Annotated in this window: 108 protein-coding genes and 1 riboswitch (2 of these 109 only partly in view); of the genes, 56 read left to right on the forward strand and 52 right to left on the reverse strand. The window is 71.3% G+C overall.

Annotated features, from left to right (window positions below; all coding sequences use genetic code 11):
• From OG943_RS06980 to OG943_RS07000, 5 genes are all read left to right on the forward strand, one after another.
• On the forward strand, window positions 1-593 hold the 3' end of the coding sequence (locus OG943_RS06980) for a WXG100 family type VII secretion target (RefSeq protein WP_328608859.1). 1549 nt of this gene lie to the left of the window's left edge; the window shows 593 of its 2142 coding nt (coding positions 1550-2142); its start codon lies off the left edge, out of view; it ends in the stop codon at window positions 591-593.
• A gap of 7 nt (window positions 594-600) precedes the next feature.
• On the forward strand, window positions 601-966 hold the full coding sequence (locus OG943_RS06985; protein WP_328608860.1) for a type VII secretion target: 366 nt from the start codon (window positions 601-603) through the stop codon (window positions 964-966).
• Window positions 967-1162: 196 nt separating this feature from the next.
• Window positions 1163-1873, forward strand: a complete 711-nt coding sequence (locus OG943_RS06990; protein ID WP_328608861.1) for a MerR family transcriptional regulator — start codon at window positions 1163-1165, stop codon at window positions 1871-1873.
• A 23-nt stretch (window positions 1874-1896) separates the two neighbouring features.
• On the forward strand, window positions 1897-2085 hold the full coding sequence (locus OG943_RS06995; RefSeq protein ID WP_328608862.1) for a hypothetical protein: 189 nt from the start codon (window positions 1897-1899) through the stop codon (window positions 2083-2085).
• Between the two features lie 143 nt (window positions 2086-2228).
• Window positions 2229-2876 carry a TetR/AcrR family transcriptional regulator gene (locus OG943_RS07000; protein WP_328608863.1) on the forward strand — a complete coding sequence of 216 codons (648 nt, stop codon included), beginning with the start codon at window positions 2229-2231 and terminating at the stop codon, window positions 2874-2876.
• Between the two features lie 52 nt (window positions 2877-2928).
• On the opposite strand, the gene OG943_RS07005 is transcribed toward OG943_RS07000, so the two are convergent.
• Genes OG943_RS07005 through OG943_RS07015 form a run of 3 tightly spaced genes read right to left on the reverse strand, consistent with a single transcriptional unit; the run spans window position 2929 to window position 5539 of the window.
• Window positions 2929-3873 (reverse strand): class I SAM-dependent methyltransferase, encoded by a 945-nt coding sequence (locus OG943_RS07005; protein WP_328608864.1) that lies wholly within the window; start codon window positions 3871-3873, stop codon window positions 2929-2931.
• On the reverse strand, window positions 3852-4457 hold the full coding sequence (locus tag OG943_RS07010; RefSeq protein ID WP_328608865.1) for a cysteine hydrolase family protein: 606 nt from the start codon (window positions 4455-4457) through the stop codon (window positions 3852-3854). The genes OG943_RS07005 and OG943_RS07010 overlap by 22 nt, the downstream gene beginning before the upstream one ends.
• Before the next feature lie 5 nt (window positions 4458-4462).
• Window positions 4463-5539: an isocitrate/isopropylmalate family dehydrogenase gene (locus tag OG943_RS07015; RefSeq protein WP_328608866.1), complete on the reverse strand. Its 1077-nt coding sequence runs from the start codon at window positions 5537-5539 to the stop codon at window positions 4463-4465.
• 324 nt (window positions 5540-5863) lie between these two features.
• Between OG943_RS07015 and OG943_RS07020 the strand changes: the two genes are divergently transcribed.
• Window positions 5864-6394, forward strand: coding sequence for an EF-hand domain-containing protein (locus OG943_RS07020; protein ID WP_328608867.1), 531 nt, complete (start codon window positions 5864-5866; stop codon window positions 6392-6394).
• A gap of 5 nt (window positions 6395-6399) precedes the next feature.
• Here the strand turns inward: OG943_RS07020 and OG943_RS07025 are convergent, their stop codons facing one another.
• The 4 genes from OG943_RS07025 to OG943_RS07040 form a co-directional block, all read right to left on the reverse strand.
• Window positions 6400-6795, reverse strand: coding sequence for an ester cyclase (locus OG943_RS07025; RefSeq protein WP_328608868.1), 396 nt, complete (start codon window positions 6793-6795; stop codon window positions 6400-6402).
• Window positions 6796-6826: 31 nt separating this feature from the next.
• The gene (locus tag OG943_RS07030) at window positions 6827-7732 is read right to left on the reverse strand and encodes a carboxymuconolactone decarboxylase family protein (protein ID WP_328608869.1); all 906 of its coding nucleotides are present in this window, start codon (window positions 7730-7732) and stop codon (window positions 6827-6829) included.
• Between the two features lie 9 nt (window positions 7733-7741).
• Complete coding sequence (locus OG943_RS07035; RefSeq protein ID WP_328608870.1) at window positions 7742-8389, reverse strand: TetR/AcrR family transcriptional regulator; 648 nt, start codon at window positions 8387-8389, stop codon at window positions 7742-7744.
• A gap of 131 nt (window positions 8390-8520) precedes the next feature.
• Entirely contained in the window at window positions 8521-9153 is a 633-nt protein-coding gene (locus OG943_RS07040) for a hypothetical protein (protein WP_328608871.1), read from the reverse strand.
• A 138-nt stretch (window positions 9154-9291) separates the two neighbouring features.
• Here OG943_RS07040 and OG943_RS07045 point away from each other — a divergent pair, with 138 nt between their 5' ends.
• Window positions 9292-9423 carry a hypothetical protein gene (locus tag OG943_RS07045; RefSeq protein ID WP_328608872.1) on the forward strand — a complete coding sequence of 44 codons (132 nt, stop codon included), beginning with the start codon at window positions 9292-9294 and terminating at the stop codon, window positions 9421-9423.
• 72 nt (window positions 9424-9495) lie between these two features.
• Here the strand turns inward: OG943_RS07045 and OG943_RS07050 are convergent, their stop codons facing one another.
• Window positions 9496-10479: a YbhB/YbcL family Raf kinase inhibitor-like protein gene (locus OG943_RS07050; RefSeq protein ID WP_328608873.1), complete on the reverse strand. Its 984-nt coding sequence runs from the start codon at window positions 10477-10479 to the stop codon at window positions 9496-9498.
• Window positions 10480-10646: 167 nt separating this feature from the next.
• Between OG943_RS07050 and OG943_RS07055 the strand changes: the two genes are divergently transcribed.
• Entirely contained in the window at window positions 10647-11300 is a 654-nt protein-coding gene (locus tag OG943_RS07055) for a GntR family transcriptional regulator (protein WP_328612021.1), read from the forward strand.
• Window positions 11301-11460: 160 nt separating this feature from the next.
• Here OG943_RS07055 and OG943_RS07060 read toward each other — a convergent pair whose 3' ends face one another.
• Together OG943_RS07060 and OG943_RS07065 are read right to left on the reverse strand one after the other, a co-directional pair.
• Window positions 11461-12528, reverse strand: coding sequence for a cobalamin-independent methionine synthase II family protein (locus tag OG943_RS07060; protein ID WP_328608874.1), 1068 nt, complete (start codon window positions 12526-12528; stop codon window positions 11461-11463).
• A gap of 224 nt (window positions 12529-12752) precedes the next feature.
• Window positions 12753-13592 carry a maleylpyruvate isomerase family mycothiol-dependent enzyme gene (locus OG943_RS07065; protein WP_328608875.1) on the reverse strand — a complete coding sequence of 280 codons (840 nt, stop codon included), beginning with the start codon at window positions 13590-13592 and terminating at the stop codon, window positions 12753-12755.
• Between the two features lie 169 nt (window positions 13593-13761).
• On the opposite strand from OG943_RS07065, the gene OG943_RS07070 reads away from it, so the two are divergent.
• A complete protein-coding gene (locus OG943_RS07070) occupies window positions 13762-16281 on the forward strand; it encodes an ATP-dependent Clp protease ATP-binding subunit (RefSeq protein WP_328608876.1) in 2520 nt (839 codons plus the stop codon).
• 222 nt (window positions 16282-16503) lie between these two features.
• Window positions 16504-17181, forward strand: a complete 678-nt coding sequence (locus tag OG943_RS07075) for a winged helix-turn-helix transcriptional regulator (RefSeq protein WP_328608877.1) — start codon at window positions 16504-16506, stop codon at window positions 17179-17181.
• A 202-nt stretch (window positions 17182-17383) separates the two neighbouring features.
• Here the strand turns inward: OG943_RS07075 and OG943_RS07080 are convergent, their stop codons facing one another.
• Window positions 17384-17521: a hypothetical protein gene (locus OG943_RS07080; protein ID WP_328608878.1), complete on the reverse strand. Its 138-nt coding sequence runs from the start codon at window positions 17519-17521 to the stop codon at window positions 17384-17386.
• Window positions 17522-17849: 328 nt separating this feature from the next.
• Between OG943_RS07080 and OG943_RS07085 the strand changes: the two genes are divergently transcribed.
• The 4 genes from OG943_RS07085 to OG943_RS07100 are packed head-to-tail and all read left to right on the forward strand — an operon-like array spanning window position 17850 to window position 21848.
• Complete coding sequence (locus OG943_RS07085; protein WP_328608879.1) at window positions 17850-18596, forward strand: crotonobetainyl-CoA--carnitine CoA-transferase; 747 nt, start codon at window positions 17850-17852, stop codon at window positions 18594-18596.
• A complete protein-coding gene (locus tag OG943_RS07090; RefSeq protein ID WP_328608880.1) occupies window positions 18593-19861 on the forward strand; it encodes an aminotransferase class V-fold PLP-dependent enzyme in 1269 nt (422 codons plus the stop codon). The genes OG943_RS07085 and OG943_RS07090 overlap by 4 nt, the downstream gene beginning before the upstream one ends.
• Before the next feature lie 11 nt (window positions 19862-19872).
• Window positions 19873-20727, forward strand: a complete 855-nt coding sequence (locus OG943_RS07095) for a class I SAM-dependent methyltransferase (protein WP_328608881.1) — start codon at window positions 19873-19875, stop codon at window positions 20725-20727.
• Window positions 20724-21848, forward strand: coding sequence for a trans-sulfuration enzyme family protein (locus OG943_RS07100; RefSeq protein ID WP_328608882.1), 1125 nt, complete (start codon window positions 20724-20726; stop codon window positions 21846-21848). The genes OG943_RS07095 and OG943_RS07100 overlap by 4 nt, the downstream gene beginning before the upstream one ends.
• 32 nt (window positions 21849-21880) lie before the next feature.
• On the opposite strand, the gene OG943_RS07105 is transcribed toward OG943_RS07100, so the two are convergent.
• Complete coding sequence (locus OG943_RS07105; RefSeq protein ID WP_328608883.1) at window positions 21881-22618, reverse strand: SDR family oxidoreductase; 738 nt, start codon at window positions 22616-22618, stop codon at window positions 21881-21883.
• Window positions 22619-22723: 105 nt separating this feature from the next.
• Between OG943_RS07105 and OG943_RS07110 the strand changes: the two genes are divergently transcribed.
• Window positions 22724-23317 (forward strand): TetR/AcrR family transcriptional regulator, encoded by a 594-nt coding sequence (locus OG943_RS07110; protein ID WP_328608884.1) that lies wholly within the window; start codon window positions 22724-22726, stop codon window positions 23315-23317.
• A gap of 31 nt (window positions 23318-23348) precedes the next feature.
• Here the strand turns inward: OG943_RS07110 and add are convergent, their stop codons facing one another.
• Genes add through OG943_RS07125 form a run of 3 tightly spaced genes read right to left on the reverse strand, consistent with a single transcriptional unit; the run spans window position 23349 to window position 27219 of the window.
• Window positions 23349-24326: an adenosine deaminase gene (gene add / locus OG943_RS07115; protein WP_328608885.1), complete on the reverse strand. Its 978-nt coding sequence runs from the start codon at window positions 24324-24326 to the stop codon at window positions 23349-23351.
• A gap of 29 nt (window positions 24327-24355) precedes the next feature.
• Entirely contained in the window at window positions 24356-25732 is a 1377-nt protein-coding gene (locus tag OG943_RS07120; protein ID WP_328608886.1) for a metallopeptidase TldD-related protein, read from the reverse strand.
• Complete coding sequence (locus OG943_RS07125) at window positions 25729-27219, reverse strand: TldD/PmbA family protein (RefSeq protein WP_328608887.1); 1491 nt, start codon at window positions 27217-27219, stop codon at window positions 25729-25731. Before OG943_RS07125 ends, OG943_RS07120 begins: the two co-directional genes overlap by 4 nt.
• A 168-nt stretch (window positions 27220-27387) precedes the next feature.
• On the opposite strand from OG943_RS07125, the gene OG943_RS07130 reads away from it, so the two are divergent.
• The 6 genes from OG943_RS07130 (at window position 27388) to OG943_RS07155 (ending at window position 37971) form a co-directional block, all read left to right on the forward strand.
• Complete coding sequence (locus tag OG943_RS07130) at window positions 27388-28038, forward strand: winged helix-turn-helix transcriptional regulator (protein ID WP_328608888.1); 651 nt, start codon at window positions 27388-27390, stop codon at window positions 28036-28038.
• 240 nt (window positions 28039-28278) lie between these two features.
• The gene (locus tag OG943_RS07135) at window positions 28279-29232 is read left to right on the forward strand and encodes a DUF1702 family protein (RefSeq protein ID WP_328612022.1); all 954 of its coding nucleotides are present in this window, start codon (window positions 28279-28281) and stop codon (window positions 29230-29232) included.
• A 55-nt stretch (window positions 29233-29287) separates the two neighbouring features.
• Window positions 29288-31174 (forward strand): FG-GAP repeat domain-containing protein, encoded by a 1887-nt coding sequence (locus OG943_RS07140; protein WP_328608889.1) that lies wholly within the window; start codon window positions 29288-29290, stop codon window positions 31172-31174.
• Window positions 31171-32121 carry an enediyne biosynthesis protein UnbU gene (locus OG943_RS07145; RefSeq protein ID WP_328608890.1) on the forward strand — a complete coding sequence of 317 codons (951 nt, stop codon included), beginning with the start codon at window positions 31171-31173 and terminating at the stop codon, window positions 32119-32121. Before OG943_RS07140 ends, OG943_RS07145 begins: the two co-directional genes overlap by 4 nt.
• On the forward strand, window positions 32118-37541 hold the full coding sequence (locus tag OG943_RS07150) for an SDR family NAD(P)-dependent oxidoreductase (RefSeq protein WP_328608891.1): 5424 nt from the start codon (window positions 32118-32120) through the stop codon (window positions 37539-37541). The genes OG943_RS07145 and OG943_RS07150 overlap by 4 nt, the downstream gene beginning before the upstream one ends.
• A gap of 10 nt (window positions 37542-37551) precedes the next feature.
• Window positions 37552-37971 carry an acyl-CoA thioesterase gene (locus OG943_RS07155; RefSeq protein ID WP_328608892.1) on the forward strand — a complete coding sequence of 140 codons (420 nt, stop codon included), beginning with the start codon at window positions 37552-37554 and terminating at the stop codon, window positions 37969-37971.
• A 20-nt stretch (window positions 37972-37991) separates the two neighbouring features.
• On the opposite strand, the gene OG943_RS07160 is transcribed toward OG943_RS07155, so the two are convergent.
• Window positions 37992-39203, reverse strand: a complete 1212-nt coding sequence (locus OG943_RS07160) for a GNAT family N-acetyltransferase (protein WP_328608893.1) — start codon at window positions 39201-39203, stop codon at window positions 37992-37994.
• Window positions 39204-39402: 199 nt separating this feature from the next.
• Window positions 39403-40431 carry an iron-siderophore ABC transporter substrate-binding protein gene (locus OG943_RS07165; protein ID WP_328608894.1) on the reverse strand — a complete coding sequence of 343 codons (1029 nt, stop codon included), beginning with the start codon at window positions 40429-40431 and terminating at the stop codon, window positions 39403-39405.
• Window positions 40432-40497: 66 nt separating this feature from the next.
• Between OG943_RS07165 and OG943_RS07170 the strand changes: the two genes are divergently transcribed.
• Both OG943_RS07170 and OG943_RS07175 read left to right on the forward strand, forming a co-directional pair.
• Window positions 40498-41568: a FecCD family ABC transporter permease gene (locus OG943_RS07170; RefSeq protein ID WP_328608895.1), complete on the forward strand. Its 1071-nt coding sequence runs from the start codon at window positions 40498-40500 to the stop codon at window positions 41566-41568.
• Entirely contained in the window at window positions 41565-42608 is a 1044-nt protein-coding gene (locus OG943_RS07175) for a FecCD family ABC transporter permease (protein ID WP_328608896.1), read from the forward strand. Before OG943_RS07170 ends, OG943_RS07175 begins: the two co-directional genes overlap by 4 nt.
• 163 nt (window positions 42609-42771) lie before the next feature.
• Here the strand turns inward: OG943_RS07175 and OG943_RS07180 are convergent, their stop codons facing one another.
• From OG943_RS07180 to OG943_RS07195, 4 genes are all read right to left on the reverse strand, one after another.
• Window positions 42772-43611, reverse strand: coding sequence for an LLM class F420-dependent oxidoreductase (locus OG943_RS07180; RefSeq protein ID WP_328608897.1), 840 nt, complete (start codon window positions 43609-43611; stop codon window positions 42772-42774).
• Between the two features lie 93 nt (window positions 43612-43704).
• Window positions 43705-44928, reverse strand: a complete 1224-nt coding sequence (locus tag OG943_RS07185; RefSeq protein WP_328608898.1) for a cytochrome P450 — start codon at window positions 44926-44928, stop codon at window positions 43705-43707.
• Window positions 44925-46241, reverse strand: coding sequence for an NAD(P)/FAD-dependent oxidoreductase (locus OG943_RS07190; protein ID WP_328608899.1), 1317 nt, complete (start codon window positions 46239-46241; stop codon window positions 44925-44927). The genes OG943_RS07185 and OG943_RS07190 overlap by 4 nt, the downstream gene beginning before the upstream one ends.
• A complete protein-coding gene (locus OG943_RS07195) occupies window positions 46238-46474 on the reverse strand; it encodes a ferredoxin (RefSeq protein WP_328608900.1) in 237 nt (78 codons plus the stop codon). Before OG943_RS07195 ends, OG943_RS07190 begins: the two co-directional genes overlap by 4 nt.
• Window positions 46475-46668: 194 nt before the next feature.
• Between OG943_RS07195 and OG943_RS07200 the strand changes: the two genes are divergently transcribed.
• The 7 genes from OG943_RS07200 (at window position 46669) to OG943_RS07230 (ending at window position 55714) form a co-directional block, all read left to right on the forward strand.
• On the forward strand, window positions 46669-47841 hold the full coding sequence (locus OG943_RS07200) for a sensor histidine kinase (RefSeq protein WP_328608901.1): 1173 nt from the start codon (window positions 46669-46671) through the stop codon (window positions 47839-47841).
• A 383-nt stretch (window positions 47842-48224) separates the two neighbouring features.
• Window positions 48225-49439 (forward strand): bifunctional glycosyltransferase family 2/GtrA family protein, encoded by a 1215-nt coding sequence (locus tag OG943_RS07205; RefSeq protein ID WP_328612023.1) that lies wholly within the window; start codon window positions 48225-48227, stop codon window positions 49437-49439.
• On the forward strand, window positions 49436-51622 hold the full coding sequence (locus OG943_RS07210) for an ArnT family glycosyltransferase (RefSeq protein ID WP_328608902.1): 2187 nt from the start codon (window positions 49436-49438) through the stop codon (window positions 51620-51622). Before OG943_RS07205 ends, OG943_RS07210 begins: the two co-directional genes overlap by 4 nt.
• Before the next feature lie 43 nt (window positions 51623-51665).
• Complete coding sequence (locus OG943_RS07215; RefSeq protein ID WP_328608903.1) at window positions 51666-52394, forward strand: response regulator transcription factor; 729 nt, start codon at window positions 51666-51668, stop codon at window positions 52392-52394.
• Between the two features lie 12 nt (window positions 52395-52406).
• A complete protein-coding gene (locus OG943_RS07220) occupies window positions 52407-52598 on the forward strand; it encodes a hypothetical protein (protein ID WP_328608904.1) in 192 nt (63 codons plus the stop codon).
• A gap of 14 nt (window positions 52599-52612) precedes the next feature.
• Window positions 52613-54040, forward strand: coding sequence for a sensor histidine kinase (locus tag OG943_RS07225; RefSeq protein ID WP_328612024.1), 1428 nt, complete (start codon window positions 52613-52615; stop codon window positions 54038-54040).
• A 93-nt stretch (window positions 54041-54133) separates the two neighbouring features.
• Window positions 54134-55714, forward strand: coding sequence for a glycosyltransferase 87 family protein (locus OG943_RS07230; RefSeq protein ID WP_328608905.1), 1581 nt, complete (start codon window positions 54134-54136; stop codon window positions 55712-55714).
• 287 nt (window positions 55715-56001) lie between these two features.
• On the opposite strand, the gene OG943_RS07235 is transcribed toward OG943_RS07230, so the two are convergent.
• Both OG943_RS07235 and OG943_RS07240 read right to left on the reverse strand, forming a co-directional pair.
• Window positions 56002-57237, reverse strand: coding sequence for a DUF222 domain-containing protein (locus tag OG943_RS07235; RefSeq protein WP_328608906.1), 1236 nt, complete (start codon window positions 57235-57237; stop codon window positions 56002-56004).
• Window positions 57238-57435: 198 nt separating this feature from the next.
• Window positions 57436-57807, reverse strand: coding sequence for a DUF2891 family protein (locus tag OG943_RS07240; protein ID WP_328608907.1), 372 nt, complete (start codon window positions 57805-57807; stop codon window positions 57436-57438).
• A gap of 16 nt (window positions 57808-57823) precedes the next feature.
• On the opposite strand from OG943_RS07240, the gene OG943_RS07245 reads away from it, so the two are divergent.
• The 6 genes from OG943_RS07245 to OG943_RS07270 all read left to right on the forward strand — a co-directional run bounded on the left by OG943_RS07245 (window position 57824) and on the right by OG943_RS07270 (window position 63788).
• A complete protein-coding gene (locus OG943_RS07245) occupies window positions 57824-58057 on the forward strand; it encodes a hypothetical protein (RefSeq protein ID WP_328608908.1) in 234 nt (77 codons plus the stop codon).
• Window positions 58058-58118: 61 nt separating this feature from the next.
• Window positions 58119-58234: riboswitch (cobalamin riboswitch) on the forward strand.
• Between the two features lie 104 nt (window positions 58235-58338).
• Window positions 58339-59880, forward strand: a complete 1542-nt coding sequence (locus tag OG943_RS07250; RefSeq protein WP_328608909.1) for an ABC transporter substrate-binding protein — start codon at window positions 58339-58341, stop codon at window positions 59878-59880.
• A complete protein-coding gene (locus tag OG943_RS07255) occupies window positions 59877-60641 on the forward strand; it encodes a class I SAM-dependent methyltransferase (protein ID WP_328608910.1) in 765 nt (254 codons plus the stop codon). Before OG943_RS07250 ends, OG943_RS07255 begins: the two co-directional genes overlap by 4 nt.
• Before the next feature lie 8 nt (window positions 60642-60649).
• Window positions 60650-61597 (forward strand): ABC transporter permease, encoded by a 948-nt coding sequence (locus OG943_RS07260; RefSeq protein WP_328608911.1) that lies wholly within the window; start codon window positions 60650-60652, stop codon window positions 61595-61597.
• The gene (locus tag OG943_RS07265; protein ID WP_328608912.1) at window positions 61594-62415 is read left to right on the forward strand and encodes an ABC transporter permease; all 822 of its coding nucleotides are present in this window, start codon (window positions 61594-61596) and stop codon (window positions 62413-62415) included. The genes OG943_RS07260 and OG943_RS07265 overlap by 4 nt, the downstream gene beginning before the upstream one ends.
• The gene (locus tag OG943_RS07270) at window positions 62412-63788 is read left to right on the forward strand and encodes an ABC transporter ATP-binding protein (protein WP_328608913.1); all 1377 of its coding nucleotides are present in this window, start codon (window positions 62412-62414) and stop codon (window positions 63786-63788) included. The genes OG943_RS07265 and OG943_RS07270 overlap by 4 nt, the downstream gene beginning before the upstream one ends.
• 35 nt (window positions 63789-63823) lie before the next feature.
• Here the strand turns inward: OG943_RS07270 and OG943_RS07275 are convergent, their stop codons facing one another.
• Both OG943_RS07275 and OG943_RS07280 read right to left on the reverse strand, forming a co-directional pair.
• Window positions 63824-64474 carry a GNAT family N-acetyltransferase gene (locus OG943_RS07275; protein ID WP_328612025.1) on the reverse strand — a complete coding sequence of 217 codons (651 nt, stop codon included), beginning with the start codon at window positions 64472-64474 and terminating at the stop codon, window positions 63824-63826.
• Window positions 64475-64593: 119 nt separating this feature from the next.
• Complete coding sequence (locus OG943_RS07280; protein ID WP_328608914.1) at window positions 64594-65379, reverse strand: hypothetical protein; 786 nt, start codon at window positions 65377-65379, stop codon at window positions 64594-64596.
• Between the two features lie 207 nt (window positions 65380-65586).
• Here OG943_RS07280 and OG943_RS07285 point away from each other — a divergent pair, with 207 nt between their 5' ends.
• The 3 genes from OG943_RS07285 (at window position 65587) to OG943_RS07295 (ending at window position 67602) form a co-directional block, all read left to right on the forward strand.
• The gene (locus OG943_RS07285) at window positions 65587-66360 is read left to right on the forward strand and encodes a TIGR03084 family metal-binding protein (RefSeq protein WP_328608915.1); all 774 of its coding nucleotides are present in this window, start codon (window positions 65587-65589) and stop codon (window positions 66358-66360) included.
• Window positions 66361-66454: 94 nt separating this feature from the next.
• Window positions 66455-67471, forward strand: a complete 1017-nt coding sequence (locus OG943_RS07290) for a serine hydrolase domain-containing protein (RefSeq protein ID WP_328608916.1) — start codon at window positions 66455-66457, stop codon at window positions 67469-67471.
• On the forward strand, window positions 67456-67602 hold the full coding sequence (locus OG943_RS07295; protein ID WP_328608917.1) for a hypothetical protein: 147 nt from the start codon (window positions 67456-67458) through the stop codon (window positions 67600-67602). The genes OG943_RS07290 and OG943_RS07295 overlap by 16 nt, the downstream gene beginning before the upstream one ends.
• Window positions 67603-67622: 20 nt before the next feature.
• Here the strand turns inward: OG943_RS07295 and OG943_RS07300 are convergent, their stop codons facing one another.
• From OG943_RS07300 to OG943_RS07310, 3 genes are all read right to left on the reverse strand, one after another.
• Window positions 67623-68474, reverse strand: a complete 852-nt coding sequence (locus tag OG943_RS07300; protein WP_328608918.1) for an IS5 family transposase — start codon at window positions 68472-68474, stop codon at window positions 67623-67625.
• Window positions 68475-68654: 180 nt separating this feature from the next.
• Window positions 68655-69086, reverse strand: coding sequence for a MarR family winged helix-turn-helix transcriptional regulator (locus tag OG943_RS07305; RefSeq protein ID WP_328608919.1), 432 nt, complete (start codon window positions 69084-69086; stop codon window positions 68655-68657).
• Window positions 69087-69122: 36 nt separating this feature from the next.
• The gene (locus tag OG943_RS07310; RefSeq protein WP_328608920.1) at window positions 69123-69821 is read right to left on the reverse strand and encodes a TetR/AcrR family transcriptional regulator; all 699 of its coding nucleotides are present in this window, start codon (window positions 69819-69821) and stop codon (window positions 69123-69125) included.
• 96 nt (window positions 69822-69917) lie between these two features.
• Here OG943_RS07310 and OG943_RS07315 point away from each other — a divergent pair, with 96 nt between their 5' ends.
• The 3 genes from OG943_RS07315 (at window position 69918) to OG943_RS07325 (ending at window position 72943) form a co-directional block, all read left to right on the forward strand.
• The gene (locus OG943_RS07315) at window positions 69918-71150 is read left to right on the forward strand and encodes an oxygenase MpaB family protein (protein WP_328608921.1); all 1233 of its coding nucleotides are present in this window, start codon (window positions 69918-69920) and stop codon (window positions 71148-71150) included.
• Between the two features lie 22 nt (window positions 71151-71172).
• A complete protein-coding gene (locus OG943_RS07320) occupies window positions 71173-72057 on the forward strand; it encodes an RNA polymerase sigma-70 factor (RefSeq protein WP_328608922.1) in 885 nt (294 codons plus the stop codon).
• A gap of 130 nt (window positions 72058-72187) precedes the next feature.
• On the forward strand, window positions 72188-72943 hold the full coding sequence (locus tag OG943_RS07325) for an SDR family oxidoreductase (RefSeq protein ID WP_328608923.1): 756 nt from the start codon (window positions 72188-72190) through the stop codon (window positions 72941-72943).
• Between the two features lie 42 nt (window positions 72944-72985).
• On the opposite strand, the gene OG943_RS07330 is transcribed toward OG943_RS07325, so the two are convergent.
• Window positions 72986-73420, reverse strand: a complete 435-nt coding sequence (locus OG943_RS07330; RefSeq protein ID WP_328608924.1) for a cupin domain-containing protein — start codon at window positions 73418-73420, stop codon at window positions 72986-72988.
• A 92-nt stretch (window positions 73421-73512) separates the two neighbouring features.
• Window positions 73513-76260 (reverse strand): ATP-binding protein, encoded by a 2748-nt coding sequence (locus tag OG943_RS07335; RefSeq protein WP_328608925.1) that lies wholly within the window; start codon window positions 76258-76260, stop codon window positions 73513-73515.
• A 220-nt stretch (window positions 76261-76480) separates the two neighbouring features.
• Here OG943_RS07335 and OG943_RS07340 point away from each other — a divergent pair, with 220 nt between their 5' ends.
• Complete coding sequence (locus OG943_RS07340; protein ID WP_328608926.1) at window positions 76481-77050, forward strand: nuclear transport factor 2 family protein; 570 nt, start codon at window positions 76481-76483, stop codon at window positions 77048-77050.
• A gap of 197 nt (window positions 77051-77247) precedes the next feature.
• Window positions 77248-77553 carry a hypothetical protein gene (locus tag OG943_RS07345; protein ID WP_328608927.1) on the forward strand — a complete coding sequence of 102 codons (306 nt, stop codon included), beginning with the start codon at window positions 77248-77250 and terminating at the stop codon, window positions 77551-77553.
• A gap of 19 nt (window positions 77554-77572) precedes the next feature.
• On the opposite strand, the gene OG943_RS07350 is transcribed toward OG943_RS07345, so the two are convergent.
• Complete coding sequence (locus OG943_RS07350) at window positions 77573-78766, reverse strand: FAD-dependent monooxygenase (RefSeq protein WP_328608928.1); 1194 nt, start codon at window positions 78764-78766, stop codon at window positions 77573-77575.
• A gap of 138 nt (window positions 78767-78904) precedes the next feature.
• Here OG943_RS07350 and OG943_RS07355 point away from each other — a divergent pair, with 138 nt between their 5' ends.
• Window positions 78905-79627: a S1 family peptidase gene (locus tag OG943_RS07355; RefSeq protein WP_328608929.1), complete on the forward strand. Its 723-nt coding sequence runs from the start codon at window positions 78905-78907 to the stop codon at window positions 79625-79627.
• A 55-nt stretch (window positions 79628-79682) separates the two neighbouring features.
• Here the strand turns inward: OG943_RS07355 and OG943_RS07360 are convergent, their stop codons facing one another.
• The 7 genes from OG943_RS07360 to OG943_RS07390 form a co-directional block, all read right to left on the reverse strand.
• Complete coding sequence (locus OG943_RS07360) at window positions 79683-81668, reverse strand: LamG-like jellyroll fold domain-containing protein (RefSeq protein WP_328608930.1); 1986 nt, start codon at window positions 81666-81668, stop codon at window positions 79683-79685.
• A gap of 170 nt (window positions 81669-81838) precedes the next feature.
• On the reverse strand, window positions 81839-82882 hold the full coding sequence (gene hpaD, locus OG943_RS07365; RefSeq protein ID WP_328608931.1) for a 3,4-dihydroxyphenylacetate 2,3-dioxygenase: 1044 nt from the start codon (window positions 82880-82882) through the stop codon (window positions 81839-81841).
• Window positions 82879-84387, reverse strand: coding sequence for a 5-carboxymethyl-2-hydroxymuconate semialdehyde dehydrogenase (gene hpaE, locus OG943_RS07370; protein WP_328608932.1), 1509 nt, complete (start codon window positions 84385-84387; stop codon window positions 82879-82881). Before hpaE ends, hpaD begins: the two co-directional genes overlap by 4 nt.
• Complete coding sequence (gene dapA / locus OG943_RS07375) at window positions 84384-85331, reverse strand: 4-hydroxy-tetrahydrodipicolinate synthase (RefSeq protein WP_328608933.1); 948 nt, start codon at window positions 85329-85331, stop codon at window positions 84384-84386. The genes hpaE and dapA overlap by 4 nt, the downstream gene beginning before the upstream one ends.
• 48 nt (window positions 85332-85379) lie before the next feature.
• Window positions 85380-86051, reverse strand: coding sequence for a GntR family transcriptional regulator (locus OG943_RS07380; protein ID WP_328608934.1), 672 nt, complete (start codon window positions 86049-86051; stop codon window positions 85380-85382).
• Window positions 86039-87466, reverse strand: coding sequence for a fumarylacetoacetate hydrolase family protein (locus OG943_RS07385; protein WP_328608935.1), 1428 nt, complete (start codon window positions 87464-87466; stop codon window positions 86039-86041). The genes OG943_RS07380 and OG943_RS07385 overlap by 13 nt, the downstream gene beginning before the upstream one ends.
• A 72-nt stretch (window positions 87467-87538) precedes the next feature.
• A complete protein-coding gene (locus tag OG943_RS07390) occupies window positions 87539-88975 on the reverse strand; it encodes an aldehyde dehydrogenase family protein (protein WP_328608936.1) in 1437 nt (478 codons plus the stop codon).
• A 166-nt stretch (window positions 88976-89141) separates the two neighbouring features.
• On the opposite strand from OG943_RS07390, the gene OG943_RS07395 reads away from it, so the two are divergent.
• The 3 genes from OG943_RS07395 (at window position 89142) to OG943_RS48280 (ending at window position 91139) form a co-directional block, all read left to right on the forward strand.
• On the forward strand, window positions 89142-90587 hold the full coding sequence (locus tag OG943_RS07395) for a GMC family oxidoreductase (protein WP_328608937.1): 1446 nt from the start codon (window positions 89142-89144) through the stop codon (window positions 90585-90587).
• 117 nt (window positions 90588-90704) lie between these two features.
• Window positions 90705-90845: a hypothetical protein gene (locus OG943_RS07400; protein ID WP_328608938.1), complete on the forward strand. Its 141-nt coding sequence runs from the start codon at window positions 90705-90707 to the stop codon at window positions 90843-90845.
• Between the two features lie 99 nt (window positions 90846-90944).
• Entirely contained in the window at window positions 90945-91139 is a 195-nt protein-coding gene (locus OG943_RS48280; RefSeq protein WP_442874694.1) for an alpha/beta hydrolase fold domain-containing protein, read from the forward strand.
• A 12-nt stretch (window positions 91140-91151) separates the two neighbouring features.
• Here OG943_RS48280 and OG943_RS07410 read toward each other — a convergent pair whose 3' ends face one another.
• Entirely contained in the window at window positions 91152-91640 is a 489-nt protein-coding gene (locus OG943_RS07410) for a nuclear transport factor 2 family protein (RefSeq protein ID WP_328608940.1), read from the reverse strand.
• Between the two features lie 160 nt (window positions 91641-91800).
• Between OG943_RS07410 and OG943_RS07415 the strand changes: the two genes are divergently transcribed.
• Window positions 91801-92454, forward strand: coding sequence for a TetR/AcrR family transcriptional regulator (locus OG943_RS07415; RefSeq protein ID WP_328608941.1), 654 nt, complete (start codon window positions 91801-91803; stop codon window positions 92452-92454).
• Window positions 92451-92624: a hypothetical protein gene (locus OG943_RS07420; RefSeq protein ID WP_328608942.1), complete on the forward strand. Its 174-nt coding sequence runs from the start codon at window positions 92451-92453 to the stop codon at window positions 92622-92624. Before OG943_RS07415 ends, OG943_RS07420 begins: the two co-directional genes overlap by 4 nt.
• Window positions 92625-92672: 48 nt before the next feature.
• On the opposite strand, the gene OG943_RS07425 is transcribed toward OG943_RS07420, so the two are convergent.
• Genes OG943_RS07425 through OG943_RS07435 form a run of 3 tightly spaced genes read right to left on the reverse strand, consistent with a single transcriptional unit; the run spans window position 92673 to window position 96947 of the window.
• Complete coding sequence (locus tag OG943_RS07425) at window positions 92673-94283, reverse strand: amidohydrolase (RefSeq protein ID WP_328608943.1); 1611 nt, start codon at window positions 94281-94283, stop codon at window positions 92673-92675.
• Complete coding sequence (locus OG943_RS07430; protein WP_328608944.1) at window positions 94280-95059, reverse strand: molybdenum cofactor biosynthesis F family protein; 780 nt, start codon at window positions 95057-95059, stop codon at window positions 94280-94282. The genes OG943_RS07425 and OG943_RS07430 overlap by 4 nt, the downstream gene beginning before the upstream one ends.
• A 7-nt stretch (window positions 95060-95066) precedes the next feature.
• The gene (locus tag OG943_RS07435; protein ID WP_328608945.1) at window positions 95067-96947 is read right to left on the reverse strand and encodes a primary-amine oxidase; all 1881 of its coding nucleotides are present in this window, start codon (window positions 96945-96947) and stop codon (window positions 95067-95069) included.
• A 114-nt stretch (window positions 96948-97061) separates the two neighbouring features.
• Between OG943_RS07435 and OG943_RS07440 the strand changes: the two genes are divergently transcribed.
• Together OG943_RS07440 and OG943_RS07445 are read left to right on the forward strand one after the other, a co-directional pair.
• Window positions 97062-97778: an SDR family NAD(P)-dependent oxidoreductase gene (locus tag OG943_RS07440; RefSeq protein WP_328608946.1), complete on the forward strand. Its 717-nt coding sequence runs from the start codon at window positions 97062-97064 to the stop codon at window positions 97776-97778.
• Between the two features lie 22 nt (window positions 97779-97800).
• Window positions 97801-98601 carry an SDR family NAD(P)-dependent oxidoreductase gene (locus OG943_RS07445; RefSeq protein WP_328608947.1) on the forward strand — a complete coding sequence of 267 codons (801 nt, stop codon included), beginning with the start codon at window positions 97801-97803 and terminating at the stop codon, window positions 98599-98601.
• A gap of 30 nt (window positions 98602-98631) precedes the next feature.
• Here the strand turns inward: OG943_RS07445 and OG943_RS07450 are convergent, their stop codons facing one another.
• The gene (locus OG943_RS07450; protein ID WP_328608948.1) at window positions 98632-98952 is read right to left on the reverse strand and encodes an EthD domain-containing protein; all 321 of its coding nucleotides are present in this window, start codon (window positions 98950-98952) and stop codon (window positions 98632-98634) included.
• Between the two features lie 91 nt (window positions 98953-99043).
• Between OG943_RS07450 and OG943_RS07455 the strand changes: the two genes are divergently transcribed.
• The gene (locus OG943_RS07455) at window positions 99044-99640 is read left to right on the forward strand and encodes a TetR/AcrR family transcriptional regulator (RefSeq protein WP_328608949.1); all 597 of its coding nucleotides are present in this window, start codon (window positions 99044-99046) and stop codon (window positions 99638-99640) included.
• Between the two features lie 190 nt (window positions 99641-99830).
• The gene (locus OG943_RS07460; RefSeq protein ID WP_328608950.1) at window positions 99831-101057 is read left to right on the forward strand and encodes an epoxide hydrolase family protein; all 1227 of its coding nucleotides are present in this window, start codon (window positions 99831-99833) and stop codon (window positions 101055-101057) included.
• 17 nt (window positions 101058-101074) lie between these two features.
• On the opposite strand, the gene OG943_RS07465 is transcribed toward OG943_RS07460, so the two are convergent.
• Both OG943_RS07465 and OG943_RS07470 read right to left on the reverse strand, forming a co-directional pair.
• Entirely contained in the window at window positions 101075-101284 is a 210-nt protein-coding gene (locus OG943_RS07465; RefSeq protein WP_328608951.1) for a hypothetical protein, read from the reverse strand.
• Between the two features lie 178 nt (window positions 101285-101462).
• Window positions 101463-103844 carry a helix-turn-helix domain-containing protein gene (locus OG943_RS07470; protein WP_328608952.1) on the reverse strand — a complete coding sequence of 794 codons (2382 nt, stop codon included), beginning with the start codon at window positions 103842-103844 and terminating at the stop codon, window positions 101463-101465.
• Between the two features lie 387 nt (window positions 103845-104231).
• On the opposite strand from OG943_RS07470, the gene OG943_RS07475 reads away from it, so the two are divergent.
• A complete protein-coding gene (locus tag OG943_RS07475) occupies window positions 104232-105107 on the forward strand; it encodes a hypothetical protein (RefSeq protein ID WP_328608953.1) in 876 nt (291 codons plus the stop codon).
• Window positions 105108-105143: 36 nt separating this feature from the next.
• Window positions 105144-105317, forward strand: a complete 174-nt coding sequence (locus OG943_RS07480; RefSeq protein ID WP_328612026.1) for a protein kinase domain-containing protein — start codon at window positions 105144-105146, stop codon at window positions 105315-105317.
• A 316-nt stretch (window positions 105318-105633) separates the two neighbouring features.
• On the opposite strand, the gene OG943_RS07485 is transcribed toward OG943_RS07480, so the two are convergent.
• The 7 genes from OG943_RS07485 to OG943_RS07515 form a co-directional block, all read right to left on the reverse strand.
• Window positions 105634-106326, reverse strand: a complete 693-nt coding sequence (locus tag OG943_RS07485) for an ABC transporter ATP-binding protein (protein WP_328608954.1) — start codon at window positions 106324-106326, stop codon at window positions 105634-105636.
• Complete coding sequence (locus tag OG943_RS07490) at window positions 106323-108041, reverse strand: branched-chain amino acid ABC transporter ATP-binding protein/permease (protein ID WP_328608955.1); 1719 nt, start codon at window positions 108039-108041, stop codon at window positions 106323-106325. The genes OG943_RS07485 and OG943_RS07490 overlap by 4 nt, the downstream gene beginning before the upstream one ends.
• A complete protein-coding gene (locus tag OG943_RS07495) occupies window positions 108028-108888 on the reverse strand; it encodes a branched-chain amino acid ABC transporter permease (RefSeq protein WP_328608956.1) in 861 nt (286 codons plus the stop codon). Before OG943_RS07495 ends, OG943_RS07490 begins: the two co-directional genes overlap by 14 nt.
• Before the next feature lie 100 nt (window positions 108889-108988).
• Window positions 108989-110176, reverse strand: coding sequence for an ABC transporter substrate-binding protein (locus OG943_RS07500; protein WP_328608957.1), 1188 nt, complete (start codon window positions 110174-110176; stop codon window positions 108989-108991).
• The gene (locus OG943_RS07505) at window positions 110173-110565 is read right to left on the reverse strand and encodes a nuclear transport factor 2 family protein (protein WP_328608958.1); all 393 of its coding nucleotides are present in this window, start codon (window positions 110563-110565) and stop codon (window positions 110173-110175) included. Before OG943_RS07505 ends, OG943_RS07500 begins: the two co-directional genes overlap by 4 nt.
• A gap of 13 nt (window positions 110566-110578) precedes the next feature.
• Window positions 110579-111346 (reverse strand): MoaF C-terminal domain-containing protein, encoded by a 768-nt coding sequence (locus tag OG943_RS07510; protein ID WP_328608959.1) that lies wholly within the window; start codon window positions 111344-111346, stop codon window positions 110579-110581.
• A 39-nt stretch (window positions 111347-111385) separates the two neighbouring features.
• On the reverse strand, window positions 111386-112233 hold the 3' portion of the coding sequence (locus tag OG943_RS07515) for a helix-turn-helix domain-containing protein (protein ID WP_328608960.1). The gene runs 127 nt beyond the window's last position; the window shows 848 of its 975 coding nt (coding positions 128-975); its start codon lies off the right edge, out of view; its stop codon occupies window positions 111386-111388.

The following is a 112233-nucleotide window of genomic DNA, read 5'->3' on the forward strand; positions in this document are numbered from 1 at the left end:
GGACGACCACCCAGGGGTACCACCCGCCGACGATGCCGGACTTCAACCTCCCGCCGGGCGGCGGTCCGAGCGGCGGTCCGAGCTACACCCCGCCGAAGATGCCGGACTTCAACCTTCCGGGTGGCGGCCCCCTCGGTGGCGGCCCGAGCTACACGCCGCCGAAGATGCCCGACTTCAACCTCCCGGGCGGCGGTTCCGGCGGATCGGGGAGCAAGATCCCGGGGATCGGCCAGGGCGGCGGCATCAACGGCGACATCAGCAGCAGGCTGGGCGGCGGTGGCGCCGGGGCCGGTGGCATCGGCGGCGCCAAAGGCGGCTCGCTCGGCGGGCCGGGCAGCACGACCGGTTCCGGCGGCCTGACCCCGGAGGAGCTGGCCGCCCGGGGCGGCGCCGCCGGTGCGGGCGGCAAGGGCGCACCCGGCTCGCCGGGCATGGGCGGCATGGGCGCCGGTGGCAAGGGCGGCAAGGGCCCGGAGGACAAGGAGCACAAGGTCGCCGACTTCGTGGAGTCGGACGACCCGTCGTTCTTCTCCCCGGACGAGGTCGTCGCGCCGCCGGTGATCGGCGACTGGAAGAACACGGACTGGAAGTGAGCAGGCGATGACGGGCGCTTTTCAGGTTGAAGCGGATGATCTGGTCGCTCACGCGAGTCATCTGGACGGGCTGGTAGACCGCCTGCACACCGCGGTGCAGGCGGCGGACTCGGCGATGTCGACGGACGCGTACGGGCTGCTGTGTGCGTTCTTGCCATTGATCGTGAACCCGACCGGCGAGAAGGCGAAAGAGGCGGTGAGCTCGGCGGGCGAGGGCGTGCAGGCCACCGCGGACAACGTGCGCACTGCCGCGAAGTCCTATCGCGAGGGCGACGAGGCGGAGGCCGAACCGTTCAAGAAGGTGTCGGAATCCAAGTCGCTGACTTCGGAGACGACGGCGCCGCACGTGGTGAGCAGGCAGGTCGAGGGTTAGCCGGATCCGCTGGAGCCACGACTCGGCTCCAGCGGGGCGGAACCCTCTGTAGAACTGGTGACGTGATGGCGCCGGGGGCACACACCCCCGGCGCCATTGCCGTGCGGTGGGACCCGGCTTCGCCGCAGCGGTACGGTTTCCCTGTTGCCTGCCGGCGAGCCGGCGTCGGCGGGCCCGGCTCCGAGGGGTGGCCGCCGTGGGGTGGAGCACGAGTCAGCTCGCCGCGCTCGCCGACACGAGCGTGCGCGCGGTGCGGCACTACCACGAGATCGGGCTGCTGCCCGAGCCCGAGCGCCTCCCGAACAACTACAAGAGCTACTCCGTGAGCCACCTGGTCCGCCTGCTGCGGATCAAGCGCCTGATCGAGCTCGGGCTCTCCCTGCCCCAGATCGCCGAGCTGGGCGACGCCGACGAACACCCCGAAGAGGCGCTGCGGACCCTGGACGCCGAGCTGGCCGAGACCATCGAACGGCTGCAGCACGTGCGCGTCGAGCTCGCCCTGATCCTGCGCCAGTCCGCGCCGACCGACCTGCCGCCCGCGCTGGGCCGCGCGATGGCCGGCGCGGACGTGCCCGCCACCGACCGCTCGTTCGCCGTGGTCCTGACCCGGGTGCTCGGCCCCACGGCCCTCGACACCTACACCGAGCTGTTGCAGTCCTACGAACGCATCCCCGCGGTCACCGAGTTCGAGAACCTGCCCTCCGACGCGGAAGAGGAGACCCGCCGTGATCTGGCCGAGCGGCTGGGGCCCCACGTGCGGCAGCTGCTCGTCGACGCCCCGGCGCTGAAGGACCTGTTCGTCGGCGCACCGCACGGCGCGTCCTTCGCCGAGGACGCGATCGGCAAGGCCGTCAACGACCTCTACAACCCCGCGCAGATCGACGTGCTGACCCGGATCAGCCGTTAGGAGCGAGATGCAAGCACTGACGTTTGGCCCCGCTGCCAGGTCGTCGCGCCTCGGACGCGGCGGTTGTGGTGGTCGGCCACTCGATCCGGTGGATCGGCTGCTGGTTCGCCGCTCCGGGCGCCGGTCACTTCAGCTTCATGAATACGCCTCCGCCGGGCACGTTCCTCGCCGACCTCGCGCGAGCGACCACGGAGTTCGCCATCGCGTCCTGAGATGACGTGACGCGGCATCTGCTCCGCCGGGTCTTCCCGCGGTGGTTAGAACCTATAACACTCCGACCGTGAGCGTCACTAGATATAGTGATAGGGTCTAACTGGACGGTGACGGTGCCGCCGGAACAGGAAGGGTTTGACTGATGACCGACACGGCCGGGACGAGCCCGCGGGAGCGCTACCGGGCTCAGGTGCGCTCGGAGATCAAGCAGCACGCGTGGGGGCAGCTGGCCACGACGGGCGTGGCGGCGCTGTCCCTCAACGCGATCGCCAAGCAGCTGGGCATGAGCGGCCCCGCGCTGTACCGCTACTACGCCAGCCGCGACGACCTGCTCACCGAACTCATCCGGGAGGCCTACCGCAGCCTCGCCGACTCGATCAAGGCGGCCGCCGCGGCCGGTGCGGACCTGGCCGGGCTGGCCCACGCCTTCCGGGACTGGGCACTGGCCGACCCCCAGCGGTACTTCCTGATCTACGGCACGCCCGTGCCCGGCTACGAAGCGCCGCGCGACACCGCGGAGATCTCGACCGAGATCATGGCGGTGCTGATCGGCGCCAGTGCCGCGCTGCCCGCGGACGGGCCGGCCACACCGCTGGACGCCGAGATCGAAAAGCACCGCGACTGGGCCGGCGAGCACCCGGCCCCGGCCGCGGTCCTGGGCCGGGCGCTGAGCTTCTGGACGCGGATCCACGGCGTCCTCTCCCTCGAACTCGCCGGCCACTTCGCCGGGATGGGGTTCGACCCGGCCCTGCTCTTCGCCGACGAGGTCGAGCGCCTGCTGGTCCGCTGAACACCCGGGCGCGTCCCCGGCCGGGCGCCGCAGCCGGCCCGGGGTGTTCTGCTCAGGCCGATGGCTTCCCGGCGAACACCCACCGGTTCGCGGCCAGCGCGTCGGCGCGCTCCGGCTCGGGCCCGCGGCCGTGGAGCCGGGTGAACTCGAAGGGGGAGTGGCTCGTCGCGGACCAGCCGCGCCCGGTCAGGTCGCCGACGGAGTCGGGCCGCGGCTGCCCGTCGAACAGCGCGAGCAGGTCGACGCCGATCTGCTGTTTCGTGGTGGTGTAGACCGGATTGTCGCGCACGGCCGCGGATTCCAGCCCGAGCTTGACCTCGAACGCCAGCGCACTGCCCGCCGCCGCCAGCCAGTCCACAGTGGCCATCAGCCGGGTCTCGGCCTCGGCGGGCAGGTACAGCAGCAGGCCCTCGGCCAGCCAGGCGCTCGGCGCGGTGACGTCGAATCCGGACTCGACCAGCGCGCCGGGCCACTCGTTGTCACGGAGGTCGGCGGCGATCGACCGGCAGGGCGCGTTCGGGACGGCGCCGACGTCCGCCAGCACGGTGCGTTTGAAGTCCAGCACCGGCGGCCGGTCGATCTGGAACAGCACGCAGCCGGGTGGCCAGTCGAGGCGGAACGCGCGGGTGTCGAGCCCGGCGCCGAGCAGGACGATCTGCCGGGTGCCGGTCCGGGCCGCGCGCCGCAGGAAGTCGTCGAACACCCTGGTGCGCAAGCCGAAGTAGCGGCCCAGCCGGCCCCACAACGGGTTCGCGTCGCCGTCCGGGACGGCTTCGGGGCGTACCGGCCAGTTCGCGGAAGCCCGGGCGGCCCGGACGAAGTGCTCCGCGTAGAAGTCCTGCGCCAGCGGGTCTTCGCGGTGGGTCTCGATCGCCCGGGCGGCGGCGACCATGAGCGCGGTCCGCCCGACTCCCGTTTCCACACCGCCCGTTTCCGCACCGCCCGTTTCCGCACCGCCTGTTTCCACGCCGAGGTTCAGGTCGCCAATGCCGGCCACGGGGCCTCCGAGTGGTCGTGGGTGGTCACATGGGCGCCGTACACCAGGCGCATGAAGCGGAGGATTTCCTGGTCCGGCAGGTGCAGGCTCGCGACGCAGTCGGCCAGGACCGTTACGTGGTAACCCTTCTGGAACGCGGTCCGCGCGGTGGAGTCCACGCAGACGTCGGTGTAGAGCCCGGCGAAGACCAGGCGCCCGATGCCGCGCTGCCCGAGATGCTGCTCGAAGCCGTCGGCGAGGAACGCGTCGAAGCACGCCCGTTTCGTGAACACGGACTCGCCGGGTTCCGGCCAGGCCTGGTGGAATTCGGCTCCCCACGAGCCTTCGAGGCACTTCGGTGTCTTGCCCAGCACCACGTCCCGGCGGCGCCAGCTCGGCCCCTGGTGCTCGACGTCGCCGAGGAACCGGACGAACACCACTTCGGTGCCGTGGGCCCGGGCCGCGGCGACGGCGCGGGCGGCGTTCGCCGTCGCCGATTCCAGCTGCGCCGGGTCGCCGCGATACTTGGCGAGTGCGGCCTCTGACCTGAAGAAGTCGTTCTGCAGGTCCACGACTACCAGCGCGGTGGCTTCGCCGCTGGGCACGGGCCTCACCGGCTGCCCGCGAAGTGCTCGCCGTCGAGGTGGTGCGCCGCCAGTACGTCGAGCAGCTCGTCGACCACGGCGGTGGTCGAGTGTCTCCCCCCGCGGTCCGCGGTGAGGATGCCCCGGCCACGCAGGTCGTCGAGCGCGAGTTCCATGGCCCGCACGGCGCCGGGGCAGTGCGCGTGGTGCTCCACGATGGCGGCCGCCGCCCGCAGGGTGGCGACCGGGTTGACCAGGTCCCGGCCGGCCAGGTCGTCGGCGGAACCGTGCACCGTCTGGTACTCGGACAGGCCCGCGACGTCGGGGTGCAGGTGGACGTTCTCGGTGTAGCGGTTTTCCTGCCGCTCCGAGGCGAACCGGTCCAGCAGGACCACGTGCATGATGTCGGCCCACTCGTTGCCGCTGATGACCAGCGTGCGGGCGGGCAGGCCGTGCTCGATCAGGTTCCGGTTCACCGTGTCCGGCTGGCACAGCTCGAGGTCGACGCCGCGCCGCGCGGAGATCTCCCGCACCCACTCGTCGAGCGCGCCGTCGAGCAGGTGGAACTTGTACGCCATCAGGATCCGGTCCGGCCGCTGCCCTGGCCACTGCCGCCGGGCGCGCTCCAGCGCGAACGCGACGACCTTCTCGGTGATCGCGCGGTCGAAGGTCATCGTGCGGGTGACCACGCCGGGGCGGTGGCTGTTCTCGCCGGTGTAGAAACCCTGCGCCTCGTCACGGACCACGAGCAGTTCCGCGGCCGGCGTCGTGATGACGTCGACCTTCACCGCTTGCAGGCGCTCGCGCACCAGGTAAAGCGATTGGGCGTTCATCGCCGTGCGGAAAACCGCCGTGGTGCCCAGCGCGGCCTGTGCCCGGCAGAATTGTTCGTAATGCCCGGCGTCTTCCTCGGTGAGCCGGCGTATCCGCGCGGTCCCGCCGTCGGCCATGAGTGAATGGTACGAGTGGTAGATCCGCGGCGATCGGGCAACGCCGATCTCGGTTTCGTAGAGCAGCCCGAATTTCTCCACGGTTCTGGTGAAAACGGTCGCGAGTTCCGGTCCGGTTCCCCGGCCGACGGCGAGTCCTACGGCCGATCCCATGCTGCGTGCTCCTTCGCCGTGGGGATGATCCGGGACTATGTCAGAGATCCGCGCCCGGGCGCCCGCGCGCGGATCGGGTGCCACTGAATCGGACGAACGGCGGTCGTGGCGTCGCCGATTTGTTATTTTCCGGTCGATCGGCGAATGTGTCCGGCGTTTCCCCGTTTGCCGGAGTGAAAGTTCACCGAGAGTAGTACGGCGCGATGCCGCGTGACTCCGCTGGTTGTTGACGGCTGACATCCGGGTACAGCCGGTCCGGTTCCGGCATTCGCGGAATTACGATGAGGCCCGGAAATCCGGCTTCGACCCCAAGGTGGACCATTCATGCGCACCGAAGCTCTCGACCGCATCAAGCTCATCTTCACCCTGCTCGACACCGACGGCAGCGGACAGCTCGAAGCCGGCGATTTCGAGCTGATGGGGCGCAACGTCGTCGCCGCGGCGCCGGAGGCCGGTGACGCCGCGAAGCAGGCGATGCTCGACGCGTTCCGGAAGTACTGGACCACCCTGGCCACCGAGCTGGACGCGAACAGCGACGGCAAGGTCAGCTTCGAGGAGTACCAGGCGTGTGTCTTCTCGCCCGAACGGTTCGACGACACGATCGCCACGTTCGCCCAGGCCCTCGCCGCGATGGGCGACCCGGACGGCGACGGGCTCATCGAGCGCCCCGTGTTCACCGCGCTGATGACCGCCATCGGCTTCGGCGCCGAGAACATCGGGAACCTGTTCGACGCCTTCGAACCCGACAGCCAGGACCGCGTCACGGTGCGGATCTGGGTCAAGGGCATCAAGGACTACTACGGCCCGGAGAAGGCCGGCGTGGCCGGTGACCACCTGGTGCCGGCGCCGGCCTGAATGCCTTACCCCCGCGGCACCTGATCGAGCACGGACCAATGCTCGATGAACTGGCCGTCGCGCATCCGCACGAAGTCCATCACCCGGAATTCGACGTTCTGCCCGGACGGCGGCGTGCCGAGCCACTCCCCGACATGCCGCCCCCGGTAGATCTTGTGCGTGGCCACAACGTCATCCGTGTCGACGCAGTGCACGATCTCGACCTTGAGGTCGGCGAACGCGGCATGGAGTGCCAACGCGACCTGGACAACACCGTCGCGGTCGGTCGACCGGCCTTTCTTGGCCGACCGATTCCGGAAATCGACGTGGACGAAATCCTCGATCAGCTCGACCCGCCCACCCTCGTGCACCTGCTCGACGAAAGCGCGCATCCTCGCGACGTTGCCGGAATCCGTGCCCATCCGGTGAATCCTCTCTGTTCGGCTTTCCTCGTCACCCGGCGCGAGTGCCGGAGAACGGGAACGTCCCGCCGCCGGTCACGGTGACCGTGCCGGTGAAGACGTCGCCGTCGATGGTGGCCTCGACGGCGATGTCGAACTGGACCGGTTCGGTCAGGCGGGCGGTGAAGGTCAGGTGCCGGCCCTCGACGGTGCCGGTCGTGATGGGGACGGTGACCTCCAGCTGGTCGTCCACGACCGAGCCGGTCAGGGCGTTGCCCGTGGTTTCCAGGGTGAGGAACAGGTCCTTGCTGCCCGCGGGGTGGGTGAAGGTGATGTTCCAGGCGCCGTCCGGGCCGGTTTTGCCGCTGCTGACGTGGGCGGCGGCTGCGGGGCGGGCGGCCGGGGACCGGGGCGTGCCCGCGGACCGGCCGAGCGCGGGCTGGCCCGCTTTCACCTCCACCCCCACGGAGTTCAGGAAGCCCGCCATCATCCGGTAGTACCCGATGAGGAACAGCAGCTCCAGGATCTCGGGGTGGCTCCGGGCCGCGGCGAGGTCGGCCCAGGTCCGGTCGGAGACGAAGACGTCCTGGCACACCTCGTCGACGGCCCGCAGCACCGCGTCGTCGGTGGGGGCCCAGGACGCCTCGGGGTCGGAGAGCGCGTCGATCTCGGTCGTGGTGGCGCCGCCGCCCAGGGCGGCCGGGACGTGGTTCGCCCACTCGTAGGGCGCGTCACAGCGCAGCGCGACCCGGAGGATCGCCAGCTCCCGGATCCGCGCGTCCAGCTTTCCTTGGCCCAGAAGGAATCCGCCGAGGTGGGAGGAGGCGTCCATCAGCCCGGGGTTACGCGCCAGCACCTGGACGACGGTGTCGGCGCCGAGCTTGGCCAGCTGCCGGTGCTCCTTGTCCATGTCCTCGAGGGCGAGCGGGAGGACGCGGGGGCTCGTGGCGTGGGGCATGGCGGTTCCTTAGCGGATCGTCCGGTTTCGCTGGATGTGGTCGAGCGCGGCCCGGGCCGCGGCGGCGTCCTCGAGGCTGAGCTGGGGATGGGAGTGGATGTCGATCAGGGCGCGGGCGAGCAGCTCGTCTCCCTCGGGGCTGAACACGTCGACACCCATGGCGCGGGAGACGTGCTCGTGCAGCACGGTGATGGACAGCGCCATCGCGGTGCCCACCGCCGCCCGGACCTTGGCGTCGACGTCGGGCGGGTCGGGGCGGTCCCGGTCGGCGTCGACGAGCCACTGCCGGCCGAGTTCGACCATCTCGTCGAACAGCGGCGCGGCACCGCCCTCGGTCAGGGCGCGCGCGAGGTAACCCTGGTACGGGCCCACGGCGACCCGGGCCGCGGCGACGTAGTTGACGTCCTCGGGCGTCCGGTCGGCCAGCACCCGGTCGTTGAGCCGGCGGAGCAGCTTGGCGAGATGCGCGTCGCACGCGTCCCGCAGCCCCTGCTTCGAGCCGAAGTGGTGACGCACCAGCCCCGACGAAACCCCTGCGGTCTCGGCGATGCCGCGGATCGTGGCCCGCTCGAACCCGTGCTCGCCGAAGTGCTCCATCGCGGCGTCCCTGATCCGGGCCCGCGCGGTCAAGTCCTCACGGTCGGGTTCGATGGTCACGACGTGCCAGTCCTAATCCCTGCGTATGTCTCACTGCACTGATGAACTGGATACTACACACGCGTATAGTCGTGAGCCACCCTCGGAACGGGCGGCGCTTCCCGATTGATCGCAGTGCCCTCAGAGCGTGCTCAGAGGCAGGGCGGCTGGTACCCGTCGATGCGCAGCCCGCGGAATTCCAGCTGGTTCGGGGTCTTGCCGACGAAGACCAGGCCGCGGGCCTCGACCAGGGCCGAGGCGAACGAGTACGGCGGGGTGCCCAGCTCGGGCAGCGACGTCCAGGCGTCGGGCGAAAAGCTGAAGAACTTCGTCACGAGCTTCCCGCCGGTCGAAGGCACGCGGGTGAGCCATTTGTCGCCGCCGCTCCAGTGCGAGGCGGGGCGCAGCTGGACGTACAGGTCGTCCGTTGCGGCGTACGTCAGCCAGAAGCCCTGCGACCGGGAGAGATCTTCCTGCGCCTCGAACTGATTGCCGAGCCAGACGACGGCGACGTGCCACTCGGCGTTGAGGAACGTCACCTTGGCCGCGTACCGATTCCCCTCCGGGACGAGCAGGCTCCCGGTGGCCGGGACGGTGGTGCCTTCGCCGCTGGCCAGCCACTGCTGCAGCCGGTCGATCGACGGGGTCGCGCACTCGCAGCTGTGCCGCGGCGACGGGGGTACGGCCGCGCCGGCGACTGCCGTTGGGCCGATCAGGGAGACCGTCAGCACGGAGCCGAATGTCACAAGTTTCCTGGCGAATGCGACCACTGACCGTACGCGCATTCCAGGGAAACTAGCACCTCGGCGGAGGCCTTCAAAGGTCCGATGGTCGCGGCTGCTCGTGTGGTGCGCGTCACGGAATGCCTGTCGATCTTCGGCGCTACACACGAAGTAGGAACCGTTCGCACCCAAGGGAGTCCCATGTCCGCCACCACCACACCGGAAGAAACGTCCGCCGTGCCGGTCGTGCCCGCGCTCGACGACTTCGACTTCCCGCTCACCGACGGGGCCGCCTGCCGCATCGACGACCCCGACTGCGAAGCCTGCCAGTGAGCTGAGCGGGCTGAGGCGGGTCGCGGAACCGGGGGGATCCGCGACCCGCCTCAGTCACTGTCCACTTGAGAATCAGACGGCTCGCCGGCGGACGGTCCGCTCGAGGATCCCCAGAGTGGCCTTGAGCGCGGACTCGGGGACCACCGGGAAGGTGAGCCGCGCCTTCCACTCCTCGGTGATCTCCGACCAGTCGTAGTAGGACGTGACGAGGGTGCCGCCTTCGGCGGGCTCCAGCCGGTAGCCGTAGACGTGGCGGACCGGGGTCCGGGTCCCGGTGACGGTCCAGGCGATCTCCTTGTCCGGGGCGAACTCGGTGATGACCACCTCGACGTCGTACTTGCCCAGGGGCCGGTCCCCGAGGGCCTCGCGGTCCATGTGGACCACGAACCGGTCGCCGGACTGCCGGACGGGGTCCCCTTCGGCGTCGAGCAGCATTCCCGACGCGTCGATGTCCACGTGGCCCTTCGGGTCGGTCAGGACCGCGAAGACGGCGTCGGCGGGGGCGGGGATGAGCCGGGAGACCTCGATCCGTTCGACCTGTTCGGCGCTGCCGTTTTCCGCCGTGGCGGTCAGAACCGCGCGACCGAGGATGTGCGAGGTCATGGTGAAGCCGAGGAACGCGGGGGTGGCGTCGGCCGGGACGCCGAGGGACTCGACGTCGAGCGCGTGCACCACGAAGAAGTAGCGGTGCGGGCCGTGCCCGGCCGGCGGGGCGGCGCCGAGGAAGCGGGTCACGCGCGCGTCGTTGGGCAGCGCGAACGCGCCCTCGGGCAGGCCCGCGCCGGTGTCGTCGCCGGCGCCCTCGGGCAGTTCCGTGACGGTGGCGGGGATGTCGGCGACCGCCCAGTGCCAGAACCCGGACCCGGTGGGGGCGTCCGGGTCGTAGACGGTGACCGCGTAGCTCTTGGTGCCCGCCGGGGCGCCGCTCCAGGACAGCTGGGGGGAGACGTCTTTCCCGTCGGAGAGCGGCAAGGCGGCGCCGTCGGCGATGGTGGTGCTGGTGACGGTGAAGGAGGCCGCCTCGGGGAGACGGGCGAACGGGTCGTTGGCGCTCATGGCGTCGTTCCTTTCGGGCCTTGCTGTGGTGATGCAAAGCGTGGTGACTCAAGCTCAAAGCTGCGGTGCAAGATCGACTATAGCACCGATAATCGATGATCCTCCGGATCGTCTACGATGACGCCATGACCGGGACGGACCAAGCCTCGGCCTCGCCGGGGAAGCAGATGCTCTCCGAGCAGGTCTACGCACACCTGCGGGACGCGATCATGCGCGGGCGGTACGCCCCCGGCGACGCCCTCAAACCGCAGGACCTGGCCAAGGAGCAGGGCGTGAGCCTGGCTGTCGTGCGGGAGGCGCTCGTGCGGGTCGTCGGCGACGGCCTCGCCGACCGGCTGCCCAATCGCGGCTTCGCGATTCCAGCCTTCTCCGACCGCCGCTGGCAGGAGATCGCGGAGGCCCGCCGGACCATCGAACCGGTGGTGCTGCGGATGTCCATCGAGCGCGGCGATGTCGAGTGGGAGTCGCGCGTGCGGGCTGCCCACCACCGTCTGGCCCGCACTCCGGCGTACGTGCCGGAGGAGGGTGAGTACTTCAGCGGCGCCTGGTCCGAAGCCCACCGCGCCTTCCACCGCGCCCTGCTCGACGGCTGCGGCAACCCGGTCCTGCTGGAGACTTTCGACCGGCTGTGGAGCGCGAGCGAGCTGGCCCGCCGCTGGTCGGCACAGCGGACGCCCGGCCGGGACCACCTCGGCGAGCACCAGCGTCTGGAGGAGGTGGCGCTGGCCCGTGACGCGGACACCGCGGCCGAGGTACTGGCCCGGCACCTCACCGAGACCGCGGCCGGGCTGACCCGGCCCGAATCCGCGAAGAAATCCTGACGCGTCTTGCCGATTCGCCCCGGACGACGGAACCGGATCACCGATCCCGGAGCCGGGGCTTCGGGATCGGTGAAATCGGCACCGCTTTTCTTCACGATTGTCAGGTGAGGACGCGAGTGGTGTCCTCGGTCCATTGTGCTCGGCGGATTCGCCGTTTCCGCTAGTTCAAGCCCAGGCTTTCCGCGGCGAGCCGGGTGCCTTCGACGCGGGCCTTGATTTTCGCGAACGCGATCTGCCGCGAAGTGGAGGTGTCGTCGGCGAAGGGGGAGAAGCCGCAGTCGTCGCAGGTGCCGAGGCGTTCGACGGGAATGTGGCGGGCGGCGGTGAGGATCCGGTCACGCACTTCTTCCGCCGTCTCGACCCGCGGGTCGATCGGGTCGATCACGCCGACGTAGACACGCTGATCCGGCTTGGAGTGTTTCGCGATGATGCCGAGGGCGGCTTCGGGGTCGGTTTCGCTGGCGAGCTGGACGAAGAAGCGGCCGGCCTTGAGGTCGAAGAGCGCGGGCAGGAGCCCGGCGTAGTCGACGTCGAGGCTGTGCACGGAATCCTGGTCGCCGCCCGGGCAGGTGTGCACGCCGATCTTCTGCCGCTCGTCGGCGGTGAAGCGTTCGAGGACGGTGTTGTTCAGGTCGATGAACGAGCGCAACAGGTCGCCGCTGGGGTCGAGCTTCAGCGAAAGCCGTCCTTCGGTGAAGTCGATTTGCACGCTGTCGGCGCCGGCGTCCAGGCATCGCCGGATGTCCGCCTCGGCTTCGTTGACCAGGTCGGCCAGGAATTCGTCGCGGCTGTAGCCCTCGATGCCGTCCGCCGGGTAGACGAGGCCGACCGCGGACGCCGCGATCACCGCCTGCTTGACCGGCCGGGTGGTGTGCTCGCGGGCCAGCTTGAGGTATTCGTCGGCGTGGGTCTGGTAGCGGAACGGGCCCGCGGTCAGGCGCGGCAGCTGCCGGGTGTGGCCGTCGGCGAAGGGGATGACCACGCCGTCGGGAGCGAGTGACGCCAGGCCGGCCAGCGGGTAGGTGGCGAAGCTGGGCTTGCCCTGTTCGCCGTCGGTGATCACCGGTGACCCGGTTTCTTCGAATAACCGGAGCGTTTCGGTGACCGCGCGAAGATTCAGCGCGGCGAGTTCCTCGGCGGTCGTTCTCCCGGCGGCGAACTCGGCAGCACCGGTCAACAGATAGTCAGGCCGGGGAATGCTGCCGATGGGTTCGGTGGGAATGGGCACGCTTCCTCCACGGGTCGCGGAACGGGTGCAGTTGCCGTCGGACCCTACCAGCATTTTTCGCTTGATCATTCGGAGTACGGGGAGATCGCCCGAACAGACGACAGCGGCGGGCGGTCGTTACCCGGCGTTCATTTCTGTCAAGGCGTTTTTTGCGCAGGGGAAAGATTGGAATACTCGCGATTGCGCAGTTCCGTTCTGCGCGGTGACTTCTGTACGGCGATGGGCTAGGGGATCGAGACCGCGTTGAGCAACGTGCGCAGCCGCCAGGGCCGGCGGCCCCAGACGAGCACCTTGCCGGTGAGCGTCGTGCGCAGCACGCCGGTCCGGCCGAACAGCATGAGCATGAACGCGCCGGGGGAGAACCACACGTGCGCGTCGACGGGCTGCCCGGCCGGCTCGACCGAGAAGCGGCCGCCGGTCATCGCGAGGACCACCGGTGCGGTGTAAGGGGAACGGAACTCGACGGTGATCCTCGGGCCGGGCCCCGGTGGGGCGGAGTCCTCGTGGTAGCCGAACACCACGAGGATGAACCGGGTGAACGCGACCGCCGCGGGCGCGTCGGGCACCGTCGGCGGCGCGCCCGCGGCGACGGCGAGGTCGTGCCCGTGGATGAGCAGCTCGTTGAGCAGATGCGCGAGTGCCGCCGAAAGGGGGAACACCAGGCCGCCGAACCATTCGACCGATGTCTCGGGCGTCAGGCCGCGGCAGTCGTCGAGGACGCCGGCGACGGTGGCTCGGAGCGCTTCCGCCAGCGACCGCGGATCGCGTTCGGGGTAGCGCTTCAGGAGCAGTTCGTTGAGTTCCGCGATGTCCGAGAGCTTGGTGTGGCTGACCCGTTCGGCCAGCTCCGGGAACGGGTGGGCGCCGGGCCGGCCGGGCAGCGCGGCGCGGGCCAGCGCCGCGACGGTGACCAGATGCGCGCCCACCTCCACGGCGGACCATCGCTCGGTGGCGGGCGCGGCGGGCGTCGTCAGCTGGTCGAGCAGCCCGGCGCAGCGTCCGGTGGCCTGCTCCACCGCGTCGTGGAGCGCTTGCCAGCCCGGTGCGTCCAGCGTCGCGGTCATCGTATGAAGCTATCGCGAGAACTAGTCATAGGGAAGAGAGTGGGGCCAGGTCGGCCTTGGCGGCTCGTTTGATATATGAAACAATAGTGAAACTCATGGCAGTGGTTCGCGGTGTGCCGGCGGCCCCTCGTGGATCCCGCCCGCCGACGCAGCAGTCGAGGGAGTGCGCATGTTTGAGAGGTTCACCGACCGCGCGAGGCGGGTGGTCGTTCTGGCCCAGGAAGAGGCCAGGATGCTCAACCACAACTACATCGGCACCGAGCACATCCTTCTGGGTCTGATCCATGAGGGTGAGGGTGTCGCCGCGAAGGCGCTGGAGTCGCTGGGCATTGCCCTCGAGGGTGTGCGCCAGCAGGTCGAGGAGATCATCGGCCAGGGTCAGCAGGCGCCGTCCGGGCATATCCCGTTCACGCCGCGGGCGAAGAAAGTGTTGGAGCTGTCGCTGCGTGAGGCGTTGCAGCTGGGCCACAACTACATCGGCACCGAGCACATTCTGCTGGGCTTGATCCGCGAGGGTGAGGGTGTCGCCGCGCAGGTGCTGGTCAAGCTGGGTGCGGACCTGAACCGGGTGCGTCAGCAGGTGTTGCAGCTCCTGTCGGGGTATCAGACGGGGGAGAAGTCGACCGAGTCGGGTTCCGGCCGTGGTGAGGGCACGCCGTCGTCGTCGCTGGTGCTGGACCAGTTCGGCCGCAATATGACGGTGCTGGCCCGGGAGGGCAAGCTGGACCCGGTCATCGGGCGCGGCAAGGAGATCGAGCGGGTCATGCAGGTCCTGTCCCGCCGGACGAAGAACAACCCGGTGCTGATCGGCGAGCCTGGTGTCGGCAAGACCGCTGTCGTCGAGGGCCTGGCGCAGAGCATTGTCAAGGGCGAGGTGCCGGAGACGCTGAAGGACAAGCAGCTCTACACCTTGGACCTGGGTTCCCTGGTGGCGGGTTCGCGGTATCGGGGTGATTTCGAGGAGCGCCTGAAGAAGGTGCTGAAGGAGATCAAGACCCGCGGCGACATCATCTTGTTCATCGACGAGCTCCACACTCTGGTGGGTGCGGGTGCGGCGGAGGGCGCGATTGACGCGGCCTCGATTTTGAAGCCGATGCTGGCGCGGGGTGAGTTGCAGACGATCGGTGCGACCACGCTGGAGGAGTACCGCAAGTACATCGAGAAGGACGCGGCGTTGGAGCGGCGGTTCCAGCCGATCCAGGTGGGTGAGCCGTCGCTGGAGCACACGATCGAGATTTTGAAGGGTCTGCGGGACCGGTATGAGGCGCACCACCGTGTCTCGATCACCGACTCGGCCCTGGTCGCGGCGGCGACGTTGGCGGATCGGTATATCAATGACCGGTTCCTGCCGGACAAGGCGATCGACTTGATCGACGAGGCCGGCGCGCGGATGCGGATCCGGCGGATGACGGCGCCGCCGGACTTGCGGGAGTTCGACGAGAAGATCGCCGATGTGCGTCGGGACAAGGAGTCGGCGATAGACGCGCAGGACTTCGAGCGCGCGGCCCGGCTGCGGGACGAGGAGAAGACTCTTCTCGGGCAGAAGGGTGAGCGGGAGAAGCAGTGGAAGGACGGCGACCTGGATGTTGTCGCCGAGGTCGATGATGAGCAGATCGCGGAGGTGCTGGCCAACTGGACCGGTATCCCGGTGTTCAAGCTGACCGAGGAGGAGACGACCCGCCTGCTGCGGATGGAGGAAGAGCTCCACAAGCGGATCATCGGGCAGGAGGACGCGGTCAAGGCCGTGTCGCAGGCGATTCGCCGGACGCGGGCGGGGTTGAAGGACCCGAAGCGCCCGTCGGGGTCGTTCATCTTCGCCGGCCCGTCGGGTGTGGGGAAGACGGAGTTGTCGAAGGCGTTGGCGGCGTTCTTGTTCGGTGAGGACGACGCGCTGATCCAGATCGACATGGGCGAGTTCCATGACCGGTACACGGCGTCGCGGTTGTTCGGTGCCCCTCCCGGTTATGTCGGGTATGAGGAGGGTGGGCAGCTGACCGAGAAGGTGCGGCGGAAGCCGTTCTCGGTGGTGTTGTTCGATGAGATCGAGAAGGCGCACCAGGAGATCTACAACACGCTCCTGCAGGTGCTGGAGGACGGCCGGTTGACGGATGGTCAGGGCCGGACGGTGGACTTCAAGAACACGGTGCTGATCTTCACGTCGAACCTGGGCACGTCGGACATCTCGAAGTCCGTCAGCCTCGGTTTCTCTTCCGGAGCGGATGTGTCGAACCGCTACGAGAAGATGAAGCAGAAGGTCAACGAGGAGATGAAGAAGCATTTCCGGCCGGAGTTCCTGAACCGGATCGATGACATCATCGTGTTCCACCAGCTGACCCAGGATCAGATCATCCAGATGGTCGATTTGATGATCGGGCGGGTGGAGAAGCAGCTCAAGGCCAAGGACATGGACATCGAGCTGACCGGCAAGGCGAAGGCCCTGCTGGCCAAGCGCGGGTTCGACCCCGTTTTGGGTGCCCGGCCGCTGCGTCGCACCATCCAGCGGGAGATCGAGGACCAGCTCTCGGAGAAGATCCTCTTCGGCGAGATCGAAGCCGGCCAGATCATCCTGGTCGACGTCGACGGCTGGAGCGGCAACCCCGAAGACTCCGACGACCGTGACGACTCCGACGGACTTGAAGAGGAGGCCTGCTTCACCTTCAGTGGACGGCTCCGGGCGGTTGTCGTCTGATCCGGCGGCGCCTGGTCTGAAAGGACAGTGTCCGAAGGCAGGCACTGTCCTTTTCGGACGCTCGATTGGTTTGCTTTGGTGAATTCCGCGGTATGCCGGTGCGGAAGGCGTACCCGGAGCAGTCCCGCCTGGGCGCACCGTGATGGAGGCCTGGGCCACTCAGTGCGCGCTGGCGCCGAGGTTCGTACATAATCACCTAGTATTGGTGATGGAGGCACGAACATGACGACGACGAAGCGGAACTACCACCAGTACTGCGGCCTGGCGTCCGGGTTGGATGTGATCGGCGAGCGGTGGACCCTGCTCGTCGTCCGCGAGCTGATGATGGGGCCCCGGCACTACGGCGAGCTGCTCGCCGACCTGCCCGGCATGGGCACCAACCTGCTGGCCGACCGGCTGAAGTTCCTGACCGAGCAGGATGTCGTGCGGCGCGTCGACGTCAAGGGCACCGGCTCCCGGCTGGCCTACGAGCTGACCGAGCGGGGCGCGCGGCTGCGCCCGTTCGTGCTCGGGCTGGCGCGCTGGGGCCTCGATTTCGTCGGTGAAATCCATCCCGACGACACGGTGCGCCCGCACTGGGGCTTCCTCGCGGTCGAGTCGATGCTCCGGCAGGAGGCCGTCACGGACCACGAGGAGCAGTACGAGTTCCGCGTCGATGACGAGGTCTTCCGCATCGAAGTGTCCGGCGGGCAGGCGAAAACGGCCCGTGGCCCGGCATCCGAGCCGGCCACCGTGGCCAAAGTGGACTCCGCGACGTTCGTCCAGATCGGCGCGAAGCGGCTCACCCCGCTGACCGCGATGCTCACCGGGCGGCTGACCCTCGACGGCGAGGTCGAAGCCGTGCTGCGCTGCTGCGACCTGCTCGGCCTTGACGCCGGGGACTACGCCGCCGGCCGGTGAGAGCTTCCGGAACAGGTAGCGTGTGAGCGCGGCGGCAGGCCTGGCCGACGCCGCTGGGCTGCGGTTGTAGCGGACCGGTGCGAGTGTGCCGGAAACGCCGAAGCCGCCCGGGGTCACGGGCGGCTTCAGCGCTGGGACCGGGGCCGGACGGGGTGGGGGATCGCCCGCCCGGCCCCGGGTTCCGGGGCCGGCACCAGCCGAGTCAGTCGAGTGGGTCGAGCCGGATGCCGGTCAGGTCGAAGAACTCGATCGGCGGGGCGGGCACCGACCGCATGGCGGACTCAGCTGCCGTAGCACTGACCGCGTGGCGGATCCGGCTGCCGTAGTACTGCGACGTCACGGCGGCGAAAGGCGGGATCGGCAGGTCCGCCGTCGGTGGCCCGCAGGCCGGCGATCTCGTGCGTGTCCTGGAATCGCGGCAGCGCGCCGGGCTCGGGTTCGGTCTCCTTCCGGGGGGAAGTACGGGCCGCTTCGGAGCCGACTGTAGCCGACCGCCCCTCTGCTGGCTATGCGAAAATTTAGTGAACTTCCACCGGTCGGCCATGATCGTAGTCGCTGTACCAGTCGACCTCGATGGACTTTCGTTGTAGCTTTAAAATGAGATAGCCAGTGCTATTCTGGGAATTCCGACGTTGGCGGGGAGCGGACGACCGGCGAGGGCGGGGTTGGTGGCGGTGGACCTGACGGTCGTGGCCGGGGCGTACGCGGACCGGCATCCGGGAGCGCCCGGGATCGCTGCCGGGTTCCGGCTGGATCTGGACGAGGACTACTGCCGGGAGGTCGCCGCGTGCTACGAGCGTGCACCGAGGCTCGCCGGATCGGCGCTGCGGGCGTACGAGCTGCTGAAGGCGGAGAACCTGGCGCAGTTCCGGCTGATCGGCGAAGCCGGGATCGACGTCCGGCCGTGGGATGGCGCGGGGCAGCCCTACCGGAGTTCGGCCGAGCTGATCGAACGGGTCCTCGGCACCGGTGTGCTGCTGGTCCACCTGACCAGCGTCCGGCACGGCCCCGGCCCGGCCACGGGCTTCCACCCGATGCTGGCACCGTCCGGGATCTCCGCGCACGGGGTCGCCCTGTGCTGCAACGACCTGTTCCGCGCGGTGCACGACGTGTTCGGGCATGTCATGTCCGGCAACCACTTCGGGCCCCGCGGCGAGTTCCGGGCGACCTTCGCGCACCTCGGCATGTACCGGCGTGAGGTGCACCGGGTGCTGCTGACCGAGCAGATCGGCCAGATCTGCTGGTTCTACTACGGGCCGCACCTGCTGGGCCGCGACGGGCAGCCCCGGCGGCGCGGCGATCCGGCGTACGTCCCGCCGCCGCGGCGCCCCTATCCCGAGCAGAAGGTGTTCGAGCTGAGCCAGTCTCATCTGGATCGGTTCGAGGGCCTGTTCCACCGACTGGAGGCAGTATGACCAGCACGGCCACCTCGAGCGGCCTGATCGGCGACGCCGTCCGCGAGCGGTTCCCGATCCTCGGCCGCCGCGGGTTTCCCGTTTACCTCGACAACGCCGCGACCACCCAGAAACCGCGCGAGGTGCTCGACTCGCTGGTCGGTTACTACGAGACGGTCAACAGCAACGTCGGGCGGGGCTACTACGGGCTCGCGATGGCCTCGACCGAGCAGTACGAACAAGCCCGTGAAGTCGTCCGCCGCTTCCTCGGTGCCGAGGAAGCCGACGAGATCGTGTTCACGGCGAGCACGACGGCGGCCACGAATCTGCTCGCCGACACCCTCGGCCGCGCGACGGTCGGGCCGGGCGACCAGGTCGTGGTGACCGGGCTCGAACACAACTCGAACCTGCTGCCCTGGCGGCGTTTGTGCGACGACACCGGTGCGGAGCTGGTGGTCGCGCCCGTCGGCGCGGACGGCCGGGTGGAGCCGTCCGCGTTCGCCGCGGTGCTCGGGCCGCGGGTCCGGATCGTCGCGATCGGGCACGTGTCGAACGTGCTCGGCACGGTCAACCCGGTGCGGGAGCTGGCCGCGCTGGCCCACCGCCACGGTGCCCGCGTCGTGGTCGACGGGGCCCAGGCCGTGGCGCACCGCCCGGTCGACGTCCGTGAACTGGGCGCCGACTTCTACACGTTCTCGGCGCACAAGGTGTACGGCCCGATGGGGACCGGTGTGCTCTACGGCCGCCGGGAACTGCTGGAGCAGCTCGGCCCATACCAGGTCGGCGGGGGCACGGTGAAGGGCGTCCGGCACGACAGCCCGGTGCAGTACGTGCCCGTGCCGGCCCGGCTGGAGGCAGGCACGCCGAACGTGGCCGGCGCGGCTGGGCTGGCCGCGGCGCTGGAGTTCGTCGCCGGGCTCGGCTGGGACTCCGTGCGCGCGCACGACGAGGCGCTGGTCGGCCAGGCCGTGGCGGAGCTGGCGGCGATTCCCGGGGTCCGGATCGTCGGCGACCCGGGCGCGGAGCCCAGCGGGATCGTCTCGCTCGCCGTGGACGGCATCCATCCCTACGACGTCGGCGGGCACCTGGACCGGCGTGGCATCGCGGTCCGCTGCGGCGTGCACTGCGCCAGCACTCTGCTCGACGACCTGGGCCTGCTCGGCACCGTCCGGCTGTCGTTCGCGGTCTACACCACCGAAGCCGAGCTCGACGCGGTCCGCCGCGCGCTGGCCGAGGTCGAGCCGGGGGAGTGGACGGCGTCGCACCCGGACACCCGGTTCCTGTGAGGAGTGAGGCCATGACTTCGATCGACGTGGCCGCCGCGCACGAGGAGCAGCGGCGGATCTGGGACGACGTCAGCGAGGGCTGGGCGCGCTGGCAGCCGGCGTTCGAGCGCGGCGCGGGCGCGGTGACCGCAGAGCTGCTGCGGCTCGGCGGCGTCGCCCCGGGCCAGCGGGTGCTGGACTTCGGCACCGGGCTCGGCGAGCCCGCGGTCTCCGCCGCGCTGGCGGTGGCGCCGGACGGGCTCGTGCTCGGGGTCGACCTCTCGCCGCGGATGATCGAGCTGGCCCGGGCGCGCGCGGCCGGGCCGGTGGAGTTCGTGGCCGGCGATCTGGACGACCTCGGCCTGCCCGCGGGCGGGTTCGACGTCGTGCTGAGCCGCTGGGCGCTGCCGTTCCTGCCGGACCGGGTGGGCACGCTGCGCACGCTGCACCGGCTGCTGAAACCCGGGGGAGTGCTGGCCGCCGCGGTATGGGGGACGCCGCCCCGGGTGCCGATGATCAGCCTCGCCTTCGCCGTTGTGGCGCGGCTGCTGGAGCTCCCGCCGGCTCCGCCCGGGCTGCCCGGCCCGTTCGCCCTCGCCGACGCGGACCTGGCGCGCGCCGAACTGGCCGAGGCGGGGTTCGGCGAGCTGGCCGTCACCACCCTCGGCGCCGAGTTCCGGCTCGGCTCGCTGGACGAGTTCGCCGGTTTCGCCCGGGATGTGCTGCCACCACGGATGAAACAGCTGCTGCGGGACCGGTACGGCACGGTCGCGGCGCCGGCTGTCTGGACGGCGTTCACCGAGGCCGCCGCGCCCTTCGCGACCGGGGACGGCGTGGTCGTGCCGTCCGAGACGCTGTGCCTGCGCGCCGTGGCCGGTGCGCGATGAAGTTCGACACGAAGCTGGTCCTCGCCGGGCAGGACGCGGAGCCGGGCACCGGTGACCTCGTGCCCCCGCTCCACCTCGCCACGACCTACGAACGCGGCGTGCAGGACCCGCCGCGTTACTTCTACGCCCGGGGGGAGAACCCGACCCGGGAGAACCTTGAGACCTGCCTGGCCTCACTCGAGGACGCGCGCTTCGCCGACGTGTACTCGTCCGGGCAAGCCGCCGGGATGACGGCGCTCTCCCTGCTCGGTCCGGGCGATCGGCTGCTGTGCTCGGACGACGTCTACGGCGGCACCTACGGCCTGTTGGCCGAGACGGCGCGCCGGGGTATCGACGTCGTGCAGGCCGACCTGTCCGACCCGGAAACCGAGATCCCCCAAGGCGTTTCGCTGGTGTGGGTCGAGACGCCGACGAACCCGCTGCTCAAGATCACCGACCTCGAACGCCTCGCCCGGCGCGCCCGCGAACGCGGCGCCCGGGTGCTCGTGGACAACACCCTGGCCGGGCCCGTGCTGCAGCAGCCGTTGCGCCACGCGGACATCAGCCTGTACAGCACCACCAAGGGCATCGCCGGGCACCTGGACGTGCTGGGCGGCGCGCTCGTCTACTCCGACGAGGAGCTGCACGAGCGGTTCCGGTCCTATCGCACCATCGCGGGCAACGTGCCCGGCCCGCTCGACTGCTACCTCGTCCACCGCGGGCTGAAAACCCTGTCGTTGCGCGTCGAACGGCAGGTGCGCACCGCGGCGGCGCTGGCCGAAGTGCTGGTCGCCGAGCCGTCCGTCGGCCGGGTGCGGTACCCGGGGCTGCCGGACGACCCGGGGTACGCCCTCGCCCGGCGGCAGATGACCGCGCCCGGGTCGATGATCTCGTTCGACTACCGGGGCGACCCGGGGAAACTGCTGGAGCTGGTCCGGGTCTTCGCCTGCGCGGTGAGCCTCGGCGGCGTCCGGTCGCTGATCGAGTGCCCGGCCGCGATGACGCACCGGCCCGTGCCCGCCGAGCGACGGCGCGCGCTCGGCATCACCGACGAGCTGATCCGGTTGTCGGTCGGTATCGAGGATCCCGGCGACCTGACCGAAGACCTGCGGTCCGCGTTGCGCGCGGGCCACGAGAGCTGACCGCGGGCTGCGGTAAGGCACTAGCGCGGTGCTCAGACGCCGAAGCCACCGTCGATGTCGAGGCTGGAGCCGGTGATGAAGGCGGCGTCGGGGCCGGCCAGGTAGGACACGAAAGCGCCGACCTCGGCCGCGGTCCCGAATCGGTCCGTCGCCATGGCTGCGAGCATGTTCGACGCGGCGGGCCCGTCGGCCGGGTTGGCGTCGGTGTCGACCGGGCCCGGCTGGATGTTGGTGATGGTGATCCCGCGCGGGGCCAGTTCACGGGCGAGCCCGCGGGTCAGGCTCGCCAGCGCGCCCTTGGTCATGGCGTAGATCGACCCGCCGGGGAACGGCATGCGGTCGGCGTTGATGCTGCCGATGTTGATGATCCGCCCGCCCTCGCCCAGGTGCGCCAGCGACTCCCGGATGGCGACGATCGCGGACCGCACGTTGATCGTCAGCATCGCGTCGATCTCGTCCATCGTCAGGTCGGTGATCGTGGCGAAGCTGCCCACGCCGGCGTTGTTGACCAGGATGTCCAGGCCGCCGAAACGGTCGGCGGCCTGCGCGACCGCGGACACGACGTCCTGCTCGTGCCGGCTGTCGGCGTGGATCGCGTGCGCGTCGCCCCCGGCCGCGGCGGCCACTGCTTCCGCGCGATCTTTGGAACTCGCGTAGGTGAATGCCACCTTCGCGCCGTCGGCCGCGAGCCGGGCGACGATGCCGGCGCCGACGCCCCTGGAACCACCCGTCACCAGCGCGGTCTTGCCTTCGAGCGGCCTTGCGGTCATGTGCTGCCGTCCTTTGAGTGGTTATTGATTGATCCCTCAATAATTCACAGCGACGGTGGTGTTGTCAAATTTGAGCGATCACTCCATAACGGGTAGGGTGGGCGCATGCCCAGGCCGAGGAAGTTCGACGAGCAGGCCGTGCTCACCGCCGCGAGAGCCGTGTTCTGGCGCGACGGCTACGCGGCCACTTCGGTCCAGGGCCTCACCGACGCGACCGGCCTGGGGACGCAGAGCCTGTACGGCGCGTTCTCCAGCAAGCACGACCTGTTCATCCGGATCCTGGACGACTATTGCGCCCACCAGTCCGCCGGGCTCGAGGCCGCCGTCACCGCCGACCCGAGCCCGTGGCACGGGGTCACGTCGGCCGTCACGTTCGAGGACGGCGGCCGCCTCGACCTGCCACCCCAGGGCTGCTTGATGGCCAACAGTGCGGCGGCCCTGAGTGTCCAGGACGAGCAGGTCCGGACCCTCGCGAGCCAGGTCTACGCCAAGACCCTCGCGCTGTTCGCCCAACAGATCGCCCAGGCCCAGGAAAGCGGTGAGATCGACGCCGACGTCGATCCGGAGCAGACCGCCCGGGCGCTGATCGCCGTCATGCAGGGAATCGAATTCCTGCACAAGGCAGGGATCGGCGAGGACGAGCTGCGCCTCGCCAAGACCGCCGCCCTGCAGATGATCGAGCGCTCCGTCGTGCGCTGACGACCCCGCACTGCCGAAGCCGGCGGCGCGGTCATCCCGGTGTGTCGCTGAACCTCGCCAGCTCCGCGGCCAGCCGCGCCCGGATGTCGCCGGAGCAGAACGCGGCAGCGATCCCGGTGCGCGCGATCGTCAGCAAGTCCTCAGTGGACAGACCGAGCCGGTCCCGGCACAACCGGTACTCACCGCCGCAGGTGGTGGCGAACATCCCGGGGTCGTCGGAGCCGAGGGTCACCGGCACCCCGGCCGAGAGCAGCCCGGGCAGCGGATGGACGGCGAGCGAGCCCACCACCCCGGTGCGGAGGTTCGAGGTCGGGCAGACCTCCACCGTGATGCCCCGCTCGGCGAGGTGCGCGAGCAGCCGCGGATCGGCGCTCGCACCGAGCCCGTGGCCGATCCGCTCCGCGCCCAGATCGTTCAGCGCCGACCAGACCTCGGCGGGCCCGGTGGTCTCGCCCGCGTGCGGCAGGCTGTGCAGCCCGGCGGCCCGCGCCCGCGCGAAGGCGTCGCGGAAGAGCCGCCGGGGGACGCCGTGCTCCGGGCCGCCGAGGCCCAGCCCGACCGTGCCCTCGGGCTGCCACCGGAGTATCCAGTCCACAGTGGACTCACCGCCCGCCGTCCCGTCGTCGCCGGAGATGTCGAACACCCAGCCCAGCTCCACCCCCGCCGCGCGGGCGGCGGCCCGGCCCGCGGTGAGGGCTTCGGCGAGTTCACCGGGGGCGAGCCCCTGTTTCAGGTGGGACAACGGGGTGACGGTCACCTCGGCGTACCGGACGGTGTCGAGGGCGAGGTCGTGCGCGAGCCCGGTCACGAGGGTGACGACGTCCTCACCGGAGCGGACGAGCCGGTTGACCGCGGTGTAGACGGTGAGGAAATGGGGGAAATCGGTGAACCGGTAGAACTTCGCGACCTCCGCCGGGTCGGCGGGGACGCCGTGCCCGGGACGGCGGCGGGCGAGCTCCGCCACCGTCGCGGGCGTGGCCGATCCGAGCAGGTGAACGTGAAGGTCCACTTTGGGCAGCCGGGCCGTCCAGCCGCCGGTCACGAGGCGGGGTCCGCGACGCCGAAGTCGCTGATCCGCAGGGCCGGCATGGCCGTCCGGACGGGCCACTCGCCCCACTCCCGCGGCAGCGCGGGCTCGGTGCGGCCGGCCTCGGTCACCCGGCCCAGCAGCGCGACCGGGCTCTCGTTGAACCGGAAGTCCGGCACCGCGGCGGTCACCTCCCCGTGCTCGACCAGGTAGACGCCGTCCCGGGTGACGCCGGTGAGCAGCAGGGCGCGGGGGTCCACGTCGCGCAGATACCACAGCGAGGTCAGCAGCAGCCCGCGCTCGGTGCCCGCGACCATCTCCGCCAGGGTGCGGCCGCGGTCCTCGCCGCGCAGGACGAGGTTGCCGATTTCGGGAGTGCACGGGAGCCCGTGGGCCGCGGCCGAGGCGCGGGTCCGGGTCAGCGCGGTGAGCACCCCGCCGGTGATCCAGTCCGTCCGCGTGAGCGGGAGGCCGTTGTCGAAAACCGAGGTGGCGGCGGTCGAAGCGCGGGCGATGGTGAAGGGCGTGCACTCGAGGCCGGGTTCGGCCGGGTCGCTGTACAGCGTCAGCGCGACTTCGCTCAGCCGCTCGCCGAGGCGGGTGCGGCCGTCCGGCCCGCTGAACACCGACTGGCCGCGGTGGGCGGCCCAGGCGGCGAGCGCCTCGTACAGGTGCAGCATCAAATCGGCCGTGCCCGACGGCGGGAGGAGCACTTCGTACCGGCCCGGTGGGAGTTGCGCGGAGCGGACGGGCCGGTCGAGCCGTTCGTCGAGCCGTCCGGCCATCGCCACCGGGTCGCCCGGCTCCGGTGCGCCGGAACCCGCCCACGCCGAGGCCGGGTGGCCGGCGCGCCTGGCGGTCAGGTCGAGCACGCCGCTCGGCTGGACGTGGCGCAGCCGCAGGCCCGTCGATGACGCGACGCAGCTGGTGCGGACCTGGTGCTCGGCGTAGCCGTACAGCAGGCGGCCGCCGCGGCGGGCTCGCTCGAACGCCGTCGCCAGCCCGGGAAGCAGGGCATCGAGACCGGCGGACGGGGCCACACCGCGTTCCTCGCTGTCCGACGCCGGGTCCCACGGCGGTACCAGCGGCGAGGCGTCCGGCGACGGTTCGGCCCGGCGCGCGGTCTCGGTGGCCGCCGTGACCAGCGCGGCCACGGAATCCTCGTCCCAGTCCCCGTGCCAGGCGGCGACGCCGGTGGCCCCGTCCGTCATCGCCGCGACGGTGAGCCGGCGGCCGGTGGTGGCGCCGCTGGTGGTCGGGGCGTTCGCGGCCCACCGGAGGTGGACGGCCGAGGACTCGTCGGCCACCGCGACGCAGCCGCCGTCCGCCGGGCACAGCTCGACCGCGCGCTCCGCCGCCCAGGCCGCGTTGTCCATGGTGGTGGTCATCGCGCCGCCGTGTTCGTCACGCGGATGCCGTCGAACGTCGCGGCCGGGCTGCCGTGACTGGTCGCGGCGGCCTGCACCGGCTGGCCCTTGCCGCACAGGTCGGCGCCGAACGTCCGGTAGGTGTCCGGCCCGCCGAGCGCGGCGAGCGCACCCCAGAACTGCCGGGTCCGGCCCTGGTAGGCGACGCCGGAGAGCTGCCCGGCCAGCTTTCCGCGATGGATCCGGTAGGCGCGCTGGGCCGAGAACTGGAAGTCCTCGCGCCGCGCGTCGATGGAGAAGCTGTCCGAGCCGGTCAAGTAGATGCCCTCGCCCGCCTCTTCGATCAGCCGGGTCGTGCCGGGGCCGTCCGGGGCGGCCCGCAGTGACACGTTGGGCAACCGCTGGATCGGGACGTGCAGGGCGGACTCCGCGTGGGAGCAGCCGGTGGAACGGCGGGCGCCGAGGAACGCCGCGCCGGCCCGGTCGGTCTGGAAGCCGGTCAGCACGCCCCGCTCGATCAGCGGCCACTGCTGCGCGGCGACGCCTTCGTCGTCGAAACCGATGGTGGCCAGGCCGTGCGGCGCGGTGCGGTCGGCGTCGACGTTCATCAGCGCCGAGCCGTAGCGCAGTGAACCGAGCTGGTCCGGGGTGACGAAAGTGGTGCCCGCGTACGCCGTTTCGTGCCCGAGCGCCCGGTCCAGCTCGGTCGCGTGGCCGACCGACTCGTGGATGGTCAGCCACAGCTGCGAGGGATCGACCACCAGGGTGTAGTGCCCGGGTTCGACCGGCTTCGCCAGCCGTTTCCCGGTGAGCAGCGCCGGCATCGCGTCGAGTTCCGCCTCCCAGTCCCAGCCCTCGCCCTCCAGGTACTCCCAGCCGCGCGCGGTCGGCGGCCCCTGGGTGCGGAGGCTGACCCCGTCGCCGGCCGCGACGACCAGCGGGTGAATGCGGACGCGCTGCTGGAGCGTGGTGGTGCCGGCCAGGTCGGCGTAGAACCGGTTCTCCCGCGTGAAGACCACCTTGGCGAGCACCAGGCTGACCTGCGGTGCCTGGGCGAGCCGGGCGCTCCACTCCGTCAGCTTCGCCGCGCGGTCGGCCGCCGGCACCGAGAACGGGTCGATCCGGTACGGGCTGCTCCACTGCCCGCGATGCACCGGTTCCCCGGCCGGCGGCGGCGCGGGCGCCGGGCGGAGCGAGGCGGCGGCCGCGGCCACCGCGATCGCGTTGTCCACAGTGGACGCCGCTGCCTCGGGGGTCAGCACGGCCGTCGCGGCGAAACCGTGGACGCCGGCTGATTCCAGCCGGACCGCCAAACCGGTGTCGGTGGTGTCCGTGCTGCCTTGGAGAGCGCCGTCGTGGGTGATCGAGGCGGCGGTGCGCACCCGGACGACCCGGCAGGACGCGGACCGGACGCCCCGCCGCCGGGCCCGGTCGAGGGCCGCGGCGGCCAACCGGTCGAGGGGGAGCGCGGTGAACGCGGGATCGACCCCGGAGAGCGTCTCGGTCATTAGTGAACTATACGTCATTTAAGCAATACGGTCGGTTGCCGACGCGCTCGCCGGCGGTGGCAGGGCGTGGTGAACCGTCAGCGGAGCCGGTGAAAGACATCATCCGTTCAGTGGTGTCGTGTTACTCTGGGTCAGGGAGGTCCCTAGCGGTTCGAGGAGGCAGTGAGCATGGCAGAACGCCGCAATTACGGTCAGTTCTGCGGTTTCGCCACCGCGCTCGATCTGCTCGGCGAGCGGTGGACGCTGCTCATCGTGCGCGAGCTGCTGCTCGGCCCCCGGCGGTTCTCCGAGCTGGCGGAGAACCTGCCCGGCCTCGGCCCGAACCTGCTGACCGACCGGCTGCGCGCACTGACGAAAAATGGAGTCATCGCCCGCTCGGTGGTCGAGGGCGACCGGCGCGGGAAGGCCTACGAGCTGACCCCCGCCGGCGAGTCGCTGCGGGAGCCGGTGCTGGAGCTGGCCCGCTGGGGGCTCGCGTACGCCGAGCCCAACGCTGGCGGCGAGACCAGGGCCGATTGGGCAGTTCTGGCCGTACAGGCGCTGATGCGGCCGGACGCGGTGCTCACGGTCGACGAGAACTACGAGTTCCATGTGGACGATCAGGTCTTCCACATCGCGATCGAAGCCGGGCGGGCGCGGGTCGGCCGCGGCCCGGCCGTGGAACCGGTCCTGCACCTCGTCACGGACGCGCGCACGTTCGTCGAAATCGGTTCCGGCGCGATCAGTCCGTTCCGCGCCGTGCTGAGCGAACGGCTGAAGATGATCGGTGACCCGGAGGCCGTCGCGCGGTGCGGTGATCTGCTCGGGCTCGGCTCCTGAACCTTGGCACGTAGGCCTTTCCTCACGATCCGTCGCTTCGGGTGATCGCAACTCGCAGACGGGTGAGGGGGGTTTTCACTCTCGCCGGGCAGTGGTAATTTTCTCTTTACTCAGCGGGATTGCTTGAATTTCAAGTTGTGAACTTCTGGCCTAGGTGGCCGGGCCGCCGGCACTTCGTGCCCGCCCCGGCCATTGGCCTGTCGGATGGTCCATGCACCGGTCGGCCATGGGAGCGTTCGCATGACTCACGAAGTGCCGGGCTCCGCGGCCCCGTCCGGGATCGCGGAGCCGAGTTCTCTGTTCAGGCTGCCGATGTCGATGGCCGACTTCGGCCGGCGAGGTTTCCGGCTTGATCGCCCGGACGCGCGGAAAGTGCTGGAACTGCATGCGCGCACGTTTCTCGGCGGTTTCAACCTGGCTGTCCGTAATTGGCGCGATCCACATCCCGCGCTGGCTGCGGTTTCCGCCGAAGAAAGGGGTTTCGCCTACGAAGCGGCGGGAATGTTCGCGGCGATAAGGGATTTCGGACGCCGGCGAAGTGGTGGCGCGCTGGACATCCTGCTCGACGGGCCGGGGGCGGGATACGTCCATCTGGTCCATGTCGGCTACGGCTGGGGGTCGGCCCTGTTCGGGGCGCCCCTGCCGGTCCGGCTGCCGCGAACCCCGTTGCTGCGCTGGCTCGCGCTGGACGGCGCGGGGTTTTCCCGGGCCTTCTTCGGCGGGCTCCCGACCTTGCGGAAGATGGCGGCCCGGCGGATGAATCCGGTCCGGGAGTCCACCTTGGCCGGTTGTGGCCGGGCCCTGTGGTTCGCCGAGTCGGCGGACCCGGCCGGGGTGGCGGGGGTGATCGGGTCGGCCGCGGCGCCGGCCCGGCCGCACCTGTGGGCCGGGGTCGGACTGGCGTCCTGCTACGCCGGCTGTGCGGATGACCGTGCATTTGACGCGCTCATTACGGCGAGCGGCGCGCACAGTGCGTATTTCGCGCAGGGGGCGATGTTCGCCATCGCTGCCCGCACCCGTTCGGGTGTAGTTCCGCGGTTTACCGAGGTCGCTTGTCGGTATTTGTTCACCGCGGACCCGGATACCGTGGCGTCTTGGACCGAAACCGCGGCCGAAGGCCTCACCGGAGCTATTGACGTGAGTGCTTATCTGGAATGGAAGTCCAGGTTGCGGGCGCGGGCCGGGCGCCTCTGATAGACCGCGCCGCCCGGCCCGGAGCCCGCAATCGCTGACGGTAAGGGTTGTACTTATGCGTATTCCTCTTCGGCGAGCCGTGCCGATCGTTGTCGCGCTGGCCTTGTGCGTCGTGGCGGGGGTGTTCACTGTCCGCCCGGGGTTGAGCGCGGCCGATTCCGCGACGCTCGCGCGGGGGTTTTCCTTCCACAAGATCGCGCTCAATTCGGCACCACCGGAGGCGCGGCGCGAGCGTGAAGTGGAGCCGGCGCTGAAGAACCTCCAAGCGTGGATCTCGGCGGTGGGGGCGGCCGTGGCGCTCGCCGACGTGCGCGGGCTGGGCCGCTCGGCCGACGCCTGCCTGGTGGACCCGCGCGACGACTCGGTGACCGTGCTGCCGGTGCCCGGCGCCGGCGGCCCGCAGTACCCGCGTTTCCCGTTGTTCCCGAACGGGTTGCGCTACGACCGGACGATGGCGCCGATGGGCTGCGTCCCCGCGGACCTCAACGAAGACGGGCTGCAGGACTTCATCGTCTACTACTGGGGCCGTTCGCCGGTGCTGTTCCTGAACCAGGGCGGCCCGCCGGCCGCGGCCGCGTTCCGCCCGGCGGAGCTGGTCCAGCCGATGCAGGTCTGGAACAGCAGTGTCGTCAACGTCGCCGACATCGACGGCGATGGCCACGTGGACATCATGGTGGGCAACTACTTCCCCGACGGCGCGCAGGTGCTCGACCCGGCGGCGACCGCGGACGGCCGGATGCAGATGCAGGACTCCATGGGCAAGGCGCGCAACGGCGGGACCAACCGGCTCTACCTGACCGCGCCGACCGGGGTCCGTGGCGCCCCGCCGAATCTCACCGACGTCAGCTCGGCCATCCCCGAAGACTCCGCGCAGTCGTGGACCCTCGCGCTGGGGATGCAGGACCTGACCGGGTCGGGCCGGCCGGACATCTACGTGGCCAACGACTTCGGCCCCGATCAGCTGCTGCTGAACCACTCCACGCCCGGCCGGGTGCGCCTGGACGAGATCGTCGGCACGCGTGACGCGACGACCCCGCGGTCGGAAGTACTCGGGCACGACTCGTTCAAGGGCATGGGGGTGACGTTCACCTATCCGAGCGGCGCCGGGCTGCCGATGATCGCGGTCAGCAACATCACGACGCCCTTCGCCTTGCAGGAAAGCAATTTCGCGTTCGTCCCCACGGGGGCCGCGCAGGAGATCGGCTCCGGGAAGCTGCCCTACACCGAGCGCAGCGAGGACCTCGGGCTGGCCCGGTCGGGCTGGGCCTGGGACATCAAGGCCGGCGACTTCGACAACTCCGGCAACGACCAGCTGATGCAGGCGGTCGGGTTCCTGAAGGGGACCAGGGACCGGTGGCCGGAGCTGCAGGAGCTGGCGATGGGCAACGACCAGCTGCTGCGCTACCCCCAGGCGTGGCCGAAGTTCCAGCTCGGCGACGACCTGTCCGGGCAGCAGCACAATCCCTTCTACGTCAAGGATTCCGCGACCGGCCGGTACGCGGACCTCGCGCCCGAGCTGAACATCGCCGACGTGTGGACCTCGCGGGGGCTGGCGTTCGGCGACGTCGACGGGGACGGGCGGCTCGACGCGCTGGTCGCCAACCAGTGGAACGACTCGTACCTGCTCCGCAACACCTCCCCGGTCGCCGCCCCCGGCGTCGACCTGCGCCTGGTCGAGCCCGGCGCGGCCGGCGGCGAGCGGGCCGCGATCGGCGCGCAGGTCGTGCTGCACACGGACCGGCCGCAGAAGACCCAGCTGTACCCGGCCAACGGGCACGCGGGAGTGTCCGCCGCCGAGGTGCACCTGGCGCTGCCCGGCGCGGCGGCGACCGCGACCGTGACCTGGCTGGCCGAGGGCCGCCTGGTCAGCGCCGACGTCCAGGTCACGCCCGGACACCACACCCTGCTCCTCAACCCGGACGGAACGGTGGTAGCGAGATGACCACGACGGAACGCCGCGCGCCACTGGCGCCGCCGGACGGCCCGGCTTCGCCCCCGGCGGTGAAGCCGCCGGTCGACCTCCGGGTCAAGGCCCTGCAGCGCTTCGCGATGTCGATCACCGTCTTCACCATCGCCGGGCACCTGGTGCTCGGGTTCGAGCAGGCGCCGATCACCCCGGTCGCGGCCGTGCTGACCAGTTACGTGGTGGCGATCGCGCTGGAGTGGCTCGACAGCTGGGCCCGGGACCGGACGCCGGAGTACGCCGGCGGCCCCCGCGCGATGATGACGTTCCTGCTGCCCGCCCACATCACCGCGCTGGCGTGCGCGATGCTGCTCTACGGGAACTCGTCGGTGTGGCCGTACCTGTTCGCGGTGCTCGTCGCCCACGCGGCGAAGTACCTCGTGCGGGTGCGCGTCCGCGGCCGGCTGCGGCACGTGCTCAACCCGTCGAACACCGGCATCGTGGTCACCCTGCTGCTGTTCCCGTGGGTGGGGATCGCGCCGCCGTACCACTTCACGAACAACCCGACCGGGGCGATCGACTGGCTGGTGCCGCTCGGCATCCTGATGCTCGGCACGATGCTCAACGCGGGCCTCACCCGCAAGGTGCCGCTGATCCTGGGCTGGGCCGGCGGGTTCGTGCTCCAGGCCGTGCTGCGGTGGCTGATCCTCGACGAGGCGCTGATCGCCGCGCTGGTGCCGATGACCGGCGTCGCGTTCGTGCTCTACACGAACTACATGATCACCGACCCCGGCACCACGCCGGTGAAACCGCGCCAGCAGGTCGTGTTCGGCCTGACCACCGCGCTGGTCTACGGCGTGCTCGTGGTCTGCGGGGTCGTGTTCGGCCTGTTCTTCGCCCTGGTCATCACCTGCGTGCTGCGGTGGTTCGTGCTGGTCGTGGCGGAACGCCGGACGCGGGTGCGCTCTGCGGCGGAGGCAGCGTGAACAGCGGCCGGATCGCCGTGGTCGGGCTGGCCTGCCGGTACCCGGACGCGACGTCGGCGACCCAGCTGTGGCAGAACGTGCTGGCCCGGCGGAAGGCGTTCCGCCGGATCCCCGGCGCCCGCCTGTCCGCGCGGTACCAGGGCGGCGCGGCGGACCCGGACTCGGTCGTGGCCACCCACGCCGCGGTGCTGCGGGACTGGACGTTCGACCGGGCCCGGTTCGGCATTCCCGGCCCGCTGCACCGGGCGGCCGACCACACCCACTGGCTCGCCCTGGAGACGGCCGCGGACGCGCTGGCCGACGCCGGGTACCCGGAGGCCGAGGGGCTGGACCGGGACGCGGTCGGGGTGGTCATGGGCAACTCGCTCGCCGGGGAGTTCACCCGCGCGGCCACGCTGCGGACGCGCTGGCCCTTCATCGCCGGCGCCGCGGCGAACGCGCTGTCCGGCGCCGGGATCGGCGAAGAGCTGGCCGGTGAGGTGCTGGGCCGGATGGAGGCCCTGGTCAAGGAGCCGTTCCCGGTGCCGGGCGACGAGACGCTGGCCGGCTCGCTCGCGAACACCATCGCCGGGCGGATCTGCAACCACTTCGACCTGCACGGCACCGGGTACACAGTGGACGGTGCCTGCTCGTCCAGCCTGCTCGCGGTGATGACCGGCTGCCGGGCGCTGGCCGCGGGCGAGCTGGACCTCGTGCTCGCCGGTGGGGTCGACATGTCCCTCGACCCGTTCGAGCTGGTCGGGTTCTCCCGGCTGGGCGCGCTCGCCGCCGATGAGATGCGGGTCTACGACGAGCGGCCCACCGGGTTCCTGCCGGGTGAGGGCTGCGGGGTCGTCGCGCTGATGCGGGCCGAGGACGCCGAGCGAGCGGGACGGCGCGGCTACGCGAGCCTGATCGGCTGGGCGTCCTCTTCGGACGGAGCGGGCGGGCTGACCCGCCCCGAGCAGCGCGGGCAGATACTGGCCATGCGCCGGGCCTACGCCCAGGCGGGCGTGGGCCCGGAAACGGTGGAGCTGGTCGAAGGACACGGCACCGGGACCGCGGTGGGGGACGAGGTCGAGCTGGCGGCGCAGGGCGAGCTGCGCGCGGGCGCCCCGTCGGCGGCGCTGGGTTCGGTCAAGGCGAACATCGGGCACACCAAGGCCGCGGCGGGGGTGGCGGGGCTGATCAAGGCGGTGCTGGCCGTCCACCACCGGGTGCTGCCGCCGACGACCGGCTGCGAGCGGCCGCACGCGTTGCTGCGCCGCAAGGACGCGCCGTTGCGGATCCTCGCCGAGGCGGAGCCCTGGACCGCCCAGGTGCCGCGGGCGTCGGTGTCGTCGATGGGCTTCGGCGGGATCAACGCGCACGTGGTGCTCGAAGGCGTTCCGGGACCGGCGCGGTCCCGGCTGGGCGCGAGCGTGCGGCGCTGGGCCCGGCGCGGCCCGTCGGACGAGATCGTGCTGGTGGGGGCCGACAGCGCGGATGCGCTCACCGGCCGGCTGCGTGACCTCGAACGCAGTGCCCGCGCGCTGAGCGTCGCCGAGGTCGGCGACCTGGCCGGCACGGCGTGGCGCGACGGTGCCGGGGACCGGTGTTTCCGGGCCGCGCTGGTGGTGTCCACTCCGGACGGTCTGGCCGCGGCGGCGGGCCGCGCCGCGGCGGCGGCCGGCCGGATGACCGGGACGGTGCTCGACGAGGCCGGCGGGTTCGCACTGGGCTCCGGGCCGGCACCGCGGATCGGCCTGCTCCTGCCGGGGCAGGCCGCGCCGGTGCGACGGGAACTTCCTTGGTGGGCCAGGGAATTGGGCGTGCCGGAGGTAGGGCCGGTCCCGGAGACAGGGTCGGTCCCAGCGGCAGTGTCGAACCTGGGGGCAGGGCCGAACGTCCTGCCCGCAGGGGAGGACGTCGTGGACACGGCGATCGCGCAGCCGGCCATCGTCCGGCAGTCGCTGGCCGCGCTGGCCTGGCTCGACGAACTCGGCACGGTCGCGGCGGCGGCGTGCGGGCACAGCCTGGGCGAGCTGACCGCGCTCGGCTGGGCCGGCGCCCTCGCGCCGGACGAAGTACTCGCGCTGGCCGTCGGCCGCGGCGAGATCATGGCCCGCCTGGGTAAGTCGGACACCGGCATGGCCGGTCTGGGCTGCGGCGCCGAACAGACGCGCGAGCTGCTCGCCGAGGCCACGCTTGCCGGCGACACTGTTGCTGGCAGCACTCTTGTCGGAAACACTCTTGTCGATAACACTCTTGTCGATAACACAGTGGAGATCGCCGGGCACAACGCGCCGGATTCCACCGTCGTCGCCGGTGAGCGCGCGCAGTTGCGCGCCGTGGTCGAGCGGGCCCGGGAAGCCGGGATACCGGCGAGCCTGCTCGCCGTCTCGCACGGGTTCCACAGCGAGGCGATGCGCCCGGCGATCGAGCCGTTCCGCGCGTTGGTCGCCCGCCTTCCGCTGACCTCGCCGCGGCGTACCGTGCTGTCCACCGTGACCGGCAAGGAGTTTTCCGGCGGCCCGGACGAGTTGCGGGCGCTGCTGGTCGACCAGCTGACCGCGCCGGTGTTGTTCGCCGACGCGCTGGCGGAGCTGGGCCGACGCTGCGACCTGCTGGTCGAGGCCGGGCCGGGGGCCATTCTCAGCGGGCTGGTCCAGGCCAACGGTTCCCCGCTGCCCACGGTGACGCTGGACGCGGGCGGTGACCCGGCCCGGCACGCGTTCGCGACCGCCGCGCTGGCCGCCGTCGGCGCCGCGGACCTGACGCCGTGGTTCAGCGGCCGCGGGTTCCGGACGCTGCCCGCCGACGCCGTGCCCGGTTTCGTGCCGAATCCCTGCGAGAGCCAGGCGGATCCGTCCACAGTGGTCCCGGCGAGGAGGCCGCCGGCCGCTTCGGCTGCCGTGCCGGAGCCCGTGCTCGACGTCCAGGCGGGGACGCCGCTCGAGCTGCTGATCGCGCACCTGGCCGAGAAGCTCGAACTCGCCCCGGAATCGATCCGGCCCGACAGTTCCCTGCTCGGCGACCTGCACCTGAATTCGCTCCAGGTGACCGAGACGGTGTTCTCGGCGGCCCGGGCGCTTGGCCGCCGGCCGCCGGACAGCCCGGTGCCCATCGCGCAGGCCACCGTGTCGGCGGCGGCCGAGCTGATCGGGCAGCTCCCGGTGGCCGGGGACACCGATCTCGCCGAGGTGCCGGGAGTGGCGCCGTGGGTGCGGTCGTTCGTCCCGTGCTGGGTGCCGTTCTTCCCGGAATCATCCACAGTGGACGAGAAGGCCGAGGTCGTCCGGCTGGCCGGGACGGACGGGCCGGAGGAGCTGGCCGCCCTGCTGACCGGGCTCGACGCGAACCGGCCGGAACGGCTTGTGCTGCTGCACCACCGGCATCCGGCCGCCGCCGGGATCGCGCGGAGCGTGGTCACCGAGCTCGGCACGGAGCGTTGCGCCGTGGTGGACCTGGCCGATGCGGCGGCGGAGCCCGACGACCTGTCGGCCTTGTTGCCGGAGGCGGGTTACCGCGAGCTGCGGGCGACAGCCGGCGGTTATGAGCAAGTCTCGGTGCGGCTTCGTGTGCCCGGCGAGGGGGGAGTCCCGGACGCCCTTCGTCACGGCGACCTCTGCCTCGTCACCGGTGGCGTGCACGGGATCACCGCCCACACGGCGGTCGCGCTGGCCGAGCGCACCGGGTGCCGGCTGCTGTTCGCCGGACGGACGCCGCCGGACGATCCGGCGCTCGCCGCCCGGCTGGAGGAGCTGCGCGGCCGGATCAGCGAGGTCGGCTACGCGCGGTGCGACGTCACCGACGCCGAGGCCGTGCGGAAGCTGGTCGAGACGCGGGGCCCGATCCGCGGGCTGCTGCACGGTGCCGGGGTGAACCAGCCACGGCGGATCGCCGAGATCACCGGCAGCTCGCTGGCCGCGACCCTGGCGCCCAAGGTGACCGGCCTGGCGAACGTGCTCGTGGCGGCGGGTGAAGACCTCCGGCTCGTGCTCGGGTTCGGCTCGATCATCGGCCGGCAGGGCCTGGCCGGGCAGGCCGAGTACTGCGTCGCGAACGACTGGCTGCGCGTCGACCTGGAACAGTGGGCGGCGGCGCATCCGTTGTGCCGGGCTCACGTCCTGGAGTGGTCGGTCTGGTCCGGCGCGGGGATGGGCGAGCGCATGGGGGTGCTCGACCGGCTGCGCGGCCTCGGGGTGGAGCCGGTGGACCCGGAGCTGGGCACCGCGGCGCTGCTGGACCTGCTCGGCGATCCCACGGCGCCGGTCACCGCGCTGGTGTCTTCGCGTTTCCCCGCGACGCCGACCCTGCGGCTGGACGGCGCGGGCGGCCCGTGGGGACGGTTCACCGAGCGCGTCCTGGTGCACCTGCCCGGGGTGGAGGCGGTGGTCGACGCGAGTCTTTCGGCGGGCACCGACCCGTGGCTCGGCGACCACGTCATCGACGGCGTGGAGGTGCTGCCGGGGGTGCTCGGCCTGGAGGCGATGGTGCAGGCGGCGCGGCTGGCGGGCGCCCCTTCGCTGCCGCTCGACCTTTCCGAGGTGCGGTTCCGCGCCCCGGTCACGGTCGAGGAGCCGGACGGCCGCGGCATCCGGCTCGTGGCACTGGCCGGGGCCGACGGGGTCGACGCCGTGCTGCGGGAGTCCGGTGCCGTCGACGACCGGTTCTCCGCGCGGATCTCGGCCGCGGCCGAGCCCGACGGGACGTTCGAGCCGGCCGAGGCGCCGGCGGTCCGCGAGCCGTATCCGTGGTACGGCCGGCTGTTCTTCCACAGTGGACGGTTCCGCCGGGTGACCTGCTACGACGAGCTGACCGCGTTCACCGTCGAAGCCTGGCTGTCCGAAGGGGCGGCGGAGTCGTGGTTTTCCCAGTTCCACAGCGGAAACCTGGAGCTGGGCGACCCGGCCGCGCACGACGCCACGCTGCACGCGCTGCTCGCGTGCATGCCGCACCGGTGGGCCCTGCCGGGTGGCGCGGACCGGCTGACCGTGTGGCGGCACCCGCGGGGACCGTTGCGGGTGCTGGCCCGCGAACGCGCGCACACGGCCGACGACTTCGAGTTCGACGTCGACCTGGTGAGCGCCGGCGGCGCCCCGGTGGCCCGCTGGGACGGCCTGCGGCTGCACGCGGGCGGGGCGCGCCCGTGGCCCGGCGGCCTGCCCACGAGGCTGGTCGGGCCGTGGCTGACGCGCCGGCTGATCGAGTCGGGCGTGGCGGACGCGCCCGAGCTGAGGACCGGTGGCGACCAGCCTGCGGACCTCAGCGCCGGGGACTGGCGGGCCGAGGCCGAGGCCCGCGTGCTGGGTTCGCCGGCCGAGCCGAGAGAGGTCGAGTGCACGACCGAAGACGGCATCGTGCTCGCGCGCTACGGCTCGCGGCGGGTGGTCACCGCCGACGTCGCCGTCGAAGGGGCCGGGCACCCGGTCGCGCTGGCCGTCCCGGCGGCGACATGAGGGCGGCGACATGAGGAGCGTCAAGGCATTCCGCTACCACCACGTGGTCACGCTCGACGAGACGAACCTCGTCGGGAACGTGTACTTCGCCCACTACCTGCACTGGCAGGGGCACTGCCGGGAGCTGTTCCTCGCCGAGCACGCGCCCGGCGTGCTGGCGTCGCTCAAGGCGGGGCGGTTCGCCATGGTGACGGTGTCCTGCGGCGTCGACTTCTACGCCGAATGCTTCGCCCTCGACGAGGTCGAGGTCGCGATGACCCTGCGCGCGGCCTCGGGCAACCGGATCGAGATGGACTTCGACTACCACCGCCGGGGCACGCTCGCCGCGCGAGGACGGCAGACCGTCGCCTGTGTCGCCCGGGAAGGCGATCACGTGGTGCCGACGGAGATCCCGGCCGACCTGGCCCGGGCCGTGATGTCCTTCGCCTGACGCGGCGGCCAGTGGCGCGATCAGAACCAGTGCAGGCAGTGCGGGGTGCGCTCGGTGCGGAAGAGGGCGTCGGCGCGACCACCCGCGTCCGGGTGATGGGCCTGGATGTGCCCGGCGCGCACGAGAGTGCTCGGCGCGGTGCCGCCGAGGTAGACCGAGCCCAGGTCGCGCACGTCCAGGGACAGGTCGGGCTCCCGGCCCGTCGGGACGCAGCCGGCCTTGCCGTCCCGGACGGTCAGGAGGTAGCGGTTGTGCTCGCCGAGGAACGGGTCATCGACGTCGAGGACGAGTTCGCCGTCGGTGAACCAGCCACGCGTGGTCAGGGCCCGCGGGACGTCCAGCAGCCGCACCCAGAGCCAGTCGCCGTCGTCGCCCAGCTCGCCGGCGCGGAAGTCGGCGAGCTGCCAGGGCAGCGGGTTCTCCGGCGGGAGGTGCTTGAACACGATCCGGGTGACCAGGTCGTGTGCGAGCAGGAACCGGGCCAGTGCGGTGAAAACGGCGTCTTCGGTGGTGATGGTTTCGTCGACCGTCAAGGTCCCGGACTCGTTGAGCGAGTAGCTGGCGTACCCGTCCGGGATCCCGTCAGCGTCACGGTGGACGGCGATGTAGCGCGGCGCCGGGGTGATCGGGGCCTGTCCCGCGCCCAATGCCCACCAGCGGTGCGGCCGGGACAGCGCGCCGGGCTGGGCGCGGCGATACCGGTCGTAGACCTGTTCCAGGATTTCGCCGCACTCGGCCCGCCGCAGCAGCTCGATCGAGCCGGTGTCCGAAGGGCCGTGCGCCCGGGGGACGGCGAAGGTGGCCTGGTGACGCGGCACCGTCAGCCGCTGAGTGTAGGTCGCCGGCCCGTAGCCGAACCGGCCGTAGATCGGGGCTTCGGTAGCCAGCAGCACAGCGAGGATCTCGCCTCGGGCGCGCAGTTCGGTGAACTGATGCCGCATCATCTCGTTCAACACGCCCTGGCGCCGGTGCGTGGGCAGGACGCCGACGGCGGTCACTCCGGCGGCCGGGACGAGGACTTCCCCGGGCAGGGTCAGCTCGAAGGAGTGCGCGGCGGCGGTGCCGACGGGCCGCCCGTCGTCCGTCGTGGCGAGCAGGCAACGGTCCAGCTCGATCGCCGACCACCAGAGCCCGCCGCCGTCGACCGGGGTTTCCGGGAAGCGCCCGAACGCGGTATGGACGGTGTCGACGAAGACGTCGAGGTCCTGATCGGTCGTGGCACGGATCTTCATACTGTGCCCTTCGTTACTAATCCGACGGCAGCCACGGCGGACAGGGTTTCTACGAGCACATCGGCTGCAGCCCGTGTCCGCCTACTTTCGGTCGTATTAGTAACTGCCGCTGTCTCCCCGGGATATCGGCGCCACGGCTCCTGGCGCCCTGCCACAGTGCAGCGTTGACCCGCCGACGGATCAAGCGAATTACGGCCGGTCAGCGGCGAAGCGCGTGTTGCAGCGCTTCGAGGACTTCGCGGGCGGCGGTCGGGCCGGTGTTGAGGTAGAAGACGTCGTCGTCGACCGGGATCGCGGTCTTGGCGGCGACGGCGGTCAGCGTCGGCCAGAGCGGCGCCGAGGTCAGAGTGGCCGCCTTCGCCGGGCCGCCCTGCACGCCGTAGAAGATCCAGTCGCCGTCCGCGCGGTCCAGCTCTTCGTTGCTGATGTCCTGTGAGGTCTGGCCGAACTGCTGGTCGCGCGGCCGGGCGAGGCCGGCGTCCTCGGCGATCGAGCCGGTGAACGACGGGACGCCGAAGATCCGCAGCCGGTCCGCGTTCTTCCGCAGGAACGAGACGGCCGGGGCGGGGTGCAGGGACGCGCCGAGGGCCGCGGCGTCCGCGTGGTAGGCGTCGAGCAGGTGCTGGGCCTGCTGGGTTTTGCCGAGCGCGTCGGCCAGCAGCAGGAAGTCCTGCTTCCAGTACAGGCCCGTGCCCTGCGTCGCGACGGTCGGCGCGATGGCGCTCAGCGAGGTGTACAGCGCGGCGGCGTCCTTGCCCGCGGTGTTCATCACGACCAGGTCCGGCTTGAGGTTGCCGATGGTCTCGAGGTCCGGGGCGACGCGGCTGCCCACGTCCGCGACCTTCGCGGCCTCGGGGAAGGCGGCGAGCAGGTAGCGGGGGACCAGTTCCGCGCCGTCGCCGCGGGTCGAGCCGACCGGCACCACGCCGAGGGTGAGCAGGGCGTCGGCCTGGCCGGTGGAGATGACGACCACCCGCTTCGGCGCCGCCGGCAGGGCGGTGGTCCCGGAGAAGTGCTTGACCGTGCGGGGAAAGACGCCGTCCGCGGCGCCGCTGCCCATGCCGGCCGGCATCGTCCGCGGGGCGGTCCACGCCCGTCCGGACCCGGCCGCCTGCGGCGCGTCCGGGCTGCCGCCGGAGCAGCCCGCGAGCAGCAGGACGGCGGCCACCAGCACCGCCGGCACGGTCTTGAGGGCGCGCCCGAGCGAAGGGCCATGGTTCACACGCATGGGCTAGAGGGTAGCCTTACCTAACGTGAAACCTGGACGGTTGCCCCGCTCGATCAGGTCACACTCGTGAGCACCCTCGACCCGGACGCCGCACTGCGGCACCGGCTCGGCCGTCGGACGGCCTTGCGCGTCGGCGGCCTGGGTGTGGGCGTGCTGGTGCTCGCGCTGCTGCTGTCGCTGAGCCTGGCCGTGGGCACCCGGGGCATCCCGCTCGGCTCGGTCTGGACCGCGCTGCTGAACCCGGGCGACGGCACCCGCGAGTCGATCATCGTGTGGCAGCTGCGGATGCCGCGGACGCTGCTGGGGATCGTCGTCGGGGCCGCGCTGGCGATCGCCGGGGTGGTGATGCAGGCGGTTTCGCGCAATCCGCTGGCCGAGCCGGGGATCCTCGGCGTCAACGCGGGTGCGGCGCTGTCGGTCGTGCTGGCGATCTCGGTGCTGGGCGTCGCGGACGCGGGGGACTACGTGTGGTTCGCCCTCGCCGGCGCGGTACTGGCCACCGCGCTGGTCTACGGGATCGGCGGCCGGGTGGCCGGGTCCGGGCCGGGGGCGGGGGCGGGGGCGCAGGGCCGCGTCCGGCTCGTGCTGGCCGGCGCCGCGCTGACCGCCTGCTTCGGCGCGGTCACCGGGACCGTCACTATGTTCAACGCGAACACCTTCGACTCCTACCGGTTCTGGGTGGTCGGCTCGCTGGCGAACCGGGACACCGCGGTGCTCGGCCACGTGCTCCCGTTCATCGTCGCCGGCGCGCTCGTGGCGCTGGCGCTCGGGCCGCGGCTCAACGCGCTCGCGCTGGGCGAGGACGTCGGGATCAGCCTGGGCGTGCGGCCGGGGCCGGTCCGGCTCGGCGGGCTGGTGGCGATCACGCTGCTCGGCGGGGCCGCGACCGCGGCGGCGGGCCCGGTCTCGTTCGTCGGGCTGCTCGTGCCGCACGCGCTGCGGCTGGTGCTCGGCCACGACGTGCGCTGGCTGCTGGCTTACTCCGTGGTGGCCGGCCCGATCCTCTTGCTGGCGGCGGACATCGTGGGCCGGGTGGTCGCGCCGCCCGGTGAGCTGGAAGTGGGGATCGTGACGGCGTTCGCGGGTGCTCCGGTGTTGCTCTGGCTGGTCACCCGGCGTGCCGGACGGTCGGCGTGACGACGCGCGCCGTGACGTTGCCGGGCGGCATCGTGCTGCGGGTGCGCCCCCGCGCGGCCGCCGTCATCGGGGCAGTGGCGCTGGTCGCCATCGCGGTGTCCGGATACGCCGTGCTCACCGGCAACTACCACCTCTCCGTCGGCGACGCACTGGGCACCTTCGTCGGCGGGGGCGCGGCGACCGATCGGTTTTTCGTGCTGCAGCAGCGTTTGCCCCGTGCGGTGGCGGCGCTGCTGGTCGGCGCCGGGCTCGGCTGTGCGGGCTCGCTGTTCCAGAGCGTGTCGCGTAATCCGCTCGGCAGCCCGGACGTCATCGGCTTCACGACCGGCTCGGCGACCGGCGCGCTGGTGTCGCTGCTCGTCCTCGGTCCGGCGCCGGGGACGGGCTCGGGGGCCGGCGTCGGTGCGGGCGCGCTGATCGGAGGCCTGGTCACGGCGGGGGCGGTGTACGCGATCAGTGCCGTCCGCGGGGCCGGCGGGCGGCAGCAGCTGGTACTGGTCGGGATCGCGGTCGGCGCGATGCTCGCGTCGGTGAACGACTACCTGCTCACCCGGGCCGACCTCGACGCCGCCGAGACCGCGAAGTCCTGGCTGTTCGGCAGCCTCAACGCCATCTCCTGGCCGCAGGTCGTCCCGGCCGCGGTCGCCCTCGCGGTGCTGCTGCCGGCCGCGGTCCCGCTCGGCCGTCCCTTGCGGCTGCTGGAAATGGGCGACGATTTCGCGACGGCGCTGGGCGTCCGGGCCGCCCGGGTGCGGTGGCAGGCGCTGCTCGTCGGTGTCCTGCTGACGGGCGCGGCGGTCGCGGTCGCGGGGCCGGTCGGGTTCCTCGCCCTCGCCGCCCCTCAGCTGGCGCGGGCACTGCTTCGTTCCTCCGATGCCGCGCCGTTGACGTCCGCCGTCACGGGCGCGGCCCTGCTCGCCGCGGCCGACCTGGGGGCGCAGCGGTTGCTCACGCCGTTCCAGATCCCGGTCGGCCTGGTCACCGGCGCGCTGGGCGGCGCCTACCTGGCCTGGCTGCTCGCCACCGGCCGATCGCGGTGATCACCGCCGGGTGAGCGGGATTTCGGCCCCGACGCGGGACAGCTTCGCCGGATTGCGGAGAACGTGTCGTTGAACAGCCACACGTCGGCGCGGTGTCGGCGTGGCCGCCGACGATCCGGAGTGGACGGTCGGCGGCCCCGGCCGTCAGCTCGGCCCTGAGTCGTCAGCGCAGCGGTTCGAGTGCCTTGGCCAGCGGCTCCAGCACGGACGGCGTGTGGGGCGGGGGCAGGTACACGATCGCGAGGTCGAGGCCTGCCTCGCCGAGCGCTTCCACTTCGGCGGCGACCTTGGCGTAGTCGCCGTCCGGGCTGAGGCGGACGTGCGAGGACAGCGTGATCTCGGCCGGGTCGCGGCCGATGTCCGCGCAGTGGCGGTGCAGCACCTCGCGCTTGTGGGCGAACTCCTCGGGCGTGCCGCCGACGAAGTTCCAGTGCTGGGCGTACTTCGCGGCCGTGCGCAGGGTGCGCTTCTCGCCGCTGCCGCCGATGCAGAACGGCGGGTGCGGCTTCTGCACGCCCTTCGGCTCGCAGCGGGCGTCGGTGAGCTGGTAGTGCTGGCCCTGGAACGTAGTGGTCTCCTGGGTCAGCAGGCCGAGGAGGACTTCGCAGCCCTCCTCGAACCGGTCGCTGCGGTCCTTGATCGAGCCGAGCTCCATGCCGTAGGCGCCGGACTCCTCTTCGTTCCAGCCGGCGCCGATGCCGATCTCCAGCCGCCCGCCGGAGACGATGTCCAGCGTGGCGGCCATGTTCGCGAGCAGCGCGGGGTGGCGGTAGTGGATCCCGCTCACCAGCGTGCCCAGCCGGAGCCGCTTCGTGGCCTGCGCCAGCGCGGTGAGGGTGACCCAGCCTTCCATGCACGGCCCGGTCGGATCGGAGAAGATGGGATAGAAGTGGTCGAACGTCCAGCCGGATTCGAACAGCTCGATCTCGTCGGCGGCCTGCCAGACGGCGAGCATGTCGGCCCAGACGGTGTCCTGGGGCGAAGTCTTGATGGCGAATCGCATGCTGGCGATCGTAAACCTGGAGTTCCTCCAGCGCGGGACCTTTCCGGGCCCGGGCCCCATGCCTCAGGCCCCGGGCCCGCGCGCGGACCTGGATCAGCCCGTCACGGCGTCGAAGCCGACCCGCAGTTCTTCCGGGCCGCGCAGCAGCATGTTCGCCCGGTACGGCGGCGGGTCGGCGACCAGGCGTGGGCGGGTCAGCCGGGTGGCGATCGCGCTCAGCGCGGCCTGTCCCTCCATCCGGGCCAGCGCGGCGCCGAAGCAGTAGTGCACCCCGCCGCCGAAGGCGAGGTGCGCGTTGCCAGGGCGCTCCGGCCAGAACCGGTCCGGCTCGGCGAACCGCCGCGGGTCGCGGTTGCCCGCGCCGAGCAGGATGACCACCTGGTCGCCGGCGGGCACGACCTGGTCCGCGATGCGGACGTCGGCGGTGGCCCGGCGGCTGGTCTGCTGCACCGGCGGGTCGTAGCGCAGCGCCTCCTCGACGACGGCGGGGGCCAGGCCCGGGTCGGCGCGCAGCCGGTCGAGCACGTCGGGGTTGCGCAGCAGGGCGAGCGTGCCGTTGGTGATGAGGTTGACGGTCGTCTCGTGGCCGGCGATGAGCAGCAGGCCGAGCGTGGTGGCGAGTTCGACGGTGTTCATCCGGGTCTCCGGGTCGCCGTCGGTGAGCAGCCCGGAGACCAGGTCGGGGCCCGGCCGGTCGCGGCGCCGCGCGATCATCGGCATCAGGTAGTCCCGCCAGTCCGCGCGGGTCACCTGCAGCTCCGCGATCTCCTGCTCGGTCAGGCTCTCGACCGGGTCGAGCGCGCGGGTGAGCCGCGACGCGAACGAGTGGAACACGGGTTCCTCTTCCGCCGGGACGCCGAGGAGCTCGCAGATGACGCCGACCGGCAGGGGATAGGCCAGCGCCGTGACCACGTCGAACTCGCCCGGCCCGGTGCCGGCCTGCCGGTCGAGCAGCCGCGCGACCATGGCCTCGATCCGCGGGCCCATGCCCATGATGCGCGGCATGAACTGGTGCATCGTCTGGTCTCGCAACGTGTTGTGGTGCGGCGGGTCCAGCATGAGGAACGGGCCGCGGAACGGCTTCCCGTCCGAGCCTGCCGGCCCCTCCGGGTCGACGTCGTCCTGCGCGGACAGGCGGGGGTCGCGCAGCAGCGCGGTGATGTCGGCGTGCCGGGAGACCACCCAGCGGTGCTCGGCGAGCCGCTGGATCGGCTCGCCGGCCAGCTCGGCGAAGTACGGGTACGGGTCGTGCCGGTTGGCCTGGTCGAGCAGCCGGCCGTACGCGGCGGCGGCGGGGTAGGGCTGGGTGCTGGTCATGACTGTCCTCCGTGGACGGTGGTGAGGGCCGGGCCGCTTGATTCGGCACTGTTTGATCCCGCGCTGAGGACAGTGGCGTCGGCGGGCGAGTCGGTCGCGTTGATGGCGGGCGGGAACGGCGCCCGTTCGGTGATGAGGGCGGCGTAACCGTCCAGCACCCGCGGCGAATTGACCGCGACCGCGCCGACCGTGATCCCGCCCCGGCCGTAGGCGGCGACGAACGGGCCCCGCTCGAACGAGCCCTGCGTGAGTACGACCTGGTCGGCCAGGTGCGGCAGGCCGACCGACTTGACGTTCAGGCCGAACTGGTCGGACCAGAACGCGGGCAGCGCGGTGGCCGGCCGCTGGTGCCGGTGGGTGAGGTTGTGCGCGGCGACCTCGGCCTGGTCGACGGCGTTGCCCCAGTGCTGCAGCGCCTGGGGTTCCGCGTCGAAGTGCGGGTGGCGCCAGCGGGCCACGTCGCCCGCGACGTACACGTCCGGCACGACGGCGCAGTCGAGGCCCATGGCGCGTCCGGCCGCGTCGCACTCGACTCCGCGTGGGTCGGCGGCGAGCCCGCACCCGGCCAGCCATTCGGTGTTGGCGACCGAGCCCAGCGCGACCACCGCGACGTCCACCTCGAGCTCGTCCCCGTCGGAAAGCCACACTCGCCGCAGCCGGCCTTCGGCGTCGCCGTGCAGGGCGGTGACGGTCGTGCGGACCCGCAGGTCGATCCCGTGCGCCCGCTGCCGCGCGCCGATCGCCGTCCCGACGGCTTCGCCGAGGGCGCTCGCCATCGGCGCGGCGCCGCGAAGCGCGACGGTGACCGGGATGTCCAGATCGTGGCAGCTCGAAGCGACCTCGGAACCGGTGAAACCACCGCCGATGACCAGCACCCGGCGCGGCCCCGCGGTGAGATCGGCGCGAATCCGGTCGGCGTCCTCGCGTCCGCGCAACAGGTGCACGCCCCGCAGCGCGGCCTCGCCGGGGACCGGCCACGGACGGGACCGCGACCCGGTCGCGATGACCAGCCTGTCGAACCCGATGCGGCGATCGTCGGCCAGCCGCACCTCACCGGCGGCGAGGTCCAGGCCGGTCGCGGCGACGCCGAGCAGCCGGCGTGCGTTGAGGTCCTGGGCGCTCGGCAGGAAAAGCCGGTCGGTGCCGGTCCGCCCGGCCAGGACCGCCTTGGACAGCGGCGGTCGGTCGTAGGGCTCGTGCGGCTCGTCGCCGATCAGCACCAGTTCCCCGGTGAACCCGTTGGCCCGCAAGGAATCCGCCGTGCGCAGTCCCGCGAGCGACGCGCCGACGATGACGATCCGCCGGGGCGTCATCGCATCTCCGCAGCAACAGCTTGGGAAACAACACCGGCTTCGGCCGACCGGCCGAGCAGAATCGCCTGCGCCGGACAGGCCAGCGCGGCCCGTTCCACGGCCTGGTCGGACCCCGCGTCCGGCACATGGTCGTACTCCAGCGACTCGGCGCCCTGGAACCGGAACACCTCCGGCGCCGCGAACACACACTGCCCGTAGCTCTGGCAGCGGTTCAGGTCGACGACCACTCGCATGATGACAACTCCTTCTCCCCGCGGGGCAACGGGTTCGGTGAAACCCTCGCTCGGCGCCGACGTTACGGTCGCCGCAGCGGGGCGTCGTGAGGCTGGAGTCGTATTCCGGGTGGAGAGCCGTCTCCACCCGGCGGCGCCCGATGACCGGGATGGAAGACTCGCAGCTGATGGACACGCCCGAGGATCGGAACGCCATGACCACGATCGGACCCCGGACCACCGACTTCCGGGACGGGCTGATCCAGCCGGTCCTCGTCCTCGGCGCGACCGCCGTCGGCGCGGTCCAGTGGTCCGCCCGCGACGTCGTGTTCCCGCCGGTGGCGCTCGCGCTGTTCGTGCTCACCGCGCTGGCCGGGATCGGCACGCTGTTCCCGTGGGCGCGGCTGGGCCCGCGGACGCAGATCGCCGCGATGAGCGCGTATATGGGGCTCGGCGCGTTGCTGCTCCCGCTGGCGCACGAGACGCAGGCCGTCGCCATCTTCCCGTTCATCGCGGCGTCCGCGGCGGGCGGGAAGCTCGCCTCCCGGAAGGCGGCCGTCGGGATCGCCGTCGGCGGTGCCCTGCTCGCCACCGTGGCGAGCAGGGTCGTCGGGCAGCTGGTGCCGGCCGCGCCGCAGTGGCCGTGGTGGGCGCCGCTGACCGTCGCCCTGCCCGTCTACATGGGCATCTCCTTCCGGGACCGGCAGGACGTGCTGATCAGCGCGCGCCGCGCGACCGAGGCGGCCGAGCGCGCCGCCGAGTCCGAGGCCCGCGAGGCCGCGCTGCTCGAACGCGCCCGCATCGGCCGTGAGGTCCACGACGTGCTCGGCCATTCGCTGTCCGGGATCGCGCTGCAGCTGGACCTGGCCGACGCGCTGCGCGGCAGCGGCCGTGAGGAGGAGTCGATCGCCGCCGTCCGCCGGGCCCGCGCGCTCGCGGTGGACAGCATCGGCGAGACCCGGCGCGCCGTGCAGGCACTGCGGGAGGACACCCTGCCGCTGCCGGACCTGCTGAGCCGGCTGGCCGAGCGCAACGCGATCGACTTCACGATCACCGGCGAAGCCGTGACGGCCGGCGCCGAGGCGACGCACACCGTGTTCCGCGTGGCGCAGGAAGCGCTGACCAACGCGGCCAAGCACGCGCCGGGCGCGACGCGCACGATGAGTCTCACGTGCACCGGTGACCGGGTCATCCTGACTGTCCACAACGGACCTGCCGCCGAGGCTCACAGTGCTGTAACGAAGGCTGGAACGAAGGCTGGCGCGGCGGGTGGCTCCGGCGTCGGCCTCGTCGGCATGCGCGAGCGCGCCGCCCAGCTCGGCGCCACCCTGCGGGTGGGCCCGGCCCCCGACGGCGGCTGGACCGTGGAACTGGACTTGCCCCGGTGACGGCCGGATCGCCGGTGTCACAGTCCTCGGCAAGGCCCTCGGCGAGCCGCGCGAGCAGGACACGGGCACGCTCCGTGTAGCGCAGCTCACACGCGAGTTCCCGGCCGCCAGATTCGGACATTTGGGCAGATAGTGCCCGGGAATCTGGATCTTGATCACCCATCGGTGGCCATTCACAGCTTACGTACAACTTGTGCCAACGTTTCTCACACACTCGACCGCCATACCTATCGGAGTGGCTCCGCCCCGGATCCCGAGGTCCGTTCTCCCCGTAGGTGGTCGAATTGCCCGGAGTGATCTCTGCCCGACAAAGTGAGCACGTCCCTGAACCCCGCGACGAAGCCGAGCGCGGTGACCAGCAGCGTCATCCGACCGTCGACGTCGTGATCCCGGTGTACAACGAGGAGAGATCGCTGCCCGGGTGCATCCGGGTGCTGCACGACTACCTCAGCAACGGTTTCCCGTTCGAGTGGACCATCACCGTGGTCGACAACGCGAGCACCGACGGCACCGAGCGCGTCGCCAACCAGCTCGCCGAGACCACGGACAACGTCCGCGTGCTGCGCCTGGAGCGCAAGGGCCGCGGGCTGGCCCTGCGCACGGCGTGGGGGTTCAGCGACGCCGACATCGTGGTCTACATGGACGTCGACCTCTCCACCGGGCTCGACGCGCTGCTGCCGCTCGTGGCGCCGCTGAGCAACGGGCACTCCGACATCGCCATCGGGTCCCGGCTGGCGCCCGGCGCGCGCACGGTCCGCGGGCCCAAGCGCGAGGTGATTTCCCGCTGTTACAACGCGTTGATCCGGCTTTCCCACGGCGCCCGGTTCTCCGACGCGCAGTGCGGGTTCAAGGCGGCGCGCGCCGAGGTGATCCGCCCGCTGCTGCAGCGCATCGAGGACGACTCCTGGTTCTTCGACACCGAACTGCTGCTGCTGGCCGAGCACAACGGCCTGCGGGTGCACGAGGTCCCGGTCGACTGGGTCGAGGACACCGACACCCGCGTGAACGTGACGTCGACGGCGCTGGACGACATCCGCGGGCTGGTCCGGGTGGCCCGCAACAAGGCCAGCGGATCGGCCAAGGTCGACGACCTGCCGCGCCGGCCCGAGCCCGCGCCGATCCACCCGGACGCGGTGGTGGCGCAGCGCCGGGAGACCGGGCTGCTGTGGCAGGTGCTCTGCTTCGGCCTGATCGGCGCCGCCTCCACGGTCGCGACCCTGCTGCTCTACGCGGGATTCCGCACCTGGTGGCCGTACTGGGTGGCGAACTTCGTCGCACTGACGATCACCACCCTGCTCAACACCGAAGCCAACCGCAGGCTGACGTTCATCGGGCGAAAACGGCCGGGCGGACGCGTGCACCTGCAGGGGCTGGTGGTGTTCGCGCTCTACTACGCGTTCACGTCCGGCGCGTTGTTCCTCCTGGACGCGCTGAAACCGCGGCACACCGCCCCGCTCGAACTCGTGGTGCTGCTGGCGTCCTCCCTGGTCGGCACGGCCGGCCGGTTCGTCCTGCTGCGCATCTGGGTGTTCCGCCACACCAAACCACCGGCCTCCCTGGCCGGCGAGCAGTCCGTCGAAGAAAAGGTGGCCGCATGACGGCAACGGCCGTCCGACCCCGCGCTCTGTCCACGCCTCGCATCGGCTGGCAGCCCCTCGCCCTCGGCGCGATCGTGCTGCTGTCGATCGTGCTCTACAGCTGGGGCATCGCCGCCGAAGGCTGGTCGAACACGTTCTACTCGGCCGCGGTCAAGTCGATGTCGGAGAACGCGACGAACTTCCTGTTCGGCTCGTTCGACCCGGCCGGCGTGGTCACCGTCGACAAGCCGCCGATGGCGTTCTGGCCGCAGGTGGTCTCGAGCTGGATCTTCGGCTACCACGGCTGGGCGCTGCTGCTGCCGGAGATCATCGAAGGCGCCGCGGCGGTCTTCCTGCTGCACCGCACGGTCCGCCGGTGGGCGGGGGAGAACGTCGCGCTGCTGGCGGCCCTGATCCTCGCGATCACGCCGGTCACCGTCGCGATCGACCGCAGCGTCAACCCCGACGCGATGCTGACGCTGCTGTGCGTCGCGGCCGCCTACGCGGTGACCCGCTCGGTGGAGCCGGGGATCACTTCGCGCAGCGCGACGAAATGGCTGCTGCAGGCCGCTTTCTGGGTCGGCTGCGGGTTCGTCACCAAGATGCTGGCCGGCTGGATGATCATCCCGGCGCTGGTGCTCGCCTACCTCGTCGGACGCAACGCCTCCTGGGGGCGACGGCTGCTCGACCTGCTCGGCGCCGCCGTGGTCCTGCTGGTTTCCTCGCTGTGGTGGGTCGCGCTCACGGCGTGGTGGCCGGGGCAGAAGCCCTACATCGGCGGCAGCACGGACGGCTCCGCGTGGGACCTGATCGTCGGTTACAACGGGCTGGGGCGCGTCTTCGGCGAAGGCGGCTCCGGACCCGGTGGCCGCGGCGCTGGAGGTGGCTTCCCCGGCGGCGGTGTTCCTAGCGGCGGTGTTCCTGGAGGCGGTGTTCCCAGCGGCGGTGTTCCCGGTGGTGGTGTTCCTGGCGGCGGGTTCCCCGGCGCGGGCGGCCCGGGTGGCGGCCCCGGTGGCGGTGGTCCCGGCGGGGCGTCTTTCGGCGGTCAGTCCGGGTTGTTCCGGATGTTCGGTGAGTCCGCGGGCGGCCAGATCAGCTGGCTGCTCCCGCTTTGCCTGCTCGTGCTCGTTGTGGTCGCCGTGACCGGGTTCCGCACCTGGCGGGCGAAGGGGCCGGCGCAGCACGTCGTCCGCGCGGGCTGGATGCTCTGGGGCTCGTGGCTGGTGATCATCGCGCTGGTGTTCAGCTTCCAGGACGGCATCTTCCACCCGTACTACACGACTCAGCTCGCCCCCGCGGTCGCCGCGCTGGCCGCGGGCGGGCTCGCGCTGCTGTGGCGCTACCGCCACTCCGGGTTCGCCTGGACGCTCCTGCCGCTGGGCATCGCGCTCACCGCGGTGTGGGCGTGGGTGGTGATCTCCCGGGACACCTCGTGGAACGGCTGGCTGCGGTACGCCGTGGTCGTCGCCGCCCTGCTCGCCATCGGCGGCCTGGTGCTCGTCCGGTTCTCCGGCGCCCTGCCCGCTGCCGGCGTGCGTGTGGTCGGGGTGATCGGGCTGGTCGCGGTGCTGCTGACCCCGCTCGTCTGGTCGGGCGCCACGGCGTTCGCCGGTGGCGGCGGCGGGATGGGCGCGACGATTCCGATGGCCGGCCCCAGCAGCTCCGGCTTCGGCGGGTTCCCCGGCGGCGGGCGTCCTGGCGCCGGTGGCCGTGATGCTCCTGGCGCGACCGGTGCTCCTGGTACGACCGGTGATGCCGGGACGGCCGAGATGATGGAAATGATGGAGATGATGCGCGGCCGTGGCGGGAACGAGGACGGCTCCCTCACCGCCGAACAGCGGAAGATCCTGGACTACGCCGTGAAGAACGCGCACGGGGCGCAGATCGTGATGGCGGTCGAGGGCGGCTCGATGGCGTCGTCGGGCTACATCATCAACAGCGACACCACCGTCATCGGAATGGGTGGTTTTTCCGGCACCGACAACGCCCCCAGCGTTGCTCTGCTGAGCAGCTGGAAGGCCGCCGGAAAGCTGGGCTTCGTCCTGGAATCCCAGGAACGGCGCGGCGGTGGCGGCGGCGGTTTCGGCCGGGGCGGCGCGTCTTCGGCGCGGACGACGTGGGTCGAGCAGAATTGCCACGCGGTCCCGGCGAGCGCCTACGGCGGGACCGGAACGCAGAGCCTTTACGACTGCGTGAGCGCATGATCGCGGCGGACCGGCACACAGGAACGGGGTTCAAGCTGTCACGATGAATGGTTTCCCTGCTTCGCGGCCGGCCACGGTCCTGGTCGTCGACGACGAGGTCGACATCCTGGAACTGCTGACGGCGGCGCTGGAACTGAGCGGGTTCACCGTGTTCTCCGCGGGCACCGGGGCCGCGGCGCTGGAGATGACGGCGCGGCTGGTGCCGGACATCCTGGTGCTGGACGTGATGCTGCCGGACTACGACGGGTTCACCGTCGCCCAGCTGCTGCGGGCGGAGGGCAACCAGGTGCCGGTGCTGTTCCTGTCCGCGCGGGACGCGCTGGAGGACCGGCTCGCGGGGCTCGGCGCCGGCGGGGACGACTACGTCAGCAAGCCGTTCAGCTTCGACGAGGTGGTGATGCGGATTCGGGCCATCCTGCGCCGGACCGCCTCGCCCGGCGACGGCGAGCTGCTGCGGTACGCCGACCTCGAACTGGACGAGGCCGCCCACGAAGCCCGGCGCGGGGGAAGGACGATCCCGTTGTCCCCGACCGAGTTCAAGCTGCTGCGTTACCTGCTGGTGAACTCGGGGAGCGTGGTGAGCAAGTCGCAGATCTTCGACCGGGTGTGGAACTCGGACTTCGTCGGCGAAACGCGGGTGATCGAGTCCTACATCAGTTACCTGCGGCGGAAAATCGACTCGGCCGGGCCGCCGCTGATCCACACGATCCGCGGCGTCGGCTACAGCCTCCGCCTGCCCAAGTCCACCGACGAGCTGCGGTCGGGCCCTTGAGCGGCCCGGCTGGTGGCAGTGGTGGAAACGGCGGCGCTGCTGGGACCGGTGGCGCTGGCGGCGCTGTTGGCACCGACGGTTCTGTCGGCACTGTTGGCGCTGTCGGTTCTGTTGGCACCGGCGGTTCTGGCGGCGCTATCGGTTCTGCCAGCGCTGTCGGCGCCGGGAAACGCCGCCGCCCCTGGACGCTGCGGGCGCGGCTGACGTTGGCGTTGCTGGTGCTCCTGGCGACCGGGCTGACCGCGTTCGGCTTCATCAGCGTGACGGCGTTGCAGAGCTCGCTGGTCGACAGCGTCGACGATCAGCTGAACGGGGTCGTGACCATGATGTCCGACCCCGACCGGCCGCCGCCGCGCCCGCCGCAGCAGATCAACGTCCGCGACCGGTTGCCGACCGACTACCGGGTCCTGTTCTACGACAGCACGGGGCGGCTCACCGAGCGGGTCGGCCAGGCGAAGGGGGAGACCCTCATGCCGGTGGTGCCGCCGATGGACGTCGCTTCGGTGCGCCGCCGCGGCGACACGGCGGTCACCGTGGGCGACGAGAACGGCGACACGACCTGGCGGGTCCGGACCGCGGTCCAGGCGCCGACGCCCGCGCAGCCGGTCAGCGGGACGGTGGCGGTCGCGGAGTCGCTGGACACCGGCATCGCCACCGCGAACCGGCTGAAGACGATCGAGGTCGTTTTCGGTTTTGTGCTGGTGGTGCTGCTGGGGGTGATCGCGACCTGGCTGATCCGGCTCGGCCTGCGGCCGCTGACCCGGATCGAGCACACGGCCCAGGCGATCACCGGCGGCGACTTCGACCGCCGGGTGCCCGACCTGGACCCGCGGACCGAGGCCGGGCGGCTGGGGTCGGCGTTCAACGTGATGCTCGGGCAGGTCGCGTCGGCGCTGAAGAAGCGTGAACAGTCGGAGGACCGGTTGCGCCGCTTCGTCGCCGACGCCTCGCACGAGCTGCGCACCCCGCTGACGTCGATCCGCGGTTTCGCCGAGCTGTACCGGAAGAGCGGTGGATCGTCCGAAGTGGACGTAAAGCGGATGATGAGCCGGATCGAGAACGGCGCGATCCAGATGGGACTGCTGGTGGACGACCTGCTGCTGCTGGCCCGGCTCGACCAGGAGCGCGTGCTGGACCTCACCGAAGTCGACTTGTCCGCCCTCGCTGCGGACGTCGTGCACGACGCGCGGGCCCGCGAACCGGCGCGAGCGATCGGCTTCGCGGCCCCGGCCGAACCGGTCCGCGTGCTCGGCGACATCCACCGGCTGCGCCAGGTCGCGGCGAACCTCGTCACCAACGCGCTGGTGCACACCCCGCCCGACGCCGAGATCACCGTCTCGGTGTGGCTCGAAGCGGCGGACACCGGCGCGTGGCCGGTCGTCGTCGGCACGGGTGACCCGCCGCCCGCCGGACGGGACTGTGCCGTGCTCGAAGTACGCGACAACGGCCCGGGAGTGGCTCCAGACAACGCTTCCCGCATCTTCGACCGCTTCTACCGCGCCGGCCATGCGCGGGCCAAGGCCGGCGGCGCCGGGCTCGGCCTCGCCATCGTGGCGGCCATCCTCGACGCCCACGGCGGATCCATCCTGCTGCTGACGACTCCGGGCGGTGGCGCGACTTTCCGCGTCCTGCTCGGCTCTGCTTGACGACCTGCCCGAAAACCTGCCCGAAAACCTGCTCGACAGCGTTCTTCTCCCTGAAAATCCCCGCCCTGCTTGAGAACACCGACAAGGAGTCCCTTGACCGACACCGACGTGGCGGCGCGGCCGAAAACCCGGCGCGCCCTCCTGATCGCCGTGGCCGCTGTCGTCGTGCTGGGCGGGCTCGCCGTGCGCACGGCGTTCTTCTCCTACACCTCCGACGACTACCGGGCGTTCGTCAGCCAGTGGTACGAGTTCATCAAGCAGAACGGCGGTTTCAGCGCCCTCAAGTACAACTTCGCCAACTACAACACGCCGTACCTGTACCTGCTGGCGATCCTGACGCACATCCCGGTGCCCACGCTGTACGGCGTCAAGGCGATCTCCATCCTGTTCGACCTGGTGCTGGCGTTCTTCACCTACCGGATCGTCGCGCTGCGGTACCCGGGCACGTGGTGGCCGCTGCTGGCCGGGGCGATCGTGCTGTACCTGCCGACGGTGGTGCTGAACAGCGCCGCCTGGGCGCAGGTGGACTCGGCCTACTCGGCGTTCGGTGTCGGCGGGGTGTATTTCGTGCTCCGCAAGCGGCCGTGGCTGGCGTGTGTGTTCTTCGGCCTCGCGTTCGCCTTCAAGCTGCAGGCGGTGTTCTTCTTCCCGGCGTTGCTGCTTTTCGTGCTGCGGAAGCGGGTGCCGTGGCCGGCGCTGCTGCTGATCCCGGCGGTCTACCTGGTGCTGGACGTGCCCGCGCTGCTGGCGGGCGCGAACTTCGGTGACCTGCTGAAGATCTACCTGAGCCAGTCCGACACCTATGACCAGCTGACCTTGAACGCGCCGAACGTCTACCAGTACCTCAGCTCGGTCAGCAGCTCGTCGGCGCTGAAGATCGGCGGGATCGTGGTGACAGGGCTGATCCTGCTTGCGCTCATGATCCCGGTAGTGGTGCGCAAGTCCGAGCTGACGCCGGCCCGCATCGTCCTGGTCAGCGCGATCTCGGTGACGCTGGTCCCGTACTTCCTGCCCGCGATGCACGAACGCTACTTCTACCCGGCCGACGCGCTGAGCGTGATCGCCGCGTTCTACCTGCCCAAACGGCTGTGGGCGTTCCCGATTTTGGAGCAGTTCGCCTCCGGTTTCGCTTATGCGCCATACCTGTTGAACTCGCGCCAGGGCGGCCCGGGCGGCTTCCCCGGCTTCCCCGGCTTCCCCGGCAGCCCCGGCAGCCCCGGTGGACCCGGCGGCCGACGCGGTTCCGGTTTCCCCGGCTTCCCTGGCGGCACCGGTGGTACCGGTGGCCGGCGCGGCGGCTTCCCCGGCGGGTCCCGGCCCGGCGGCACCGGTGCGGGTGACGCCCGGCCTGGCGGTACCGGCACGGGCGGCACCACGGAACCGCCCGGCGTGAACGATCCGGGTCACCTCGTCCAGCGCAACGCCGGTGGCGCGCAGTCCGGGCAGCAGTTCCGCCCGCCCGGTGGCGGCAACGGCGGAATGACCACGGGCACCGTGCTGGTCGACTTCTGGATCCTGTCCACGGCGATGCTGGCCGGCCTGGTCCTGGCCGTGTGGGCCGCGGTCCAGGACTTCCGCCGGGGAACTCCGGCCGATCCGCAACCCGCGCCGGAGCCCGTGCCGGAACCCGACCCGGAACCGGCGCCGGAGCAGACGAAGGGCGCACCCGAGTAGTCCTCCCTGGACGGTCTGTGGCGAGGAGATTGGCTTCCTGGCCGTCGGCTGCAGCGCATCAAGTATCAGTACTGGCCGCCAGTGGCAGGCCGCCTGCCGCCAGTGGCCAGTCGTCGGTCGCCAGTAGCCGGTCGCGGGCGACCGGTCGCTGGTGACCGGTTGCAGGTGGCTGGTCGCGGCTGGCCGGGACAGCGGCATCGGCCTCGTCCGTGACGGCACGTGACCTTGCACCACGATCCACACCTCCAACGATCCACACGAGACTCATGCTTACTTGGCGCGCCTGGTCAGGCGGCGCGGGTGTGGGGTGGGTCGTGGGCGGTGTTGTGCATGGGTCTTCGTTGCGGGTCGAGCCAGGCGGGTGGGATCCATTCGACGATTCCGTTGCGGAGTCGGATTTCCCAGCCACCGTGGTGGGCCAGGAGATGATCGCGGTCGCACATGGACGCCATGTTCCCGATGTCCGTCGGTCCGCCGGGGCCGCCGTGAGGGTTGGTCCAGTACTCGATGTGGTGCGGCGTGGTCCATTTCGGGCCTCTCGTGCACCAAGGGGCGGTGCATCCTTTGTCGCGTAAGGCGAGGGCTCGTCGTTGGGCGGGGGTTGCGGTGCGGACGGCGCGGCCTAAGTCCAAGACTTCACCGGCGCCGTTGAGGACGGCGGGGAGGACTTTCGCGTCGCAACACAGGCGGCGTAGCTGGGAGACGGTCATGGGGTCGTGTCCGTCGGGCATGACGGTTCCGGCGCGGCATTGGAGGTCGTCCAGGCTGATGGTGATGGTGGCGATGGCTCGTTCGCCGGCTTTGACGGGCAGGTCGGGGGCGCGGGCGGCGAGGTCGAACACGGCGGCGATGGCGTCGCCTTGGCGTTGTGATCGGGTTCGCGGGTCGGGGTTGCCGAAGGAATCGGCGGGGTCGGGTTTCGCGAGCACAGTGAAGAGTTGTTCGGCGAGGGTTGCGGTGTCGGGGTCGAATTCGCCGGTGTATCTCATTCGGCCGTCGCGGGTCCGGGTATAGCGGAACTCCCGTCGGGGGCGGGCCAAGTCCTGTTCTCGTTTGTCGGGGTCGGTGTTGGTGAAGTCCCAGTAGGCCTGGATTCGCTGGCCTACCTTCCGCAGAGTCGCGGGTGGGGCTTGGTGGGCCAGCTCGACCAGGGTGGTTTCGTTGGCTGCCAGCTCCTCCGGGGCGACGGAGTCAGGGGCGTGGGTGAGGACGTGAGCGATCTCGTGGGCGTGTTCGCGGTTGAGTTCACCGGCGGCCAGGGCGCTCCGCATCATCGGGAGAACCGCGGTCGCTTGTGTGACTCGCGCGTTCGCTTCCTTCCGCGAGATCCGTAACGATCGCACCAGCATCGTCTGGGTGCTGCGGAAACCCTTGCCCACAGCCACACCACGCTGGTCGACCTCGTCGACCAACGCCAGCATCCGCGCATACGCACGGCACAACTTCCGCTCAGCAGTGAGAAGTTCGGTGGTCAGTTCGTCCTCGGAAAGGTGCCACTCCGGCACCTGGTTTGGTGTCCCCATGCGGACGACAATATCTCGAACGCATGTTCGAAACATCACTCGAACGGGTAAGCCTGCGACCTCGCAATAAGGCGCGGAAAGCCTGTAGCATCAATGCAATCACCAGGAACACCCACCACGAAACCGATCTGAGTGTCCACTGTGTACAAAGGATGGAATCACCCCGCGCTGGTCACCCGTGCGAACATAGCCCCGATCTCAAGCGGTCAGGTACAACACGGCGTAACAAGCGAGCCAGTGCTCGACCATGTAGTCCCCGCCAGTGACGTGGTCCAGCTCCGGCTCGGCGTGCTTCTCGGCGGCCTCGCGCATCAGGGGCGCCCTCGGGTCGTCGGCCGGGAGGTGGTCGGCCAGGCGCAGCCAGCACCAGGCCCGGCTGAGGTTCAGGCCGCGCAGGTGGGCGAGCTGGCCGTCGCTGTCGTCCGATACGGTGGCCGGGGTGAACAGTGTGGCGGGCTGGGCGTTCGCGAGGCCGGGCAGGAAGTGGCTGAACCACGTCCGGAACTCTTCGGTGACGGCGGCCAGCGCGGTGTCGGCGACGGACACTCCGGCGGCGGCCGCGGCGCGCACCAACCCGGACTTCGTCGTGATCGCCCGGACGGACGCGATCGCCCCGCTGGTGCCCGTCGAGCGGCTCGGTGAACTGGGCTGCCGGCTGGTCATCATCCCGTCGGACCTGCAGCGGGCGGTCATCGCGAGCTGCCGGCGCGTGCTCGGCGCGATCAAGCGGCACGGGGACAGTTCTTCGCTCGGCGACGAACTCGCCTCCTTCTCGGAGCGGGAGGAGATCGTGCGGACCCGGGAGTACCTCTCGGCCTGACCACCCGGGGGCGGTGCGCGGGTGAGTTTCGGCACCCGCGCCGCTCCATCGCGCGTGAACACCTAGCATGTGGATCACGTGGCGGGAAGACCGGTGGAATTCCGGGGCTGCCCCGCAACTGTGAGGCCCGGCGCGTCCGGGCCGGAGCCAGATACCGCCACGCGATCCACCGAACGGTCAGTACCACGCGGGTTGGTCGCGGGCCGGAAGAGCCGCCGGGCGGGCGGCCCTTCCGCGGTGCGCTTGCCTCGTTTGCTGGCCCGGCGCGAGGGAGTCCGGCGATGGTGCCAGCGAGCGACCGGCCACTGAGCCGGCGAGGGTTCCTGCTCGGCACCGGTCTGGCCGCGGGAGCGCTGGTGAGCGGCTGCGGAAGCGGGCCGGGCACCGGCGGGGGAGCGGGCATCACCACGTTTTCCGCGGTGCTCGAAGGCTCCGGGGCGGACGAGAGCCTCGACCCGGGGACCAGCCACCTGTTCATCGACGAGGCGCGGCTGAAGGCGTTGTACGACGGGCTGTTCGAGGTCGACAACACGATGCGGCCGGTGCCGCGGCTCGCCAGCTCCGGCGAGCCCAACGCGGACGGGACGCGGTGGCGCATCGTCCTGCGGGACGCGCGCTGGCACGACGGCACGAAGGTCACCTCCGCGGACGTGCTGTACACGCTGTCGCGAGTGCTCGGCCCGCCCGGGCCGAAGCCGTTCATCGCCGCCGCGACGCTGGACCTCGTCGACCTGGCCCAGTCACGCGAGGTCGACGAGCGGACGGCCGAGATCGTGCTGAAGCGGCCGTCGTTCGAGTTCCTCACCGCGCTGTCCGCCTACGGCACCCGGGTCATCCGGGACGGCACAACGGACTTCTCCCGTCCGGTGGGGACCGGGCCGTTCCGGTTCACGTCGTTCCGGCCGGGCAAGGAGCTGGTGGCCACGGCCTACGACGGTTACTGGGGCGGTGCGCCGAAGATCCAGCGGCTGCGGGTCCTGAGCGCGGAAGCGGACGCCCGCCAGGCCGCGTTACGCAGTGGTCAGGCCGACTTCGCCGACAACCTGACCCCGGCCGCGGCGAAGACGCTGCGCGGCGTGGACGGGGTCAGCGTGCAGTCGGCGCCGCACAGCGGGATCTACTACTTCGCGATGAAAACCGACCGGCCCCCGTTCGACAACGTGGACGTGCGCCGCGCGCTGATGCGGATGGTGGACCGCGAGGAACTCGTCAAGGTCGCCCTGCAGGGCCAGGGCGAGGTGGCCAACGACGTGTTCGGCCAGGGCTTCGAGTACTACGCCGGCGACCTGCCCGCGCACACCTACGACCCGGACGAGGCGAAAGCCCTGTTACGCAAGGCGGGTGTGCCGGACCTGTCGTTCGAGCTGTTCACCGCGCCCGCCGCGGCCGGGTTCGTGGAGGCGGCCACCCTGTTCGCCGAGCAGGCCAGGCGGAGCGGGGTCACGGTGCGCGTGCGGGTCGGGTCCGGCGACACCTACTACTCCGAAGCGCTCAAGAGCGGGCAGCTGACCATGGGGCAGTCCGGGCCGCTGCCGATCCCCAACCACTTCGCGTCCCGGCTGCTGACCGGCTCCCCGCAGAACCGCACCAACTGGAGCGACCCGGAGTTCGACGCGCTGTACGGCCGGGCGGTGGCCACCGCGTCCGAACCGGAGCGGGCCGCGCTCTACCACCGGCTGCACGAGATCCTCCACGACCGCGGCGGGTTTGTGTTCTGGGGCAACGCCTTCTGGACCAGCGCCGCTTCCTCGACGTTCCATGGAATTCCCGCCGGAGTGCCCAATTCGCTGGACTGGGCCCGATTCGACAAGGTGACCCGATGACTGCCTCCCTGACCCAGGACCGCGCGCTGTACTGGCTCGAGCGCTGGGACCGCCAGCAGGAGTTCTACATGCCCGACCGCGAGGAGCGGTTCGCGGTGATCGGCGACGTGCTCGCGGAGCTGGTTCCCCGGGCGGACCCCCTGATCGTCGACCTCGGCGTCGGCCCCGGCTCGCTCGCCCGGCGGCTGCTGGACCGGTTCCCCGGCGCGAAGGTCGTCGGCGTCGACGCCGATCCGCTGCTGCTCGGGCTGGCCGAACTCGCGTACGGCGGCGACCGGTTCCGCACCGTTTTCGCGGACTTGCGCCACTACAGCTGGTACGAGGCGCTCGGCCTCGACCGCGCGCCGGACGCGTTCGTCAGCACGACGGCGCTGCACTGGCTGGACCGGCTGCCGCTGCGCGAGCTGTTCGCCCAGTGCGGAAAGGCGCTCGAACCGGGCGGGGTGTTCATCGACGGCGACCACCTCTACGAGGGCGAGGCCGGCCCGCGGCTGGACACGCTCACGCGCTCGTTGACCAAGCGCCGGACGGTCCGGGCCGGGGTGCGGCGGGACGAGGACTGGGCGGCGTGGTGGGAAGCCGTCGCGGCGGCGCCCGAACTGGCGGAGCTGGTGGCCGCGCGGGCCGGCGGGTTCGCCCACGAGGTCACCGCCCGCCCGTCGGTGCACGACTACCTGGGCTTCCTGCGCGAGGGCGGGTTCGCCGAAGCCGGCACGGTGTGGCAGGTCGGCGACGACCGCATCGTGACCGGTATCCGCTGACGCGGGCGGTGACGGCCCGCTTCGCCCTGCGCCGGCTCGCCCTCGGCGCCGGGCAGGTGCTGATCCTGCTCGTGCTGGTGTTCGGGCTGTCGCTGCTGCTGCCCGGCGACGCGGCGGACGTGCGGGGCGGCGACCTGTTCGGGGACCGGCAGCGGGCCGAGGCCCGGCACCTGCTCGGCCTGGACGTCGCGCCGGTGACCCGGTTCCTCGACTGGCTCGGGCACGCGGCCACCGGCGATTTCGGGACGTCCTACGCGAGCGGCGAGCCGGTGTCGCGGGTGATCGCCGAGCCGTTCGCGGTCACCGCGGTGATGGCCGGGCTGACCACGCTGCTCCTGCTGCCGGTGGCCGGCTGGGCCGGGTTCGCCGCGGGGCTGCGGCCGGGCTCGGCCCGGGACCGGGTGATCACCGCGGTCAGCGTGTTCTTCGACTCGATCCCGGACTTCGTGCTCGCGGTGCTGCTGGTCGCCTACCTGGCCGTCGGCCTCGGCCTGTTCCCGGCGACCTTCCTCGGCGCCGACCTGCCCACCATGCTCGCCGAGCCCGGGTACCTGGTCCTGCCGCTCACGGTGATGGTGGCGAGGGTCGCGGCGCCGCTCGTCCGGCTCGTGCGCGCCGGGGTGATCGACGTGGCCGCCCAGCCCTACATCGAGCAGGCGCGGCGGCTCGGGGTCGGCCGGGTTTCGTTGCTGCTGCGCCACATCGCCCCCAACGCGCTCGGGCCGGCGATGCAGGAGCTGGGACGCACCGGCGACGGCCTGCTGTCCGGAGTGTTCATCGTGGAGGCGGTGTTCGTGCTGCCGGGCGTCGCGTCCGCGCTGATCGGCGCGATCGGCGACCGGGACCAGCCGGTGATCCTCGCCATCGTGCTGATCACCGGGGTGGTGGCGATCCTGGTGAACGCCCTGATCGACCTGGCAGGCCAGCGTCTCGTGCCCCGGCGGAGCCTTTCGTGACGGCCAAGCGCGCGCTGTTCTCGGTGCTGGTGGCGGTCCCGGTGCTGTTCGCGCTGGCCGGCCCGTGGCTCGCGGACCTGGCCCCGCCCGGCCGCCAAGCCCCGTTCGGCCCGTCGGCCTGGTCGCCGTTCGGGACCGACCGGCTCGGCCGCGACGTGCTCGCGGCAGCGCTGCAAGGCGGGCGCACCCTGCTGGTGGTCACCGCGGTCACCGTGCTGTGCGCCTACGCGATCGGCTTCACCGTGGGCCTGCTCGCGGCGGCGGCGCCGAAACCGTGGCTGGAAGACCTCCTGATGCGCCCGCTGGACGTGCTGCTGTGCCTGCCGTCGTTGCTGATCATCATCGTGGCGGCGGTGCGCACCTCCGGCTCCACGGTCGCGGTCGCGGCGGCGGTCGGGCTCGCGCTGGTGGCCCCGATCGCCCGGTTCGTGCGGATGGCGGCGCGCGCGGTCGTCCAGGACCCGGTGATGGACGCGCTCCGGATGCAGGGGGAGAGCCGGTGGCACCGCTACGGCCGGTACGCGGCGCGCGAACTCGCCCGGCCGGTCGCCGCCGACTTCGGGGTCCGCGTCGCCGCGGCGATCTACTTCCTGTCTTCGGCGAACTTCCTGGGCCTCGGCTTCGACCCGGCCTCCGCGGACTGGGCGGTGACCGTGGCGGCCAACCGGGACGGCCTCGCCGAGGCGCCCTGGTCGGTTTTCCTGCCCGGCGGACTGATCGCGGCGCTGGTGGTCGGCCTCAACCTGCTGTGGGACGACCTGCTGGCCGACCCGCGCGCGCTCGCGGTGCGGGACGCGCTCCGGGCGGCGCGCCGGTGATCACGGTCCGCGGGCTCACCGCGCAGGCGGGGGAGGTGCCGATCCTGCGCGACGTGTCGTTCTCCGTCGGCGCGGGCGAAGTGGTGACGCTGTTCGGCCCTTCCGGCGCGGGGAAGACGACGGTCGCGATGGCGGTCGCCGGGCTCACCCGGCCCGGACTGACGGTGCACGGCGAAATCGAGGCGCCGCCGAGGATCGGTTACCTGCCGCAGCAGGCGGCCGAGACGCTGAACCCGGCCCGCCGGATCGGCCGGGCCCTCGGTGAGCTGGCCGGCCTGCGGGAACCGCGGATGAGCCGGGCGCGGCGGCGGGAGCGGGTCGCCGAGGTCCTGCGCGCGGTCGCGTTCGAGGACGGGGACCGGGTCCTGCGGCGGTACCCGTTCGAGTTCTCCGGTGGCCAGCGGACCCGGCTCGCACTGGCGCAGGTGCTCGCGACCCTGCCTACAGCGCTGGTCCTGGACGAGCCGACCACCGGCCTCGACGCCGGGCGCAAGGCGGATCTCGTCGCGCAGCTCCGGGCGCTGGCCGAGAGCGGGGTCGCGATGCTGGTCGTCACGCACGATCCGGACGTCGTGGCGGGGCTCGGCGGGCGGGTGCTGAGCGTGCGTGAGGGCACCGTCGAACCCGCGCCGCCTCCGTCCCCACGGCCAGTGGTGGCGGTGCGGGAGCGGGCCGCACCACGGGGTGCGCCGGTGGTGGAGCTCCGGGACGTGTCTGTCCACTATGGATCGACGGCGGTGCTGCGCGAGGTCGATTTTTCGTTCTACGGCGGTGAAACGGTGGGGATCACCGGAGCTTCCGGTGCGGGGAAGACCAGCCTCGCCCGTTGCGTCGCCGGTCTGGTCCGGCCGAGCCGTGGCACGGTGCTGGCTGGAGGCGAGCCCCTGCCACCGTTGCGGAAACGCACCACGTCGCAGGTCGCGTCGGTGCAGTACGTCTGGCAGGAGGCGGCCGCGTCGTTCGACCCGCGGCGCACCGTGGCCGACCAGGTCGCCGCGACCGGCGTCCGGCTGCGCGGGCTGCGCCCGGCGGAAGCCCACCACGAGGCCGTGGCGGTGCTGGACCAGCTCGGGCTCACCGAGGCGCAGGCTGGCCGGTACCCGCCGGGGCTGTCGGGCGGCCAGCTGCGGCGCGCCGCCCTCGCGCGGGCCCTGCTGGCGCACCCGCGCGTGCTGATCTGCGACGAGGTCACCACCGGGCTCGACCACTCGCTGACCACCCGCGTCCTCGATCACCTCGACGCCTACCAGCAGCGGACCGGCGCCGCGGTCCTCTCGATCAGCCACGACCCGCACGCGCTGGCCGGCCGCGTGGACCGGTTCCTCGTGGTCGATGGCGGGCGCGTCACCGAGACCGCGGTGGGATTGGCTTGACCGCACGTCCTGGCCGCTGTCGGACGTAGCTGGCGTCAGGAGTGGTGTTCGGCGCGCCAGTGACGCCCTCGCCGCGGCGTTCGCCAGTGCCGCCCCCGCCAGGGGCGGGCCGGACCGTGCGCGGCGGCGAAGCCCGGGTGGTGCGCGGCGAAGTGGCCGGCGGTGATGGCCATCAGCACCGGGTACCTGATCTGCCCGCGCAGCAGCTCGGTGTCGCGCGGCCGGCCCTCTTCGTGGAAGCCGAGCCTCGCGTGCAGCGCCAGCGAGGCGAAGTTACGGCCGTGCACGCTGACCTCGCACTCGTGGTAGCCGCGCTGCTCGAACATGAACGCGAGCAGCGTGGTGACGGCGTCGCCCGCGTAGCCGCAACGCCGGTGCTGCGCGCCGATCCCGATGCCGTAGCTGAACCGGCCGGACGCGGGGTCGGCCTGGAGCCAGATCGAGCCGACCAGCGTCCGGCCGTGCAGCGTCTCGATCGCGAGGTGGCGGTCGTCGCCGGAGCCGGCCACGTCCGCCCGGTGGGTCGCCCAGTGCCGGTACCCCCCGGCGGCAGGGCCGCCGGCCGGGTCCCGGTCGAACCCGATCAGGGCGCGACGATCTCCGGGGCGGATGTCGCGCAACCGCACCGTCCGGCCGGGCCGGCTGTCCACCCGCGCCGGGGCCGGCACGGGGCGGGGAGCGTCCATGATCATCGGCAGTGATCGTACCCGGGGTGCTCACGGCCCCCGGTCGCGCCGCCGCGGACGGCCACCGGACGGTTACCGTCCGGCGTTTCCGGGTGACACGGCGCGGCCGCCGCTCGTCCTCAGTTGTCGACGAACTGGCCCAGCGCGGCGCGGTAATCGGTGAAGTCCGGCTCGGTGTGGATGCTGGTGGCGTCGCTCTTGGTGAGGGTCAGCGACGGGCAGCTGGGCTGCGAGCTGCCGAGCAGCTGTGTGGAGCCGATCTTCGTGCCGGTCTTGGCTTCGTAGAGGGTGACGTCGTACTTGCCCTGGTAGAGCTTGAGCGTGTCCGAGGTGAACTTGCAGTCGGTGAGGTACTGGCCGTCGTCGGGCGAGTCGAGGCAGGCGATGACCTGGACCTGGCGTGGGTTCAGCTGGGTGTCGTCCCACTCCGGCGGCACGTCGGCGCCCATCGAGGCGATGTTGAGGGAGTCGGAGTCGCTGGTGACGAACACGCCGACCGGGTGCGGGCTGGGGCCGGTGTACGCGTCGTTGTCCGGGAAGTACTTGCGGACGCCCGCGCAGCCGTCCTCGAGGTCCGACACCCGGGAGACCGCCGCGTTGCTGGCCTTCGGTGCGAACAGGACCCAGTACCCGCCGTAGCCGACCGCCGCCACCACGGCCACGGCGATCAGCCGCACCGCCAGCTTGCGGTTCTTGTTCGACGCCTGCCCCGGCGCGGATTCGCCCGCCAGCGCCGTTCGCACGGGCACCCCGCGCCGGCCGCGGACCGCGACGGAGATCAGGAACACCAGGGGAGCGGCCGCCACCAGCGCGAACAAGATCCCGATCGGCACGTTGCCGCTCTGGAAGGCGAGTACCGAGAACACCACGGCGAGTGCCGTGAGGACAATGAACAACCGGGCCATGAAACGCCTTCCGAATCCACCTGTGCCAGCGGAAGCGGACGCTAGCCGGGGGCGATGACATCCTGATGACATGGCGGGACCGTGGCCGTCGCTCCCGCCCGAGCGCGGCCGCTGCCCGAAGCCGTTTTCCGGTAGCCTGGCCACATCAGCTTTGTTCCTCCCGGCGGGACGACCCCGTTGCCATCCCTGCGTGTAAAGGTGAATTCGATGCTGGACTACGGTTTCGACCTGTCCGGTGTAGAGCGCGATCTTGCTCTGCCCGACCTGGTGGCTGAAGGCGCCGAGCTCGACGCCCTGGTGGCGGCGCAGGCCGACTGGTCCGTGCCCACGCCCGCGGCGGGGTGGACGATCGCCCACCAGATCGCTCATCTCGCGGCCGCCGACGCGAACGTGCTCATCGCCATCCGGACCCCGGAGGCGTTCGGCACCGTGCTGAAGGAGGCCGAAGCCGAAGGCAGCCAGCACGCCGATCTCGAAGCCGCCGCCGGCGCGGCCAAACCGCGATCCGTACTGCTGGAACAATGGCGTGCCGGCCGAGCCGAGGTGGCGGAGGCGCTCCGTGACATTCCGCTGGACCACGCGTTTCCGTGGTACGGCTCGCAGCTGACCGCGGCGTTGATGGTGCCGCTCCGGCTGATGGAAACCTGGGCGCACGGGCAGGACGTTTTCGACGCGCTGGGTGTCCCGCATCGTGCGACGGGGCGGCTCCAGCACGTGGCCTCGCTCGGAGTGATCGGCCGGGAGCTGTCGTTTTATGCCGCCCAGTTACCCGGTCCGGCCGAGCCGTTCCGGGTCGAGCTGACCGGTCCCGGCGGCCAGACCTGGTTCTGGGGCCCGGAAGACGCCGCGCAACGGGTTCAGGGCAGTGCCCTCGATTTCTGCCTTCGGGTCACCCATCGCCGGTCCCGGGCCGAGACCGATCTCACGGCGGTCGGTGAGGACGCGGAGAAGTGGCTGGACAACGCTCGCGTTTTCCTCTGAGAACGCGAGCCCGTCGCCGATTTCATCGGAGTTTAATCACGCGTCGCTAGCGTCCCCCGCGCTATCACCAGATCGAACAGGGGGACGGATGTTCTTGACAGCAAAGAGGATCCTGGCCGTCGCGGCGGCGGTGCCGCTGATGGCCGGCCTCGCCGGTGCGGCGAGCGCGGCGCCGGCGCCGGCGCCGGCACTGACACCGACGCCGGCCGAGATCCTGCAGGCGGGTGCCCAGGCCGGGCTGAAGGACGGCTATCCCGCCGTGATCGGGATGGTCCGCAACGGCGACGACACCCAGTACATCCACGCCGGCAACGCCGACCGCGTCAAGGGGACGCCGGCCGACCCGAAGATGAAGTTCCGGATCGGCAGCAACACCAAGGCGTTCACCGCCACCGTCCTGTTGCAGCTGGAGGCCGAGCACAAGCTTTCGCTCGACGACACGGTGGACCACTGGCTGCCCGGCGCGGTGAACGCGAATGGCAACGACGGCACCAAGATCACCCTCCGGCAGCTGCTCACCCACACCTCGGGGATCCCGGACTACGCGGCCAACACCCAGTTCGGCCTGACCTACGCCGGCAATCTCAACCCCAGCCTGCAGTGGGCGCCGCAGACCTTGGTCAACCTCGGCACGTCGAGCAAGCCCGTCGGCGCGCCCGGCGCGAAGTACTCGTACTCCAACACCAACTACGTGCTGGCCGGCATGGTGATCAAGGCGGTCACCGGAAACGACCCCGCGGTCGAGATCCAGCACCGGATCATCGAGCCGCTCGGCCTGCGCGACACGACGTTCCCGGCCTCGGACCCGGCCATGCCGGCGAATTCGCTGAACGGCTACTTCATCGCGCTCGGCATCTACCGGGACGTCACGGCGTCGCAGGTGCAGGCGTTCGGCTCGGCCGGCGCCATCGTGTCCACCCTGGACGACCTGGCGACCTTCGAACGCGCGCTGATGACCGGCAAGCTGCTGCAGCCGGCCCAGGAACAGGAGCTGAAGACCACGGTGCCGATGGACGCCACCTCCGGCAACGGCTACGGACTGGGGATCGGCCACGCGCAGACCCGTGCGGTCCGGTGTGGACCCACACCGGCGCCGTGCTCGGCTACCTGAGCCAGTGGATCACCAGTGACGACGGCAGCAAGCAGATGGTGTTCGCGGTCAACGAGTTCCACATGATCGAGGGCACGCCCGGCCAGGCCGACGTCGGCACCGCCGCGCTGAACGCCTACTGCGCACTGTAAGTGCCTGTCTTGGAACTTGGTTAGGTGGTTCTGGCCCGCTTTGTTGGGCGGGTGAGGCGTCTGGTCATCATAGTGATCATGGCGTTGTTGACGAATGCGGCGGAGTGGTCGGGTAGTCGTTCGTAGTCGCGGGCGTTGCGGCGTGCTTGGGTGATCCAGGAGAAGGTGCGTTCGACGACCCAGCGCCGGGGCAGGATGATGAAGGTGGTCTGGCCGACGATTTTCTTCACGATGTCGAAGGTGAGATGCAGTGTGTCTTGTGCCCAGTCGACCAGTGCTTTGCTGGTGTAGCCGCCGTCGGCCCAGACCCAGGTGATGCCGCGGTAGGCGGTGTGCAGCGCCGAGAGCAGGTCGCGGGCTGCGGCGCGGTCCTGCACGCTGGCTGCGGTGATCAGGACCACCAGCAGCAGTCCTTGGGTGTCGGTGGCGATGTGGCGTTTGCGGCCGTCGATCTTCTTCCCGCCGTCATAGCCGCGCGACGGGCGGCCGACGGTCTCGGCGGCCTTGACCGACTGGGAGTCGATCACCGCTGCGGACGGCGCCGGATTCCGCCCCGCTCGCGACCGGATCTTCTCGCGCAACTGGTCGCGGATCTTGTCGAACACCCCGGCTTTGCTCCAGCGGGTGAAGAATCCGTGCACCGTCTGCCATGGCGGGAAGTCCGCTGGTAACGCCCGCCATTTGATGCCGTTGTCGGTCACGTAGCGCAGCGCGTCCACGACCGCGCGCCGGTGATGTTTCTCCGGCCGGCCACCCAGCTCGGTCGCACATGCAGGCCTGGGCAGCAACGGCTCCAGCAACGCCCACTCGGCATCGGTGGTGTCCGACGGGTAGCGACGGGAACGACAGCCCACTGACGTGGGCCGATCCACGGCAAGGTACAAAGGGAAACCGGGCCTCTGCTAGAGATCGAGATGTGGTGTCAAGATCACTAGCAGAGGCCCGACCCATACCCGAAACCGGGATCACAAACAGGCACTAAGAGCTGTAAGGCTCGTGAGTGTTTAGGACGGTTCTAACCGTCATAAACACTCACGAGCCTCTCGCCGGGTTCAGCGCTCGGCTTGGGCGGTCAGCACCTTGTCCAGCAACCGGTGCAGCTGTTGCTGTTCCTTGCCTTCCAGCGTGGCGAAGGGGGAGCGTGCGTACGCCCGCGCGAGCAGCCGCTTGCGGACCTTCGCGCCGGCGTCGGTCAGCAGCAGCGTGCGCACCCGTCCGTCGGCGGGATGCGGTGCCCGCAGCGCGAGGCCCTTCTCTTCGAGCTTCGCGCTGAGCAACGTCACGTTCGACGGATCGCACTGAAGACGGCCGGCGAGCTGCTTGAGGGAAACCGGCTCCGCGTCCGGGTCCACCAGCCAGAGCAGATTGGCCTGTGACTCGGTGAGGTCGTCCGCCTCGACGATGGCCTTGGTCATGCTGGTGACGACTCCGCCCAGGCTGATCAGCTGCTCGATCAGCCGCGCGTGTGTTTCGTGGGTGCGCACGTCCCGAGTGTACTTCTTGAAAGTGTCATTGAGTTACTACACGAATGTGGAGGGGTTTCCCGGCCCCGCAACGCTTTGCAACATGGGCACGAAGAACTTCCGGGCCAGCGCGCGCACCTGCTCGTCGTCGTCGAGGTCCACGACCTGGCTCGGGGTGACGAGGAACGAGGCGGAGACGCGGGTCATCAGCTCGGCCACGAGTTCCACGTCCACCTCGGCCGAGACCGTGCCCGCCGCCTGCTCGCGGTGGAGCTGGCCCGCGACGAACCGCTGCACCGCGGCGTGGGTCTGCCCGCCGTCGCTGATCATCGACGGCACGAGCACGTCCGGCTCGACGGCCATCAGCCCGCCGATGAGCCGGTTGTGCCGGATGGCCCGCAACGCGCTGGCGAAGCCCAGCACCACCCGGTCGGCGGCGGTGGTGGCCGGTTCGATGTCGAGGAGGAACTGGTCGAAGTAGCGGCGGAACTCGCGCCGCACCACGTGTTCGACCAAGGCGTCCTTGGTGGCGAACCGGCGGTAGACGGTGATCCGGGAGACCCCGGCCCGCTTGGCCACGTCCTCCATGGTGGACCGGCGGATCCCCATCCGGCAGAACTGTTCGTAGGCGCCGTCGAGCACGCGCGCGGTCACCTCGTCGTCGTCGGCGACGGCCGGCCCGACGGCCTCGGCGAGCGCGCGTTCCAGCAGTGATTCCCGGCCTGGCGTCATCTCGCCGGATCGTACCGCTTCCACCTGCCGCCTCCCCTTGATACGGGATTACATGATGCGTACCATCGTATCAGTCGCTATCTCAGCTTCGAAGATCCAAGACTCAAAGAGGAGTCAGGCATGGACGGACTCAGCCGGCGCAAGATGTTGATGGTGGGCGGCGGGGCGCTGGGGGCGCTCGCCTCGCTGGGCGCGGCCGCACCGGCCCGGGCATTGGCCGCCTGGACCTGGGGACCGAGCGGTTCGGTGGCCGGTTCGGGCGCGGGCGCCGACCCTCGCGGGGTGTGGGACGCCGAAGCGGATCCGCTGGTGGCCTCGCTCCTCGAACGGGGTGAGGTGCCGCGGGTCAACGAGCTGCTGCGGACCTGGACGCGGAACGACCAGCCGTTGCCGGCCGGGCTGCCCGGCGACCTGCACGCGTTCATCGAGCAGGCGCGCCGGCTGCCGTCGTGGGCCGACCCCGCGAAACTGGCCCGGGTGGCCGACTTCACCAAGGCCAAGGGCACGTACCTCATCCTCGGCTACGGGCTGGGCAGCGGGATGATGAGCACCGCCATCCCCGGCGAGGCCCGGGCCGTCTACTACTCCAAGGGCGGCGCGGCCATGAAGGACCGCGTCGCCAAGACCACCAAGCTCGGCATCGACCTGCACGAGCTGAACGCCTTCCAGCCCGACGGCCACATCATGGTCACCGCGGTCAAGACCCGGCTGGTGCACGCCGCGGTCCGGCACCTGCTGCCGCAGTCCCCGGGCTGGTCCCGGACCGGCGGCGGCCGGATCCCGATCAGCCAGAACGAAATCCTGATCACCTGGCACAGCCTGCCCACGTTCGTCAGGCGCAAGCTGACCGAGTGGCAGGTCCCGCTGAGCGCCGCGGAGTCCGACGCGTTCCTGCACCTGTGGCAGGTGAACGCGCACCTGCTCGGCGTCCTGGACGAGTACATCCCCGCGTCCTGGGCGGCGGCCGAAGCGCAGTCGAAGCAGATCCTGGACCCGGCGATGGGGCCGACGCCGGAGGGCGGCGACCTGGCCGAAACGCTGCTCACGATGGCCAGCCAGGCCGCCGGTCCCGCCGCGCCCATCGGCCGGTCCCTGCTCAACGCGCTGACCCGGTACGTGGCCGGCGACCAGGTCGCCGACTGGGTGGCCGTGCCACGTGAGCCGGTCTGGGATCCGTTGATCAGCATGGGTTTCCCGCAGTTCGTGGCGCTGCGCGAGAAGCTCATCCCGCTGCCGTTGATCCCGCCGATCGCCTGGACCCTCGACGAGGCCATCCGTCAGCTGATGATGTTCTACCTGTCCGAGGGAAAGCCGGTCGACATCGTGATCCCGGACGTCAACCGGCCGTCCTGAGGAGGCAGTGCACACTGGGCCCATGCAGGAGACCGTCGGCGGGGACCTCGATGGCGCGGCCGCGGTGTTCGCCGGGATCCGGCCGAGGCTGTTCGGCATCGCCTACCGGATGACGGGCAGCGCGGTCGACGCCGAGGATCTGGTGCAGGAGACGTGGCTGCGCTGGCAGAACTGCGACCGGTCCGCGGTGGCCGAGCCGGGGGCCTACCTCGCGACGGCGATCACGCGGCTGGCGATCAACGCCGGGCAGACCGCCCGCGCGCGGCACGAGGCCTACGTCGGGCCGTGGCTGCCCGAGCCCGTCGACACCTCCGCGGACCCGCAGCTGGGCGCGGAACGGGGCGCGGCGCTGGAGTTCGCGGTCCTGCTCCTGCTGGAGAAGCTCTCGCCCACCGAGCGGGCGGCGTACGTGCTGAGGGAGGCGTTCGACTACCCGTACCACCAGATCGCCGAGATCGTGCGGACCACGGAGGTCGCCGCACGCCAGCTCGTCAGCCGCGGGCGCAAACGGCTGGCCGCCGAGCGCCGGACGCCGGCGAGCGCGCCCGAGCAGCGGCGGCTGCTGACCGCGTTCGTGGCCGCCGCCCGGGCCGGTGACCTCTCGGCGCTGGAGGACCTGTTCGCGGCGGACGTGGTGAGCTACTCCGACAGTGGTGGCGCGGTGCGCGCTTCGCGGATTCCGGTCCACGGCGCGACGACGGTGGCGAAGTACCTGCGGGCGTTCGCGGACCGGTTCTGGGCCGGCGTCGACGTCTCGTGGGTGGAGGCGAACGGCGGGCCCGGTGCGTTGCTCCGGCGGGACGGCGAGGCCTTCGCCGTGGTCACCGTCACGGCTTCGGCCGAGGGGATCGAGCAGGTGCTCTGGATGATGAACCCCGGCAAGCTCGGCGCGATCACCCGGTCCTGAGCCCGTTTCGCGCCCGGGCTGCCGGACGAGTCCCACGGCGGCTGTCACAGATTCCGGTCCGGTCTGGTCCTAGCTGGTGGTTGTCCGAAGTCCCCGGATCAGCGGGGGACATTCACCGAAGGGGTTCAGCATGAAGATCGTCGTCGTCGGCGGTACCGGCCTGATCGGCTCGCAGGTCGTCCGCAGGCTGACCGAGCACGGCCACGAGGCAGTGGCGGCGTCGCCCGCGTCGGGCGTGGACACGATCACCGGGGAAGGCCTCAAGGAGGTGCTGCAGGGTGCCCGGGTGGTGGTCGACGTGTCGAACTCGCCGTCGTTCGCCGACGACGACGTGATGGCGTTCTTCCGGACTGCCACCGGAAACCTGGTCGAGGCGGCCGGGGCGGCGGGCGTGGGGCACTACGTCGCGCTGTCGGTGGTCGGGAGCGACCGGCTGCCCGAAGCCGGTTACCTGCGGGCGAAGGTGGTGCAGGAAGACCTGATCAAGCAGTCGGGCATCCCGTTCTCGCTCGTGCGCGCCACGCAGTTCTTCGAGTTCGTCGGCGGCATCGCCGACTCGTCCGCCGAGGGCACCACGGTCCGGCTCCCGGGCGCGGGCGTGCAGCCGATCGCGGCCGCGGACGTGGCCGCGGTGGTGGCGCGGACCGCGGCCGGCGAGCCGCTCGGCGGCACGGTCGAGATCGCCGGCCCGGAAGTGTTCGGAATGGACGAATGGGTCCGCACGGGCCTGGCCTTCCGCCACGACGCGCGCGAGGTCGTGACCGACGCCGAAGCCCGCTACTTCGGTGCGAAGCCAGGCAAAGACGGTCTGCTGCCCGGCCCGGGCGCCCAGCTGTCCGAGACCCGTTTCGCGGACTGGCTCCCGGTTAACCCGCCGGTGAAGTGATGCTGGGGAGGCCGGTCTCGCGGCCGGCCTCCCCACGGGCGGTCAGGGGCGAGGCGCGCGACGGTCCCGCCGCTGCTCCAGCTCCTCCGCGCTGACCGGGACGAGCATCGGCTGGCCGGGCGCGCAGAACATGGTCACCACGAAGGCGGACTCGGCGTCGGCGAGATTGTTGCCGTCCTGGTAGTGGATGACGTCGTAACCCGGCTCCCAGAAGGCCTCGCCGGCCTTGACCACGCGCTGCGGCTCGCCTTCGAGCTCGAAGATGATCTCGCCCTTGACGACGTAGCCGAAGGCCGGACCGGAGTGACGGTGCGGCGGCGCGCCCTCGCTGCCGGGCGGCAGGGTGACCAGGATCGTCATCGCCTCGGCCCCGGCCGGCATCGGCGGCGCGCCGGGAACGGTGGCCACCAGGTCGATCCGGGGCGGCGGTGTGGTCGAACCGGGGTTCTCGAGGTGGTGCGAATGGGCGGTGCTCATGGGATTCACTGTCCTTTGTGGTCGGTTCGAGGTGCTTCCGCCGGCTAAGACAAGACAGTGGCCCGATGTGTGACAGATGGGCGGGGGCTCGGTCAGAGTGCGAGTTCGCGCAGCTGACGGCGGGAGGTGATGCCCAGCTTGCGGTAGATGTTGCGCAGGTGGGTGTCGATCGTGCGCGGGCTGAGGAACAGGGACGCGGCGACTTCCTTGGAGGTGGCGCCGGCGGCGACCTTCCCGACGATCAGCCGTTCCTGGGCGGTGAGCCGCTCACGCGGGTCCGTGCCGTCCTGGCGCGGGCGCTGCCCGGTGGCGATCAGTTCGCGGGCCGCCCGGGCGGCGAACGCGGTCGCGCCGCGCGCGGTCAGCGTTTCGTGCGCGGCCTGCAGTTCGGCGCGGGCCTCGGCGCGGCGGCCTTCGCGGCGTAGCCACTCCCCGTACGTCAGGCGCGCGCGGCCGTAGTGCATTCGCGCCTCGGTCCGGGCGAGCAGGTCGATCGCCTCCCGGTAGCGGCTGTCCGTGCGTTCCGACGCCGGATCGAGCAGTGCCTGCGCGAGCAGGTGCGTGGCGACGGACCACCCGGTGGGGCCGACGCGCGCCCGGGCTTCGAGCCGGGCCAGCGACGCGGCGGCGGCCTCCGGACGGCCGGTCCGCGCGGCCGCCTCCACCAGCTCTTCGTCGAGGTGCCAGATCACGTAGGAGCCGCGCAGTTCCTGTTCCTGGGCGGCGAGCCCGGCGTCGAGCGCGGCCGGGTACTCGCTGAGCCCGTTGCGCAGCACCGTGGTCGCGTAGAGCTCGGCGAGCACCTCGTCGCGGCCGACCCGGCGGTGCATCCGGTCCCGCAGCTCGCCGAACCGGCCGGCGTCGCCGCGCCAGCCGGCCAGGATGAGCTCGGAGCCGGCGAAGTTGACGGTGCCCACCGCCTCGTCCACCGCGTGGGCTTCTTCGAGGCTCCCGGCCGCTTCCTCGAACTGGCCGAGAACGGTCCTGGCGACCGCGTGGATCTGCAGGGCCTGGGACAGCACGGTGAAGGCGCCCCGCGCGCGGGCCAGCTCGACCTGCCGGGCCGAGATCACCGCCGCGGACTCCTCGTCGGCCAGGTCGATCGCCATCAGGCAGGCGAGTTCCATCCACCACGGGTCCTCCGCGGTGCGGAACGCTGCCACCGCGCGCTGCATCGTGGGCACCGCTTCCCCAGCCGGCACAAGGACCTGGTCGAGCAACGCGTCCAGCAGCAGGTCGACCGGGCGCGGCTGCTGCCGTCGCGGTGCCTGCTCGCGGATGCGCGCGCCGAGCCGGCGCAGGCGCCCCGGCAGGCGGTCGACGAACATGGCCGAGGCGAAGGCTTCGAGGTAGGTCTCCCTGGCCTGGTCGGGCGGGAGGCCGGCGGCCGCGTCGACCAGCGTGGCGGTGGCGTCCGCGCTGCGGGTGAGGTGGAAGTCGATCAGGGCGCGCTGCAGGCGGGCGTCGGCGCGGTCGGCCGGCTCCATCGGGCGGCGCTCGGCCTGCGTCAGCAGCTCACGGGCCGCCGCGGGCGCGCCCGAATGCAGCCGCGCCCGGGCCGCGGCGAGCATCCGCCCGGCTTGCCGGGTGGGGTCGGGGGTCAGCTCCGCCGAGCGTTCGAGGAACGCCGAGGCCGCGGCGAGACCGCCCCGCCGTTGCGCCCGCCCCGCCGAACGGGCCAGCTCCGCGGCGACTTCCTCGTCGGTGTCGACGACGGAGTGGGCACGGTGCCAGGCCCGGCGGTCGGGATCGGTCTCCGGGTCGGTGGCCTCGGCGAGCGCGGCGTGGACGCGCCTGCGGGTTTCGGGGGTGGCCGAGTGGTAGGCACCGGAGCGGACGAGCGGATGGCGGAAGCGCAGCCGGGAACCGAGGCTGATCAGCCCCTCGTCCTCCGCGGCCGACAGCCCGGCCGGGTCCAGTTCCAGCCGCTGCGCGGCGCGGCGCACCAGGCCGAGGTCGCCGACCGGCTCCGCGGCGGCGAGCACCACCAGCGACCGCGCCGGGCCGGGCAACAGCCGCGCCCGCCGGGCGAACTGGTCCTCCAGCACGTCCACCACGGTGGCCCGCGGCCGGTCACCCGGGGCGGGCAGGCCCAGCGGCCCGGTCTGGTAGCCGAACTCCAGCAACGCCAGCGGGTTGCCGCCGGCCTCGGCCAGTATCCGTTCGAGCACCTCTCCGTCCGGCTCCGCGTGCGCCGTCGAACCCCGCGCCGTCGAACCGTGCCCGATCGAACCCAGCCCGATCGAACCGTGCGCGGCCGAACGCAGCAGGGACCGCGCGTCCGCGTCGCCGAGGCCCGGCAGCCGCAGGTGCGGCAGATCGGTGAACCCGAGGTCCGGGGACGGGGTCCGCCCGGCGAGCACCACCGCGATCCGCTCGGCGGCGATCCGCCGCGAGACGAAGCCCAGCACCCCCCGCGTCCCCGTGTCGATCCACTGGACGTCGTCCACCACGCAGCACACGGGCCGGAGCCGGCTGAGCTCGTGCAGCAGCCCCAGTACGGCCAGGCCGATCGTCAGCGGGTTCGGCATCGTCTCGCCGCCGAGCCCGAACACCGATTCGAGGGCGGTCCGCTGCACCGCGGGCAACCGGGTGCGGTGTTCGAGCACCGACGTGCAGAGCTGGTGCAGGGCGGCGTACGGGAGGTCGCGCTCGAACTCGGTCCCGACCGCGCGCAGGACCAGCCACTCGTCGAGGCCGCTGACCGTGGCGTCGATCAGCGCGGACTTGCCGATGCCCGCTTCGCCGACCACCATCAGGGCGCCCCCGCGCCCGGCCGAGGCCGCGCGGGTCAGGTCCTTGAGCGCACCCAGCTGCTCCTGACGGGCGACAAAAGGCACGACCTCGACATCCTTCCTCGATCTGGTTGCGTCGAGTGACCGCCAGTGACCCCGCCGGTCACTCTATCGGAGCAGCCGGCGCCCTGACTGCCCGATTACGTAGCTCGCGATCTAGGCAATCGTTGCCGACGCGCTCACCGCCCCCGCCACGGCATTGTCGGTCGGGTAAGGCGCTGCCGACCGGCGGCGCCCGGCCTTCGGCCCGGAAGGGGAACCGATCATGATCATCACCGGCGTCACGCTCGCCGCCCTGCCCGCGTCGGCGGCGTTGCCGGCGCCGGTCGTGGTGCCGGCAACGCAGCCCGGCGGGACCACGACCGCCAAACCCGGCAGCGGTCCCCGTCCGGACCACCGGCCGCCCCGCGTCGTCGAGCAGTGGGCGAGCGCCTGGAACACCGGTGACGCACTGGCGATGAGCGCGCTGTTCGCCCCCGACGGCACCTACACCGACCACGCCTTCCAGGCCGCGTTCACCGGCCCGGCCGGGGTCGAGCAGTGGGTCACGACCACCATGCAGCGCTTCCGCGCCTTCCGGGCGACCGTCGAGAACGCGTTCCGCCTCGGCGACAACATCGCCGTGACCTGGACGTTCGCCGGCACTTTCGGCGACCGGACGCCGTTCACCCCGCCGCACGACCCGGCCGGGAAGTCCTTCTCGGTGCCCGCGACCTCGGTCTTCACCCTGCGCCACGATCGCATCGTGTCCGCCGAGGACTACTACAACCTCGCCGACGTCCTGCGCCAGGTGGGATTGCCCGCGGGCCCGTTCACTCCGCCCGGCGCGAACTGAAGCTGTCCACTATGGACGACCACGAGGGGCGCGGAGGCGGGCCGGGCAGGGCCAATCGTCTAGTCCTGCTTGTACTCACGGGCAGCTCGCACCCCGCGCGCTGGTGCGCGAGAGCGTGGCGAACCAAGATCCTTCTTGACCGCGAAGTCCGGATCCGGTGACGTCCTGGTGAAGCAGCGGCTCTCCCGTACAGGGCCGTGGAGCGGGGGCGGGGCGAGGTCTGCCCCGCCCCCATCCCGCGGGTGCTGCGTTCGCCGCTGCACGGCATGGTCAGCAAGAAGATGCTGATCGGCACCGCCGCCGGGTGGCGCCGCAACCTGCGCACGGGCGAGCCGGTGCGGATCCTCGAGCCGTATCAGGTCATCATCAAGGGCAACCCCAGCCACAGCCGCCATTCCGGGGTCACCCTCGACCGTGACGGCAATGTCAACCGGGACGAGCTGCGCCGTGCGCTGGCCAAGGGGACTGTGGTGGTGCGCCTGCGTCCCGGTCCGCCGGCGTAAGTCCCACGGCCGCGCGGCGTCAGCCGGGATAGTCCTCGAGGGTGATGCCGTTGGCGGCGTCGGCGCGGTCGGCCTGGGTGACCGTCCGGCCGGCGGCGGCGTCGCGCGCGATCTGCTGGTTCTTGCCGACGTAGCCCTGCATAACCCGCTGGTACCGGGTGAAGGCGGCCTCGTGGTCGCCGGGGCTCTTCGCGAGTTCGCCGGCGAGCACGTAGGCGCCGACGAGGGCCATGCTGGTGCCCTGGCCGGCTCGGGGCGAAGCGCAGTACGCCGCGTCGCCGACCAGCGCGACCCGCCCGTTCGACCAGTGCTCGAGACAGGCCTGGCTGGTGGAGTCGAAGAAGAAGTCCGGCGCTTCCCACATGCGCTCCAGCAGCCGGGGCGTTTCCCAGCCGACGCCGGCGAAGTGCTCGGCGAGGATTTCCTTCTGCTGCTTGACATCGTGGTAGTCGAAGTCGAGTTCCGGGGACGCGAACCGCAGCATCGCCCGTGCCTCGGTGTTGTGCCGCGCGCTGTAGACGCCGACCAGCCCGTTGTCGGTGGTGTGGTACATCTGCCAGTGGTCGAGGCCGAGGAAGTTCTCCACCGTGAAGATCGTGATGTAGCTGCCGAGGAAGCGGACGAACTCCGCCTCCGGGCCGAAGGCCAGCCGGCGCACGCCGGAGTGCAGGCCGTCCGCGCCGATCACCAGGTCGAACCGGCGCGGACTGCTGTGCCGGAAGGTGACCTCGACGCCGTCGCCGTCCTGCGTCATGGCGGTGATGACATCGCCGAACAGGTACTCGGCGCCGCCGCCGGCGTCGGACAACAGGGTGGTCAGGTCGTCGCGCATGATCTCGACGTCGTCGTTGTCGATCAGCCCGCCGGTCAGCGTGGCCTCGGTGGAGCGGGACAGCTCCTCGCCCCGGCTGTCCACAAACGACATTCCCCGCAGATCGGTCTTCGCGGCCCGGATCGGCTCGAGCAGCCCCATCCGCTCCACGACCTGGAGCGCGGCGCCGCGGACGTCGATGGCCTGCCCGCCCCCGCGCGGGCCGGGGGAGCGCTCCACCACGGTTGGCTGGAAACCCCTGCGCTGCAACCAATAAACCAGCGCCAGCCCGGTCACACTGGCCCCGGAAATCAGTACACTCCTGTTCGGCACGAACTTCTCCCAGCGTTTCTCGGTGTCGCGGACTCCTCCAGCCTTGACGCGGGCGGCGGTGGCCGCCATGCAAAGATCGGCACGGAATAGTTCCGCTCCGGGCAATGACGGGCCATTCGTGCAGACCGGCCGGCCGGAGTTGCGCGGACGAGTGGCGAAGATCATCATCGCCAGGGTGACCGCCGTCGCCGAGCTAAGGACTTGCCCGTGAAGCTGCCCCGCCTGACTCTCCTGCTGCCCCTGGTGGCGCTGGCCACGCTCGCCCCGGCTCCCGCCGCGTCCGCCGTGATCGGGGGCTCGGTCAGCGCGTACGGGCCGTGGGCGGTGCGGATGCTGGTCGACGGCAAGGGGGAGTGCACCGGGACCGCGATCAGCCGGGAATGGATCATCAGCGCGTCGCACTGCTTCTTCGAGCAGGCCCAGGACATCGCGGACGCCCGCATCGAGTTCCGGGTGGGCAGCCTGGACCAGCGCACGGGCACCGTGGTCCACCCGGTGAAGGACAGCCGGCAGGGCAGCCCGGTCGCCGACATGATGCTGATCAAGGTGCCGCCGATGACCGTCAAGCCCGCGAAGCTCCCCGGCGCCGAGCCGGTGCGGCCCGGCCAGACCGTCCGGCAGTACGGCTGGGGCGCCACCTGCCAGGGTGATGAGAACTCCTGCCAGTCGGACGTGCTGAAGCAGTCGGACTTGCGGGTGGTCAAGTCCGACGACCCGCGGTGCGACGGCTTCGGCGGCGGCACGGACTTCTGCCTCACCAGCGTTTCCGGGGTCCCGGCCGGTGGCGACTCCGGTGGCCCGATCATGGGCACCGGGGCCGCGGCGGAGACGCTGGTCGGCGTCTTCGACACCTCCGACCGCGAGAGCATGGCGGGCGCGGGAGACGTTTCCCAGCAGCTGGCCTGGATCCGGAAGGTCATCGGCTGCTGAGAGGCTGGGACCGGCACCACCCCGGGGAAGCGACCGCCTCCCCGGGGCCCACGGTCTACTTGCCGGTCATGAATTCCTCGAGGCGCAGCGGACGGCCGACGATGCGGACGTCGCCGATCCAGCCGTGGAAGACCTGGTCGACGGCGCCGTCGTAGGAGTGGCCGCCGAGCATCCAGGCGAGGCCGAGCGAGGTGATCCCGGCCGAGTCGGTGGACGGGTTGTCGGCGACCGGGGAGCTTTCCACGTACATCCGGGTGCGGTGGCCGTCGTTGACCACGGCCAGGTGCCACCAGGTGTCCTCGGGCAGGCCGTGGCCCCAGTTGGTCGTGGGGGAGGCCTGGTTCAGCGGGTAGCAGTTGAACTGCGGCTCACGGCCGTTGTTGGAGATGCTGAGCTGGGCCACCGGCTCCTTCGGGTCGGTGTTGCGGCCGTGCTTGCCGGCTTTCCCGGCCTCGCCCCAGCGGCTGAACACGGACATGAAGCCGTTGTTGTTCGAGTCCCAGTCCAGCGGGATCTTCACGAACGCTTCGATCGTGTAGCCGCGCCGGAACGTCTCGGTGTTCAGCGGCGCCGGCGAACCGGTGGTCAGGTACGCGCCGTGCAGCGGGTTCCGGCCGCCGGTGAACCGCAGGCTGGCGTGGCCCGGCTGGTCGGGGTGGTGCTCGTCGGACCAGGTGAGCGCGTCGGCGGCGGTGCCGGGCACGCTGAGCAGGGTGAGGTCGTTGCCGTGCCCGGAAAGGTCGCGGACCGGCCGGCTCGCGGTGACCGGGCTGCCGGTGCCGCCGCCGTCGTCGAATCGCCAGTACGCGAGCGTGCCCGGCACCAGCATCCGGTTCGCCGGCCGCGCGGGGCGGACCGGCACGGGCAGGAAGCCGGCGAACCGCTGGCCGAAGTCGAACGGCATGGAGAAGTAGTCCACCGGGGTGGTGAGCCGTGATTCGAGGACGGCCATGCGGTTCCGCTCGGCCGGGGGCTGGGCCAGGATCCACGGCGAGACCGTCTCGACGTCGATCGTGTTGCGCTCCAGGTCGAAGTGGTAGAGCCGCAGCATGCCGCCGCCGCCGAAGTAGCGGTTCTGGTAGTTCGTGATGTGCAGGTGGACGTCGTGGCCCGCCGAGTTCTTCCTGGTGACGCGCCCGGACGGCCAGTAGTGCCCGTTGAGCGTGAGGAAGACCTGGTCGTTGTCCTTGATCAGCCGGTCCCAGACCTGCTGCCCGTACTCGGTGATCGCGGCGTTGTCCTCGGGGTCGCCGGACTCGTACGGGTAGACGTTGTCGTCGTAGGTCGAGCCGACGATCTCGTGCGCGGTGAGGATCACCGGCAGCTTCGGGTGGGCCTTGATCACCTGGTCGGCCCATGCGAAGCCGGCCTCCGAGGTGCGCCAGTCCATCGCGAGCAGCAGCCACTCCCGGCCCGCGGCGCGGAAGACGTGCGCGGTGTTGTACCCGCTCGCGTCGGCGCCGAGGAACGACTTCGACCGCCGGAACCGCTGCGGCCCCATCGTCCGCAGGTACGGCGTGCTGCCGCGGGTGTCGTCGCCGGACACGTCGTGGTTGCCGGCGAGCACGCTGTAGGCGACGTTGTGCGAGTCCAGCACCTCGAACGCCTTGCCGACCGCCTGGAACGACGTCGGGTCGGCGTCCTGCGTCAGGTCACCGAGGTGCGCCATGAAGACGATGTTGCGGTCCGGGTTCCCGCTCTGGTTGATGACGTAGCGGAACGACGCCTCCTGCGGCTCCGGGGCGATGCTGTTCTGGCTGCCCCAGTACAGGTACTGCGTGTCCGGCATGACGGCGAGCGTGAACTGGAGGCTCTCGGAGTCCGGGCTCCACCGGCCGGCGCCGCCGGGCCATCTGCCCGCGGCGTCGGCGGCGTTGTCGGCGTTGGGGGCAGCAGCGGTGTCGGCGGACGCGGGTGTCGCGCCGAGCGCGCCCAGTGCCGTGGCCCCCACCCCGGCCAGCCCCGCGTTGCGGAGGAAGGACCGGCGGTTCGGCCCCTCCGGGGTCGGGGAGGGGTCGCCGCTGCCTCGGGTCAAGCGCATGATGGTTCCGTCCAGGTCTGCCGGGGAGGATCTTGAGTCGCCCCGACGCTAAGCACGACCGGCCACCAGCAGGCCAACGGAAGATGACCGGCACGGGTCGGCTGCTTTACCAGGACGCCGGATGTCCGATGGTTGTCTTGCGGCGCCACCGTGTGTGGTCCCCCGGTAGCTCAAACCTGTTCGCCCAGCTTGAATTCCGTGTCCCGCGACGTGTAGGAGAACCCGTCCGCGCCGATGGTGACGTCGGCCTCGCGGGCCTCCGAACGGGCGGTCAGCGGCTGCGGCTTGCCGTCGAGGTCCAGCACGGCCGAGGCGTCGGAGTACCAGCTCGGCACCACCGGGCTGCCCCACCAGTCGCGGCGCTGGTTGTCGTGCACGTCCCAGGTGATCACCGGGTTGTCCGGGTCGCCGGTGTAGTAGTCGTGGGTGTAGATCTCGATGCGGTGCCCGTCGGGGTCGCGCAGGTAGAGGTAGAACGCGTTCGACACCCCGTGCCGGCCGGGCCCGCGCTCGATCATCTCCGGCTTGCGCAGCGCGCCCAGGTGGTCGCACAGGTGCAGGATCTGGTGCCGCTCCTGGCCGGCGAACGCGATGTGGTGCAGGCGCGGCCCGTCGCCGCCGGTGAGCGCGACGTCGTGCACCGTCGGCTTGCGGAACATCCAGGCCGCGTAGACCGTGCCCTCGTCGTCCTGGATGTCCTCGGACACGCGGAAACCCAGGCCCTCGTAGTACTTCCGGGCCGCCGGGACGTCCGGCGTGCTGAGGTTGAAGTGGTCCAGCCGCGACAGCGCGCCGGCCCCGTGCACGTCGTAGCGCTGCGTGAACCGCTCGACGTGCTCGGCCTCGCAGAAGAACTCCACCGGGAACCCGAGCGGGTCGAGCACGCGCACCGCCTCGCCGATCCCGCGCGTCGCGCCCGCCGGACGGCGTTCCACCCGCACGCCCAGCTCACGGTAGTACGCCTCGGCGAGGTCGAGGTCGGCCGCGCTCCGGACGCGGTAGCCGAGCACGGCGAGCGCGGGCGCCATTCCCTTACGCAGCACCAGGGAATGGTGCAGGTACTCCTCGAACGCCCGCAGGTACAGCGCGTCGTCGTCTTCGTGGGTGACAACGAGCCCGAGGACTCCGACGTAGAACTCACGCGAGGCAGCCAGGTCGGTGACGACCAGCTCGGCGTACGCGCAGCGGAGGACGTCCGGCGGGGTGGCGGTCATGACTGTCCCTTCTGGACGCCGAAGCGGGCCGTGTGCACCGGCCCGAGCGAGACGTGGATCGCCTGCTGCAGGCTGTAGAAGTCGAGCGAGCGGTAGCCGCCCTCCTGGCCGAGGCCCGAGGCCTTGACTCCGCCGAACGGCGTGCGCAGGTCGCGGACGTTGTGCGAGTTCAGCCAGACCATGCCGGCCTCGACCGACTGCGCGAACGTGTGCGCGCGCTCCAGGTCCGAGGTCCACAGGTAGGCGGCCAGCCCGTACTTGACGTCGTTGGCCAGCGCGAGGGCCTCGGCCTCGGTGTCGAACGGGGTGAGCGCGACGACCGGGCCGAAGATCTCCTCCTGGAAGATCCGGGCGCCCGGGGCGACGTCGGCGAACACCGTCGGCGCGACGTAGTTGCCGGTGTCCAGGCCGGGCGGGCGGCCGCCGCCGGCGAGCAGCCGTCCCTCGGACTTCCCGAGTTCGATGTAGCGCAGCACCTTCTCGAAGTGCTCCGGGTGCACCAGCGCGCCGACCTCCGTGGCCGGGTCGTGTGGGTCGCCGACGACGATGGCGCGGGCGCGTTCGGCGTAGCGGGCGCAGAACTCGTCGTAGACACTGCGTTCGACCAGGATCCGGCTGCCCGCGGTGCAGCGTTCGCCGTTGAGGGAGAAGACGCCGAACAACGTCGAGTCGAGCGCGGCGTCGAGGTCCGCGTCGGCGAAGACGATCGCCGGGGACTTGCCGCCCAGCTCCATCGACATGCCCTTGAGCCCGGTGGCGCAGTTGCGGAAGATCGTCTGCCCGGTCGTGGATTCGCCGGTGAACGAGATCAGTGGCACGTCCGGGTGTTTGACCAGCGCGTCACCGGCCTCCTCGCCGAAGCCGTTGACCAGGTTGAACACCCCGTCGGGCAGCCCGGCGCCCGCGAAGATCCCGGCCCACAGGCTCGCCGATAGCGGCGTGAACTCGGCCGGCTTCAGCACCACCGTGCAGCCGGAAGCCAAGGCGGGCGCGAGTTTCCAGCTTTCCAGCATGAACGGGGTGTTCCACGGCGTGATCAGCCCGGCCACGCCGGCCGGCTTGCGGTGCACGTAGTTCACCTGCCGCCCTGGCACCTGGTAGGTGTCGTCGGCCTGCGCCACGACGAGGTCGGCGAAGAACCGGAAGTTCTCGGCGGCGCGCTGAGCCTGGCCGAGAGCCTGGGTGATCGGCAGCCCGGTGTCGAACGTCTCCAGCTCGGCCAGCCGGGCGTCCTGGGCCTCGACGGCGTCGGCGATCCGGTTCAGCACGCGGGCCCGGGCGCGCGGCGCCAGGCCCGGCCACGGCCCGTCGGTGAACGCCGCGCGCGCCGCCGCGACCGCCCGGTCGACGTCCTCGGCCTGCCCCGCCGCCGCGGTGGTGTACGGGCGGTTCGACACCGGGTCGAGCACGTCGAAGGTCTTGCCCGACACGCTGTCGACGAGTTCACCGCCGATGTAGTGCTTCAGCTCGCCCGGCAGGCCCTCCGGGACGTGGTGCGTCGTCATGCCCGCCCTTTCATCGTGAAGCCCTCGACGGGGCTGAGGTACTTCGCGCCTTCGGCCATCAGCTCGGAGATCCGGGCGACGCCGGGTCCGGTCGGCGGGATCAGCGGCGGCCGCACGTGCCCGGAGGAGATCAGGCCGCGCTGCTCCAGCACCCACTTGCCCGGCGCCGGGTTGGTCTCGACGAACAGCAGGTCGACCAGCGGGTGCAGGCCGTAGTGGATTTCCCGCGCCCGTTCGAGGTCCCCGGACTGCCAGGCTTCGTACATCTCGGCGCACGCGGCCGGGGCGATGTTCGCCGTCGCGCTGACGAATCCCGCGCCGCCGAGCGCCAGCAACGGCAGGCACAGCAGCTCGATCCCGGACCACACCAGCAGTTCCCGCCCGCACTGGTGCAGCACGCGGGAGAAGTGCTCGAAGTCCTTTGTGGTCTCTTTGATCCCGACGAAGTTGTCGCACGAGCGGAACAGCCGCGCGACCGTCTCCGGCGCGAGGTCGACGGCGGTGCGGCTCGGCACGTTGTAGGCGACGATCGGCAGGTCGGGGAACTCCGCGGCGACCGTGCGATACCAGACGTAGAGCGCTTCCTGGGTCGGGCGCGCGTAGTACGGGGTGATCACCAGCGCCGCGTCGACCCCGGCGTCGCGGGCCGCGGAGGTCAGTTCCAGGGTCTCGTCGAGCTTGGTCGAGCCGGTGCCCGCGGCGATCGGCACCCGGTCGCCGACGGCCGCGGCCACGGTGCGGATCGCCTCGGCCCGCTCGGCGATCGTCTGCGAGCTGGGTTCACCGGTGGAGCCGCCGATCGAGATGCCGTGGCTGCCGGACGCCAGCTGCCAGCGCACGAGGTTCGCCAGGCCGTCGTGGTCCACCGCGCCCTCGGCGGTGAACGGCGTCATCAGCGGCGCGATCGACCCGCGGATCGACTGGGGGTCGGAGCGGAAACGCATGCCTATCCTTTCGGGGGCAGGGTCTTTCAGGAGCAGGGTCTTTCTGGGTCAGGAATGGCGGCCGGCCTGGTAGGCGAGGAACGCCTCCAGCGTCGCCAGCCGGTGCTCGCGCACGGCCCGCTCGATCTCGGCGGCGGGGGCGCCATCGCCGAGCAGGGCGAGGATCCGGTCGTGCTCGGCCACCGACTCGTGGGCGCGGCCGGGCACGAAGCTGAACGTCGAGGTCCGCAGCGCGCTCAGCCGGTTCCAGCCGCGCTGGACCAGGTCGAGCACCTGCGGGTTGGGGCACGGGCCGAAGAGCACGGTGTGGAAGTCCCGGTTGAGCGCGGTGAAGCGCGCCGGCTCGAAGTGCCCGAGGCAGTCCGCCAGCCGCGCGTTCAGCGCACGGGCCTCGTCGAGCGCTCCCGGCGGCAGCAGCGGCGCGGCCAGCGCGGCCGCGTAGCCCTCGACCAGCGCGAGGGTCTGCATGGTGTGCTGGTACTCGCTTTCGTCGACCATCGCGACATGCGCGCCGACATTGCGCTCGAACGTCACCAGCCCTTCGGCTTCGAGCAGCCGGACCGCCTCGCGCACCGGCACGACGCTGACGCCGAGTTCCTGGGCGAGCTGGCCGAGCACGAGCCGGTAGCCGGGGGAGAAGGTGCCGTCGGCGATGCGGGCCTTGATCCACTCGTAGGCGATCCGCGACTTGCTCATCGCGGCGCCGTTCACCGCTGCCATTCGGCGTACCTCCCGCTCCAGTGCTCGTTCATCGGGTACAGCCCCTCGACGCGCTCGCCCGCGGCGACCTGCTCGGCGATGAACGTTTCCTGCCGCTCCTGCTCGACCGCCGCGTCGACGACCTCTTCGACCAGCTGAGGCGGGATGACCAGCACGCCGTCGGCGTCGCCCACGATGACGTCGCCGGGGCAGACGGCCGCGCCACCGCAGGCGATTGCGACGTCGGCCTCCCACGGCACGTGCCGCCGTCCGAGCACCGCCGGGTGCGGGCCGGCGTGGTAGGCGGGAATGTCCAAAGCGGACACTGCCGTGACGTCGCGGACGCCGCCGTCGGTGACGATCCCGGCCGCGCCGCGCACCTGCGCGCGCAACGCGAGGATGTCGCCGACGGTGCCGGTGCCGCGTTCCCCGCGTGCCTCCATGACGAGGACGTCACCGGGGCCGAGGGCGTCGACCGCGCGCTTCTGCGCGTTGTACCCGCCACCGTGGGTGCGGAACAGGTCCTCGCGGTACGGCAGGTACCGCAGGGTCCGCGCGCGGCCGGTCAGCCGGGTGCCGGGCTTGGTGCTGGTCAGCCCGTCGATCGAGACGGCGTTGTACCCGCGCTTGCGCAGCTGGGAGGAAAGCGTTGCGGTGCCGACGGATTCGATCCGTTCCCGCAGATCGCCGGTGAGTACGAACCCGGGCTCGGACGTCCCGTGGGCGTCCGCCCGCTGCTGCTCGTCGACGCGGGGGAGCGCGCCGTACGGTCCAAACGGGACAGTCCCGCCGGCGATCGGCGTGACCAGGCGGCCGGTTTTCAGTCCGGCGGTCTGCTGGGTGGTGCTGACCTCGACCTCCACGACGTCACCGGGGCCGGCCACCGAGGCGCCGGCCGGGGTTCCGGTGAGCACGACGTCGCCGGGTTCGAGGGTGATCAGCTGGGAGAGGTCGGCGACCAGCCGGCCGAAGCCGAACAGCAGGTCCGCGGTGGTGTCGTCCTGGACCAGCTCGCCGTTGAGCCAGGTCCGCAGGCGCAGCGCGGCCGGGTCGAGGCCCGCGGCGGGCAGGACCGCCGGGCCGAGCGGGGTGAAGCCGTCGCCGCCCTTCGAGCGCAGGTTGCTGCCCTTGTCGGCGTAACGCAGGTCGTATACGCCGAAGTCGTTGGCGGCCGTGACGCCGGAGACGTGCGACCAGCCGTCTTCCGGGCGGACGCGGCGCGCGGCCCGGCCGATGACCAGCGCGATCTCGCCTTCGAAGCCGAGCAGCTCGGTGCCCGCCGGGCGTTCGAGCACGTCGCCGCTCGCCGCGACCGACGTCGGCGGCTTGAGGAAGTACGACGGCTGGTCCGGGACCCGGCCGCGTTGCGCGGCGCGGGAGCGGTAGTTGAGGTGCAGCGCGATGATCTTGCCGGGGCGCTGCGGAGGGCTGGTCATCCGTGGTTCCTGCCTGCCGGGGGCTCAAAATATCCCAAATAATATACGATCTGGGGTGTGGCGGGACCCCGTTCAGTAGCCGTAGTGCAGCCACACGGACTTGGTCTCGGTGTAGGCGTCGAGCGCCCACGGGCCCATCTCGCGGCCCCAGCCGGACGCCTTGTAACCGCCCCAAGGAGCGGCCATGTCCGGGATCGGCGGCATGTTGACGAACACCGCGCCGGCCCGGATCCCGTCGGCGTAGCGCTGGGCGGTGCGGATGTCGCGGGTCCAGATCGTCGCGGCCAGGCCGTATTCGGTGTCGTTGGCGCGGCCGAGCAGCTCGTCGCCGTCGTCGTAGGCGGTGACGGCCAGCACCGGCCCGAAGATCTCCTCACGCATGATCGCCATCCCGTCGGTGACGCCGGCGAACAGCGTCGGCCGGTAGAAGTAGCCGTCCCCGTCGACCGGGTTGCCGCCGGTCACCAGGTCGGCGCCTTGCTCGCGTCCGGTGGAGACCAGGAAGTCGACGTGGTCGCGGTGCTTGGCCGACACCAGCGGCCCGAGCTGGGTGCTCTCGTCGGTGCCGGGGCCGAGCCGCAGCCCTTCGAGGCCGCGGGCGAGCTTGTCGACGAACTCCTGCTCGCGCTTGCGGTCGACGTAGAAACGGGTGTAGGCCGCGCAGACCTGGCCGGTGTTGAGTGTCGCCCCGGCGAGGTTGCCCGCCACGGCGGCGTCGATGTCGGCGTCGGCCGCGATGATGCTGGGCGCCTTGCCGCCGAGTTCCAGGGTGAGCCGCTTGAGGTTGGACGTCGCGCTCGCCGCCGTGATCAGCCGCCCGACCGCCGTCGAGCCGGTGTAGGACAGGTGGTCGACGCCCGGGTGCTCGCTGAGCATCGCGCCGACCGCGCCGTCGCCGGTGACCAGGTTGACCACCCCCGGCGGGATCCCGGCCTCGTGGGCCAGCTCGACCAGGCGGATGCTGGTCAGCGGGGTGACCTCGCTCGGCTTGATCACCACGGTGTTGCCGGTGGCCAGCGCGGGCGCGAGCTTCCAGGCGAGGATCATCAGCGGGAAGTTCCACGGCGTGATCAGCGCGTTCACCCCGACCGGCTCGCGGCGGGTGTAGTGCAGGGTGTCGGGGAACGACACCGGGTTCGTGGTGCCCTGCAGCTTCGTCACCCAGCCCGCGAAGTAACGCAGGTGCTCGGCCGTGCCGGTCACGCTCACCTGCCGGGACACGCCGATCGGCTGGCCCTGGTCGAGGGTCTCCAGCCGGGCCAGCTCCTCGTGGTGCTCGTCGATGAGGCCGGCCAGGCGGAACAGCAGCGCGGCGCGGCGGACCGGCGTCAGCCCGGCCCACTCCGGCGCGGTCAGCGCGCGCCGGGCGGCCGCGACCGCCGCGTCGACGTCGGCCTGCGACGCGGTGCCGACCTCGTCCAGCACGCGGCCGGTGGCCGGGTCGCGCGTCGGGAGGGCGCCGCCGCCGGCCTCGGTCCACTGTCCGTCGATGCACAGGCGTGTCGCCATCCCGGGTTCCTCCTGCGCGGTCTGGTGAAGACTGTCTGGTGAAAGCCTTCTGGTGCACCGAGTATCGGGCGCCGGAGGGTCGCGGGTCTTGTCCGCTCCCGCATGCCGGTTGACTGACGGCGAAGGAAAACGCCGCGCCGGCCGGGGCGCGGGCCAGGCTGGGCGCATGGACGTGATCGTGGTCGGGGCCGGTTCGGCCGGTTCGGTGCTCGCCCGGCGGCTGGTGGACGCGGGCGCGGCGGTGACGCTGCTCGAAGCGGGCGGCGAGGACGTCAACCCCGCGATCCACGACCCGTCGCGGGCCGGGGAGCTGTGGCACGGCCCCGAGGACTGGGACTACTACACCGTTCCGCAGAAGCACGCGGCGAACCGGCGGCTGCACCTGCCGCGGGGCAAGGTCCTCGGCGGCTCACACGCGCTGAACGCGATGGTCTGGGTCCGCGGCGCGCCCGCCGACTACGACGGCTGGGGCCAGCCCGGCTGGGCCTGGGACGACGTCCGCCCGGTGTTCGAGCGGATCGAGAAGGACCTCCTGCCGGTGGTCCCGAACGAGCCGCTGCACCCGGTCCAGCAGTCTATTGTGGACGCGGCGAGGCAGGTGGGGCTGCCGTTCAACCCGGACTACAACGGCTCGGCCCTCGGCGGCGTCTCGGTCCAGCAGATCACCGCCCGCGACGGCCGCCGGTCCACCACTTGGTCGGCGTACGCGCTCCCGGTGGCCGGCCGGATGACTGTCCACACGGGAGCGACGGTGCACCGGCTGCGCTGCGAGGGCACCCGCGTCACCGGCGTGGTGGCCGAGATCGGCGGCTCGCTGCGCTCGTTGCCCGCCGACCTGGTGGTGCTCGCGGCAGGCGCGCTGGCGTCGCCCGCCATCCTGCTGCGCAGCGGCATCGGCCCGGCGGACGAGCTGGCGGCGCACGGCATCGCGGTCGCCGCCGACCTGCCCGGGGTGGGCCGGAACCTGCACGATCACCTCCTCGCGCCGGTGCTGTTCGCGACGGACCGCCGCGAGGTGACCCGGCCCGGACCGGGCCAGTCGGTGACGCAGACGCACCTGTTCTGGCGCAGCCGCGAGGGCCTGGCCGTGCCTGACACGCAGCCGATCTGTTTCAGCGTGCCGATGTACGAGCCGTGGATGACCGGGCCGCCGACCGGGTTCTCCCTGATGGCGGGCATGGTTTCGCCGGAGAGCCGCGGCAGCGTGCGCCTGTCCGGGCCGTCGCCGGACGACGAGCTGCTGATCGACCTGGCCGCGCTGGCCGAGCCCGCGGACTTCGAAAGCCTGGTGGCGTCGGTCGAGCAGTGCCGCGAGATCGGCCGCGCCCCGGCGCTGGCGGGGGAGTGGGGCGCGCGGCCGCTGTACCCGTCGCTTGGTGACGACGTCCGCGAGTACGTCCGGCGCGCGGCGATCACCTACCACCACCAGGTCGGCACCTGCCGGATGGGCCGTGACGAGCTGTCGGTGGTGGGCCCGGACCTGGCGGTGCACGGCCTGGACGGGCTGCGGATCGCGGACGCCTCGGTGCTGCCGCGGGTGACCACGGGCAATACGAACGCCCCGGCGGTGCTGGTGGGCGAGCAGGCCGCGCGGTTCATCCTCGGCGGGTGACGCTCTGCGCCCCGAGGCGGACGTGCGGGGCTGGCTCGCCGACGCGGGCTGGCGGCCGGTGGACCGGCTGACCCTGCCCGGTTCGCCGCGGGTCCTGGTCGCGGAAGCGGTGTGAGCATGATGTTCGACCCCGCGGTCCGGGAACTGCTCGCCCGCAGCCCCGAAGCGCCGGCCCGGCCGTTGACGGCGGTGGAGTTGCGTCCGCCTTCGCCACGTCGCGGCCACAACCTGGTGCGGTGGCACCGGTCGCGTCCGTGACCGAACACCGGGTGCCCGGTCCGGGTGGTGACCTCCGGGCCCGGCTGTGCTTACCGGACGCGCCGGGCCCGGTGCCGGTGTTCACCTGGATCCACGGCGGTGGCTGGACGATCGGCTCGATCGACGAGAACGAGGTCGCTTCACGGGTGGTGTGCGCCGCGGCGGATCGCGGTGGGCGGCGAGAGTGCCGGCGGCAATCTGTCCACTGTGGTCTCGATGATGGCGCGGGATCGTGGTGGGCCGCCGATCGCGGCGCAGGTGCCGATCTGCCCGGTCGTCACCGCGGTCGCATGAGGAGGTGGCTGCCTACTCGCGGGGGATCTTCGCCTGACTGGGCCCCCTCGCGACGTCGGCGAGCAGGTTGGCGTTGCCGGTCTGATGGACCGGGGTCAGCTTCGCGGCGACAAGCCGCCAGCCGTCGTCGGTGCGGCGCAGGCGGTGCTCACCCCGTCCGTAGAGCACCCAAGTGTTGACGCCGGGGTCATCGCCGAGAGCCGGGTGGTGGTGCAACGCCTGCTCGTAGAAGGCGACGACGGCCTCGTCGCCGTCAACGGTGATCACTTCATTGCTGATCATGTGCTGGGTGAGGTGCACGGGGCCGAGTAACTCGCGGGCGGAGCGAAGCATGTCGTCGGCGGCGACGCTGCCGGCGCTGTCGTCGTTGACTCCGCCGAAATCGACCTCGACGCGGTCGGCGTGCAGGCGCCGGTAGGTGTCCCAGTCTCGGGCGTCGGCCGAGGAGAAGTAGGCGTGGACGATGTTGAGCACGTCGTGCGCGGCATTCGGCTGGTTCATCGGTACTCCGATCCGGAAATCTGTTTCCGGTTGCACTATACTGGCAGGCGGAAAGAAGTTTCCGGTTGATGTCGTCGACGTCACCGGTGCGAAGGGAACTGACACTGAGCATCGAACGAGCGAACCCGGGGGCCGGCCAGTGACCGCCGAGCCGACCGGCGTGACCCGAGGGTCCCGGCGGCTGCGCGCCGACGCCGAGGCCAATCTCGACCGTGTCCTGCGCGCGGCCGAGGACGTGTTCTCCGAGCACGGCATCGAAGCCAGCATCGAACTCGTCGCCCAGCGTGCCGGTGTCGGCCTCGGCACGATCTACCGCCGTTTCGCGAACAAGGACGCGCTGATCGCGGACCTGGTCAACCGGCTGCTCGCCGACGTCGTCGCCGTGGGCGAGCGTCATCTGTCCGACCCGGACGGCACCGGCATGGTCAACTACCTGGTCGAGGTTTCCGGCCTGCTGGCCACCAGCCGCGGCGCCGTCGCGCGGTTGTGGAGCGACCCGTCCAGCAAGGAGCTGGTCGCACGCTCGCGCCGGGTCCAGCAGCAACTCGTCGACGAGGCCCAACGCCACGGCGTGGCCCGCGCGGACCTGGCCGGTGAGGACCTGGCTGTCGCGCTGTGGGCGATCCACGGCATCCTCGACGTCACCCGCGGCCTGCCCGTCAACGCCTGGCGCCGTCACCTGGACTTCGTCGTGGCCGGCCTCACCGGCCAGCCGATCACCGCACCGTATCCGGCCCTGAGCGCCAGGAGGATGACGCAGGTCATCCGGTCCAGCCCGTCGGCCCGCCTGGACAACCGCCCGGGGTCCCGGTGACGACGTCGCCGTCCTCGCGGCCCTCGGCCAGGTACCTGTCCCGCATCCGCTGGTCCGAAAGCGACATCTGCCAGAAGACCAGCAGCACCCGGCCGGCCGTGATGCGCTCGGCGTCTATCGGCATCGAGGACACGCACAGCTCGCGCATCATGTTCAGCGCGCGCTCGTAGGTGGCCTCGATGGCTTCCTTGCTGGGGAAGTACAGCTTGAGGGCACGGTCAGTGCCGGAACACGCGCCGCCCCGCGAACCAGGTCTCCGTGACCTGTGTGCCGGCCACGTCGGCGGTCCGGAACGGGTCCCGGTCGAGCACCGCGAAGTCGGCCGAACGGCCTGGGGCCAGTGTCCCGGTGACGTCGTCGAGGCCGCACGCGCGGGCCCCGCCGAGGGTGAACGCCTCGATCGCCTCGGCCAGGGTGATCGCCTGTTCCGGCCATAGCGCACCCGGCCGCCGGCCGTACGGGTCCTGGCGCGTGACCAGGCCCGCGATGCCCTCCCAGGCGTTCGGCGACTCGCTGACCGGCCAGTCCGAACCGCCGGCGAGCAGCGCGCCGCTGTCCAGCAGCGCGCGGTTCGGCTGCATCCGCGCGGCCCGCTCCGGCGGCAGCACCCCGGCGATGGCCTCCGGGATGACGCCGGGCACCCACAGGAACGGCGAGATGTCCGCGGCGACGTCGAGCGCGGCGAAGCGCGCCAGGTCGTCCGGGTGCACGAACTGGCCGTGCGCCACCTGGAATCGTGCCGCCGTGTGCCCCTCGGCGCGCAGCTTCTCGACGGCGTCGAGCAGCAACCGGACCGACGCGTCGCCGGTGCAGTGGACCTTGGCCGAGAACCCGGCCGTCGCCGCCGTGCGCAGCCAGTCCGTCAGCTCCTCACCGGACATCGTTGTGGCGCCGTGGAAATCGTGGCCGTGGACCGCGTCGGGCCGGTACGGCTCGAGGAACGCGGCCGTGCGCGTCGGCGGGACCCCGTCGAGGAAGATCTTCACGAAGTCGGGCCGGTGGTGCTCGGTGCGATAGCGCCCGGCCAGCTCCAGCAGCGGCGCGCCGACCGGGTCGAACCCGAAGATCGGGTCGTTCACCAGCAGCGACGACACCGCCCAGGCGTCGAGTTCGCCCGCGTCGTCCAGGGATTTCAGCGCGCCGAGGATGTCGGTGGAGACCCCCGCGTCCTGGAACGCGGTGACGCCGTGGGCGTGCAGGATCTCGATCGCCCGCCGCGAGGCCCGGCGATGCTGGTCCTCGGTGAGCCCGCCGGTCACCCGCTCGACGAGCACGCCCGCGGCTTCGAGCAGCAGGCCGCTGGGCTCGCCGCCGTCCCGGACGATCACCCCACCCGGCGGATCCGGCGTCGCCGCGGTGATCCCGGCCAGCTCCAAAGCCCGGCTGCTCACCCAACGGTTGTGATGGCTGTCGTCGGTCAGCGCGACCGGGCGCCCGCCCGCGGCTTTGTCGAGTGCGCGGCGCGCCGAAGCGGTCGACAGCTTCGCCACGAGGGTGGACGGCCAGGCACCGCCGGTCAGCCACTCGTCCGGGCCGAGCTCGCCGGCCCGTGCGCGGACGGCGGCGAGGATGCCGTCGAAGCCCGCGTCCGCGCCCAAGGAGAGTTCGAACAGCTCCGCGCGCCCGGCCATGGCATGGTGGTTGTGCACGTCCACCAGCCCGGGCAGGACAAACGCCCCGTCCAGGTCGAGCACCTCGGTCTTCGGCCCGCGCTCGACGTCTTCGAGGGCGAGGATCTTCCCGTCGGCGACGGCGATCGAGGACGCCCACGGCCGCGCGTTGTCCACTGTGTACACCACGGCGTTGGTGATGACCAGGTCGGCGCTCACGACTGCGCCGGGTCCAGGCCGTCGGGGTGCACGGTGGTGCTCAGCAGCCGCCCGTGCGCGCCGAAGGTGAAGTGCGTCGGCTGCTCCCCGGTGGCGTCGAGTCCGAAGAGGACACCGTGGGAGCGCAGGTGGCGCGCGTCGCGGTGGTCGGCGATCGTCACCGATGCGCACGGGATCACCTTCTCCCGCCAGGTGAAGACGTGGATGCCGGGCCGGACCAGGTAGACGGTGTTCTCGTCGGTGTCGGCCAGCCCGCGCTCGGGCCCGGCCAGGCACTGCCAGGTGTACCAGTGCGGGCTCAGGTAAACGTGCTCGTAAGCGTGCTCTGCGCTGTACACCCACACGACCCGGCGCCCGATCAGCGCGGTGCTCGGCGCCATCGGCTCACCACGGGCCTCGACGCCGTCGAGGGTCGCGGGCCGGAACTCCTGGGTGACGCGCGGCGTGCCGTCGTCACCGATCCGCGTGGTGACGACCAGCGCGCGGCCGTCGCGCACGTCGAGGACCAGCGAGACGGCTTCGCGCGGGTTCGCCGCCGGGTGGAACTGGACGTAGTAGAGACCGTCGTCGACGAGGAACGTTTCGCATGGGTCTTCGGTGCCGTCCCACTCGACGCGGGTGCCGGTGAACCGGGCCGTGTGGTCCGGCCCGTTCCCGTCGTCGTGCAGCACGAAAACGCCGCCGTGCAGATCGCCGACCACGGGGGCCTTGTTCGCGTCGAACCCCGGGGCCAGCCCGTCGAGCGGGAGCCAGGTGGAGGTGTCGGAGAGGGTCATCGCTTCCTCAGTGTTCGCAGGTGGGTTCGCAGGTGGGTCCGGCGCCGGACGGCAGGTCGAGGGCGGGGTTGCGGTCGCAGAATCCGTACGGCCGCAACAGGAATCCGGACTTGTCGACCGGCATCACCGGCCAGTCCTCGGGCCGCGGCACGTGGGTCGGGCCGAACACGTGCCACAGCACGAGGTCGGTGTCGGTCAGGTCGCGGTTCGCGGCGGTCCAGGCGGGCAGGCCCGCGCCACCGGGATGGGCGCCGGGCCGCTCGCCCGCGGGGAACCGCTCGTCTTCGCGGTAGGGCGTCGCCCACAGGTGCTGCGTCGCGAAGGTGGCCCGAGCGTGTACGGACGCTTCGGGCTGGGCCATCAGCGTCGCCGACGGGCGCGGCACGAGCTGGTACGCCGTCGGCTTGCCGAGCCGGTTGGTGCGTTCGGAACTGCGGATCTCCCAGACGCGGGCGCGGGCGGGGTCGGCCCGGCGCCTGGCGTCGTGCTCGGTCCGCAACGGCGTGCTGCGCCAGGTGAACGCGTTGCCGTACGGGTTATCCGGGCCGGTCGGCACACCGGCGACGTCGACCTCGTGCAGGCTGGTGCGCTCGCCGTCGACCTCGACGTCGAGCCGGGCGCAGAACAGGTGCTGGTGCACCGGCGCGAAGAGCCCGGGCGCGATTTCGCTGGCGTGCGGCTGTTCCCGTCCGGGCGTCCCGGCGCCGCAGAAGACGATGCCGGTGGCCTTCGCCTCGAACTCGATCGTGCCGTCCAGGTAGAAGTACCAGTAATGGCCGTAGTCGTAGTTGCCGATGGTGGACAGCGACGAGACGACCAGCCGCCGCGAGCGGCGCACCTCGGGGTTCCCGTCGAGACCGGTGTGCTTCCAGAGGATCCCGTCGTCCTCCTCGTGCAGGCAGACCGCCCGCGGGATCTCCACCGGCTCGCCGTGGTCGTCGGCGACCCAGGCCGGGAAGTAGTGGATGACGCCCAGGCAGTCGCAGCCCAGCCGGAGGTTGTTGCCGTTCTTGCCGAACTGATACTCGCCCGCGTCGAAGTAGCTGATCCAGAACCGGCCGGGCGCGACGTCGCCGTACGGGACGACCATCTCGGGGACCGACGCCCGGTACAGGACCGGCCGGTCCTGGAAGCTCACCTGGTGCAGGGTCAAGCCTTCCCGGGTGTTGAAGCCGACGCGCAGCCGCCAGCCCTCCCAGCCGACCTCGGCGCCGTCGACGGTGAAGCTCGGCCCCTCGGGCTGGGTGATCTCGATCGGCTTCAGCGAAGTCCGCGCGGGCTCGCCGGTGTAACGGCCGTGCTCGGGCGGGACCGGGACGTCACCCTCGTCCTCGACGCGCAGCACCTGCCGCGTGGTCAGGTCGAGGTGCACGACGAGGCCCTCGACCGGGTGCGCCCACGGGCTGTCGCCGTTGTCCTCGCGCAGGAAGGTCAGGGTGCGGATCACGCGGCCGGTCTCGTCGGGGCGCCCGAAGTGACCGGGCGCCAGCGGCGCGCAGAAGGCGTGCTCGACGCGGTCGGCGAGGCCGCGCCGTTCCATCGCGGCCTGCCACCGCGTGGACTCCTTGGTGAGCTTCTCGGCGAGCTCGTACTCCTCGAACAGGTACGACGGCTGCCCTTCGGCCTCCGCCCAGTCGTCCCACGACACCAGCTCGTGGCCGGTCACCGAGACGACGGCCTCACCGGCGCGCCCGGTGGCGGTGTCCAGCAGCGTGTAGCGGATGCGCCGGTCGGGCGTGCCAGTGCGGACGTCCGCTTTCGCCGGTTCGACCGGCAGCACCTGCGGGAACCGGATCGGGCCGCCGGCCAGGCCGGCTTCGGCGAGGACCGCGCGCCCGGCGGACAGTTCGGCGGCGGTCAGCGGGTCGAGGGGGTGCGGTTCGCTCACCCTGGGCAGTCTCGCTTGCCCGCCGCGGCCCGTGGAACCGCCCGTGCGGTCGCGGTCAACAACGGTGCGCTCGCGGCCAACCGCGCGGCGGGCGCCCGCGGTCAGGATGGGCGCATGCGAACGGATCTCGCCGGCCGGGCCGTGCTGGTCACCGGGGCGGCGTCGGGCATCGGGCTGGCGTGCGCGCGGGCGTTCCTCACCGAGGGCGCGCGCGTCGGGCTGGTCGACCGGGAGCCCCCGCCGGTGCTCGAAGGCGACGTCGTCGCGGTCCGCGCGGACGTGACCGACGAGCCCGGGCTGGCCGCCGCGGTCGACGCCGTGGCCCGGCAGTTCGGCGGGCTCGACGTCGTGGTCGGCTGCGCCGGGGTCTCCGGCCCGGTCGGCAAGCCGCTGGCCGGGACCACGGCCGCCGAGGTGGCCGCGGTGCTCGCGGTCAACGTCACCGGGCAGTTCCTGCTGGTCAAGCACGCGCTGCCGTGGCTGGCCGAGGGCGGCGCGGTGGTGCTGCTGGGCAGTGACTCGGCGTTCACGGCCGCCCCGGGCATGGCGCCGTACTGTGCGTCCAAGGGCGCGGTGGTGGCGCTGACCCGGGCGCTGGCGGTCGAGCTGCCGGGGGTGCGGGTCAACTGCGTGTGCCCGTCGGTGGTGGACACGCCGATGGCGCGCGCGGACCTCGGCGCGGTGCTCGATTCGCCCGCGTTCCCGGTGCAGTCGGCCGACGACGTCGCCCGGCAGGTGCTGTTCCTCGCGTCCCCGGCTTCGCGGCCGGTCAACGGCCAGGCCCTGCTCGCCGACTTCGGGATGTCCGGCCGTTCGGCGTTTCCCGCTTAGTTTTTCCAGGAGAGGATCCACAGTGGACACAACCAGCCCGGTCGTCGCGATCACCGGCGGTGGCACCGGAATCGGCGCCGCCGTCGCCCGCCGCTACGCGAGCGACGGCGCCCAGGTGGTCGTGCTGGGGCGGCGGCGCGAGCCACTGGAGAAGGTGGCCGCGGAGACCGGCGCGCACGTCATCACCGCCGACGCGAGTTCCCGCGAGGACGCGGAGAACGCCGTCGCCGAGATCATCACCCGGTTCGGCCGGCTCGACGTCGTCGTCGCCAACGCGGGCGGCCACGGGCTTTCGTCGGTGACCGACACCGGTGACGAGGAATGGGAACTCGCGCTGCGGTCGAACCTGTCGAGCGCGTTCGTGTTCTGCCGGACCGCGCTGCCGTCGCTGGTCGAGACGGGCGGGCAGGTCGTGGTGGTGTCGTCGCTGGCCGGGCTGTTCGCCGGGCCGAACGTGGCCGGCTACACCGTGGCCAAGCACGCGCTGATCGGCCTGACCCGCTCGATCGCCCGCGACTACGGCCCACGCGGCGTGCGCGCGAACGCGGTCTGCCCCGGCTGGGTCCGCACCCCGATGGCCGACGCGGAAATGGACCAGTTCGCCGCGGCGGCGGGCTTCACCGGCGGCCACGACGAGGGCTACCGCCGCGTGACGGCCGAGGTCCCGCTGCGCCGCCCGGCCGAGCCCGCGGAGATCGCGTCGATCGTCCGGTTCCTGGGCTCGGCCGAGTCCTCGTACATCACCGGCGCGGTCCTGGTCGCCGACGGCGGCGCCCACGCGGTGGACCTGCCGACGCTGGCGTTCGAACGCGCCGGCCTGTGACGCTCCGGGGGCGTGACGTACTTCCCCTGGCTAGACCAGCTGCACCCGGCGGTCCAGGACGGCCGAATGGATGCCGACGGACGTTTCCCGCAGGTAGGCCGTCCGCAGTTCGTGCGCCTTCCGGTACTCCTCGGTCGCGAGGGCTTCGCGCATCTTCTCCTCCGACTCGAAGCCGATCCGCACGATGGCGTCGATCGGCTCCTCCTGCCCGTCGGTCACGAGGTCCGTCAGGTAGTACTGCACGTACTCCTTGACCTGGGGGAGGGCCACATAGGTCGGCCCGTACTCCCGTTCCATGAAACGGCGGAAGTCCTCGGTGGAGACCTCGGGGCGCTTCCGGATCACCGTCATCAGTCGCAGCATGCCGCTACCGCCTTCCTGAACACGCCTTCCTGAACACCTGTTCATTGCACGCTATCATGAACAGGTGTTCAATGGCTCGGTGACCAAAGTGGACAACCGGGACCTGCGCGCCGAGCTGGTGGCCGCCGCGATCGCCATGCTGGCGGAACCCCAGGCGGTGGCCGTTCCGTCGCTGCGCTCGATCGCCCGGACCTGCGGGGTGGCCCCTTCGGCCGTGTACTGGCATTTTCCCTCCGAGGCGGACCTGCGCTCGGCGGTGCTCGACGCCGAATACGGCTCGCTGGTCGACGCGGTGGAGTCGGCCCTCGACGCCGCGGGCGAAGCCGACGACCAGCTGGTCGTCGCCGGTGACGCCTACATCGCCTGGGGCGCGGCCCACCCGGGTGCGTACCAGCTCTTGTTCGAGAGCGCCGACGCGCTGCCGGAGACCAGGGCCACGCACGGCCCCAGGCTCCAGGCGCGCATCGTGGAACTCGCCCGGCTCGTCGACCCGGCCGCGCCCTTCGCCGCCGCGCTCCTGCTGTGGTCGGCCTGGCACGGCGTCGTTTCCCTGCGGCTCCACAAAAGCGAATGGGACTGGGGGATGACCGCGCAGCAGGCCAACCGTCGGCTGATCCAAGCGTTACGAGCACCAGGGGGCGCCAACGAGGGGCCAGGCCCTCGATCGTCGAGTTAGATCGAAGATCGATATGGTTTCGGCATGGCTGTCGGTGCTGCACACCCTGTCGCGGATCGTGCCCCGGCGTCATGCCGATCGGGTGGAGCAGCTGCGCGGTCTCATCGATCGGCTGCCGGCTGCTGAGCGTCGCGGGGGTACTCGACCAGATCGTCCAGCTCGCGCAGGAATCCGAGGAGAGGAGCGGGAAGTGAGCGCATTGTCTCCCCAGCCGATCGCCGTCGAGGAGCGGGTTCTCGAGGATCTGCGGTCGCGGCTGCGGGCCACGAACTGGCCGGAAGACGCCGGGAACGAGGACGGGCGGTACGGCGTTCCCAGTGCCTTGCTCCAGGACTTGGTGCGGTACTGGGCCGAGGAGTACGACTGGCGAGCCGCCGAGCGGGCGATGAATGCCTACGAGCACTATTTCGTCGATGTGTCCGGCACGCGCGTCCACTTCATGCGCAAGCCGGGCGTCGGGCCCGATCCGACGCCGTTGATCCTCAGCCATGGCTGGCCGTGGACGTTCTGGCACTGGTCGAAGGTGATCGACCGGCTCGCCGACCCGGCCGCGTTCGGCGGTGACCCGGCGGACGCTTTCGAGGTGATCGTCCCGTCATTGCCGGGCTTCGGGTACTCGACGCCCACCCGGCCGGACATGAACTTCTGGAAGATCGCGGACGTCTGGCACGAACTGATGACCCGGACGCTCGGCCATGCCCGGTACGCCGCGGCGGGTTGTGACGTCGGTGCCCTCATCACGGGACAGCTCGGGCACAAGTACGCCGACGAGCTGTACGGCATCCACATCGGCTCGGCCCTGAAACTCGACCTGTTCACCGGCGACCGGGCCTGGGATTTCTCCGGCGGCAGGCCGATTCCGCCTGGGCTACCCGATGACCAGCGGGAGCGACTGGTCGAACTCGACCGGCGGTTCGCGGTGCACCTCGCCGCGCACCTGCTCGCGCCGAGCACACTCGGGTACGGACTGGCCGACTCCCCGGCCGGCATGCTGGCCTGGATTCTCGAACGATGGATGAAGTGGTCGGACAACGGCGGAGACATCTACAGCGTGTTCACCCGCGACGACCTCCTCACCCACGCGACGATCTACTGGACCGGCAACGCCATCGCCAGCTCGATCCGCACCTACGCCAACAACAACCGATACCCTTGGGCCCCCTCCCACGACCGGACGCCGATCATCGAGGCCCCGACCGGCATCACGTTCGTCGATTACGAGAACCCGCCGGGCGTCACCGGTTCCGAAGCGCGCGTCGAATCGTTCCTGGCCGGCGACCGTGCGGCTTGGTACAACCACGTCAACATCGCGGCCCATCCCAGGGGCGGCCACTTCATCCCGTGGGAGATCCCGGAACTGTGGACTGCTGACCTGGTCCGGACCTTCAGGTCGCGGCTTGGGCCGCCACCGGCGTGAACACCGCACATCGAATCTCACACGCCGTCCGGCAGCTTGCCGAACCTCGCCAGGAGCGCGCGGGCGTTGCGATCGGCTTGGGTGCCAGGCTTGAAGTCCGTGGCCAGACCGGTCTTCGGCAAGTCGGGGTCACTGCTGTTCAGGTGGACCCGCTTGGTGCCGGCGTCGTACCAGATGTCGACGGTGAGCCGTACGTACTTCCGACCGTCAGGTGAGGGCGTTGCCATAGCGTGGTTCCTCCTTGGGGCAGGACGTCACCTCGCAGTCGGCCGCCGGCGGCCCGCTGTTACCGGCAGAGACCGGCTTGTGTCCCCCAGCGCGGCCCTTCAGCCGCTGACCACCTTCGCCGCTCTGGAATCCACTGCACGGCCAGTGGTTTCCCCTCATGCTTTGCACAGCTGCTCTTCACCTCTGGTCCGGCCTCGGCTGGATGGTCCGCGGGCCGGTCTCGGCGAGGTGCCGCTGGAGCCGATCGTGCCGGAATTCCCAGACGGGGCCGGATTGGCGTAGCACTCCGCGCTGGTACGCGTCTTCGAGGAAAACGAGCAGCCGCCAGGGCAGTCGTCCGGTGAGGGGGAGCCACAGGCGGGCCAGGATCGCCCATTGGCCCCAGGCGGTGAGGGTGACGGCGTAGGCGAGCGCGCCGAAGAACCAGTTCAAGATGCCGGCGCCGAGGGCGTTTGCCGGGCGGGTGAAGGATATTCCGTCGGTCAGCCGGGGGGCGACGTCGTGGATCACGGTGTAGAAGACGTCTCCCGTCGCGTAGGTGCCCAGCCCCACGACGAGCCCGAAGATGAGCCCGCCCAGCAGCATCTGGGTGAGTACCGCGTCGCGGTTGGTCTTGACCGAGTCGACCGGGCTCGCCGCCGAGTCGGCGTCGGCGGGTGACTCGAACCAGGACACCAGTCCGATGGCCGCGGCCGCCGCGATACTGAACATGCCGCCGAACATGGCGCCGAGTTCGGCCGCGGCCGACAAGGTGCTGACCATCGTGCTGTGCAGGGTCACGGCGCCCAGAGCGCCCACGGCCCCGCCGAACACGAGACCGCCGATGAACGCGGTGACGACCCTGGTGCGCACCTGCGCCAGCGGGATCGCGCCCGGGGGCAGGCCCCGTCCGATCCGGACGCGGATGCGCGACGGGACCGGCGTGATCACCCGGAAGTGGTGCACGAGGCCGTAAGCCAGCCCGAGCACTGGCCCGGCCACCGACGCGTTGAGGAACCCGTTGACGAACTGGAGCCGCAGCGTGTCCGCGAATGCCCCGCCGTAGATGACCATGGACAGGGGAGCGCCGATGACGACGTAAACCAGCGTGATGGTGAACAGGGAGACGAGCCCGACGACGATGGCGCGCGACCAGATGGGCAGTGCGGTGCCGAGCCCCCACCACGCGATGCCGGACTCCTGCCGGGTGATCCCGTGCCGCGCGAGGTAGTTGAGCCACCGCAGGACCTGGTCCAGATGCCAGTCCTGGTCGCGCCCGTTCGCCTCCGCCGATGACCGGTCCCCGTACAGGGCCGGCACGTAGCTGCCGAGCAGATGATCCTCGACGGCGGCGGCGGTGGGGAACCGATCGGTGTCAAGGAGATCGGCCGGATCTCGCCCCGGGGTGTCGCTGTAGATCGATCGGGCCAGGGAGACCATCAGCGGGGTGCTCAGCGCGGAGTTGACGTTCCGGGCACCAGGCCCTGGGGTGTCGGCTGTCAATTCGGCGACCACCGGATGCCACCGGGTCTCGGCAACGGCGCCGGGGGCCGTGCCGGGGTTGCCGCGCGTCGCACGCGGCAGGTAGTGGGCCAGATCGGCTGGGGTCAGGGTGCCGAGCCGGACCACAGCGGCGGCGGTCAGCACATCGGTGACGGTGACGGCGTCCTCGTATTCCGCGGGACGGCTCGTCAACACCACAGGGAGCGCGGCCCGGTTGAGCGCCTGCAGCGCCGGTCCCCGCAGGCCCTTGGCGATCTCGTCGAATCCGTCGAGAACGGGCAGGATCATGTCGGTCTCGACGAGCGCGGCGGACAGGGTCAGCCCGCCGGACGTGGTCCTGGCGAGGCCGGGGTGGTCGCGGATCAGCAGCCCGCTGAGCCAGTCGCGAAACCGGCTTCGGGTGGGATCCCACGAAGCGACGCTGACGGTCACCGGAACCGGTTGCGCCTGCTCGCGTTCCCTGAGCAGGTCCAGCGTCAACCGCGTGGCCAGCATCGTCTTCCCGGAACCGCCGTCGCCGAGCACCACCAGCCGGCCGGACGGCACCCGCCGGTAGATCTCGGCGATCTGGCCGAACCCGCCGACGAGGTCGACGTCGGCGGCGGGTTCGCCGTCCGGCTGGGCGTGGATGTTGCCGGCGTGATCGCTGAGCACCCCGGAGACGTGCGTCCAGCGGACCGGCAGCGGGAACGGGTCGTGCATCTGCTGATGTTCATACGCGCGCCGCAAACGGATCCCGACACCCATCGCGAGTTCCTCGGCAGCCAGCGCCAGGTGATCCGATTGCCGCGGTCGCCGGGGCACGATCGGTTCCGCCGGACTGGCTGCGACCTCGCCGCTGGAGTCCTCTTTTTCCGGACCGGCGGCAAGGGCGAAGAACTCCTTCTGCTCGTTCGCCGACAATGCCAGCGCGTCCGCGAGCAGTTTCACGGTGGCCGTCTGCGGATTTGTGCGTTCACCGCGTTCGAAACCACGAATCGTGCGCACACTGACCCCCGAGCGGCCGGCCAGGTCTTCCTGGGTCATCGCGGCGCGGCCCCGAAGCTCGCGCAACACCTCCTGGAACGTGCTCGCCACGATCGCGCCCTCCTGTTGGTGTCCCGCTCCCCGCGTGGACCTTATCGGCAGCACCGGCAACCTATGGCCGGGGACGTTGCCGGTTCACGGCATTGAGCTGCGCACGGCCGGCCGACAGGCTGGCCGCATCAACGAAACGCGAGGTCAAGGAGGTTGCGACATGAAATGCCGCAGGATCGGATGCAACCGGCCGCTGCTGACCTGTCGCGCGTGTAAGGGAAGCGGCGGCGTGATCACCACCTGCTCCGCGTGCGCCGGCAAAGGAATGGTGTGCCCGCACCACGGCAAGCACGGCACCTGAGTGCCGGGCCACCACAGATCTGAAACGATCTCGCGTTCGCCGGAGTGAAAGTGATCGTTCATCGCATTTTTCGGGGAGGGGAAGTAATGGACGTGGTGATACTGGCGGGCCAGGCGATCGAGGTGGCCGCGGACCAGATGGCGGGTGCCGCTGCCGGAGCGGCGAGCGGGCCGGACGACGAGGCGGTTGCCGGCCTACGCCGGGTGGTGACGCAGCGCCTCCGTCAGACCGGCTTGGGTGCCGCTGTCCTCACAGGCTTGGAGGAGCAGCCGCGTGACCCGGGAAGGCGCGGCATGGCCGCGTCGGCTCTGGCGGAGTCGGCGGCCTCCGACGAGGCCTTTCGGGCCGAGCTGTACTGGGCAGTGCACGCCGTGTTCGGCGCCCGCGGACCCGCAGGGCAAGCTGCGACCGGCCAGCAGGCGAACGTCAGCGCCGGGGGAAATCTGGCGATGTCGCGCAGCGATATCGCCGCCGGGAACATCGACAAGTCCCGACGCACTCGTATCAGCACGGGTGGCTGGATCGTGGCCGGTTTGCTCGCGATCGGAGCCGGCACGACGGGAGTCGTGGTCGCAGCGAGCGGTCCGACGGATCCCGCGAAGATTGGGACCGAGCGCAATGAAGATGGCGTCCGGGCGGCTGTGACAGCTTATATGGAAGCATTTTCCGCCAAGGACGGCCCACGCACCTGCGCTTTCGTGAGACAAAGCAAGAGGGATGTGAGCTACGTCGACGGGTGCGCCGAATACCTGGCAAGTCACGTATTCGCCACCATTTCCGCCGATCGGCTCGAGCTGGTGAAAAAAATCAGTATCGGAAAAGTCGAGATCAGTCCGAATTCTGACAGTGCCGAGGTGTACTTCATGGTGGGTTCCGAGAGTGGAGGTGATCCTCTCTGGGTTGAATACGAGAGCGGCAGATGGTTCGTCGACGTCAACATCGACCGGTTGGGCAGTTCGTAGGCCGGCGCGGCCGCCGGTTCGCAGCAAGGTGAACGGCTGGAGCGCACAGCCAGGGAAGCTCGTAAAGGCAGGCTGGAGCCGTTGCCTGCCGACCTGGTCCGGAAGATCGCGCTGGCGATGCTGCGCGCGCTCATCGAGGCGCACGACGCGGGCCTGGTGCACCGTGACGTCAAGCCGGGCAACATCATGCTCTCCGCCGACGACGGGTAGACGTCTTCAATCATCGCCTACGACGAGTTCCGGGCGCCGCGGAACTCACCCCGCTGGTCACCCGGCTGCTGGAGATAGACCCGGAACGACGTCCGACCGCCCACCAGGCGCTGGCCCTGGCTACTGCGCCACAACCTCACGGTCGTGATCGGCCTCCTCGTCTGGCACTCCGTAAAGCAGGAGCAACGGATTCGGTAACGGGCCCGGATGCGAGCTGCAACTCCAGAACGATGACATCTTCATTCAGGTCGATCTCAGCGGCGGGACTTCTTGACAAGCGGCTAAGCCAATTCCCGTAGACGCCGGCAAAGTCGAGTCATGTCCCCAAATAAGCGGCATGCAGCGTGCCAGCCAAGTCCAGCAGCGTCTGCGCGTCGCCCGCATACGTGACGCGGCCGGAAGAGACCACCAGTGCCTCCTGGGCGACGCCGAGCGCGAGGTGCGTGAACTGCTCCACCAGCAGGATCGCCGCCCCCTCGGCCGCGAACCGGCTGACCACCGGCAGCAGGCGGGTGAAGACGACCGGCGCGAGGCCCAGCGACATCTCGTCGATGAGCAGGAACGCGGGGCGCGCGGCGAACGCGCGGGCCAGCACCACCATCTGCTGCTCGCCGCCGGACAGCAGGGCGGCGGGGGAGTCGCGCCGTTTGGCCAGTTCGGGGAACAGCTCCAGCACCTCGTCGAGGCGGGCCGGGGTGCGGGCGGTCAGGCGGAGGTTCTCCAGCACCGTCAGCCCGGGGAACACCGCCCGGCCCTGCTCGATGTGCGCCAGCCCGAGCCGCGCCCGCGCCACCCGCGAGTGCCGCGTGACGTTCACCCCGCCGAGGTGCACGCTGCCCGCGGACGGCGCGACCACTCCCGACACGGCTTCCAGCAGGCTGGTCTTCCCGGCCCCGTTCGGCCCGACCAGCGCCGTGATGCGGCCCGGTTCGAGGACGAGGTCGACGTCCCGGATCACCGGGCCTGCCCCGCGCCGCACGGTCAGGCCGGTCACCCGCAGCGCGTTCACAGCAGCTCCGTTTCGCCCATGTACGCCTTCAGCACGGCCGGGTCGGCCAGCACCTCGGCCTGCGGACCGCTGGCCAGCACCGCCCCGAAATCGAGCACGGTCAGGCGGTCGCACACCGAGCGCACGAGGTCGAGGTCGTGCTCGATGAGCAGCACCGACACCCCGAACCGCGCCGGCACCTGCCGCAGCCGCCGCCCGAACGCGACGTGCTCCTCGTGCGGCAGGCCGGCCGCCGGCTCGTCGAGCAGCAGCACCCGCGGCCGGGCCAGCAGGTGGCCCACGACCTCGACGAGCCGCCGCGCCCCGGCGTCCACTCGCGACAGTGGCGTCCGGGCCGGTGGGCAGCCGAAGTACTCGAGTGCTTCGGCCACTTCAGACCCGGTGAGCCGGCGCCGGGCGACGAACCGGACGTACGCGCCGACCGTCAGGCCGGGCGGGACGCGGTCCTGCTGGAACGTCCGCCGCAGCCCGGCTCGGGACCGCCGGGTGGGGGAGCCGGTCAGCGGACGCCCGCCGAGGGTGACCGTGCCCGTGGCCCGGGGCAGGAACCCGCTGATCACGTCGACCAATGTGGACTTGCCGGCCCCGTTCGGCCCGATCACGCCCAGTATCCCGTGTTCCGGCACGCAGATGTCCACATCGGACAGTGCGTGGACGTGACCGAAGCTCACGCTCAGCCCGCGCACCTCCAGTACCGGGTCGCCGGGCGGCAGCGGCTCGACGTCGGCGAGGTCCGGGGTGAGGCCGGGGCCGGCCGGGACGCGGGAGCGGCGGCGGTACCAGAGGTTCCGCCAGGCTGTGCCGAGGTTGCCGCGCCCGGCCAGCGCCTGCACGCCCAGCACGCCGAACACCACGAACCCCCAGTCCTGTGGCACGCCCCAGCGCTTCAGCAGCTCCGGCACCGCCACCCAGAGCAGCGCGCCGAACACCGCCATGTCGATCAGGTGCGCGCCGGACATGATCGCCAGCACGTACAGCGCGAGCGACTGGATCGCGGTGAAGCTCGCCGGGAACGCCAGCCCGACCTGCCCGGTGAGCAGCCCGCCGCTGATCCCGCCGAGCGCGGCGCTGACCGCGAACGCCGTCAGCTTGGACGTCCGCACCCCGGCGCCGACCGCGGCGGTGCCCCGCTCGGAGAAGGCCACCAGCTGCCAGCTGCTGCCCCAGCGGCCGCGGCGCAGGAAGTGCACCACCAGCCCGCAGGCGACCAGCACCAGCACCGCGAACAGGAAGTACGAGCGGTCGTCGGAGAACGCGTCCGGCCGCTCGACCGCCAAGCCCGCGGTCGCGCCGGGGAACTGGATCTGCACCAGCGTCAGGTCGGCGGCCGCGGCGAGCCCGAGGGTGACCACGGCCAGGGTGATGCCGCGCAGCCGTAACGCGGGCAGCCCGACGAGCACTCCGGCGGCCGCCGCGGCCAGCCCGCCCAGCAGCAGCCAGACGACGAACCCGCCGGGCACGCCCGCGACGTTGCACGCCGACACGACAAACGCGCCGACCGCGCCGAAAGTCAGCTGGCACAGCGAGATCATCCCCGCCGTGCCGGTCACCACGCCGAGGCCGAGCAGGGCGATCGCCGCGACCACGGCGCTCAGGCCGAGATAGACGAAGTACCCGGCCAGCCCCACGCTCAGCGCGTAGCCGATCGTGACGGCGGCCGCGGCGACGGCCAACGGCAGCCCGAACCGGCCGAGCGGGCTTTCAGCGAGCCGCATCCCACACCTCCTTGCGCTGTGTCCACAGCAGCAGCGCCACGATGACCAGGAACGGGAGGAAGTACCGCAGCACCGACAGCCGGTCGGACTGGGCGACCGCGCCCTGGGCCATGCCCAGCACCAGCCCGCCCGCGACGGCGAGGTCGAGCCGCCGGAACCCGCCGAGCAGCGCGGCCGCGGCCGCCGGGACCACCAGCATGGCCAGCGACGTCGGGTCGTTCGACTGCGACGGCGCGACGATCGACACGGCGAGCGTCGCGATCACCCCGGTGACTGTCCAGACGCCGACCGACAGCGGCCGGGCCGGGATGCCCAGCAGCTCCGCCGTCGTCGGCCGCTCCGACAGCGCCCGCAGCCGGACGCCGAGCGTGGTGCGCGCCAGCACCGCCCGGCAGCCCAGCGCCACCAGCACGGCCAATACGACGGTGACCACGGTGACCTGGCTGACCACTACACCGCCGACGGTGAACGCCGGCCCGGCCAGCAGCGGGTGGAACGGCTGCGGCTTGGTGCCGAACAGGATGAACGCCAGCGAGATGAGCAGCAGGAGCACGGCGACGGTGACCGCCGACCGCGTCCCGGTGTCCGCCTCGGCGAGCCAGGTCGACACGATCCAGCCGAGCACCGCGCTCAGCGCGCCCCCGAGCACGATCCCGGCCACGGTGGCCAGCCACTCGGGGAGTCCTAAGTGGATCGAGAGGAACACGGCGACGTAGCAGCCGAACATCCCGGTGGCGGACTGCGCGAAGTTGACCACCCGCACCAGCCGCGACATCAGGGTCAGGCACACCGCGAGCACCGCGTAGAGCCCGCCGGCGGCCAGGCCGGCCAGAGCACCCTGCAGCATCGACGTCCTCCTGTTCTGACGTGCCCTGAAGGCCACCTTGAGGGCATATACGACCCTGAAGGTGGCCTTCAGGGCATCACGGGCAGAGCGGGACTGGGGATCAGGATTGGGGGATCCGCAGCCAGTCCCGCGCGGCCAGCTTCCACTGGTTGCTGCCGGTGGCCAGCTCGATCGGCCAGCCCGCGGTGTTGTCGTGGTGGGCGGCGGCCGGGCCGAACAGGTACGGCGTGCCCGCCATCGGGTCACTGACGGGTTTCATCTCGTGCAGCGCCTTGGTCACCGACTCGCGGGTGACGTCGCCCTTGATTCCCTTGATGACCTGAAGGAAGTACTTCGCCGCCAGATAACCACCCTGGGAGAACGCGGTCAGCGGGATCCGGTTCTTCGTCATCAGCTCGCGCCAGTCTTTCGTCTGTGGGCTGCCGGCGTCGGTGTACGGGTAGAACTCGGCGGGCACGTAGACCCCGGCGCCCGCGTCCGAGACCGCTTTGGCGTAGTTCTCGCTGTACACGCTGGTCAGCAGCAGCCACGTGACGTCGTTCCAGCCCTGGGCCTGCGCGGCCTTGAGCTGGCCGATCGAGTCGGGCTCCACCGGGTTGACCGTGATCGCCTTGCAGCCCGCGGCGCGGGCCTTGACGATCGAGGAGGTGTAGTCCGAGCCGCCGTAGGGCAGGGTCGAGTCGAGGTACTTCAGCTTCTTGCCGGTGATCCTGGTCCACTCGCCGATGGCCGCCTGGTACGCCGGGAGCGTGTTGCCCGCGATCTCCAGCAACGCGCAGATGTCGTTCAGCTTCAGCACTTCCGAGCCGTAGAGCAGGCTCAGCGTCATATCGTGGAACGGCCCGACGTTGGCCGGCGCGATGTTCGGGCTGGAGAAGCACGCCGGGTCGACGCCGATGCCCGGCACCGAAAGGATCTTCTGCTGCTCGTAGTACTTCGTGTTGATCTCGCACTCGATCAGGCTCGACGAGCCGACGAGCGCCACGGCCTCGTCGCCGCCGACCAGTTCACGCGCCGCTGCCGCGGCGGCCGCCGGGTCGCCCTTGTCGTCGATCGCGTGGTACTCGATCTTCCGGCCGTTGACACCGCCGGCGGCGTTGGCCGCGTCGAACACGGCTTTCGCGGCCTGCGACGCCTCCGGGAAGGTGGCTGCGCCGCTGAGCGCGTTGACCGAGCCGACCACGATCGGCCCGTCGGTGCCGGCTCCGGTCCCGGCGCACCCGGCGGTGGCCAGCACCACGGCGAGTGTCAGCGCGGGCAGCGTCTTCCTGGTGAAGGTCTTTCTCATGACTGCTCCAAGGCGGCCACGACGGGCGCGGAGTCGACGATCTGCTCGAAGCTCACGACCACGCCCGCGGCGAACCGCCAGACGTGGGCGACGCGGGCGGTGAAGGACTTGCCGGTGCCGCGGTGGGTGCCGGTGTAGGTGCCGAGGCCGACCACGGTGTCGCCCGCGTCGAGCTGGTCGGCGAGGGTGAAGCGGTAGCCCTCCCAGTCCCGTCCGATCGCTTCGAAGACGTGCTCACGGACTTCGTCGGGGCCGGTATAGGTTCCGGCGTAAGGAAACCCGGCGGCCTCCGTCCACTTCGTACCGGTGCCGATCGGGGCGAGCATGCCGACCAGGTCGCCGCGGTCGCTGGCCGCGTAGTGCGCGCTGATGACGTCCATATTGGACACGGGGGAGGCTCCTTCAGACGGGCTGGGCGTCGGGGTAGGCGACCGAGCCGAGGGGGTAGACGTGGCCGCCGGCGCGGGAGTGCTCGGACCGGCCGTCGCCGGTGAGGCCGAGGAAAACGCCGGTGGTGCGCAGCGCGTAACCGAGGTCGTGCAGCCACACGCTGGCCACCGCGATCCGGAACTCGCGGAAGCAGAACAGGTAAAGGCCGTCGGAGAACTTCCACACCGTGGACAGGTCCATGTCGCCGTGGCCGCGCTGCACGCCTTCGAGGCACTGCCAGGCATAACGCCCGGACGAGACGTAGACGTGCTCGTACAGGTGATCGGGGCTGTAGCGGTAGAGGTTGCGCTTGCCGATCAGGTCCCGCGACGGCCCGGGCGCGGTGCCGGACGGCGGGCCCCCGTCGATCGTCCCGGCCTGAAAGCTTTGGGACACCCGGGGAACACCGTCGACCTCCTCGGCACCGATCACCGAGCGGACGGCGAGCGCGCGATGGGTCGAGGTCGAATAAACGACCGTCAGCGCTTCACCTTCGACGCTGGTGAGCGGCAGATTGACGAAGTACACGTCCTCGCGGACGGCGACGGCGTCGTAGGGATCCTTGACCCCGTTGCAGGTGGCGTGCTCCGCGTCTTCGAAGACCAGCGCCAGTTCGGCGCCGTCGTCGAGGGTGACGGTGACCGAGCGGCCGGTGAGGTCGGCGTCGGGCAGGCGGTAGGTGGCGATGCCGGCGGCGAACTCGTCGTAGGTGCGCCAGCCGTCGGAAGGGGCTTCGGGCATGGCCTCATCGTCGGGCCGCGGGGCCCGCCCGGCGAGCGGTCACGCGCTGGGCGGCAAGAGCCGGTCGCTGACGGTCAACTCCCGGCGCAGTTCGCTCGGCGCGCGGCCGAACGCCGTTTTGAACACCCGGCTGAAATGCGCGGCGTCGACAAATCCCCACCGCGCGGCGATGGCCGCGACCGGGCGCCCGGCGTGCACCGGGTCGAGCAGGTCGCGGCGGCAGTGCTCGAGCCGCCGGGTCCGGATCCAGCCGGCCACGGTGGTGCCCTGCTCCTGGAACAGCCCGTGCAGGTGCCGGGTCGAGATGAAGTGCTCGGCGGCGATCCGCGCCGGGTTCAGCTCGGGGGAGTGCAGGTTCGCGTCGATGTGCGCGCGGATCCGGCGCATCAGCTCGTGGTGCGGGTCGGCGTGGGTGTGCGCGAGGTCGAGTTCGGTGGCGAGCATGGTGGCGAGCAGGTCGACGGCGCTCTGCGCCAGCCGCGCGCCCGCCGGGCCGCCGAGCTGGTCGAGGTTGCTGCCGAGCTGGGCGAGGTAGGGCACGACGACGTTGCCGACGCCCTCCTTGCCCGACATGCGCACCGCGGTGAGCCGCCCGACGAGGTCGGCGGGCAGGTCGATCAGCCGCTGCGGGAACATCACCACGAGGGTGCGGAAGTCCTCTTCGAACACCAGCGAGTACGGCCGGTGGGTGTCATACAGCGCGACGTCGCCGGGCCGCAGCACGGCCTGCCGGTCGTCCTGTACCAGCAGGCCGGTGCCGGCCAGGATCAGGCTGAGCTTGTAGTAGCGGCGCTCTCCGCGCGCGATCAGCTCGGGCGTGCGCTCGACGACGTGCGCGGACGCGGTGATCTCGGAGACCTGCACCTCGTCGGCGTTCGACGACCGGA

This window comes from Amycolatopsis sp. NBC_00345 (genome assembly GCF_036116635.1).
GTDB lineage: Bacteria > Actinomycetota > Actinomycetes > Mycobacteriales > Pseudonocardiaceae > Amycolatopsis.

Excerpts from the sequence above, each read along its gene's own strand:
- OG943_RS06985 (WP_328608860.1), top strand. The coding sequence starts at position 601 with ATGACGGGCGCTTTTCAGGTTGAAGCGGATGATCTGGTCGCTCACGCG.
- OG943_RS07000 (WP_328608863.1), top strand. The coding sequence starts at position 2,229 with ATGACCGACACGGCCGGGACGAGCCCGCGGGAGCGCTACCGGGCTCAG.
- OG943_RS07015 (WP_328608866.1), bottom strand. The coding sequence starts at position 5,539 with ATGGGATCGGCCGTAGGACTCGCCGTCGGCCGGGGAACCGGACCGGAA.
- OG943_RS07020 (WP_328608867.1), top strand. The coding sequence starts at position 5,864 with ATGCGCACCGAAGCTCTCGACCGCATCAAGCTCATCTTCACCCTGCTC.
- OG943_RS07025 (WP_328608868.1), bottom strand. The coding sequence starts at position 6,795 with ATGGGCACGGATTCCGGCAACGTCGCGAGGATGCGCGCTTTCGTCGAG.
- OG943_RS07030 (WP_328608869.1), bottom strand. The coding sequence starts at position 7,732 with ATGCCCCACGCCACGAGCCCCCGCGTCCTCCCGCTCGCCCTCGAGGAC.
- OG943_RS07040 (WP_328608871.1), bottom strand. The coding sequence starts at position 9,153 with ATGCGCGTACGGTCAGTGGTCGCATTCGCCAGGAAACTTGTGACATTC.
- OG943_RS07045 (WP_328608872.1), top strand. The coding sequence starts at position 9,292 with ATGTCCGCCACCACCACACCGGAAGAAACGTCCGCCGTGCCGGTCGTG.
- OG943_RS07050 (WP_328608873.1), bottom strand. The coding sequence starts at position 10,479 with ATGAGCGCCAACGACCCGTTCGCCCGTCTCCCCGAGGCGGCCTCCTTC.
- OG943_RS07055 (WP_328612021.1), top strand. The coding sequence starts at position 10,647 with ATGCTCTCCGAGCAGGTCTACGCACACCTGCGGGACGCGATCATGCGC.
- OG943_RS07065 (WP_328608875.1), bottom strand. The coding sequence starts at position 13,592 with ATGACCGCGACGCTGGACGCACCGGGCTGGCAAGCGCTCCACGACGCG.
- OG943_RS07070 (WP_328608876.1), top strand. The coding sequence starts at position 13,762 with ATGTTTGAGAGGTTCACCGACCGCGCGAGGCGGGTGGTCGTTCTGGCC.
- OG943_RS07075 (WP_328608877.1), top strand. The coding sequence starts at position 16,504 with ATGACGACGACGAAGCGGAACTACCACCAGTACTGCGGCCTGGCGTCC.
- OG943_RS07090 (WP_328608880.1), top strand. The coding sequence starts at position 18,593 with ATGACCAGCACGGCCACCTCGAGCGGCCTGATCGGCGACGCCGTCCGC.
- OG943_RS07095 (WP_328608881.1), top strand. The coding sequence starts at position 19,873 with ATGACTTCGATCGACGTGGCCGCCGCGCACGAGGAGCAGCGGCGGATC.
- OG943_RS07100 (WP_328608882.1), top strand. The coding sequence starts at position 20,724 with ATGAAGTTCGACACGAAGCTGGTCCTCGCCGGGCAGGACGCGGAGCCG.
- OG943_RS07105 (WP_328608883.1), bottom strand. The coding sequence starts at position 22,618 with ATGACCGCAAGGCCGCTCGAAGGCAAGACCGCGCTGGTGACGGGTGGT.
- OG943_RS07110 (WP_328608884.1), top strand. The coding sequence starts at position 22,724 with ATGCCCAGGCCGAGGAAGTTCGACGAGCAGGCCGTGCTCACCGCCGCG.
- OG943_RS07120 (WP_328608886.1), bottom strand. The coding sequence starts at position 25,732 with ATGACCACCACCATGGACAACGCGGCCTGGGCGGCGGAGCGCGCGGTC.
- OG943_RS07125 (WP_328608887.1), bottom strand. The coding sequence starts at position 27,219 with ATGACCGAGACGCTCTCCGGGGTCGATCCCGCGTTCACCGCGCTCCCC.
- OG943_RS07130 (WP_328608888.1), top strand. The coding sequence starts at position 27,388 with ATGGCAGAACGCCGCAATTACGGTCAGTTCTGCGGTTTCGCCACCGCG.
- OG943_RS07135 (WP_328612022.1), top strand. The coding sequence starts at position 28,279 with ATGACTCACGAAGTGCCGGGCTCCGCGGCCCCGTCCGGGATCGCGGAG.
- OG943_RS07140 (WP_328608889.1), top strand. The coding sequence starts at position 29,288 with ATGCGTATTCCTCTTCGGCGAGCCGTGCCGATCGTTGTCGCGCTGGCC.
- OG943_RS07145 (WP_328608890.1), top strand. The coding sequence starts at position 31,171 with ATGACCACGACGGAACGCCGCGCGCCACTGGCGCCGCCGGACGGCCCG.
- OG943_RS07155 (WP_328608892.1), top strand. The coding sequence starts at position 37,552 with ATGAGGAGCGTCAAGGCATTCCGCTACCACCACGTGGTCACGCTCGAC.
- OG943_RS07160 (WP_328608893.1), bottom strand. The coding sequence starts at position 39,203 with ATGAAGATCCGTGCCACGACCGATCAGGACCTCGACGTCTTCGTCGAC.
- OG943_RS07165 (WP_328608894.1), bottom strand. The coding sequence starts at position 40,431 with ATGCGTGTGAACCATGGCCCTTCGCTCGGGCGCGCCCTCAAGACCGTG.
- OG943_RS07180 (WP_328608897.1), bottom strand. The coding sequence starts at position 43,611 with ATGCGATTCGCCATCAAGACTTCGCCCCAGGACACCGTCTGGGCCGAC.
- OG943_RS07185 (WP_328608898.1), bottom strand. The coding sequence starts at position 44,928 with ATGACCAGCACCCAGCCCTACCCCGCCGCCGCCGCGTACGGCCGGCTG.
- OG943_RS07190 (WP_328608899.1), bottom strand. The coding sequence starts at position 46,241 with ATGACGCCCCGGCGGATCGTCATCGTCGGCGCGTCGCTCGCGGGACTG.
- OG943_RS07195 (WP_328608900.1), bottom strand. The coding sequence starts at position 46,474 with ATGCGAGTGGTCGTCGACCTGAACCGCTGCCAGAGCTACGGGCAGTGT.
- OG943_RS07200 (WP_328608901.1), top strand. The coding sequence starts at position 46,669 with ATGACCACGATCGGACCCCGGACCACCGACTTCCGGGACGGGCTGATC.
- OG943_RS07210 (WP_328608902.1), top strand. The coding sequence starts at position 49,436 with ATGACGGCAACGGCCGTCCGACCCCGCGCTCTGTCCACGCCTCGCATC.
- OG943_RS07215 (WP_328608903.1), top strand. The coding sequence starts at position 51,666 with ATGAATGGTTTCCCTGCTTCGCGGCCGGCCACGGTCCTGGTCGTCGAC.
- OG943_RS07235 (WP_328608906.1), bottom strand. The coding sequence starts at position 57,237 with ATGGGGACACCAAACCAGGTGCCGGAGTGGCACCTTTCCGAGGACGAA.
- OG943_RS07250 (WP_328608909.1), top strand. The coding sequence starts at position 58,339 with ATGGTGCCAGCGAGCGACCGGCCACTGAGCCGGCGAGGGTTCCTGCTC.
- OG943_RS07255 (WP_328608910.1), top strand. The coding sequence starts at position 59,877 with ATGACTGCCTCCCTGACCCAGGACCGCGCGCTGTACTGGCTCGAGCGC.
- OG943_RS07275 (WP_328612025.1), bottom strand. The coding sequence starts at position 64,474 with ATGGACGCTCCCCGCCCCGTGCCGGCCCCGGCGCGGGTGGACAGCCGG.
- OG943_RS07280 (WP_328608914.1), bottom strand. The coding sequence starts at position 65,379 with ATGGCCCGGTTGTTCATTGTCCTCACGGCACTCGCCGTGGTGTTCTCG.
- OG943_RS07285 (WP_328608915.1), top strand. The coding sequence starts at position 65,587 with ATGCTGGACTACGGTTTCGACCTGTCCGGTGTAGAGCGCGATCTTGCT.
- OG943_RS07315 (WP_328608921.1), top strand. The coding sequence starts at position 69,918 with ATGGACGGACTCAGCCGGCGCAAGATGTTGATGGTGGGCGGCGGGGCG.
- OG943_RS07320 (WP_328608922.1), top strand. The coding sequence starts at position 71,173 with ATGCAGGAGACCGTCGGCGGGGACCTCGATGGCGCGGCCGCGGTGTTC.
- OG943_RS07325 (WP_328608923.1), top strand. The coding sequence starts at position 72,188 with ATGAAGATCGTCGTCGTCGGCGGTACCGGCCTGATCGGCTCGCAGGTC.
- OG943_RS07330 (WP_328608924.1), bottom strand. The coding sequence starts at position 73,420 with ATGAGCACCGCCCATTCGCACCACCTCGAGAACCCCGGTTCGACCACA.
- OG943_RS07340 (WP_328608926.1), top strand. The coding sequence starts at position 76,481 with ATGATCATCACCGGCGTCACGCTCGCCGCCCTGCCCGCGTCGGCGGCG.
- OG943_RS07350 (WP_328608928.1), bottom strand. The coding sequence starts at position 78,766 with ATGGCGGCCACCGCCGCCCGCGTCAAGGCTGGAGGAGTCCGCGACACC.
- OG943_RS07360 (WP_328608930.1), bottom strand. The coding sequence starts at position 81,668 with ATGCGCTTGACCCGAGGCAGCGGCGACCCCTCCCCGACCCCGGAGGGG.
- hpaD (WP_328608931.1), bottom strand. The coding sequence starts at position 82,882 with ATGACCGCCACCCCGCCGGACGTCCTCCGCTGCGCGTACGCCGAGCTG.
- hpaE (WP_328608932.1), bottom strand. The coding sequence starts at position 84,387 with ATGACGACGCACCACGTCCCGGAGGGCCTGCCGGGCGAGCTGAAGCAC.
- dapA (WP_328608933.1), bottom strand. The coding sequence starts at position 85,331 with ATGCGTTTCCGCTCCGACCCCCAGTCGATCCGCGGGTCGATCGCGCCG.
- OG943_RS07380 (WP_328608934.1), bottom strand. The coding sequence starts at position 86,051 with ATGGCAGCGGTGAACGGCGCCGCGATGAGCAAGTCGCGGATCGCCTAC.
- OG943_RS07385 (WP_328608935.1), bottom strand. The coding sequence starts at position 87,466 with ATGACCAGCCCTCCGCAGCGCCCCGGCAAGATCATCGCGCTGCACCTC.
- OG943_RS07390 (WP_328608936.1), bottom strand. The coding sequence starts at position 88,975 with ATGGCGACACGCCTGTGCATCGACGGACAGTGGACCGAGGCCGGCGGC.
- OG943_RS07395 (WP_328608937.1), top strand. The coding sequence starts at position 89,142 with ATGGACGTGATCGTGGTCGGGGCCGGTTCGGCCGGTTCGGTGCTCGCC.
- OG943_RS07400 (WP_328608938.1), top strand. The coding sequence starts at position 90,705 with ATGATGTTCGACCCCGCGGTCCGGGAACTGCTCGCCCGCAGCCCCGAA.
- OG943_RS07410 (WP_328608940.1), bottom strand. The coding sequence starts at position 91,640 with ATGAACCAGCCGAATGCCGCGCACGACGTGCTCAACATCGTCCACGCC.
- OG943_RS07430 (WP_328608944.1), bottom strand. The coding sequence starts at position 95,059 with ATGACCCTCTCCGACACCTCCACCTGGCTCCCGCTCGACGGGCTGGCC.
- OG943_RS07440 (WP_328608946.1), top strand. The coding sequence starts at position 97,062 with ATGCGAACGGATCTCGCCGGCCGGGCCGTGCTGGTCACCGGGGCGGCG.
- OG943_RS07450 (WP_328608948.1), bottom strand. The coding sequence starts at position 98,952 with ATGACGGTGATCCGGAAGCGCCCCGAGGTCTCCACCGAGGACTTCCGC.
- OG943_RS07465 (WP_328608951.1), bottom strand. The coding sequence starts at position 101,284 with ATGGCAACGCCCTCACCTGACGGTCGGAAGTACGTACGGCTCACCGTC.
- OG943_RS07475 (WP_328608953.1), top strand. The coding sequence starts at position 104,232 with ATGGACGTGGTGATACTGGCGGGCCAGGCGATCGAGGTGGCCGCGGAC.
- OG943_RS07490 (WP_328608955.1), bottom strand. The coding sequence starts at position 108,041 with ATGCGGCTCGCTGAAAGCCCGCTCGGCCGGTTCGGGCTGCCGTTGGCC.
- OG943_RS07495 (WP_328608956.1), bottom strand. The coding sequence starts at position 108,888 with ATGCTGCAGGGTGCTCTGGCCGGCCTGGCCGCCGGCGGGCTCTACGCG.
- OG943_RS07500 (WP_328608957.1), bottom strand. The coding sequence starts at position 110,176 with ATGAGAAAGACCTTCACCAGGAAGACGCTGCCCGCGCTGACACTCGCC.
- OG943_RS07510 (WP_328608959.1), bottom strand. The coding sequence starts at position 111,346 with ATGCCCGAAGCCCCTTCCGACGGCTGGCGCACCTACGACGAGTTCGCC.